The following is a 97,292-nucleotide window of genomic DNA, read 5'->3' on the forward strand; positions in this document are numbered from 1 at the left end:
ATTTCAAGCCGACCTATTGCCTGACGGCGATCAAGGAAGAGCATTCGGCCTTCTATCATCGCATCTTCCGGTCGGAGCAGGCGGTGCCTCCGCGAAATTATCCCGGACTTACCGTGCCCGTGCATCTGTTCCAGTCGAAATGCTCCGAGAACATGCAGGCGACGCTGGATCGCTTTCCATTCTTCAACTCCACGGCATTCGAGCAACGCATGCTGTTCCAACGTCCCAAGAGAGGCGAATTGGCGCCGCTCACCATCTTGCCCACCGCCAAGTATTTCGAAGCCGCCTGACGCGGTCTTCAGGCCGCTTGCCTCCCGCATGCCGGCGGCTCGGCCGGGCCGCTTTTTGGCCAGCGTGGATCACGATGGAGCTTTCCAGGCCTGATAGCGTTGTAGGTTGCGGCACCACCGCAAGTTGGTGGCCATCGCCTCAGGAAAGGACCAGGACATGCATATTTCCCAGCTCGCGCTCACGCCGCTTATCTCGCTGATCGCCGGCGTGCTGATCCTCATCATGCCACGGCTGTTGAACTACATCGTCGCGCTCTACCTGATCGTCGTTGGACTGCTCGGGCTCTTCCCGCACCTTGCCAGCTGAAGCAAGCTGTCAGCCGGCGAAGAAGCGCAGGGCTGCGCCGATGATCGCCTCCGGTGCGTCTTCCTGCATGAGATGGCCGGAACCTGGAACAAGCGTCAAGGTGCAATCCGGCAGCATGGCCGCGAGTTTCGCGCCGCTGTCCGGTGATATCCAGTGGTCTTCCTCTCCCCACAGCAAGCTCACCGGGCAGCGGACGTTCTGGTAAAGCGGTTCGACCTCGTCGGTGAAGCGCTGGTCCATCTGCGCGATCTGACGATAGAAGGCCGGCTGGCCAATCGGGCCTCTCCACGGTGCGATGTAGGGTTCCAGGTCAAGGTCCGACAAAGGCCTGGCCGCGGCGCCCAAAACATACGCTTTCAGGATCGCCACCTGTATGTAGTCCGGCGCTCCGGCGAAGGCAGCCTCATGCTGCCGGACATGCTGGACAAAGGACGAGCCCCAAGGCCGCACCGCCACCGGATCGATCAGCAGCAATCTGTCATAGTCGCAGCCGTCGATCAGATGTGCGCGCAACGCCGTGGCGCCGCCGAAATCATGGGCGACGATTTTGGGCCGGTCGAGCCTCCAGAAGGCCAGCATCGCCGTCAGCGCCTTGTTCTGGATGCCCAGCGAAACATCCTGGCCTTCCCGTTTCTCGGATCGCCCATATCCGGGAAGATCATAGAAATACAGCGTATGGTCGCGCGCCAGTTCCGGTGCGACGCGATGCCAGACATGCGAGGAGAACGGCGTACCATGCATGAGCACGATCGGAGGACCAGAGCCGGCAGTCCCCCACGCGATGGTCGCGCCGTTCCAGTCAAGTGTCTGTCTGGGGGTGATCATGGCGCTTCAACCTGGGAGTGTTCATCCGGCGACGATAATCCATCGCGACGCCCTCAAAAACCGCCAAATTCTCACAGCTGGTTCAACGGGATTCACACATGATGCCGACGGCCGGTGACGGCAGAGCGCCCAGGCAAGGGATCGGCCGGCAATCTTCAACTTTCCCTTGAGGCAGTTATCGGCCCCAATGCGGCAATAGCGCCATTGCTCTCCGCCCGGCTTTTCGCTATGTGCCTGAAAGATGTCTTCGAAGGGGTATTCCTATGGCTGATCATACGCCGACCGGTCCTGTAGAGCTGGGCGCGAAGATGGACTATGCCGAGCATGACCGTACCTATGCGGGCTTTCTCATGCTGGCCAAATACGGATCGCTTTTCTGCCTTGGCCTTCTCATCGCGATGGCTTTCGGCTTCTTCGCGGGCGGCTTCTTCTCGGCGACCATCCTGTTCATCCTGATCATGGCCGTCGGCGCCTTCATTCTGCGGTAGACTTTCCAAAACCCTCTTGCCTTGACGTCGCCGGACGCTCCGGCCGACAGTTTGCGCAGACAGGTTCCAGCCGAAAGGATCATGCGGTGGGACAGACGGTTTTCATCCCTCGTGAGCTCGATGCGAACGAGCCGCGTGTCGCGGCCTCGCCCGATACGGTGAAACGGCTGGCGGGGCTGGGCTTCGATGTGATTGTCGAAACCGGCGCCGGTACCAGGTCGCGCATCCCCGACGAAGAGTTTGCCAAGGCAGGGGCTGCCGTCGGCAAGGCCGAGGATGTCGCCAGGGCCGATGTCGTGCTGAAGGTTCGCCGGCCGACGGATGCCGAGCTGAAGAGCTACAAATCCGGCTCCGCCGTCATCGCCATCATGGATCCCTACGGCAATGATGCCGCTGTCGCCGCCCTGGCCAGGGCCGGCGTCACCGCCTTCTCGATGGAGTTCATGCCGCGCATCACCCGGGCGCAATCGATGGACGTTTTGTCCTCGCAGGCCAATCTTGCCGGCTACCAGGCGGTGATCGACGGCGCCTCGGAATATGATCGCGCCTTGCCGATGATGATGACGGCGGCAGGCACGGTGCCGGCGGCGAAAGTCTTCATCATGGGCGTCGGCGTCGCCGGCCTTCAGGCGATCGCCACCGCGCGCCGCCTCGGTGCGGTCGTCACCGCCACCGACGTGCGCCCCGCCGCCAAGGAACAGGTCGCATCGCTCGGCGCAAAATTCCTGGCCGTCGAGGACGACGAGTTCAAGGCCGCCGAAACCGCCGGCGGCTATGCCAAGGAAATGTCCAAGGAATACCAGGCCAAGCAGGCCGCGCTCACCGCCGAGCACATCGCCAAGCAGGACATCGTCATCACCACCGCGCTTATCCCCGGCCGGCCGGCGCCGAAGCTGGTGTCGGCGGCGATGGTCGCCTCGATGAAGCCGGGCTCGGTGCTCGTCGATCTCGCCGTCGAGCGCGGCGGCAATGTCGAGGGCGCCGAAGCCGGCAAGGTGGTGACCACGGCCAACGGGGTCAAGATCGTCGGCCACCTCAATGTGCCCGGCCGCGTCGCCGCCTCCGCCTCGCTGCTCTATGCCAGGAACCTGTTCGCCTTCCTCGAGACGCTTGTCGACAAGACGAGCAAGACGCTCGCCATCAAACGCGACGATGAACTGGTCAAGGCAACGATGCTGACCGACGGCGGCAAGGTGGTCCATCCGGCCTTCGCCAAGGCCGACCAGCAGCCTTATGTCGAGCCGGCCGCGATCCCCGCCACGACCGTGGTCGCCGACGCTTCGGCATCGCCGAAAAAGTCCGCACCCGGGAAAACCACCGCTTCCAAGTCGCCCGCGTCCAAGTCGCCCAAGTCGAAAGGCACAGCGTGATGGATCAGACCCTGCAAAAAGCCCTCGACCAGCTCGACCAGGCAAGTGCTGCCGTCCGACTGGCGGTGCAGAACCTGGCAAACGCTCCAGGCGGCGCCGATGCGGCGGGTAATGCCGCGCACGCACTCTCCGGCGGCGCCATCGACCCCTTCGTCTTCCGCTTCGCCATCTTCGTGCTGGCGATCTTCGTCGGCTACTACGTCGTCTGGTCGGTGACGCCGGCGCTGCACACGCCGCTGATGGCTGTGACCAACGCCATCTCGTCGGTCATCGTCGTCGGCGCGCTGCTTGCTGTCGGCATCGCCGCTTCCGGCGTTGCCGCCGGTTTCGGCTTCGTCGCGCTGATGCTGGTCTCGGTCAACATCTTCGGCGGCTTCCTCGTCACCCAGCGCATGCTGGCCATGTACAAGAAGAAGGACAAGTGACGTGACCGTCAATCTCGCTTCCTTCCTCTATCTGGTCTCAGGCATCCTGTTCATTCTGGCGCTGCGCGGCTTGTCGCACCCGACCACCAGCCGCCAGGGCAACCTCTACGGCATGATCGGCATGGGCATCGCCATCGCCACCACGCTGGCGCTGGCAACCCCTTCCGCCGGCCGCTTTGGCCTCATCGTGCTCGGCCTTGCCATCGGCGGCGGTGTCGGCGCCGTTACCGCGCGCCGCATCGCCATGACCTCGATGCCGCAGCTGGTCGCCGCCTTCCACTCGCTCGTCGGCCTCGCCGCCGTCATGGTGGCGGCCGCGGCGATCTATGCACCGGAAAGCTTCGGCATCGGCACGGCAGGCGATATCCATGCCCAGGCGCTGGTCGAGATGAGCCTGGGTGTGGCTATCGGCGCCATCACCTTCACGGGCTCGGTCATCGCCTTCCTCAAGCTCGATGGCCGCATGTCCGGCAAGCCGATCATGATCGGCGGCCGCCATTTCATCAACGCCGCACTCGGCATAGCGCTGATCGTGCTGATCGTGCTTCTGGTCACCACGGAATCGAAGCTGGTCTTCTGGCTGATCGTCGCCGCCTCGCTGGTACTGGGCGTGCTGCTGATCATCCCGATCGGCGGCGCCGACATGCCCGTCGTCGTGTCGATGCTGAATTCTTACTCGGGCTGGGCCGCTGCGGCGCTCGGCTTTACGCTGGGCAATCTGGCGCTGATCATCACCGGTGCGCTGGTCGGTTCGTCCGGCGCGATCCTGTCCTACATCATGTGCAAGGGCATGAACCGGTCCTTTATCTCGGTCATCCTCGGCGGCTTCGGCGGCGAGACGGCGGCGGCAGCTGACGACGGCATCGAGCGCACGGTCAAGCAGGGTTCGGCCGACGACGCCGCCTACCTGATGATGAACGCGCAGAAGGTGATCATCGTGCCCGGCTACGGCATGGCGGTCGCACAGGCGCAGCACGCGCTGCGTGAAATGGCCGACAAGCTCAAGGCCAATGGCGTCGACGTCAAATACGCCATCCACCCGGTCGCCGGCCGCATGCCCGGCCACATGAACGTGCTGCTCGCCGAGGCCAACGTGCCTTACGACGAGGTGTTCGAATTGGAGGATATCAACTCCGAATTCGCGCAGGCTGACGTCGCCTATGTCATCGGCGCCAACGACGTCACCAACCCGTCCGCGCGCGACGACAAGTCGTCGCCCATCTACGGCATGCCGATCCTTGATGTCGACAAGGCGCGCACCTGTCTGTTCGTCAAGCGCTCGCTCGGCTCCGGCTATGCCGGCATCGACAACACGCTGTTCTACAAGGACGGCACCATGATGCTGCTCGGCGACGCCAAGAAGATGACAGAAGAGATCGTCAAGGCCATGGATCACTGATCTCAGGCGAACGGCGAGAGCCACAACCATATCCAAGAAAAGCCCGGCTCGACGCCGGGCTTTTCTCTTGTCTAGGTTGAGAATGGATGCTCAGCGGCTGGTCAGGAAAACCGCTTCCTCTTCGTCGCGCTGCCTGCCGCCCAAAGCCGCCGCAGCGCTGGCGATGAAGGCGCCGACAACCAGCGACAACGCTCCCAGAAGCGCGAAGGTGGCACTTGCCTTCCTGGCGGTGTCCGCCGCCTGCTTGGCCTTGACCTTGGCGTCCTGGGCCTTCGCCAGGATCGCATCGACCCTTGCCTTGGCGTCGGCCTCGGACAGGCCGGTGCGGGCCGCGACCAGCTGCGACAGGTAGGTTTTGTCGTCGGCCGAAATTTCGCCCGCCGCGGCGCTGGCGATCAGGATGCGCGACGCCTGCGATGCGGCGGCCGCGTCGTTTTGCGGATTGGTGGCGGCGAGCTTGCTCGGATCGGCCGGGCGGAACAGCGAATCCACGAAATAGGAGGTCGCATTGTCGGCGGATGCCGAGCCGGCATTGCCGGCGGCGCCGGCCGATGCACCCATCGCGGCACCCGATACCACCGTTGACGCTGCCTGCACGCCCGAGCCCAGTATCGAGGTCAGCGCCGAGCCGAGCACCCCGACGACGAGCAGCGTTGCCAGTGCCCAGGCCAGGAATCCGTGTGCGGTGTCACGAAAGAACACCTCGTCCGTGTGGATATCGACCCATTTGGTGCGCATCCGTCCCGCGAGATAGCCGCCGACACCCGATGACAGCCATTGCACCACGACCAGCCAGATTGCGCTCGAGACCGCGAAAGTGGTGATCGAGGCGCCTGAGCCAGACCAAGGCGAAACCATGGTCAGCCCCAGCCCGGAGCCGAGCAGCATCAACATGAAGCTCAACGTCGATGCCGCGAAAGCACCGGCGATGATCGGACCCCAGCCGATCGCCGAGGCGGAGGATTCGGTTGAAACGGGAACATCGACAGCCGACAGGGTGGACTGCATGACGGCCCCCTATCGCGCGAACAGCATGATGAGGATGATGATCGGGATAGGAACCCCAAGCAACCAGAGCAGAATGCCGCGACCCATGAATGCCTCCTGAGAAATCGTGATCGATGGTGTCACAATGTCCCGGATGGTCTTCCGTTCCAGTGGCTTATGAAATGTTTGGTTGGCGTCCGAGAGAGGATCGGCGCACCTGGTGCGCCGATCTTAAAAGACAAGGATAGATCCTAGATATCCAGATTGGCCACCGACAGCGCGTTGTCCTGGATGAATTCACGTCTAGGCTCGACTTCGTCGCCCATCAGGCGCGAGAACAGGCTGTCGGCGTCCGTCGCGTCGCTGACCTTGACCTGCAGCAGCGAGCGCACATTCGGGTCCAGCGTGGTCTCCCAGAGCTGCTCGGCATTCATCTCGCCGAGACCCTTGTAGCGTTGCATGGTCAGTCCCTTGCGGCCTGTCGCAAAGACCGCGTTGAGCAGCGCCAGCGGCCCCGAAACGGTTTCGGCGACATCCTTGCGGCGCAGCACCGGCGGCGTCCCATAGATTTCGCTGAGACGCTGCGCGTAGCGGTCGAGCTGGCGGGCGTCGGCCGAATTGATCAGCGCCATGTCGAGATGGGCGTATTCCTTGACGCTGCGCACCGTGCGTTCGAACACATAGCCGCCGCTGCCCTCATTGGAGGTCGACATGCGGCCGGTCCAGCCGCGCTCCGTGTCCTCGGCGATGATGTCGAGACGTTGTGCGATCCGCTCCGCCATGGCGTTGGCGCGGGCAAGGTCATTGAAGATTTCGGGATTGAGGCCGCCGGCGATCGCCGCCTGCTCGACGACGTTGCGGTTGTAGCGCGTGTGCAGGCCGTTGATGAGCTGGCGCACTGCCAGCGCGTCGTCGACGGCACCGTGCAGATCCTGCCCGGTCCGCACCTCGGCCGAGCCGAGCGTAAGCGAGGCCTCCTCCAGGCCTGAATCGATCAGGAATTCCTCGAAGGCGCTCTCATTCTTGATGTATTGCGAGCTCTTGCCGCGCGTCACTTTGTAGAGCGGCGGTTGGGCGATGTAGAGATGGCCGCGCTCGATCAGCTCCGGCATCTGCCGGAAGAAGAAGGTGAGCAGCAAAGTTCTGATATGGGCTCCGTCGACGTCGGCGTCGGTCATCAGGATGATCTTGTGGTAGCGCAGCTTGTCGGCGTTGAACTCGTCCTTGCCGATCGAGGTACCGAGCGCGGTGATCAGCGTGCCGATCATGTCGGAGCTCAGCATCCGATCGAAGCGCGCGCGCTCGACGTTGAGGATCTTGCCGCGCAGGGGCAGGATGGCCTGGTTCTGGCGCGAGCGGCCGCCCTTGGCCGAGCCGCCGGCCGAGTCACCCTCGACGATGAAGATTTCCGATTTTGCCGGGTCGCGCTCCTGGCAGTCGGCCAGCTTGCCGGGCAGGGAGGTGACGCCCAGCGAGGTTTTGCGGGTGATGTCGCGGGCCTTGCGCGCGGCTTCGCGCGCCGCCGCGGCCTGGATCACCTTCTCGACCACCACCTTGCCTTCGGTCGGATGCTCCTCCAGCCAGGTGCCCAGCGCCTCGTTGACCAGTCCTTCGACCACTGGGCGGACTTCCGAGGAAACCAGCTTGTCCTTGGTCTGCGAGGAGAATTTCGGATCGGGCACCTTGACCGACAGCACAGCCGTCAGGCCTTCGCGGCAATCGTCGCCGATCAGCGAGACCTTTTCCTTCTTGGTCAGGCCCGAGGATTCGCCATAACCGGTGATCTGACGGGTCAGCGCGCCCCGGAACCCGGCCAGGTGGGTGCCGCCGTCCCGTTGCGGGATGTTGTTGGTGAAAGCCAGCACGTTCTCGTGGTAGCTGTCGTTCCACCACATCGCCACTTCGACGGTGATGCCGTCGCGTTCGGCCCTGATGGCGATCGGCTTCTCGATCAGCGGCTTCTTGACCCGGTCGAGATATTTGACGAACTCTTCGAGGCCTCCGTCATAATGCAACTCATGGCGCACGATGTCGGCATGGCGGGCGTCGGTCAGAACGATGCGCACGCCCGAATTGAGGAAGGCGAGCTCGCGCAGCCGATGCTCCAGCGTGCCGAAGTCGAACTCGACCATCGTGAAGGTCTCGGCCGACGGAAAGAACGTAATCTCGCTGCCGCTGCGGCCCTCATTGGTGCCAGGGCGCTTGTCCTGTTCGTAGCTGCCGGTCGCCTTCAGCGGCGCGTCGGCATTGCCGTGTGTGAAGCTCATCTCATAGATCTGGCCGTTGCGGCGGATTCTGAGCTTCAGCCAGGCCGACAACGCGTTGACCACCGAGACGCCGACGCCGTGCAGGCCGCCCGACACCTTGTAGGAGTTCTGGTCGAATTTACCGCCGGCATGCAGCTGTGTCATGATCACTTCGGCCGCCGAAATGCCCTCGCTGGGGTGGATATCGGTGGGAATGCCGCGGCCATTGTCGATGACGGTGACCGAACCGTCGGGATTGAGCGTTACCGAAACCAGGTCGGCATGGCCGGCCAGCGCCTCGTCGATGGCGTTGTCCACCACCTCATAAACCATGTGGTGCAGGCCCGAACCGTCGTCGGTGTCGCCAATATACATGCCGGGACGTTTGCGGACGGCGTCCAAGCCCTTCAAAACCTTGATGGAATCGGCGCCATATTCGGCTGCAGCGCCGTTGGCGTTCTCAGTCTGGTCGCTCATGAAAACCTGTTGTCTAGAGGCCGCTAATGCAACGGGAAAAACTCCCCCCGAATCGCGCGTCTGATATAGCCTAGATATAGGCGCTAAAGGCGGTTTTTCCAAGGTTTGCGGGCATTTCCCCGGGGATGAGCCGGCCGTGCCGGACCGGCTCCCGCCGGGCTCTATTTGCCTGGCCACACGGTCCCTGAGAAACGTGATCGTGAACTTGTAGCGCGGCGCACGCCGCCCGGCCCGGTCGGGATCCAGCGTCAGGTCAGCCGGCGCGCATCGGTTTCAACGCCTCGCTCCAGCGCAGCAGCTCGTCCAGCATCGTCCTGGTGCCGCCGGCCACCTGTTCGCTGGCGTTGAAGGCGCCGTTCTCATCAAGCAGTTTCTGGTACATCGGCAGCGCGACGCCTTCCGGGATGGGCATGATGCCCACCGACGTCAGCAGCGGCTTCAGGGCCTGCGCCGCGCGCAGGCCGCCGGAGACGCCGCCATAGCTGAAAATGGCGGCAGGCTTGTATTTCCATTCACGCGCCAGGTAGTCGATCGCGTTGACGATCGCGGGTGCCGCGAAATAGTTGTATTCCGGCGCCACGAAGACAAAGGCGTCGGCGGCGTCGATCGCCTTCGACCAGGCCTTGGTGTGGTCGTTCTGGTAGTTGCCAAGCCTCGGATGATGCGGCTCATCCAGCACCGGCAATTTGAACGCGGCAATGTCGGTCAGAACCGGCGCGAATTTCCCATGCTCGCGCGCGAATGCCTCCAGCCACTCGGCAAAAACCGGGCCGGCGCGACCGGGTCGCGTGCTGCCGATGACGATGTTCAACTGGTGCTTCAAGGCGGGCTCCTTAGCTTGGTGGTATCTGTTGGTGACTGTCCCTACGGCAGAGCGTTCAGGCGGACAAGGTCAGACCGTTGCCGGAATGGTCACGATCGGATGAATGGACAGTCTGCCTTCGCGTCTCCTGCCGTCGTGGTTCGGTCCACCGTTCAGTCACATGGACGCCCGGATTGCCAGTCACTACATTAACGGCGATAGCGGAGCCCTTTCATGGACACTCAGCCGGCCCCCTTCGTTCCTCCCGCGCCGAAGCCGCGCACGTCGCCGCCTTCGACGCTGGAGATGATCCGCATCGTCTACCGCAATCCGCTCGAACTGTGGGGCGAGCCGACCTACAACGAACCGTGGATTTCGGTGAACGGCGTCGGCGGACCGCTGGTCATTGCCAACGATCCCGGTCTCATCCGCCACGTGCTGGTCGACAATGCCAAGAACTACAGGATGGCCACGGTGCGCCAGAAGATCCTGCGGCCGATCCTGCGTGATGGCCTGCTGACCGCCGAGGGCGAGGTCTGGAGGCGGTCGCGCAAGGCGATGGCGCCCGTGTTCACGCCACGCCACATCTTCGGCTTCGCTCAGCCGATGCTCAAGCGCACGCTGGAGTTCGTCACGCGCTACGAAGCGGGCGGCACGTCCGATATCGCCCATGACATGACGCTGCTCACCTATGACATCCTGGCCGAGACGCTGTTCTCCGGCGAGATATCAGGAGAGCCGGGCAGTTTTGCCAATGAGATCGACCGCCTGTTCGAGACCATGGGACGCGTCGACCCCCTCGACCTGCTGCGCGCGCCCGACTGGCTGCCCCGGCTGACCCGCATCCGCGGCCGCAAGACCATGGCCTATTTCCGCAAGATCGTCACCGACACGGTCAAGATGCGCGAAGAGAAGGTCAGGCGCGATCCCGATGCCGCGCCGCAGGATTTCCTGACTCTGCTGCTCAAGGCCGAGGGCCCGGAGGGGCTGACGCGCTCGGAAGTCGAGGACAACATCATCACCTTCATCGGCGCCGGCCATGAGACGACCGCGCGCGCGCTTGGCTGGACGCTTTATTGCCTTGCCGAATCGCCTTGGGAGCGCGATCGGGTCGAGCAGGAGATCGACCAGGTGCTGGCGCGCGAATCCGATCCGACGAAGTGGCTCGATGCCATGCCGTTGACACGCGCCGCCTTCGACGAGGCGCTCAGGCTCTATCCGCCGGCGCCCTCCATCAACCGCGAGCCGATCGTTCCGGAGATGTGGAAGGATCTTTACATCCCCAGACGTGCGGCCGTGCTGGTCATGCCCTGGGTCGTCCATCGTCACAGGAAGCTTTGGGACCGGCCCGATGCCTTCCTGCCCGAGCGCTTCCACCCGGGAAACCGTGAAAAGATCGATCGCTTCCAGTATCTGCCGTTTGGCGCCGGGCCGCGCGTCTGCATCGGCGCCAGTTTCGCCATGCAGGAGGCGATCATCGCGCTCGCCATCCTCTTGTCACGCTTCCGCTTCGATACCACGGCCGAGACCAAGCCCTGGCCGGTGCAGAAACTGACGACGCAACCGCAAGGCGGGCTGCCGATGCAGGTCACGCCTCGCCGTCATTGAGAGGCTGTCATTGAGAGGTAGGACCTCTCCGGAATTATACGGCGGGCCTGCGTTGCTGGAACTGGCCGGCGGCGCGGAAGCGCCAGAGATAACTCGGCAGGATCGTCGCGATCGATTGCGGCTGGATGCCAAGCCCCACCAATGTCCGGTTGGCCCTAGCCGCGGCTTCCGAAACGACGTTGTGCTCGCGCAACTGCATCACCTGGTCCTTGGTCAGCAGCGGATTAGGCAAGAGGCCGAGGATCGAAGCCTGGATGTTGGCCACCCACCACGGCACGGGCACCAGCAGGCGTCTGCGCTCGATCACGGTGAGCAGCTCCTGCATGCATTCCTTGAAGGTAAGCACATTGGGGCCGCCAAGCTCGTAGATATGGCCACCATCGACCTTGCCGTCGACCGAGCGCGCCACCGCTTCGGCGACGTCGCCGACATAGACCGGCTGGAACTTGGTCCGGCCGCCGCCGATCAGCGGCAGCACCGGCGAATAGCGCGCCATGCCGGCAAAGCGGTTGAAGAAACTGTCTTCCGGCCCGAAATTGATCGACGGCCGGAAGATCACGGCGTCGTTGATCGTCTCCAGCACGGCCTTCTCGCCAAGTGCCTTGGTGCGCGCGTAGTTCGATTCGGAGTTCGCATCGGCGCCAAGCGCCGAAATATGGGTGAACCCGGCGCCGACGGAGCGCGCGGCCTCGGCAATGGCGCGGGCGCCGAACTCATGCACGGCGGAGAATTTCTGCCGGCCGCTTTCATGCAGGATGGCGACGAGGTTGACGACATGGTCGGCACCTTGCACGGCGCGGTCGACCGACCAGCGCACGCGCACATTGGCCTGCACCGGCTGGATCTGGCCGACATTGCCGAGCGGCTGCAGGTGGCCGGCAAGATCGGGCCGCCGGCAGGCGACCCGGATACGATAGCCGCGCTTGGCCAGCGCCCGCACGACATGGCGGCCGACAAAACCTGACCCGCCGAAGACGACGACGAGCTTTGGGGTCTGCAGGATTTCTGTCATGGCGGGCTCCGGCGCACTTCCAGATGGCTTGGCTGAAGCCGTTTCATAGTCCGTTTTGCGCCAAAGGCAAAGGGCGACGCGTCGTCGCTGTCCCCCTTGTCTTTCGAGCAATTCCAGGAACGCAGAAAACCCCGCCTCGGCGGGGTTTTCCGGGTGACGTTCGCGCCGAAAACAGGGTCCAACGAGGCGGCCTGACCTGAGACGGCATCAAGACGGCGTGAAGCAAGCACGCCGGCCCCAGCCCTGGAGACATTCGACCTGTAGGCACCGACCGGGCAAACCCGACCCGGACAGACATCTGTGGTCACAACGGATAGGAAGGTTCACCGAGGCGCGGAAATTCGTCGATTTCAGACCGAGTAGCGCTCGGCGAATTCGGAAATGCGCTGTATCACCGCCTTGGGCGCGGTGATGCCGCGTGCCTGTGCCTTCTCGGCCGCTTCGGCCCGGGCCCGCCCCGGCACATGCACGCCGTAGCGGCGGCGAAGACGGTCGAGCTGGCCCTTCATCCGCTGTTCGAAATCCGGGTCGAGCAGCTTCGGCTCGACGGCAAGCACGAACAGGCCGGTTCCGGGACTGTCCGGGCCGCCGCTGAACCATGGCGCGTCGAGCGACCAGTTGGCGCCCGACAGGCCTGCCGCCAGCACTTCGACCATCAGCGCGATGTTGGCGCCGCGCTGGCCGCCAAAGGCCAGCATGGCGCCCTTCATGGCGGCCGCCGGATCGGTGGTCGGGTTACCGCTGGCGTCCAGCGCCCAGCCTTCAGGGATTTTCTTGCCGTCTTCGGCCGCCTTGCGGATGTTGACGAAGGCGGTGGCGCTCGACGACTGGTCGATGACCAGCGGCGCGCCATCGGCGGCGGGCGCGGCAAACGACATCGGATTGGTGCAATAGACCGGTTTGACCGAGCCGGAACCAGCAAGCACGGCCGGGCCGTTGGTGGCCGCGAACGATACCAGTCCCTGTGCGGCCAGCCGGCCGGTGAAGTAGCCGAGCGCGCCGCATGTATAGGCGTTCTTCTGCGAAAAGATAGCGACACCGAACAGTCGTGCCGCCTTGGCAAGATCGTCGATCGTGCGGTCGAAGCCCGTATGCGCCAATCCGCCACGCGCGTCGGAGAGATAAACGGCCAGCGCCGGCCTGGTGATGACCGGATCGGCATTGCCGTCGATGCGGCCGGCCTCGATCGCTTCGAGATAATCGATGAAATGCGTCAGGCCGACGCTTGCAAGTCCTTCCGCCTCGGCAGCGACGATGGACGCCGCGAGCGATTGCGCGGCTTCTTCGTTGGCGCCGGCGCCGAGCGCCGCCATCCGGCACAATCCTGTTGCCTGGTCGAGACTGAGTTGCATCGTCGTTGCCTCTGGTGAGTGGTGAGTAGTCAGTGGTGATAAGGATAGGAGTGGCCAGCTGCCACTCCTGACTACTGAATATTCACTAAAACCTAGCCGATCTTGTTCGGAATCCGCGCTTCGATCCTGCCGAAGGTGAAGACGAGGATGCCGGTGATCGTCATGTAGATCAACGCCAGGAGAAGCAAGGGTTCATAGGTGAGGTAGGTGTCCTGCCGCACCTTCGACGAGACGGCGAATATGTCGATCACGCTGATGGTCGCAACAAGCGGCGTCGACTTCAACTGCAGCACGGTTTCGCCGGTCAGAGTCGGCAGCGCCCTGTAGAAGGCCTGCGGCAGCCAGATGCGCCGGAAGATCTTCCAGCGGCTCATGCCGAACGCGCGGGCGGCTTCCAACTGGCCCTTGGGCACCCCGGCAAAGGCACCGCGCATCACTTCGCCCTCGTAACCGGCAAAGGACAGCGTCAACGCCAGCACGCCATAAGGCCATGCCTGCCTGAGATAAGGCCACATCCAGGACTCGCGAATCCACGGATATTGCGGAAACAGCGAGCCCAATCCGTAGTAGAGCAGCCACAATTGCAGAAGCAGCGGCGTGCCACGAATGATGGTGCAGAAGACCTTGGCGGGTGCCGAGAACCAGAACGAACCGGCGGCCTGCGCCAGCCCGACCGGTACGGCGATCAGAAAGCCCAGCGCGCAGGTAACGGCCAGGATCCACAGCGAGCGCCAGATGCCGATTAAGCCCATCTCATAGTATTGCGGCAACCAGTCCCAGCGCATGAAGAAGACAGCCGACAGCACCAGCCCCAGCGCGACCAGGATCAGCACGATGCGATGCGGCTGCAGCCACAGCGACGTGCGCGCCACCATGTTGATGACGGTTGCTTCGCTGGCCATCAACGCGCGTCCTTGACCGAAGGCATGCCACGCCTCGACCAGGCCTCGAGGCGGCCAAGCATCAGGTTCGAGAACAGCGATACCGCCAGATAGAGCACACCTGCCGCGAGATAGAATATCAGATAGGCCTTGGTCACGCCCGCCGCCTGCCGCGTCGCCAGTGTCAGCTCGAAGAAGCCGACGACGGCCAGCAGAGCGGTGTCTTTGGTGGCGATCAGCCACAGATTGGCAAGGCCGGGTATGGCGAAAGGCAGCATCGCCGGCAATGTGATGCGCCGCAGCAGAAGACCGGGAGACATGCCGTAGGCGCGCGCGGCTTCGATCTGGCCCTGCGGAATGGCGAGGATGGCGCCGCGCATCACCTCGGTCGAATAGGCGCCCTGGACGAAGCCGAGCACGGCGATGCCGGCCACCAGTCCGCTGATGTCTATCCGCTGATAGCCCATCGCCGTCAGCACCTGGTTTATCAGGTCGGTGCCGGCGTAGTAGAGCAGCAGGATCAGCACCAGTTCGGGCACGGCGCGCACGATGGTCGTATAGACGGCCAGCAGATCGCGCACCACCGGGCCGCCATAGAGCTTGCCATACGCGCCACAGATGCCGATCAAAAGTCCAACGCAAGTGGCGCCGACGGCGATCTCGAGCGAATGCAGCAGCCCGAGCATGAGTGTTCCGCCCCAGCCGACGGGCGCGGGCGAGAGGAGTTCGATGATACCGGCCGCCGAGGCCGGAAGAAACGCGTCGATCAGCTTCGCCCCCGGAGTGCTGGCTCTATCCGTCGGCGCCAGCGGCCGACGGTATGCGTGGGAAAAGAAGGGCGGAGGGCATGACTCTTCGGTCATGCCCTCCGGCCCGTGCGAGGGTCTTTAGTTCGACTGTGGCGAGCCGCCGTAAATGTCGAAATTGAAATATTTTTTCGAGATTTCGTCATACTTGCCGTTGCTGCGGATGGCCTTGATGCCGGCGTTGATCTTTTCCTTCAGGTCGGTGTCTTCCTTGCGCACGCCGGCGCCGACGCCCGGTCCGAGCACTTCATCGTCCGGAGCCACCATGCCCTTCAGGTCGCAGCAGGCCTTGCCCTGGTCGGATTTGAGGAATTCGCCGAGCGCGATGGAATCGGCCTGCACCGCGTCGAGGCGGCCCGCGGCAAGGTCATTGTTGGCTTCGTCCTGGGTCTGGTATTCCTTGATCTCGGAAGCCGTGCCGCCGAAGTGCTTCTTGGCGTAGACGGCGTGCACGGTCGACACCTGGACGCCGAGCACCTTGCCCTTGAGGTCGTCCGGCGTGGCGCCGAATTTCTGGTCCTTCGGCCCGATGATCGCCGTCGGCGTGTTGTAATACTTGTCCGAGAAGTCGATCGTCTTCTTGCGTTCGTCGGTGATCGACATCGAGGAGACGATGAGGTCGATCTTCTTGGTGGTCAGCGCCGGGATAATGCCGTCCCAGGCGACCGGCGTGATGACACAGTCAAGCTTCTCCTCGGCGCATACGGCGTCGATGAAGTCGATCTCCCAGCCCACCCATTTGCCCGAGGCATCCGGCGAGGTGAAGGGCGGATAGGGCTCTGCGGCGACGCCGATCTTGACCGGATCGGCCTTGGCCACGCCCATGGCGGCGACGCCGAGCAGCAGCGCCGCGGCGAATGTCTTCAGAACAGTCTTCATTTTCACAACTCCCAGTTTGTTGTTGGTTCCCGGTTTTCTTCCGTCCCGGCTTTTCCTAGCCGATGTTGCGGATGAACTGCTTGAGCCTTTCGGATTTCGGCGCGCCGAAGATCTGCTCCGGCGGGCCTTCTTCCTCGACCAGCCCGTTGTAGAGGTAGACGACATGGGTCGCGACCTCGCGGGCGAACTTCATCTCGTGGGTGACCAGCACCATGGTGCGGCCTTCGCGCGCCAGGTCGCCGATCACCTTCAGCACCTCGCCGACCAGTTCGGGGTCGAGCGCCGAGGTCGGCTCGTCGAACAGCATGACGCGTGGATTGATGGCGAGCGCGCGCGCGATCGCGGCGCGCTGCTGCTGGCCGCCCGACAGATAGGCCGGATAGACGTCGCGCTTTTCGGCGAGCCCGACGCGCGCCAGCAGTTTTTCGGCCTGTGAGATCGCTTCGTCTCGCTTGACCCCCAGCACATGCACCGGAACCTCGATGACGTTCTCGATCAGCGTCATGTGGCTCCACAGATTGAAGTTCTGGAACACCATGCCGAGCTTGGAGCGGATGCGCTCGATCTGCTTGCGGTCGGCCGGAACGGTGTGGCCGTGGCTGTCCGCCTTCAGCTTGATTTCCTCGCCATTGACGCGAATGATGCCGCTGGTCGGGTTTTCCAGGCAGTTGATGCAGCGCAGCAGCGTCGATTTGCCCGAGCCGGAACCGCCGATGATGGCGATCACCTCGCCGTCGCGTGCCGACAGCGACACGCCCTTCAGCACATGCAGTTCACCGAACTTCTTGTGCAGGTTCTCGACATGGATAGCTTCAGCGGCGCCATCAAGCACCTCGCCGGATGAGATTGCGGCAGCTCTCACCGCGCTCACCGGGTGACCTTCATCTGGTCGACGACAATTTGTCGAACGTCTATCCGGCTAATCAACATACGCTGTACTGCCCCGCTCTCGACCTCAGCATGGACCCAACAGCGCGAGCCCGTCAATCCCGCTCATTACGGCACTTGCGAGCTTGTTGTGCAAGTGTATAAATAGCGCTCCATGAAATTTTCTCGATTTTTTTCAGCTAAAAAGGGCTTCGATGAACGCTTTCGGATCACAGTCCATGGCGGCGCCGCTGCGACGCGTTCTGATGCGGTCGGCGGCCAACGCCATGCGCAACGCCGACGGGGCTGCTTGGCACTATGGCCCGGGATTCAATCCGGCGAAAGCGGCATTGCAGCACGCCGTCCTTGCTGAACTGGTGGCGGCTTCCGGCGCTGAAATCGAATGGATCGAGGACAAGGCCGATGGCCTTTCGGATTCGGTGTTCACGCACGACCCATCGCTGATGACCGACCGCGGCGCGCTTATTCTGTCCATGGGCAAGCCCTTGCGCGCCAGCGAGCCCTCGCTGCATGAGGAAACCTACGGAAGACTGGGCATTCCGATCCTCGGCCGCGTCGAGGCTCCCGGCCAGGTCGAAGGCGGTGATTGTGTATGGGTGGATGCCCGCACGCTGGCGATCGGGCGCGGTGTCCGCTCCAACCAGGAAGGCATCCAGCAGGTTTCCAACCTGCTGACGCCGCTGGGCATTTCAGTCTACGGCTTTGACCTGCCGCTGTGGCAAGGGGAAGAGGCGTGCCTGCATCTGATGTCGGTGATCAGCCCGCTGGCCGACGACCTCGCACTGGTCTATTCACCGCTTTTGCCGGCCGCCTTCTATCAAATGCTGAAGGCGCGCGGCATCCGGCTGGTCGAGGGTGATGCCGGAGAGTTTGCCGCCTCCAACGGCCTCAGCCTGAACGTGCTGCCGACCAGCCCGCACAAGGTCATTGCTGTTGCAGGCTTTCCCAAGACCAAAGCCGCCATGGAGGCAGCCGGCTGCACCGTAGAAATCTTCGAGGCGGATGCACTCTGCATCGCCTGCGAAGGCGGGCCGACATGCCTGACGCGGCCGATCCTGCGCCAATGAATGCGCCGTCCCGCCGCAAGTTCCGTCGCGAGGGCGAGGAGCGACGGCGGCAGGATTTGATCGAAGCGACCCTGAATAGCGTGGCGGAACACGGCTTGGAGGGCGCCACCTTGCGCACCATCGCATTGCGCGCCGGCGTCACCGCCGGGCTGATCCGGCACTATTTCCCCGGTAAGGAAGAATTGCTGCAGGAAGCCTATGCAGCGCTGATGGGCCGCATGACCGAGCAGGCGAAAGCGGCGTTGGTCATGGAAGATGCCTCGCCGCGCAAACGCCTTGCGGCTTTCGTCACAGCCAACCTCAATGCGCCAATCATCGATGCGCGGGTGTTTTCGCTCTGGGCAACCTTCATCGGCCGCGCCGGCTCGGACCCGAGCCTGGCTCGCGCCCACCGCGAAGGTTACCTTGGCTTTCGCAACGAGGTGGAAGCCGTCGTGGCCGAGGTGCTCGCCGCCGAACAGCGCGAGCCGGACGCAAGCCAACTGCGCCATCACGCCATTGCGATTAACGCGATCATCGACGGGCTCTGGGTGGAAGGCTGCCTGGCTGGCGAAATGTTCTCGCCTGGCGAATTGGCGACGATTGGCATCAAATCTATCGAGGCCGAGCTCGGCCTCGCGCCGGAAAGGGGAGAAAACCAATGACCACACTCGGCGAAGCCCTCATCACGCTGCTTGAAGCCCATGGCGTCGACACGGTCTTCGGCATTCCAGGCGTCCACACGGTCGAGCTCTACCGTGGGCTGGCGCGCTCGAAAATCCGCCATGTCACGCCGCGCCACGAACAGGGCGCCGGCTTCATGGCCGACGGCTATGCCCGCGCCAGCGGCAGGCCGGGTGTCGCCTTCGTCATCACCGGCCCGGGCTTGACCAACACCCTTACCGCCATGGGCCAGGCGCGCGCCGATTCGGTGCCGATGCTGGTCATCTCGGGTGTCAACGCCATGCCGACGCTGGGCAAGGGGCTTGGCTTCCTGCACGAACTGCCAGATCAGCGCGGCATGATGGAGAAGGTGGCGCTTTTGTCGCAGCGCGTCACCGAGGCCAGCGAATTGCCGGGCGCGTTGGCCCAGGCCTTCGCCCTGTTTTCATCGTCGCGACCAGGTCCGGTGCATATCGAGATTCCGACCGATGTCATGGTCAAGCCGGCGGACGACATCGCGGCACTGCTGAGCAATGCGGCGCCGCCTGCTCCGGACGGCGAGGCAATTGCCAGCGCGGCCAAACTCATCGCCGCCGCGCGCCGCCCGCTGATCCTGGCCGGCGGCGGCGCCAAGCGGGCCGAGGCGGCGCTGCAACGCCTGGCCGAAAGACTGGGCGCGCCGGTGGTGGAGACCACGAATGCGCGTGGCCTGCTGCACCGCCATCCGCTCTGCGTGCCGGCAAGTCCCAGCCTGAAGGCGGTTCGTGCACTGATGGCCGAGGCCGATCTGGTGATTGCCGCCGGCACGGAGTTCGGCCCGACCGATTATGACGGCTATGGCGATGGCGGCTTTGTGCTGCCTTCCAATCTGATCCGCATCGACATCGGCGCCGACCAGCTTGCGCGCCGTCCGGTGACGGTCGCCATCCAGGCCGATTGTGCCGAGGCGATCGAGGCCCTGCTCACCGCGATCGGCGCCGCTCATACTGCCGCGCCAGACGGCGAGGGGCGCGCAGCCGAGGCACGGAAGGCGGCTTTTGCCGAGCTGAGCCCCGCCTATGTGGCGCAGGTGCATGCCGTGGAAATGATCCGTGACGCCTTGCCGGGCGCGATCGTCGTCGGCGACTCGACGCAGCCGATCTATGCCGCCAACCTGTACTACGATCACGATCGCCCGGGCGGCTGGTTCAACGCCGCCACCGGCTTCGGCGCGCTTGGTTATGGCCCACCGGCCGCGATCGGCGCAGCCCTTGCCATGCCCGATGCACCAATTATCTGCCTGACTGGCGACGGCGGGTTCCAGTTCACGCTGCCGGAACTTGGTGCGGCGCTCGACGCCCAGGCGCCGGTCATCTTCGTGGTCTGGAACAACAGAGGTTATCGCGAGATCGAGACCTCGATGCTCGATGTCGGCGTGGAACCCGTCGGCGTGTCGCCGGCGCCGCCGGATTTCTGCAAGCTGGCCGAGGCCTATGGCATCGGTGCCGAACGGCTGGGAAATATCGACGCCTTGCCGCAGGCGCTGAAGCACGCCCGGGCAACGGGACTGCCGCGCGTCATCGAAATCTCGGTCGACTGAGTATTGCCTGCGTCAGCGTAGAAACAGAGAGCTGGAGCGGGTCAGCGATTCTAACAAACGCTGAACCGCTCTAAAGGCGTGTCTCAACCATCGGCCGGCCATGTCATTTTTCAAGGAACAGGCGTCCTTTCGCGATCCGCTGACATTTCCTCATCTCGCACCATTGCGTTGGGCGGCATCCTCGCCCGAGCTGCCTTGGCCCGTGAGGAAGACCGCGGCGAAGCTTTGCATGACGCTCGCGCGAAAGAAGAAGCGGCGCGCCCGGCGTGTGGCGGTCGACCATTCGCATTGGTCCTCCGCCAGCACGCCGACGGGCGGCCTCGGTCCGATCTGGCAATACTGGGCGCAAGGCGCCGACCATGCCCCGCCCCTGGTCAGGGCATGCCTGCGCTCGGTCGCGCGCCACAAGGGTTCGCGCGACCTTGTCGTGCTCGACGACAAGACCGTGGAGGCCCATATCGATTTGCCCGGCCATGTCTGGGACAAGCGGCGGCGCGGGCTGATGAACAGCCAGCATTTCTCCAATTTCATTCGCCTGAGCCTGCTCTCCCGGCACGGAGGAACATGGCTCGATGCCACCATCCTGCTCCGGCAGCCGGTGCCGCCCGAAATCGAGCGCGAGGATTTCTACATTCTGCGCGAGACCAATCGCTATCCGCGGCTTGTGGAAACCTGGTTCATTCATGCCCGCAAGGGGCACCCGCTGGTCGAGACGGTGCTGCACGGCCTCGCCGACTACTGGCGGAAGTACGACGCCCTGCACGACTACTTCATGTTCCCGTACCACTTCGAGGCCTCGCTCCTGCTGCACCGCCCGTTGCGGCGCGACTTCCTGCGCATGCCGCAAATCGGCGCGGACCGGCCGCACGAATTGCAATGGCGGCTCTTCGAGCCGTTCGAGGAGGCCAGCCATCGCAGGCTTTTCGATGGTTTCTGGCTGCACAAGCTCACGCATCACGAGCAGCGCCCAGCCGTCGGTGAGCATCTGCTGTGGGACGCGATCGTTTCGGGCTGGCCGGCGTCCTGACGCATGCAAAGACGCGACGGCTGCCATGTCGAGATATCAATTGAGTGATCGCCCGAAAGGCGCGACGCTTCGCGTCGGCGCGGCAAAACAAGCGACATAATTACAAGAAAATGACAGGAGCGGTCCAGGATGACGGAAACACTTGAAGGCAGGCATATCGTTGTAACCGGTGGAACCGGCGCGCTTGGTGGCGCGGTGGTTGGCAGGCTGCTGGAGCAGGGCGCGATCTGCCACGTGCCGAACGCGCATGCCGCGGCGCCTTCGCACTTCCCCTTCACCACGCATCATAACGTCAAGCTGGCGCACAATGTCGACCTCTCGGATTCCGCCAAGGTCGAGGCGTTCTACAGCCAGGTGCCGGCCCTGTGGGCATCTGTCCATCTGGCGGGCGGCTTCGCGATGGCGCCGGTGGAAAAGATCGAATCCGCCTCCTTCGCCGAGATGATGGACACCAATGCTCGCACCACCTTCCTGTGCAGCCGGGCGGCGGTGCGTTCGATGCTGGCGTCAGGCATGGCCGGCCGCATCGTCAATGTCGCCGCGCGGGCGGCATTGGAGCCTCGCCGGGGCGCGGGCATGGTCGCCTACACCGCCAGCAAGGCGGCGGTTGCCGCGATGACCGTGGCGATGGCCGAGGAATTGAAGCACAAGGGCATACTGGTCAATGCCGTGGCGCCCTCGACGCTCGACACACCGGCAAACCGTGCCGACATGCCGGATGCCGATTTCACCAAATGGGTCAGCCTCGAAGCGGCCGCTGAAGCTATCGCCTACCTCGCCTCTCCGGCCAACCAGGCGATGAGCGGAACGTTGGTGCCGCTCTACGGCCGGGCGTAGCTCCGCGTCGGCCGAACCGGTTTTTGCCAAAGAAAAACCCCGCCGGATCGCTCCGGCGGGGTTTTGTCATTCTGGACTAAGCGAAGGACTTCGCTTCGCGAAGGCCTTAGTTGCCCTGCTTCTTCAGCGCGGCACCCAGGATATCACCCAGCGAAGCGCCGGAGTCGGTCGAGCCGTACTGGGCGACCGCTTCCTTCTCCTCGGCGATTTCCAGCGCCTTGATCGAGACCTGCAGCTTGCGGGTCTTCTTGTCGAATGCGATGACGCGGGCATCGACCTTCTGGCCGACGGTGAAGCGCTCGGGGCGCTGCTCGTCGCGGTCGCGGCTGAGGTCCGAGCGCTTGATGAAGGTCTCGATGCCGCTGTCGACCAGCCGCACTTCCAGGCCGCCATCCTTGACGCCGATGACTTCGCAGGTGACGACGGCGTTCTTGCGCAGTTCGCCCGAAGTCGCCGCTTCGCCGACCGTGTCGCGGGCCAGCTGCTTGATGCCGAGCGAGATGCGCTCCTTGTCGATATCGACGTCGAGCACCTGCGCCTTGACCATGTCGCCGCGATTGTACTCTTCGATGACCTGCTCGCCCGGACGGGTCCAGTCGAGGTCGGAGAGGTGCACCATGCCGTCCACGTCGCCTTCCAGGCCAATGAACAGGCCGAACTCGGTCTTGTTCTTGACCTCGCCCTCGACCTGGCTGCCGACCGGATGGTTGCGCGCGAAGGCTTCCCACGGATTCTCGAGCGTCTGCTTGAGGCCGAGCGAGATGCGGCGCTTGGCCGGATCGACCTCGAGCACCACCACGTCGACTTCCTGGGTCGTCGACAGGATCTTGCCGGGATGCACGTTCTTCTTGGTCCACGACATTTCCGAAACGTGGATGAGGCCCTCGATGCCCGGCTCCAGCTCGACGAACGCGCCGTAGTCGGTGATGTTGGTGACGGTGCCCTTGATCTTCTTGCCGATCGGGAACTTGGTGCCGATCTCGGACCACGGATCGCTCTCGAGCTGCTTCATGCCGAGCGAGATGCGGTGGGTTTCCTGGTTGATGCGGATGATCTGCACCTTGACCGTCTGACCGATGTTGAGGATTTCGGTCGGATGGTTGACGCGGCGCCATGCCATGTCGGTGACATGCAGCAGGCCGTCGATGCCGCCGAGGTCGACGAACGCACCGTAATCGGTGATGTTCTTGACGACGCCTTCGACAACCTGGCCTTCTTCGAGGTTCTGCACAATTTCCGAACGCTGTTCGGCGCGGCTTTCCTCGAGCACGGTACGGCGCGACACCACGATGTTGCCGCGACGGCGATCCATCTTCAGGATCTCGAAGGGCTGCGGGTTGTGCATCAGCGGGGAGACGTCGCGGATCGGGCGGATATCGACCTGGCTGCGCGGCAGGAAGGCCACGGCGCCGTCGAGGTCGACGGTGAAGCCGCCCTTGACCTGGTTGAAGATGACGCCTTCGACGCGCTCGCCCTTGGTGAACTTCTCTTCGAGACGGACCCAGCTCTCTTCGCGGCGGGCCTTCTCACGCGACAGCATCGCTTCGCCAAGCGCGTTCTCGATGCGCTCGACATAGACTTCGACGGTGTCACCGACTTTGAGGGTGGTGTCCTTGCCCTTGACGCCGAATTCCTTCAGCGGAACGCGGCCTTCGACCTTGAGGCCGACGTCGATGATGGCCATGTCCTTTTCGATCGCGGTGATCGTGCCCTTGACGACCTGACCTTCGCCGGAGTGGCCGGTGGTGAATGATTCTTCGAGCAGGCTCGCGAAATCGTCGCGAGTGGGGTTTGCAGCTGACATTGTTTCTCCTGGAGTGTCCCGTATATCGAGCGGGACGGGCGCCGTGGGTTAGCGTTGCGTTGGCCTGCCGGCGTTCCGGGCTCAAAAGCCCTGGGCCGCTTTCAAGCGGCAATTCCGGCGCATGAAGAATGCTGGCAGGCTGGTTCGTACCCGATATGGGTATTTTCTTTGCTTCCGGCAACGGAAACACGGGAGAAAACCCGGATCAGGCCTTGTCCCTCTTGGCCAGCACGTCGTCTATAACAGACATGGCCGCGAGAAACGCGGCTTCTATAGCCATTTCGCTGGTATCAAGCAAGTGCGCGTCTGCTGCCGGCTTCAATGGCGAGTCGGCGCGGCCCATGTCGCGCTCGTCACGGCGTTGGATGTCGGCGAGGATCTCGGCGAAATTGGCGGTGCCGCCGATGCTTTCGATCTCGGCCAGCCGGCGCTGTGCCCGCACCTCGGCACTCGCCGTCACATAAAGTTTGATGTCGGCGTCGGGGCACACCACGGTGCCGATGTCGCGGCCGTCGAGCACCGCGCCCGGCGGCGTCTTGGCGAATTCGCGCTGCTTTTCGACCAGGATGCGCCGCACGGTCGGGAAAACCGCGACCTTCGAGGCCGCCTCGCCGACCGCATGCGCCGACAGCACCGCACGGTCGAGCTTTGCCAGATCGACCTGGCGCGCCGCGGTTTCCGCCGCCGAGACATTGTCGAGCGGCAGGCCGACCCGCAGCAGCGCATGGGCGACGGCGCGATAGGTCAGGCCGGTGTCGAGCAGGTTCAGCCGGTAGTGGTCGGCCAGCCGCCGGGCGAGCGTGCCCTTGCCGGCGCCGGCTGGTCCGTCGATGGCGATGGTGAAGATTTGTGTCATTGGCATGCAGACGCCTTACGCATGGAAACAGGCCCCCGCGACTTCGTCATCCTAGGGCGTAGCGAACGCGAAGCGGAGCGAAGACCCTGGGATCCATGCCGTGACTTCAGCCAAAGAACGCTGTGGATCAGAACTTTGCACCGTTGCGGCGCCCTGAGGTCATGGCATGGATCCTGGGGTCTGCGCCGCGTCGCTGCGCTCCTTGCTTCGCCCCAGGATGACGAAGCACGGGATGTCGCCGGCCAATCTCCAAGGTTTGCGATTGCCACTGTCACCCGATCTCCGCGCCTAGCCCCTTCATCAGCCCCATGAACTCCGGAAAGCTCGTTGCAATCATATTGGCATCGTCGATGGTGACAGGCTTGTCCGTCGCCAGTCCCATCACCAGAAAGCTCATGGCGATGCGGTGATCGAGATGGGTCTGCACGGTCGTATCCTTGCCGTTGGGATGGCCACCCAACCCCCTGCCGCCCGGTCTGCCGCGCACGGCGAGCGAAGCTTCGCCCTCGGTGCATTCGACGCCGTTGAGTTTCAGACCGTTGGCGACGGCCGACAGCCGGTCGGATTCCTTTACCCGCAGTTCTTCCAGCCCCTGCATCAACGTCTCGCCCTCGGCGAAGCTCGCGGCAACGGCCAGCACCGGATACTCGTCGATCATCGACGGTGCCCGCTCGGGCGGCACGGTGACGCCCTTCAATTCCGAGTAACGCACGCGCAGGTCGGCGACATCCTCGCCGCCCGCATTGCGCGGGTTGAGGATGTCGATCTTGCCACCCATCTCCTGCAGCGTCAGAAGCAGCCCGGTGCGGGTCGGGTTCATCAGCACGTTCTCGATCACGATGTCGGAGCCCGGCACGATGAGCGCGGCCACAAGCGGGAAGCCGGCCGAGGACGGGTCGCCAGGCACGGCGATCGTCTGGCCGGTCAGCTTGCCCTGGCCTTCGATGAAGATGTGGCGCACGCCGCGTTCGTCGGTCTCGACCGACAGGTTGGCGCCAAATCCCTTCAGCATCTTTTCAGTATGGTCGCGCGTCATCACCGGTTCGATGACGGTGGTGATACCCGGTGTGTTGAGGCCGGCGAGCAGCACCGCCGACTTAACCTGCGCCGAGGCCATCGGCACGCGGTAGGTGATGGGGGCGGCGTGCTTCGGCCCGTGCAGCGTGATCGGCATGCGGTCGCCCGGTGTCGCCTTCAGCACCTGCACGCCCATCTGGCGCAACGGCTCGAGCACGCGGCCCATCGGCCGGCCCGACAGCGAGGCGTCGCCGATGAAGGTCGTTTCCATGTCGTAAGTGCCGACGAGGCCCATGGTCAGTCGCGAGCCGGTGCCGGCATTGCCGAAATCGAGCGGCCCTTCCGGCTGCAGCAGCGCGCCGTTGCCAGTGCCCCGGATCACCCATTCGGTGCCGCGCTTTTCTATATGCGCGCCCATCGCCCTCATGGCCGCGCCGGTGCGCATCACGTCCTCGCCTTCCAGCAGGCCGGTGATGCGGGTTTCGCCGGAGGCGAGGCCTCCGAACATGAAGGAGCGATGCGAGATCGACTTGTCGCCCGGCACGCGTGCGGTGCCGGAAAGGGCGGATGATTTGCGGGCGGTGGCCGGCTTGGCAGCGACGGCGTGAGACATGGAATTTCCCTGGACGGAATGCCGGCGTGCCGGCGCTTTTCATTTGTTGCGGCGGTCTCGTATCACGGCGGGGCGGAATGGTCATCCCCATGGGCGTCACTTGGCGCGAGGCCTTTCAATGCATGGTTTTGTGACGCCGGCTTTTGGCTTTGACAGCGCCGCAAACTGTGGTTAAGGGGACCACTCTTTTATTCACGAGGCTTGCCGTGGCAAAAACCGAACTTGGCACAAAACGTATCGACCCTGAAACGGGCCGAAAATTCTACGACCTGAACAAGGACCCGATCGTCTCGCCCTATACAGGCAAGACCTATCCGCGTTCCTATTTCGAGGAAGGCAAGGTCGCCGCCCTCGAGGAGGAAGAGGAAGTGGCCGAGAAGGAAGTGGACGCCGAGGACGAGGAAGGCGTCGAAGTCGTCTCTCTCGAAGAGGCCGACGATGACGTCAAGGGCGACGATCTGCCGGATCTCGGCGATGACGAGGATGTCGATCTGGGCGACGACGAGGATGACACATTCCTTGCCGACGAAGAGGAAGAGGACGACGACGTTGCCGACATGATCGGCGTCGGCGACGACGACGACGAGGTCTGATCGGCCAGCGATGCAGGTGTTTGCACGCTTTCTCAGCCTGTGAACAAAAAGCCGTCTATGAAGGCTTGATATTGACGAAAGGCGGGGTTAGAAGCCGCCTGCACTAACGGCGCGGTGTTCCAACCCGCGCCGGATCTCTTCACCGGAAACGGTGCCGGTTGACTGCCGGATGTGGGGCCATAGCTCAGTTGGGAGAGCGCTTGAATGGCATTCAAGAGGTCGTCGGTTCGATTCCGATTGGCTCCACCAGTCCCTTCCAGGGTCTTCAGGAAAACCCTCTGATCTCAAGCTCTTACACGGAAATGTGGTCCACGGTGGTGGCGCACGTTGCGGAGAATTTCATCCCTCGTCCGGCGTGATGTCTCCGGCTTCGCGGCAACGTCTGTCCGTTTCGGTTGCGCGCTCCCGATGGGGCTCCCATTCAGCAAATTGCGGCGGCTAAGCTTGCGCCATCAGGCAGCGTCCGCGCCGAACTCGACAGCAAACCCCGCGTCGATCGCACTTCGTGCTATGTGGTCGCCAAGTTCCCAATCCGTGAGCTCACACAGCGGAAACCTCTTCCTCACGGCATGAATAACCTCGAATACCGAGACGCTCGGTTTGTCGACATTGTCGATCAGGTAGCGGACAACCTCTTGGCGAATGTCCACTGGAGCCGTCGTCTGCGCAAGTGCGGGCATCTGCGGCCTATGAATGGAGCCGCGATACTGCGCTATCGGCTGGTGTCGCGTCGAAGGCGACGGGCACGTCGTGAACGATGCATGCAGCCGCGAGCAGGTCTTCCAACTCTCTGTCCGTGGCCTTGCACGCCGGCATCAGTGTTCGGATGGCTCGGATCGCCTGGGCAATGGACAGGAACCGCGCCCTGCCTCTGGAAAGCACGTAGGCCTCGGCCGCCTTTTCAACCGTGATGGTGTGGAACGTATTGGTCATCCAGAGTTCCTCCCTGAGCCGGAGCCAACGCGATTTACGGACAACATTCAGCGATCTGCAAGTGTATGTCCGATTGCGGACAAATCAGGCAGGCGACCGGCGAACTGGCGCTGTTCCTCCTCGCCATAGGCTCCGTGTGTGAGTTTTATCAGGCCGACGCGGTCGACAATCGTAATCTCGCCGCGCTTGGCGTGAACCAGTCCCCGATATTCAAGCATTTGCAGGGCCGTGGTAACGCCCGGCCTCCGCGCGCCGAGCATGGTCGCCAGAAACTCGTGCGTCAGGTAGATCTTGTTTCCTTCACAGCGGTCATGAACCATGAGCAACCAGCGGGCCAATCGCTCCTCTATCTTCGAGTGGCCGTTGACCACCGCTGTTCGGGTTGCCTGGACAAGGAATGCGTTGGCATAGCGAAGCAGGGACTCGCGAAAGCTCTGGCTGCTCGCAAGAAGCGCGCGAAGGCTTTCAACCGGCAGGCACCAGCCATTGCCGGCGACCTGGATATAGGTGTCGTTGGGAGACCGGTCCTGGCCGAGAACGACCGTAACCCCGGTCATGCCATCGTGGCCGACAATGCCAACCTCGCCCTGGCGCCTTCCGAACATGGTGGCGACGACCGACGCGATACCTGTCTCGGGGAAATACACGTGCTGGATCGGCTGATAAGCGGTTTCCAGCGGGCTTTTGAGGCCCAGTTCGACCTCACGTATCGACGGCAGGATCGTCGCAAAATCCTCAGGCGCCAAGGTTCTCAAAACATAATTGCGTATCTGGGATTGGGACATGCTCTTTCCCCGTTCCGGGCAAGAGCAAATACCCTCTCACTGTCGGCGGCATCCGAATGACTGGCGGCCGATGCGGCAGCATAGGCCTTGGAGGCCCCACTGGCAAACACTTGTGGCGGTGCGCCGGCGCACAACGGTGTCTCTCCGCGGGAGGCGATTGGATCACAAGCTTCGGTTCCTTCGCCATGCCGCCGGAAACGTACGCCCGTGCGGCGGCTTGAGCGCATGGCCGCCGATTGGCCCATCCCCGCGGTATCCCGGGCGAAATCATCGCCGTGATACTCCCAACAGGCGAAGAGAAGGCTTTCCGGCTCGCGCAGGACGATTGACAGCAGCGGATGTTGGCGCGGCTGACGACGGCGAGCACTTCCGGCCAGACTTCGGCATGGACGCTTGTATTTGCGCGATCGCCTCGGCCTTCAGGCCGATACCATTCGTCGCATGTGCTGGTCATGTCCGCTTGCGATCGAGGACGAGCGTCAGCCGAGAAGCTCGGCGGCGACTTCGAGCGTGTTGCGAAACGACGTCTCCAGATGGTGTTCCATTGCCTGCGCGGCGCCCTCGGCATCATGTCGCTTCAGCGCGTCGAGAATGGCTTCGTGCTGCTCGATCGTCTGTTCGCCATAGCCGGGTTTGGGAATGGCGAGATAGCGGCCGCGGTCCATCTGCGCCTTGGAGATGTCGACGGCCCGCCAGATCATCGGCAGGCCGCAGATCTCGGCGATGGTGCGGTGAAAGACGTCGTCGAGCTGGATCGCGGTAGCGTAGCGGCCGCGCGATATTGCAAGCTTGTGCGCCGCCATATTGTCCTCCAGCAGTTCGGCGGCTGCCGGCGTGAGCTTCACCGCCGCGCGCCTGGCGCTTTCCATCTCCAGCGCCCGGCGGATGACATAGGCCTCTTCCAGGTCGGCGCGGCTGATCGGCGCGACATAGGTGCCTGTCTGTGCCAGGATCTTGACCAGTCCCTCGTCGCTGATGCGCTTGACGGCTTCTCGCACCGGCGTGCGCGAGACACCGAGGGCTTCGGCGATCGCCACCTCGTTGATCACCTCACCCGGCTTCATCTGTCCGACGACGATCAGGTTGCGGATCTTCTGATAGATCTGATCGCGCAGCGGCAGAGCCCGATTGAGGGTCGAAGGGTCGAGGTCCATGGCAGATCCGTAGCTTCGTCACCGGAAGTGATCAGATTATATTAGAATGGAGATAGGAATGCATTCAATGCGCGCTCCAACCGCTCCTCGGGCTGGATCGCTGCAGTGCAGCCTGGCCGCGACGCCCTTTGCGCCGGGATAGGAATTCGCGTCACCGCGACTTCGCTTACGCGCAATTTACGACCGTCGGCTACATCAGTTCCTGTCTGATTCGTCCGCGACAGGAACCCCATGAGCAAAGCCCTCACGACCTTCGCACTCGCCGCCGTGCTGACCGCCTTGCTCATGGCGCTGAGCCTGGCCGTGGCCCGGCATGGCTATCCCTACGGGGTGACCGGCGTGAAACGGCTCGACGGCATCGCCGATGCGGGAACGTTCATCCCGCTTGCCGCGGTCTATTTCTTCAGCGCGCTGCTGATGATGATCCTGCCGATCAGGGCGGCGAGCATCGTTCTCACCCACGCCGCCGACGCGATCTTCTGGACCGTGATCGTGCTGCTCGCCACCATCGTCGGTGGCCTTCTCGCCCGATGGGCCTTCGGCCAGGCCAGCGCCCTGCTGGCATTGCTGAACTGGCGGTTCCTGTTCGCCGTGGCGATTATCGGCTGCCACTTCGTCATGAACGAGCTGCGCCGCAACGTGCTGTTGCGCAGCCTGTTCTTCGTCGTCTTCGCGGCCGCGACGCTCGCCTGCCTGTTCTGGTCCTTTACGCTATGAGCGCGATCGTCGCTGGCTGATTTCCGGCCGCGATATGGCCGGCCGCCTGCTCCATCCATGTCCAGAGATAGGCTGCAAGGCCACGGTCGACATGGATGCGCAGCCTATTCTCATGGCGATACACGATGGCGCTGACACCGGCGAGGGAAAGCGCCGCACTGGCGCTTGGCTGGCGAGGATCGAGCGTCGTCCCGCGTGCGATGAAGGCATCGAGAGCCGGGCCCTCGACCTCGAACACCTGCAAGCCGGCGCTGATCGTCGTCACCGCGAAACCTTCGCCATGCCAACCCGCGGGGATGGCGAGCGGGTTGCTTGATACGACGAGCAGGCGGTCGCGCGCCAGTCGGACCGAATAGCGTATGCCCTCTATCAGGCCGAATGCACCGGCGGCCGTTCCATCGAACCCTGAGACCTCGGCCCATGCGGCAAGGTCGCCGCTGACCAGGCGTTGGTGCAGTCCGGTGATCGGGCTTATCTTGAGCGCCGGCACTTTGATCGTGGCGCTCTGCCAGTCCGGCGCGATGGACCATTTTTCCGCGAGATCACGCATGCAGCCGGTCTCCTGCCTGGTCGAAAGCGCAAGGGGCGGCAATCGTCGCCGTGCTGACCTTGCCGAGATGCTGGATTTCGATCGTCTCCCCGTGCCGTGCCGCACCACGCTCGATCAGGCCAAGCGCGACCGGCCGGCCAAGCGTCGGACTCTGGTAGCTGGAGGTGACAAAACCCTGGCTGCGCAGCCTGCCGTCGCTCCGCTTGATGCCGTGCGCGCCGGTTGGCAGCGGCGCATCGCCTTGCGGCACCGTCAGGCCGACAAGCTGCAGCCGGTTGTCGCGTGAAGCCTCGTCAGTGAACAGCGAGCGGCGGCCGACGAACTCGGTCTGGCGTTTGGCGCGGGGACCCTCCACGCCGAGATCATGCGGCAGTGTGGTCCCGTCAGTGTCCTTGCCGATGACGATGAACCCTTTCTCCGCACGCAGGATCATCAGCGCTTCGAGGCCGATGATGGCGGCATCGAACGGCTGGCCAGCTTCGCGCAGACGGGTCCATAGGGTCTCGGCGCGGTCCGCGCGGATCGAGATTTCATAGCTCCTGTCGCCGGTAAAGCTGACGCGCGCGATGCGGACCTCGTCGCCGCCATAGCTGCCATGGCCTATCGCCATATGCGGCAGGTCTGCATCGTCGAGCGAGAGGCCAAGGCCCAACGTTTCGAGCAGCTTCCGGGCGTTCGGCCCGGAGACGGTCAGCGTTGCCATTTCGGCGGTGGCATTGTGGATATAGACGGCGCCGCGGCCAAAGCGGTCCTGGCGCCATTCCTCCAGCCGCGCATGCACCGCGGTGACATGCGAGGACGAGCACGACACGACGAAGCGATGCTCGTCCAGCCGCACCAGCACGCCGTCATCGAACACCACGCCGTTCTCCGACAGCATGAAGCCATAGCGGCAGCGGCCCGGTTTCAGCGTCGACATCGTGTTGTAGTAGAGGAAATCGACGAATTCGGCCGCCTTCGGGCCGATCACCTCGATCTTGCCGAGCGTCGAACCGTCGAACAGCGCGACCGACTGGCGGGCGCGCAGCGCCTCGTCCTGGATGGCGCGATCCGCATCGGCATCGCGACCGCCATAGTGGGCAGGCCGCAGCCAGCCGCCATATTCCTGGAACACGGCGCCATCGGCGCGATGGATGTTTTCCAGCGGCAGCCGACGCACCGGCGCCATCAACTCGCCCCCGCGCGCACCGGCGAAGCTCGCCAGCGGCACCGGCGTGAACGGCGGGCGATAGGTGGTGGTGCCGACCTCCCGCACCGTGCGGCCAGTGATGCCTGCCATCAGCGCCAGGCCAGGCAGGTTGGAGGTCTTGCCCTGGTCGGTCGCCATGCCGAGCGTGGTGTAGCGCTTCAGATGCTCGACCGAGACGAAATTTTCGCGCGCCGCCAGCTCGACGTCCTTCACCGTCACATCGTTCTGGTAGTCGATCCAGATGCGCCCCTTCGAGCCGGGCACCGGCCAGGCGGCAACGATGCCGCCGGTCGCCTCCCTACCTGTACTGCGCGGCATCTCGGCCTTCGTTTGGCCGAGCGATGCAACGGCGTTCTGCGAGCCTGCCAACACCTCCGACAGCGAAACCGCGCCGGCCGCGGCGCCGGCGACGGAAATGCCGTCGACCGGATCGCCCGGCAGGAAGGCGGCACGCGCCTCGCTCCAGGCAAGCTTGCCCTTGGCCTGGCCGAACAGATGAATGGTCGGCGTCCAGCCGCCCGAGACCAGCACGCAGTCGGCGTCGAGCCTGGTGCCGTCGTCCAGCATCACGCCCTCGATGCGCAGCTTGCCGTTGGCGGCGGCAAGCGATCGCTCCTTGACCAGCCGCACCTTGGTGGCTGGCATGCCGTCACGCCTGATGTCGACCAGCGTGACTTCGGCGCCGGCCTCGGCGGACGCCTCCGCCACTTCATAGGCGCTGTCATTGTTGGTGGCGACGACGATGCGCCTGCCGGCCAGCACGGCATGGCGCCTGAGATAGGCGAGCGCCGCATCCGCCGACAGGATGCCCGGCAGGTCGTTGTTGGCGAAGGGCAGCGGCCGCTCGATGGCACCCGTCGCCAGCACGATCCGGCGCGGCCGGACCCGCCACAGCGTGTCGCGCCGGCCGTCGAAATGACGCTGGTTCAGCCCGACCAGATTGTGGTCGTAGATGCCGAAGGCGGTGGTTGAAGGCAGGATCAGGTGGCCGCCGGCGGCAAGCTCGGCAATCGTCTCGTCGATCCAGATGGCAGCCGGCTTGCCGTCGATCTCGCCGGCGCGGTGGCCAAGCGACCCGCCCGGCTTCTGCTGGTCGTCGACCAGCGTGACGGAGAGGCCGACGCCAGCCGCTGCCTTTGCCGCCGCCAGTCCAGCCGGTCCCGCGCCCACCACCAGAACGTCGCAATGATGGTTGATCTGGTCGGCCGAGCCCGGCGAGGTCCAGCCCTTGTCCACTTCGCCCAGCCCAGCCATGGCGCGGATGCGCGGCTCGAACATGTGCCAGTCCGGCCACATGAAGGTCTTGTAGTAGAACGCCGCTGGAATGAAGCGCGAGCAGCGGTCGAGGAAGGCGTTGCGGTCGGCGAGCGCACTGGGCGTCGCGTTGACGCTTTTTGCCACCAGCCCGTCATATGCCGGCTCGGTCGTGGCGCGCGTGTTCGGCGTGGTCCGGGGGCCGCCGACATCCACCAGCGCGTTCGGCTCCTCGACGCCGGCGCCCCAGATGCCGCGTGGCCGGTGGTATTTGAAGCTGCGGCCGACGACCGCGATATCATTGGCCAGCAGCGCCGAGGCGATGGTGTCGCCGGCAAAGCCCTCAACGCTTGTGCCGTCGAAGCTGAATCGGATTGGGCGCGATCGGTCGATCGCGCTGCCACCGATGGTGAGACGCGAGGCGGTCATGCCGCGTGCTCCCCGCCAAGAGCGGTCGAGGACAGCACCTCGTGCGTGACCGTGTCACGTTCCATGACGAAGAACTCGCCGCAACTCATGTGCACCCAGATTTCGCGCGCCGCGCCCTTCGGGTTGCTCCTGAGATAGAGATAGTTTGCCCAGCGCTCGATCGGCAGATCGGCCCCGTCAGGCCGGACATTGCCGGCATCGCCGCCAAAGTGGAATTCCGTCTCGTCGCGCGGACCGCAGAACGGGCAAGGGAAGAGCTGCATGCTTGCCTCTGGTCCTGTCTCAGTGCGCGATGCCGGAGCCGGCCGCTTCATCGATCAGCCGCCCGCTGGCAAAGCGATCGAGGTCGAACGGACGGCTGATGTCGTTGTGCCTGCCTGTTGCCAGCAAGTTTGCCAGCAGAGTGCCGCCAGCGGGAATGGCCTTGAAGCCGCCCGTGCCCCAGCCGCAATTCAGGAACAGATTGGGCAGCGGCGATTCACTGATGATCGGCGAGGAGTCCGGCACCACGTCGACAATGCCGGCCCATTGCCGCATCAGCTTCAACTGGCCGAAGATCGGGAACATTTCCAACAGGCCGGCAACGACGGTTTCCAGCGTCGGCAGATTGCCGCGCTGCGCATAGGAGGGGATGCGGTCAAGTCCGCCGCCAATGACGATCTCGCCCTTGTCCGACTGGCTGACATAGACGCCGGTGCCGGGCGACAGCACAACCGTGTCGAGGATCGGTTTCACCGGCTCGGAAACACAGGCCTGCAGCGCGTAGGAATTGATCGGCAGCCGGAAGCCGGCCTTGGCCGCCAGCACCGAGGAATGGCCGGCCACCGCCATGCCGATGCGCTCGGCGCGGATCGTGCCACGCGTCGTCTGCACGCCACGGCAGCGCCCACCCTCGATGATGAAATCGCTGATTTCGCAATTCTGGATGATGTCGACGCCGAGCCGGCTCGCCGCCCGCGCATAACCCCAGGCGACCGCGTCGTGGCGCGCCGTTCCGGCGCGGCGCTGCCAGATGCCGCCGAACACCGGAAAGCGCGCGTCCGGTGAGAAATTGTAGATCGGCGCCACGCGCCGTACATCCTCGGGCGAAAACAGCTCCGCATCGATGCCGTTGATCTGCATGGCATTGACGGTGCGCGCGCCCATCTCCATTTCGACTGTCGAGTGGCAGAGATTGACCATGCCGCGCTGCGACAGCATGACGTTGTAGTTCAAATCCTTCGACAGGCCTTCGTAGAGCCTGTGCGCCAGCCCGTAGAGTTCGACGCTCTCCGGGTAATAATAGTTGGAGCGCACCACTGTGGTGTTGCGGCCGGTGTTGCCGCCGCCGATCCAGCCTTTTTCAAGGACCGCCACCCTGGCGATGCCGTGGTTCTTGGCCAAATAGTAGGCTGTCGCCAGCCCATGGCCGCCGCCGCCGATGACGATCGCGTCGTAGGACGGCTTCGGCTCGGGCGAGCGCCACGCCTGCTTCCAGCCGGTCTGGCCGGCCAGGCCTTCCTTGAACAGCGACAGAGCGGAATAGCGTCTGGTCATGGCGTGCCGGCCAGGCCTGATTTGGGGAAGGGGGCGTGGATCATTGTATGGTCTTCTCTATGGACGTCACCGGTTCGATCGGTCACGCCGCATCGCCTTGCGAGAGGATCGTAAGGCGACGAAGCGCATCTCTTTCGATGCCGACGATGTGGGTTGTCAACTGCGTATCGGCATCGGCCGCGTCGCGGTCGACAAGCGCCATGGCGAGGCTCTTGCCGACGGTGTGGCCGTAGCCGCCGGAGGTGACGAAGCCGGCAAGCTTGCCCTTGTTCCAGACCAGCTCGTAGCCGCTGGCATCCGCATCCTCGGCGTCGATTTCGAGCGTCACCAGCGTTCGCCTCGCGCCGGCCTGGTTCTTTTTCAGGGCAGCCTCCGATTTCATCCTGTCGCGCTCCACCCGGTTGTGGCGATGCACCCTATCTTTGTTGTACACATGTGTCCAGTGCATCGCGAGAACCGGGCCGGAGGAGGCTGGTGTGTGGATATGGAGCAAGCCTGTTGCCGAGAAAGCTGCCGAGTCAGGCAGCCGGTGCCCCGTCTACCGTTTGCCGGAAAGTGTCTTCTCGACATAACGCGAAAAGTCCTCGACATCCTCGGCGGTCGGTTCCTGGCCGGTGAAGCTGCGCAGATAGGACGCGACATGCGTCAGGCGGCTGCTCATCGGCTCGTCGAGTTCGAGCGAGTAATAGCCGATCTGCATGAAATAGAGCACACGGGCACGCACGAACGCGTCTTCTTCTTCATAGCCATGGCGCATGAACATGTCGCGTATGGCATTGACGCGTTCTTCATCGGCCTGGTCGAGCGCGCGCCTTGTGGCGGGGGAGCGGCGCGCCCAGGCCCTGATCGCGAAATCGAGCCGGGGATCGAACAGCTTTTCGTCCACCCAGCATTCGAAAATGCTCATCACCCCGCGGATGACGGTGGCGGATGGCCGCCCGGCGCGTTCGACGATGAATCGGGTGTTGGTCTGCCGCCAATAGTCCAGCAATTGGTCGAGCAGGTCCTGCCGGCTCTTGAAATACCAGTAGAAGCTGGAGCGCGAGACATCAAGCTGCTGCCCGAGCGTCTGCACGCGGACGCGTTCGACGCCATCCGAGATCAACGTTTCAAGCGCCAGCTTCAGCCAGTCGTCACGAGTGGCCTTGATGTTGCCGGTGACGCCGGCGCGCTGAATCGTCGTTTCGATGGCTGCCATCGGTATGACGCATGACATGCCGGATCAGGCAAATCAAGGCTATGTACATCGCTGTACAGGGCGTTTCGATTGAGCTGACGTGACGGCTGCGGGGATCTTAACCGGGCTGGCTGTCCATGGGGCGCTGCCGCCGCCATGCTATCGACGCTATGGCAGGCCCGGGGCTTTTGTCGCGGCGGCCCGGCCAGTACGTGCTTTCCCGCAGGGCAATTGTCTGGCAAATATCAAGTCAGAAAGATGCCGCCACGCGGCCAACCAGCAGGAAAGACGAGGACATGGCTCAGTTTCGAAAGAACCTCATCGATGGCGAATGGGTCGGCGACGCCGGGTCCCGCAACATCAACCCCTCGGATACCGGCGATGTCGTCGGCGAATACGCCTCGGCGGACGTGGAACAGACGGCCCAGGCGATCGCGGCGGCCAAGGCGGCCTTTCCCGCATGGTCCCGCTCCGGCCCGCTGGCGCGCCATGCGGTGCTGAAGAAGGCGTCCGATGAAATCATGGCACGCAAGGACGAAATCGGCCGCAACCTGGCGCGCGAGGAAGGCAAGACGCTGGCAGAAGGCATTGGCGAGACCATCCGCGCCGCCCAGATATTCGATTTCTTTGCCGGCGAAACATTGCGTCTCTCCGGAGAGATGGTGCCGAGCGTGCGGCCGGGTGTCGGCGTCGAGATCACGCGCGAGGCGGTCGGCGTGGTCGGCATCATCACGCCGTGGAATTTCCCCATCGCCATTCCGGCCTGGAAGATCGCTCCGGCGCTGGCCCATGGCAACACCATCGTCTTCAAGCCGGCCGAACTCGTGCCCGAGAGCGCCTGGTCGATCGTCGACATCCTGCATCGCGCCGGCCTGCCCAGGGGCGTGCTCAACCTCGTCATGGGCAAGGGCTCGGTGGTCGGCCAGGCGATGCTCGACAGCCCCGATGTCAACGCCATCACCTTCACCGGTTCGGTCGGCACCGGCAAGCGCGTCGCCGCGGCAAGCGTCGAGCACATGCGCAAGTTCCAGCTCGAAATGGGCGGCAAGAACCCGCTGGTGGTGCTGGACGATGCCGATCTTGCGGTTGCCGTCGACTGTGCCCTCAACGGCGCCTTCTTCTCGACCGGCCAGCGCTGCACGGCCTCGTCCAGGCTGATCGTGACCGATTCCATCCATGGCCGTTTCGTCGATGCGCTGAAGGAGCGGATGGATGGACTGGTTGTCGGCGATGCGCTCGACGCGCAGACCCAGATCGGTCCGGTCGTCGACGCCACGCAGCTGAAGCAGGACGAGGATTATATCGCCATCGGCGTCAGGGAAGGCGCCACGCTCGCCTTCGGCGGCGAACGGCTCGACCGCAAGACGCCGGGTTTCTATCTGCGGCCGGCACTGTTGACAGACGCCACCAACGCCATGCGCAGCTCGCGCGAGGAAATTTTCGGGCCTGTCGCCAGCGTCATCAGGGTCAAGGACTATGACGAGGCGTTGGCAGTCGCCAACGACACGCCCTTCGGGCTGACCTCAGGCATCTGCACATCGAGCCTCAAGCACGCCACCCACTTCAAGCGCAATTCGGAAGCCGGCATGGTGATGGTCAACCTGCCGACGGCGGGAGTAGACTTCCACGTTCCCTTCGGCGGCCGCAAGGGCTCGAGCTATGGTCCGCGCGAACAGGGCCGCTACGCGATGGAATTCTACACCATGGTGAAGACCGCCTATACCTTTGCGGGTTGACTGGACGCCGGCCATCGGGCTGGCGGGCGTTCACTAGGGAATCGGCACGAGGCAATGACATTGCAGGACCTGATCTGGCTCAACCCGCCGCCGCACCACGTCATCGACGGCGATGCCGTCAGCGTGCGCTCCGGCAAGGAGACCGACTTCTGGCGTGAGACCTTTTATGGGTTCTGGCGCGACAACGGCCACTTCCTGTATCGGCCGGTCGAGGGCGATTTCACCGCCGAGGTCACCGTCAAAGGCGATTACAAGGTGCTTTACGACCAGGCCGGACTGATGATCCGGCTGAGCGAGACGCACTGGATCAAGGCCGGCATCGAATACACCGACGGTCTCGCCTATTTCTCGGTTGTCGTCACCAACGACACATCGGACTGGTCGCTGGTGGCCATTCCCGCCGGCCCGAACGGCGTCAGGATCCGCCTGACCCGCCATGGCGAAGCGATCCGCGTCCAGTATCTCGACGCTTCGGACGGCCACTGGAAGCCGGTGCGGCTTGCCTATTTCCCGGTCTCGAAAACGGTCGATGTCGGCATGATGTGCTGTTCACCGCAGCGCGAGGGTTTCGAGGTGACATTCTCCGGATTTTCGGTCGGCCCGCCGATTTCGCGGGAATTGCACGACTGATGCCTGGAGCATCTCAGGTGGAAGCCACGGCAGGCCGACGCATCACCACGGGATGTGTAGGATTTCCAGTTTCGGCAGGCCGACCGGCCTGACGCCAAGATCATTGGCGAGCATGCCGAAGGCTTCGGTCTCGATCAGGTCGCGGTAGGGAATTTCGGGGAAGCGAAGGCCGCCGCGATGCAAGGCGGCGTCGACCAGGAGCATGGTTCCGCCGACCGCATCGAGGCCGATGATGTCGAAATGCCTGACATCGCTGAGATGATAGCGGTTGGGCGTTTGCGCGGGCGGTTGGTGCAGTCCGCCGCGTATCTCGCGATAGTAAGGATAGTCCTTGGTCTGGCGTCTTATGACGAAGCTGTTGAGATCGAAGCTGCCGCCGCCGGCGATCTTCACGCAATTGGGCATCGCGATACGATGGCCAGTAGCGATCAGCCGGTTCAGTACATCGCCGGGGAAGCGCCAGACATCGATGTCGATCCACAACGCCCAGTCGTCGTCTTCCTTCAGTCCATGATCGATCAGGTGATTTCGCACCTTGGCAATCGCGCCCCGCCTCACCCGCTGCATGCTGGGCTTTGCCCGTTTTGCCCTGTCGAGCCTGGTGCCGACCTGTCTCCGCAGCAGGACGATGTCACGATATTTGCCGGCTAATCCTGCTGTCGCGGCTTGCAGGCGTTCCCAGCTCCCATCCAGGCTGTCGCCTTCGCAAAAGACCAGCTTGATCCTGTCCTTGGGATAGTCGAGCCCGTCCAGTGCGTCGAGAAAGGGCTGGATGAGATCGGCGGCGTCGCGAAGCGGCACCAGGACGGCAATGTTGCGGCCTGAGGGCGGCGGCGCCGACAGAACCGCCTTGTCGACGCTGGCTTTCGCCTCGGCCTCATCCAGATACGCGCCGCGCGTCAGCTGATACCGCAGCCGATAGGCTCGGTTGCGCAGCCTGGTCCTCCAGGTCGGTGGCGGCTCGGGGATCCACCATGTGCCGGCCCAGTGATGGATCGAAAGCGCTGCCGTGTCGTCGCCGGCTTCGCGCTTCGCGCTCCCGGCCGGCGTCACCGGCGTGAACAGGCCGGAAGGATGAATGGCAAAGGCAGCCTGATCGCTGTAGGCGAGTTGTGCGGAGGTCAACAGACAGGGTCCGGTCGCGTCGAGCACGTTCTTGGCGCTGGCGAGCCTGCGCATCAGGGAAAGCACTTGTATCCAGAAGGGATGACCGGCTGGGCTGGCCATCGTCCCGTTGAACAGGAGATAGGGCAGACCCCGGAGATCCGCCTGGATGGCTGCATGCGAGGCCGGCTCCTTGCACAGCACGACGCGGGTCTCGTCCATGATCGGATCGAAGGGGGCGAGGCATTCGCAATCGATGTCCGCGTAGATCCCGCCAAAATGATGCAGCAGCATGTAGCGGGCCGCATCCGACCGCTGCACGCCGTTCGTGTAACTGCAGAACATAGGCAGGAAATCCGGATAATGCTCGGCCACGAATTCGAGCAGCATCCGGTCGCTCCAGAACATCACCGTCCAGTTTGGATTATGCCGTTTCCAGCTGTCGGCATAGGCATGGAAGCGTGCGGGAACGCTGTCGGTCTTCCATGTCTGGTGCAGGATCGGCGGGATCATCGGCAGCTCATGGGGCGGATGAGGGGAACGGCCGGGCGTCATTTGCCGTCATTGTCCAGGTCAAGACCGGTACGGATCGCCTCGCGGATCGCTTGCGGGCTAAACCGTGCCCATGCGGCTTGATGCGCGCGCACGCGCTGCCGCGCCCGGCGTTCGGGGTCCAGGCAAAGTCCGATCGCCATATCGGCAAGTCCTTCGTCGGTGGCCGACAACAGCACCTCGTCGCCATCGACCAGGTCCAGACCCTCGGCCGCCACCGGTGTCGCGATCACCGGCACGCCCCAGGCCATCGCCTCCAGGATCTTGATGCGCGTGCCCCCACCCGCCTTGAGTGGAATGATGGTGAGATGCGCGGCGGACAAAAGCGGTGCCACGCTTTCGGGATTTTCGATGAGTTCCACGTCGGGCAACCCGGTCAGCGCCCGCACCGCCGCCCTTGGGGTACGTCCGGCAAGGACAAGCTTCGCGCCGGGCAAGACCTGCCGGATGCGGGGCAGTATGGCATGGGCCAACCGCTCGGCGGCATCGACGTTCGGTGGATAGCCGAGATGGCCGATGAACAGGATCACCGGAAAGCCTCTATCGGTCGCGGCCTCGGCGGACAGCGCTTCGGGAATGTCTTCGGCCTTGGGAATTCCGTTCGCAACGACATCGATCGGCAGCTTGTGCCGGGACAGGCCCGTCAGCTTCTCGCGGTCCAGGTTCGAGCAGACCCAGACCCTGTCGACGAGGGAAAGCGCTTTTCTCTCCAGTCGCCGAATGCCAAATCCGGCCCGGAATCGCTCCAGACGGAGATGCTGCAGCTGTGCCGCCAGGTCGGACTCGACGTTATGCATATCGAGGACGAGTTGCTTCGTCAGCGGCCGCAACGGCCGCAGCAGTTTGAACAGGCCGATTCCCTCGACGATGATCGTGTCGGGTTTGAAGGTTTGCACCAGGGTCAGCAGGCGCGCGAGTGCCGTGCGGGGAATGCGGTTCTCCGCCGCTATCCTCCACCAGCCCAGCGAGGACGAGCGCGGCTCCTCCGCAATCGTCAGCCCAACGGCTTGGAGGCGTCCGTTGGACGGCTTTGACGGACTACCCAGCGGCCGAACCGAGGCAAGCCGGACCGGACCGTATTCCGAGGCCAGACTGGCATTGCGGAAATTCCTCAGATCCGCGCCCGAAACCGCCGGAAAGGCAGGGTCGTAAGAGACGACCAGGGTACGTTTTTCCTTGACCCCGCCGGCGGCCGACGAAAGGCCGGGCCGTTCCATTATAGCTCCGGCATGAATTCGGGTATGATATTGCAATGTCTTCCAACTCCGGTTCAGGGTCTTGTGGGCGCGGACCGCACGCATCATGCTCATCGCATCCCTGTATCGCTTGTGCTTGAGAAGCCGCCTTGAAAGCCGCTGCGCGATCCAGGCTTTCCTCCACTGCAGGACGTCCCTAGCAATGCCTGAACCGGCGAGCTTGTCCAGTTCAAGCGCGATAGCGAGAAACGTCGCCCGCGGAGCCTGCACAAATCGTCGCGCCATTCTCTCTTCGTCATGGTGGTAGAGGAGCACCGGGGTAGGGGTCGTCGCCACGTCGGCGCGGGCAAGCAGGGCTGCCCAATAGCATGAATCCTCGTCAAGGCTGATGGTTTCCGGAAAGCGGATGGCGGTCGTCGCCCAGGCCGCGACCAATGCGCTGCCCACGGCGATCGGCCATGTCTCGTTGAAAAGGTAGCGCCGGGCGTTCAGGGTGCGATCGCTTGTATATCCATGTGGAACCTTGAGCTTGTCCGTGCCTGCCCGACCAGCTCAGGTAGCCTGCGGCATCATCGAAATTCAGAATAAGAAGGTTGGAGAATCCCCAAGGATTCCGACATTTCCAGCAGACTTCCGAAACCAGCGGCGGATGTCGTCGCTGGTTGGCGGTTTCTGCGACAGATGAAAGGCAATCGATCGGAACGCCAACTCTTTCAGATCCTTTCGACGGGCCTGCAAATGTAGGGGATGATAGTCCATTGCATCGAGATCGAGATGCTTGCCTCCGGCACACAACGGCACGCAGATGTAACTCCTGGTCAAGAGCTGGATTGCATATTCCGTTTCAGTTACAGGCTGCATCCACGAGTGTTCCGCGGCCGCACGGTGAGATCAATCTTCCCCACGCACGGTGAGGTCAATCTCTTCCCCAGCAGTACTGGGTGCCGTCAAGCGCCGGATGGGATACTTGGTCTGGTATTTGCGGACATTTCAGTGAACAAAGGCCGCTGCGCCGCTTGCGGGTCATCGCCTGGACCATGCCAGCCAGCGCGCCGCAAGGCGCCTGCGCAAGGAGGTGAGCCGTGTTCGCCTGTAGGCGTCGCCCGCCATCTTGATGCCTTGCGCTTGTGTCGGGAAGGGATGGATGACATCGGCCAGGGTATGCAATCCCATACCCGACCTGATGGCGAGCGTCACCCCATTGATCATCTCGCCGGCATGGCTGGCGACGACGGTCGCCCCCAGGATACGGTCGGATCCTTCCCTGACATGGATCTTGACGAACCCTTCCTCCTCGCCGTCCATCACGGCACGGGCGACATCATGCATCAGCACCGTATAGGTCTTGACCGGAATGCCGTTCAGGCGCGCCTCCGCGGGATAGAGACCGACATGGGCGATCTCCGGATCGGTATAGGTGCACCAGGGAACGACAAGCTCACTCAGCCTTTCGCGCCCGCGAAAGAGCGCATTGCGCACGACGATGCGCGCCGTCGCCTCGGCGGTATGGGTGAATTTGTATTCGAGGCAGACGTCGCCCGCCGCGTAGATGTGCGGATTCGTGGTTCTCAGATAGTCGTCCACTCTGATGCCGCTGGCGTCATACGCCACATCGGCCTCTTCCAGTCCGAGACCATCGACATTGGGCGAACGGCCGACGCCGGTGATGATCTCGTCGACGGAGATCGTGGTCGTGTCGCCGTCCCGCACCAGGTCGGCGAGCTTCCTGCCGCCTTCCCCGCGCACCGCCACCACTTCGGTGTTGAGGCGGACCTCGATCCCCTCGCGCGCCAAGGCGTCTGATAGGATCTGCGCGGCGTCGCGTTCCTCGCCGGGCAGGAACATCGGATCGCTTTGCGCCAGGATGACCTTGGCGCCGAGCAGGCGGAAGGCCTGCGCGGTCTCGCAGCCGAGCGGACCGCCGCCGATGACCAGGAGCCGCTGGGGGCATTCCGTGAGGTTGAACATGCTCTCGTTGTCGAGATAACCGGCCTCGGCAAGACCTGGAATCGCCGGCCCGCTCGGATGGGCGCCCGTCGCGACCAATGCCTTCCTGAAATGCAGCGTCTTGCCAGCGACCACCACCGTGTCCGGCCCGCCAAACCGCGCTTCGCCGAAATAGAGATCGATGCCTTCGGCCGCGATAGTCTCGGCCGAATCGGCGCGGCTGATACGCTGCCGGATCTGCCGCATCCGCATCATGGCCCGCTCAAAGTCGACGTGAAGGCGCCGTGGCGCGTCACCGCCGAAGCTCTCGGCATCGCGCATATCGGCATAGAGCCTCGCGGTGCGGATGATCGACTTCGACGGGATGCAGCCGACATTGATGCACGCACCGCCGATCAGCCCGCGCTCGATCAGGGCAACCTTCGCGCCAAGGCTCGCGGCGTCACGCGCCGCGGTCAGTCCTGCCGGCCCGGCGCCGATGACGACGAGATTGTAGGGACCGTCCGGCTCCGGGTTCTTCCAGCGCGGCGGATGCGCGCCTCGGATCAGTTCGACGTCATTGCGGTCGACAGGGAAGGCGGCGGCCCACGTCCGTTCACGCGACATCGCCGCCCCCTGCCGCGGGCCCTGTCGGCTGCGACAGCCAGCCGCCCGTGAAGCCCGCTTTGCCCAAGCCGCGGCGGATGTGCGGATTGCACCGCATCAAGTCCCAGATCAGACGCGAGCGGTGGTTCTCGATCATCATCACCACGATGCCCTGGTCGAGCCCGTAATGGCCTTCGGACACCCAGCCATCGCCGCCGAATCTTCGCCGGTTGGCCAATGTCGGATTGAATCCGCTCGGCAGCCGGTAACCGTCGATCACCTGTGGATAGCGATCGGCGAGATGGCGCAACGCAGCCAGGCAGATATCGGGCGCGAAAGGCAGCGACGCCGGAAAGGACCATGGCGCGATCGTCCCGTCATCGGGACCGAATGGCGCGCCGCGCGCGGCATAGCCGGAAAACCGGTGCGTACGCCGCTCCACGCTGGCGCGGAAGCCGCCCGGCCCGTCTCCCGCCGAAAGGCCCCAAAGGTTCTCGCCATAGCCATCGAAGCCATAGGGGTTGTGGCGGGCATAGTCGCGGTGAAGGTAGGTCGAGCGGCGGCTGTTTTCGAAATAGTCCGAGTCCTTCTCGCGCATGAAGGCGTCGCGGATGCCGGCGAAATCGATCCAGGCATGCGAGAACTGGTGCATGAACAGCGGCCCGCCATAAAGCACGTCATTGCCGTAGATATTTTCCCACTGGTAGGTCGCCGTCCAGGCCTCGTAACTGTCGTCGGAGGTCGGGCTGTCGGGTGAGGCCATCGAAAGCACATAGAGGACGATCGCCTCGTTGTAGCCCTCCCAGCCATAGTGGAGAAAGCCGCTCCTCGGCTTCCAGCCTTGCCGCAGGGTCGGGCTGCTGCCTTGCGCCCACCGCCAGTCGACGCGCCGGTAGAGCACTTCGGCCAGGTGCCGGATTTCGGCTTCCCGTTCATTGTCGCCGCGGAAATAGGCGCCCGCAACCAGTATGCCGGCCATCAGCAAGGCGGTGTCCACCATCGAGAGCTCGCAGCGCCAGACACGCAGCCCGGTCCGCATGTCGAGGAAATGGTAGTAAAAACCCTTGTGGCCAGTGACGTCCTCGCCGCCGCCTTGCGGACTGGCCGAGAAGAAACGCAACGCGGCCAGCGTCAATTCCACCGCCGCCTCGCGCTTCATCCAGCCGCGCTCGACGCCGATCGGATAGCAGGAGAGCGCGAAGCCGACGACGGCGATGCTGGCCGGCCAGTTCGGCCGCGACGTATCGGCGACCAGCCCGTTGTCGGGGTTCACATTCTCCAGGAAATAGCCGAAGGCGGCGCGCTGGTAGCGCTGCAGAAGCTCGTCATCGGACAGCGCGGCGGGATCGGCTTTAATCACGAGATGCGAACTCCAGCCTGATGGCCGCGACTCCCAGGGGAGGAACGGCCACGTCGAATCCAAGGGTGCGGTCGTGCCAGGCAACTGGTTGCCGCCGTTCTTGCATTACCGAGGTCGCACGCAACTGCTCGACCGCTGCCGCGCCCAGATAATCGGGTCGCCCCATTGTTACCCACAGCGCCTTGGCGTTGGCATTTTCCGCATCGATCCGCCGAACGGTTGCCGCTGTGGGCTGCGGCGCATTCCTGAGTTCGACATGGACGGTCTCGTTGGCGATTGGATGCCGTGGCAAGGCAAAGTTGGAGATCAGCACGGTCAGCGAATTCCCGTCACGGACGCACCAGCCATCAAGGGTTGGATGGGTTTCCTCCATGTACAGAATTTCCGTTCCAAGTTGATGCAGCATTTCAAAGGCACGGTAGGCCGGTTTGGCAATCCCGTGAAGGTTCATCAACCCGAAGCCACCATGAAAGGGCACGGATGGAAAATAGTTTTCCTCGAAAATATCGGAAAAGGTCCAGTAGCTGTACCCTTCAACCAATCCTCTCGCCTCCATCACCGTTTTGACGATGAAAGCGGCCGCATAGGGCTCGTCATGCATCGAATCGCGTGGGTTCGAGGAGGTGCACCATTCAGTGTAGTAGAGTGGCCGGCCGCCCGCCTGCAGGCGGGCGGTGCGAGCCTCATCGCGCAACGCGCTCCTCATGCTTTCCGAAAGCTGGGTCTCGGTGTCGTCGCCAGGTTTACCGAAGGCATCGGTGGGATAATGGTGCGTGCTGATGAAATCGGCCGGAAGGCTGTTCTGGTCACAATATGCGATGAACTCATCGATCCAGGCGTTGTCCGCGGTAGCCGGTCCGCCGACATTCAACTTGATGTCCACGGATTTGATCGCCTTTGCCGTATAGGCATACAGCTTGAAATAATCTTCCTGCCTGCCGCTGCCAAACGCGTCGAGATTGGGTTCGTTCCATACTTCGAAGAACCATTGCCGCACTTCGTCCAGGCCGTAGCGATCGATCCAATGGGCGACGAGTTTCGAAATCAGCGTCGACCATTGATCGTAGTCCTTCGGCGCGCTGACATTGGCGCGGTAGCGGAAGATGATCTGCCCGGAGGATGACAGCATTGTCGGCATGAAACTCAGCTCGACAAAGGGCCGCATGCCGATCGACAGCAGGAAATCGAAGATCTGGTCGGCATTGAAGAACGAATAGAGCGGCTGGTCATCCTGGTCGATGAGCGTGCCCATGTCGTCATCGAGCAGCCCGTGAAAACGGACATGGCTAAAGCCGAGTTCGTCATGCGCCCGGCGCATCTGGGCCTGCCAGTCCGCGCGCAACGCCAGCGTCGCATGGCCGCTGCCGACCGTATGTTCCCAGAAGTGCGGGAAGTCCTCGCCTTGGACGCCGATATCGCAGCGAAAGGTCACGCCCATGGAACAGTCACGACTATTTGCCGATCGCATGCCTGCATTGCCGACTATATATGCCGGCCAGGCTCCATTCGTTGCCTTGTCACGCGGATTTGTTGTTGCCGTCAGTAGGTGGCGCGGCCGCCGGAAACGTCGAAGACGGCAGCCGTGGTGAACGAGCACTCCTCCGAGGCGATCCAGCAGATCAGGGCCGCCACCTCCTCGACCTCGCCGAAGCGCGCCATCGGTATCTTGGACAGCATGAAGTCGATGTGCTCCTGGCTCATCTGCTTGAAGATCGCGGTGCGCACGGCCGCCGGCGTCACGCAATTGACCGTCACCTTGGTCTTGGCCAGTTCCTTGCCGAGCGACTTGGTCAGGCCGATCACCGCCGCCTTCGACGTGCTGTAGGCGGAAGCATTGGGATTGCCTTCCTTGCCGGCGATCGAGGCGATGTTGACGATGCGGCCATAATTGCGCTCGAGCATGTGCGGCACGAGCGCCTTGTTGCAGTAGAAGACACCGTTGATGTTGATGTCGATGACCCTCTGCCAATCGTCGACAGAATAGGCCCAGGTCGTCATGTTCGGCCCGGTGATGGCCGCGCTGGTGACCAGGATATCGACGCCGCCAAGCGCCTCGATCGTCGACCGTGCGGCGGCCTCCACGCCGGCCGCATCGGCAACGTCCAACATCATCCCGTGCAGGCCGGCAACAACGGTTTTCGCCTGATCGATCTGGGCCGGATCACGATCCCAGACGCTCACGCGTCCGCCCTCGTCGACGATTCTTTGCGCTACCGCCAGGCCGATGCCCGAGGCCCCGCCGGTGATGACAGCCGACCGGCCAGCGAACCGTCCCGCGAAACTCATAGGCATCCGATCTTCCCCTGTCCGTGATCGGCCGCGATCGGCCGTCTGACCTTCAGGTGACTGTGAGGTTGCTGCCAGGCGAGTTCAAGCCGGCATGCAGGCCGATCGTCTGGGCCAATGCCTGGGAGCAACCCCGAAGTGATCGCCGCCGGATGGATGTCGCAGGGCAACCGGCTGATCTCGTCGATCGTCCCGCTGTAAGACAAGGTGACCGGATTTGCCATTGAGCACAGGGTGCGATAGATTATATTGCACTGCACAATGGAGACGCCGTTTATTGCACGCCCCTGTTTGCGGTTATGCCGGCTGGCTTGTGGATTGCCCGCCCCGCGTCGCGTCGACGGGACTCTGAGATGAAGATCCCAAAATCCCTGCTGATCGATCCCCAGAAGAACTCGGTCTATGGCAGCTTTGCCGTGGCTGTCTCTATCTGGGCGTTTTCCTACTCCGTGATTTTCGGCCAGATGATGATCCTGGCCTACTACGCCGTCTGGCTGCCGCTCATCCTCGTCGACTACCGGCGGTTTCTGCGGCAACTGTCCAGCGCCTGGCTGCCGCTGCTGTTCGCGGCCTATATCTGCTCCTCCGTCTTCTGGTCGCAGGCGCCCGGCATCACCGCGAGGACCGCCGTCCAGTATTTTTCCCATATCGCCTGTGCCTACGTGGCCGCGCGCACCGTCAGCGTGCGCACCCTGACGATCGGTGCGTTGATCGGGATCTTCGTCGTCCTGCTTTATTCGCTGAAGGTCGGGGGCTATTCCGAGGACGTCCTCGACGGCACCTACAATTTCGTTGGCGCCTTTGCGTCCAAGAACCAGATCGGGTTCGTCTCCTCGCTCGGCATCTATTTTTCCGTGGTGTTCCTCGCCTTTCTGCGGCGCGGACGGCTGAGCTTCATCCTGGCGATGCCCGTGGTGCTGCTGTCGGGCTACCTTCTGGCCATCTCGCATTCGGCCACCTCGGTAGCCTCGATACCGGCGGTCCTGGCGTTGATCGCGCTTCTTGCCATGAGCAAGCTTCTGTCACGGCGCTACCGCCGGGTGATTGTCCTGGTCGGCGCCGGGCTGATCGTGGTGGTTGCCATCGTCGCCTTGAACCTCGGACTCATGGACTTCGTGCTTGGCATCTTCGGCAAGGATTCGACGCTCACCGGGCGGACATATCTGTGGGAGCAGGGCTGGAGCGCCGTGCAGAAATCTCCGATCCTCGGCGTTGGTTATGCCGCCTATTGGGTGCAGGGTTTCGCCGAGGCCGAGCGGCTGTGGAATGAGTTCTACATCACCGCCCGCAGCGGGTTCCATTTCCACAACACCTATATCGAAGCCCTGGTCGAGCTCGGCTTTGTCGGCGCGGTGATGATCTCGCTGATCATCCTGCGCACGCTCCTTGGTCACCTCGCGGCCGTGGTTCTCAGGACATGGCAGCCCGAGCCTGTGGTGCTGGCCGGCGTGATGGTGCTGCTCCTGATCCGTTCCTTCGTCGAGGTCGACATTCTCAGCCCCTACATCATGGGGTCGTTTCTGCTGTACTACAGCTTCTTCAAGCTCGCGCCGGTGCCGGTCATGCAGCGTCGACGGGTTCCAGTTGGGCCTGCCGAAGCAAACCCGCACAAGGTTGACCAAATTGGCGTAGAGCGGCCACGGTACACGACGCAAGGGTGAGGAGGGTTTGAAGTGCTTTGAACAGGGGATTCTTCGCCAAAAGGATCCTCCCATGCCAAGCACGGTTCAGGCCGCCCTCCTTGAGACCCTAAAACGTCATTTCGTGCTGCGCAATTCGCGCCTGGAAACGCTGGCGGTTCTGATCGTGGCGCTGGTTCAGGGCCGCACGGTCAATCTGAGCCATGTCGCGAGTCGCTTCCCGGGAGCCGCGCAGCATGGTTCGAACTATCGCCGCCTGCAGCGTTTCTTCCAGTCGATCCGGCTGGATCAGGCGGTTATTCGCCATTCGCGTCAAGCAGGGCCAGTGCGTTGCCCTGGCCGATGGACGGCTCTGGACGATCAAGTCGCTGCTGCGTCGCCGCCGCAAGAGCCGCAGCCTCACCACCTTCGAAGCCAGCTTGCCCGATGCATCCACCGCTCTGTCCTTCGCCGCCAAATGGATCGACGGCAGAAAAGGCCAGCAAGGCGAATGGCTGATCGTCATGACCAACAGCCCCAACGCCAAGGCGGCAATAAGCGCCTATAAGAACCGTTGGGCCGTCGAATGCCTGTTCGCCGATGCCAAGACACGCGGCTTCAACATGGAAGACACCAGAATGACCGCGCCAGACAAGATCGACACCCTGACCGCCATCCTCGCCATTGCCGTAACCTGGGCCTATCGATGCGCAACTCAAACCATGGGCCTGAAGGCAATCAAGCGAAAGGTCCATGGCCGACGCGAGAAGTCGTGGTTCCGAACCGGCCTCGACGCGCTCAGGGCATGGATCACCTTCGCACCCCAAAACGCCGTCCGCGCCTGGCAAAACCAATTCCCAAAACGCTTCAAAATCCCATGAGTCGTGTACTGTGAACATGGAACGATGAGACGCAATCCCCGATGGAAAACCGCTACGCACTTTTCCTGGAATTGCTCTAGACGGTTGCCTTGCTGCGCACTTCCGACTTGTCGAGATAGTAGGTCGAGTATTTGTCGAAGAATTTCTCCGAAGCCCCGAACGATCCGTATTTGGCCAGCTTCTTCAGGTCGACTTTGTTCAACACCATGCCGACGATCTTGTTGGCGACATAGGGTTCGGATTCCAGCATCGACCGCACCATGGCGCGCGGCGTGCGCCCCCACTCGGTGACCAGCACGAAGCCATCGACGAGTGGCGCGAAGGCCTTGGCGTCGACAACCGGCCCGAGCGGCGGCAGGTCGACGACAATGTATTCGAACGTCTCCTTGGCGTTCTCGATGAAGCGCCGCATCCCGGCCGAGGAAAGCAGCTCGCTGGTGTGCGAGAAGTGCCCGCGCGACGCGGCTGGGATGATGGCCAGCTTGGTCTGCCGGTCGATCTTGCCGACCGACTGCCAGGTCTGGCCATTCACCACCGCTTCCATTAGCCCCTGGTCGGCCTCCATGCCAAGGCCGCGGCTGAGGCCCGGATTGCGCAGGTCACCGTCGATGAGCAGCGTCCTGGCGCCGTTGGCGGCAAGCAGCCCGGCGAGATTGGCCGCGACCGTCGACTTGCCTTCGCCGGGAAGCACCGAGATGACGCCGATGACGCGGCTACCTTGCCCTTCCAGCACGACATCGAAGGCGATCTTGGCGCTGCGCAACGTTTCGGCGAACATCGATGCCGGAGCGTCGACGCTCACCCTCATGCGCGCGCGCCTTTCGATGGCCGCCGGCGATCTGGCCGCCTTGACGTCAGGCTGACCGTCGGCTGGCTTGTCCTCCTTGGCGGGTTTGCTGCCGATGGTCGGCAGATAGCCGAGGAACTTGAGGCCGACGCGGTCGCGCACTTCCTCGCCGGTCCTGAAGAAGCGCTCGTTGAACTCGTTGAGGCCGCCGAAGCCGGCGCCCATCAGAACGCCGAGCACGAGCGAAAGTCCGAGCACGATGATGGTGCGCGGGCTCGAGGCGGAGAGCGGCGTCGAGGCATCGGAGATGATGCGGATCTTGCCGACCGGGAAGGATTGCTGCTGCGCGGCCTCCTCGTAGCGGCCGAGGAACGTCTGATAGAGCGTGGTGAGTGCCGTCGCCTTCTGGTCCAGGTCACGCAGTTTGACCTGCGACTGGTTGTCGATGGAACTCTTGCCTTGTGCGGCGGCGACATTGGCCCTGAGCGCGGTCTCGCGCGCCAGCGCCACCTCATATTCGTTGCGATAGCTTTCGGTGAGCTGCTTCAGCTCGCCGAATATCTGCGCCGATATGTCGGCCTTTTCCTTGGCGAGCGCCACCGCCTGGGGATGCTGCGGTCCGAAATTCGCTTCGACGTCCTGCTGCCGCTTGGCGACCGTGAGGTAGCGCGTCTTGAGCGCCGATATGACCGAGCTGCTCGGCTGGTCGCTCGATATTGCGGCATCCTTGAAAGCATTGTCGGAGCCACTGTCGACGATCGTCTTGTATTGCTGGTAGCGGGCGCTGGCGCGTGCGGTATCGGCCTGCGCCACGATGAGCTGGGCGTTCAGGTCGGCGAGCTGCTTGTCGCTCATCAACTGGCCGTCGCTGTTGGCGGACAGTCCGTGTTCGGCCCTGAATTTCTCGACCGCGAGCGATGCCGCCTGCGAGCTCTCGCGCAGTTCCGTCAACCTGCCCTGCAGCCAGACCGCCGCACGCTCGGTGGCGTCGAAGCTGGCATCGAGCTGATCGGCGAGATAGGCGTCGGCATAGGCCTTGGTGATCGCTGTCGCCAGCGCCGGATCCGTCGCCTGGTAGCCAAGCGCGATGACGTAGCTTCGTCCGACGCGATCAGCCCGGATCTCGTTCTGCAGCTTGAGGATCGCGTAGTCGCGGCGCGACGTGGCGATCAGCGCGTCGCGCGCGGCCGGGTCGAGTTTGCTGATGTCACCGACGCCCGGCATGGGAGGGCTGGGGCGAAAATACTGGATCATGCCGCGGACCAGGTCGACGCCCTGGGCAAGCGCCGACTGGGGCGGGTTCATGAACGTATCGTTCTGGTCCAGCTTGAGCTTGTCGACGACCACGGCGGCAAGCCGCGTCGAGGTCAGAATCTCGATCTGGCTCAGAATGGCGGAATCGGTCTGCATCGTTGTCGACGCAGCCGAAATGTCGTCGACGATCTTGTTCAGGCCCTCGTCGATGAGCACCGAGGCGTAAGACTGATATTTGGGCGGCGTGGTCTGGATATAGAGCATGCCAAGGAAAAGACCGATGACGGCGCATACGCCGACGACCTTGGCCTGTCGTGCGGCCATGCCAAGCAGCCGCTCGATATCGATGAAGTCTTCGCCGTCTCCTGCATCCGAATTCGGCAATGGCATCCTCTTGTCGAGAGGAAAGTTGGCATAATTCATCTTCGGTCCAATTCTGGCTTGTCTAGCGCACAGGCCCCGGGACGATCGGGAGCAGTGCCGGGCGCGGCATAAGCTTCATGCCGGACAGCGGTGAGCCGGCTGGCCCCTCCGCCGTCAGCCATCCGACAATGCTCCCGAAAGATGGGCATTATGCGGCTTCTTCCTGGCGTTCATGCGACCGGACGAACGCCCGGAGCATCTCGAAAACCGGGCCTTTCATGTCATCTCGCGCCAGCGCGAAAGCGACATTGGCCTGGATGAACCCTTCTTTCGACCCGCAGTCGAACATACGGCCGTTGAAGGGCTGGGCGAAGAACGGCTGGTCCTTCGCCAGACGCACCATGGCGTCCGTCAGCTGGATCTCGTTACCGGCGCCGCGCTGCTGGTTGCCGAGCAGCGCGAAGATCTCGGGCTGCAGGATGTAGCGGCCGTTGATGTAGAAGTTCGACGGCGCGTTGGCCGGCGCCGGCTTTTCGATCATGGCCGTCACCTCGAAGCCACCGCCAATGTCGGCGCCCCGGCCGACAATGCCGTATTTGTTGGTTTCGCTCGGATCGCAGCGCTCGACGGCGATGACGTTGCCACCGGTTTCCTCGTAGAGATCGGTGATCTCGGCCAAACATCCGCGCCCGCCGAAGGAGACCATGTCAGGCAAGAGCAGGGCGAAGGGTTCGTTGCCGATAACGTCGCGCGCGCACCAGACGGCATGGCCGAGGCCCTGCGGCGATTGCTGACGGATGAAGCTGGTGGCGCCGGCCACGGGCAAAAGGCTTTCCAGCGACTGCAATTGCGCCTTCTTGCCGGTCTGCTCCAGGGTTCCGATCAATTCCGGATGCAGGTCGAAATAGTCCTCGATGACCGCCTTGTTGCGGCCGGTCACGAACACGATGTGCTCGATGCCGGCCTCGAAGGCCTCGTCCACCGCATATTGCACGACAGGCCTGTCGACGACGGGAAGCATTTCCTTCGGCATCGACTTGGTCGCCGGCAGGAACCGCGTCCCAAGCCCCGCCACCGGTATCACGGCCTTCCTGATTTTCTTCATCGCAAATTCCTTCTGAGGAGATCGACTGCATCCATTCGCAGGCCACGAAAAATCCCTCCATGTGCCTGCATCTTCACCTCCCCGCCCCCACGGCAAACTGTGCCGCTACTCTTCGCAACCGCACGGCGAGCGGCATGCCCATATGCCGGACCGCCGCCGGGTCGCTGAGCGCCGTCCGGATCGCCTTGAGCGGGGACCGCGCCTTGATGTGCTGGACCATCGACAGGAAGGAGGCCGCCTTGCGCAGGCTGCGGCCGCGCCGGGCGAAGGCAGCCTGGGCTGCCTCATCCATACGATGGGTCCGAGAGAATACGGCGTCCGCCTCGCGCATCGCTTCGACATGGTGAAGCTCGAGCACACGGGAGATGGAGCCGCTGCGTATGTGGTAGGCATAGCCGATGGCGGGTTCGACCACGCATCTGCCGCCCTTGGCCAGGGCGTCGGCAAACAGGATGTAGTCTTCGCCGATCCTCAGTTTCTCATCGTAGCGAAGCCGGTTTTCATCGAGGAACCGGCGCTGAAAGATCGGCTTCAGGTAGCCGAGATTGAACTTCGATTCGAAGACGACGTTGCCGGCGATGTAGGTGGCCAGCGAAATCTCGCGCAGGCCTTCGAGATACTGCCGCGGGAACATCGCGTCCTCGACGACGCCGTCCTCGCGGACGACCTGGAGGTTGTCAACGGCGATCTGGGCGCCAGCCTTTTCGGCGCGGCCGATCATGGCGGCTATGCGGCCCGGAAAGACGGCGTCATCGGCATCGAGAACCGCGATCCACCTGCCGCGGGCGACGTCGAGCCCGGCATTCCTGGCCCCGCCGGGACCACGATTTGTGGTGAGCGCGACGACGCGCACGATATCCTCGGGATAGGCCCGCGCCACATCGAGCGTGGTGTCGCTCGACTGGTCGTCGACGACGATGATCTCGACGCTGACCCCCTTCTGCGCGATGGCGCTGGCGATCGCCCGGTCAAGGGTGGCCTCGGCATTGTAGGCGGCGATGACGAAGGAAACGTCCGGGACGAAGGAGGCATCAGGCTGCACGCTTGCCTCCTTCCCGTGGAGTGGGCTGACCGTAGAGCCGGATTTCGCGGATGCCGACAAGGCCGCTGACGACGCCGATATGCATGATGCCGCGCAGCACGCTGCGGTTCCTGCGCACCGGGCTGGCGACAACAGGAAGCGCGGCGGCGAAGCAATAGGCCGCCTTTGCCGCGGCAAGGCCGACCTGTTTGACCAGGCTGATGCCGCCGGCGTTGTTGCCCAGGAGATGACCATGTGTCTGCCCGACCCGGAAGCGACGCCGGCCAAGCCAGTCGAACGCGGCCCTGGCGCGTGGCACTACCTCGTCCACCCACGCTTCCTTTGAAAAGGCGATCCGGCCGCCTGCCTTGACCATCTGGTCGAAGAACTCGGTGTCCTCGCCGCCGGTCTGGCCGCGCGCCAGGCTGAAGCGGCGGCCACGCAGGCTGTCATATCCCATGCGGAGCAGAACGTTGCAGGTGTAGCCGGTGCGGATTTCGCCCCGCACCCAGACGGGCAAGGTCGAATGGAAATCGCCGCGGCGCATCCAGTCCGGCGCATCCGGGCGGTAAAGTGCCCGCACCGGGCCGAGCACGGCGGCAGCGCCACTTTTCTCAGCCGTCGCGACCAGTTCGGCAAGCCAGGAAGCCGTGGCGGTCTCGTCGTCGTCGATGAAGGCGAGGAAATCCGCCTCGCTGGCGTCGAGACAGGCGTTGCGGGCGATCGAGATGTTGCGCGCCGGGCAATGCTTGTAACGGATCGGCAAGGCCAGTTCCCGCGACAACGCCGTGACCAGATCCCTGGCGCTCGGCGTGTCGTCATTGTCGGCGACGATGACGCCGACATCGAAACCTCCTGGCATGTCCATGGCGGCGAGCGAGCGCAGCGTGTCGGCCAATTCCGGACGCCGGAACGTGCACACGCCGATGTCGATGCTGCGGTTCTTGGCCTGAGGCGCCATCACGCCACCCCGCGTCGCGCGCCGAGGCCGAGAAGCTGCAGCCAGAAGCCGACGGACCAGCCGAAATGCATGACCATGGCCGAAACGCCGGCCAGCGCGATATCGGCATTGCGCTCGCCGACCGCCGTCACCAAACCATAGCCCAGGCATACCGACGCCCAGATCAGCAGCGGCACCGCCGCGATCCAGTGCACGAAGGAGAAGGCGGCCAGAAGAACCACCGGGAAAACCAGCAGCGGCACCATCTGCCGGACCTTCGGGATGACGCGGTGCTTCAGCACGTTCTTGGCACGGCCGCGGCCATAGCCAAGGTACTGGAAATAGAGACCTTTGAGCGAAGCGCGCGGATAGTAGACCATCTGCGTCCTGCCGCTCATCCAGATCCTGTAGCCGGCCTGCCGCAGCCGATAGTCGAGCTCGGCATCCTCATTGTGGCTGAACGTCTCGTCATAGCCGCCGACGGCCTGCAAGGCGGAGATCCGCATCAGCGCGTGATGGCCGTGGTCGACCCACTCTCCGGCGGAGAGATGACGGTGCTTGGAGCCCCCGGTGCCGAGCTTGGAATTCTGCGCCGCGGCGGTCGCCTTCTGGACCGCGCCGCTGCCGCTGGTCAGCATCGAAACCACGACCGAATCGGCACCGGTGGCAAGCGCCTCCTCAACCAGCCGGTCGCAATAGTCGTCGGGATAGCCGCCGTGGGCGTCGATGCGGATCAGATACTCGGCGCCCTCGCCGAACCTGACCACCGCAAGGTTGATCGCCGCGCTCTGGATGCGTTTTTCATTGTGGAGCAGGATGATGCGCGGGTCTTTCTTCAGGCGCTCGCCGACAATGGCCAGCGTGCCGTCGGTGCTGCCGCCATCGGCAACGACGATGCGGGCGCCAAGCCTTGCCGCCGCCGGGCAAAGTTGGTCGAGCAGCGCACCGATATGGGCTGCTTCGTTCAGGCAGGGGATCACGATCAGGCTGGAGGGAAGCGCTTGCGTCATCAGGCAAAGTCCCTCCTATGCCAGGGCTTCGGTCGCGAAGGGCTCGTGCACGGTGGTCAGGCGGCGCAGTTTCTCGACCAGTGCGCTGCAGTCGCCGCGGTCGTAGCTCCACATTCTCGGATTATGGGCAAGCACGCGCGCCTTCAGTCGGCCGAAGCGGTGCCCCTCCATCGTGCCGAGTGCTGTTTCGAGCGCGTGTGGCGTGGCGTTCGGCAGAAGGACGCCGATATCCTGTTGGCTGAGGAACCGTCCCGTTTCGGTATGGGCCATCGAGATCGGCACCGCCCCGAAGCGGCAGCCTTCATAGAGGCGGTTGGGCAGCAGCCATTCCGAGTTCTGACCCGCTTCGAAAAAATCGATTGCCCAGGAGAAATGGATGTCCCGATAGATCGCCGCCATGTCTTCCGGATTGCGGTATGGGCCACCAAAGGACAACCACGGCTCGGCTTCGACGAAGCCGTGGAAATCGGGGAATTCGGACAGAGCCGGGCGGCCGCGCAGCACGACCTCGAAGCCTCCCTCCATGCGGCGCGTGAAATCGGCCAGCAACTCCAGCGAGCGGCGGCAGCGCAGCGCTCCGAACCAGCCGATCCGCCACGGCGGGGCGACAGCCGCCTCGACCGGCTCGCGCTCACCGGGCAAGATCACTGCTGCCTCGAAATATTTGTTCTCGACCAACTCGACGGGTGCAGCGACCTGGCGGAAGGGCTTGAAGTAATTGGCGATGAAGGCGGGCGAACTGGTCACCAGCAGCTTGACGTCGCGCGCCAGATGCCGCTCAGTGGCGCGCAACGCCTTGCCGAGGACATCATCGCGGAGCACCAGGCGATGGATATCGAGGCATTCATAGACGATCGGCACCGCAGCGCCGAAAACCGATCTGGCGCGGCGGGCAAGCGCCAGCATTTCCAGATTGCGCGCGATGATGAGATCGGGCTTCGGCATGCCGCCGAGCTTCGAACCTATCGAAACCGCCGCTTTCGCCACCGCTGTCAGGCGTTGGGCGAATCGGCCGTCGCGTGTCGCGCCAAGGTCGATCGGCCGCAACCCTTCGATGTCGGCGATGGGGGCCGCGGTGCGGCGGAAGCCCGCCAGGGTGACCCGGGCGCCGCCTGTCCTGAGCATTGTGATCCGCCGGCGAACCGCCGGATCGGAAACATCGTGCACCAGGTACAAGACATGCAGCATGAAAACTCGACCGCTGTTTTGACCCACCCAAGGGGATGCTAGTACAGCTCTTGCTGCATCGCAACATTTTTGGTGCGGCGTAGCAAAATTACCCATCTGTACCGCACTGCACAAAACATATGACCCAATTTTGGCAGCGCGGGCGCGGCCACCCGATCGAACCATCGGGGAGGCGGCATGGCCTGACGCGCCCGGAAACGAGGCATTTTGCTTGCAATCCCCGCAACATGACGATCACATCAGCCCAAATCGCTCCCATCCGGCAGCCGAGCTGAAGTTTAAGCAATTGCTAAATTAGTATTGCACTGCAACACAAAACGGTGTTGAACTCTCGTCAGGAAAGTTGGGCCTTGAGTTTGGCTAGGGATCCGCTCTTGCATTTTGTTGCAGCGCGGCAGCAAGCTTTCTGCATCATTGGAACAACTTGCGAAATCCCCGATGCCGCTACTTGAAGACGAGTGGTTCAGTATGGGCAAGTCTCTTCGCATCGCCATCTTTGACGATAAGTATCCGACCAGCTTCGTCACGCCGCGAGCATCAAGGCATACGATCCTGCGCCAGCGATTTCTGCCATTGAATCTGGTCTCATCCAAGCTGGAAGGCGTGACGCTGATCGAACCTGCCTTGTCTGTCGACATGGTGCATGCATTCAACCGGATACCGATCAATTCCTCCAAGTACATCATGTCGTTTGAATCTCATTTGCCGCGACAGTTTGCCCTTCGCAAACGCGGGTTGATGGCCAGCTACCTGAGGTCGCGGATTGCCAGCCCAAATTGCCGTCGCATTATCGCACTGTCGCATTTTGCCCGCAGAAGTTTTCTGGCCCAGCACAGCGACAATCCGGAAATCGGCCTCCTGACGGAAAAGCTATTGGTCCGCCACCCGAGCATCGTGGTGCCCGCGACGGAAGATGCGATGTCCGAAAACAGCGCCGAGGAACTGGTGCTGACATTTGTCGGCGCTAACTTTGGCCGCAAGGGCGGATGCGTTGCGGTCAAGATCGCCGAAAAAGCCATCCAGCAGAAATTGCCCATCCGGGTAAACATTGTCTCAAGTCTCCAGGTTGGCGGCCATATATGGACGGATCCGACAAGCCCGGGATTCTTCGACCCCTATATCAAGCTGCTCGAACTAAGAAACGTCCAGCATCACGGGGTGTTGCCCAACCGATCGGTGCGACACTTGCTGCGCAACTCGCACTTCGGCATTCTCGCCACGTTTGGCGATACCTTCGGCTATTCAGCGCTGGAATCCATGTCCGAGCACACTCCGGTTCTTGGAACAAAGGTCTGCGCCTTGCCGGAATTCCTTGAGGACGGCGTCAACGGGATTGCCCTGCCTGTCAGGCTCAACGACATCGGCGATTGGTGGAGTCCGGGATACGACTCGCGGGGGGAGGCGAAATATGCCGAATATTTCCGTGACGAGGTCGAGCGGCTCGCCAGTTTGGCCATCGAACGATTGAAGCCGTATATAGGGCAACCCGCCTTGATGGAGCCGCTCCGGCGCGATGCCCGCAGGACCGCGGAGACCATGTTCGGGTTAGAATCCGCGGACGCGTTTCTCGATGCGCTTTACGATCGTGTCGCATTGGAAAGCGTGCGCGAGTCTGTTCAACTCGATCCTGCCCTCGATGTTGCATCTCCCCAGTCCTTGCAGCTTAAAACCGTTCGACTCGGTTCATCGCAGTTTGAACCTGGCAGGCAAGAATGCAGTGGACAAACCCACCCCCCAACAGCCTCCGCGGCTTGAGCGTCTCTCCAGGAGTTGCAGTTGCTGCCGCGCTGACACGAAAGGCCTCTTCCGCAGTGCAGCATTTTTGACGCAATGCAGCAAACAATTGCCTTATCTTTGGTGTACGGCTCGATCATCAAAGTGGTGTCCATGCACTAGAACGACCTAGGCCGCATCGAACGCCCAGCTTGGCATCGTCGCCGCTGACAAGGTCAAGGCGACCCAATGGAGGCTAGCGATGAATTCCACACGCAGACAATTCCTGACGCTTCTGACGGCCTCCACGGCCATGCAGTGGGTTGCCGGCCATGCACTGGCTGAAAGCGGCACGGCGGGAAGCGGGAACGTTACCCTCGACAAGCTTCCCGACTGGTCGAGTGTCAGGCTACAACTTTGGAAATACAGCAATCCCTTCGTGCCATCGCAGTGGAGCGAACCCAAGCTTGGAGGCTACGACTGGAAAGCCGCGAACGTCAAAATCGTCGACGGCTCCCTTCAGCTTACCGTCAGCGAGAAGGCATCCGCGCAGGTAGTGTCCGGCGCCAACTCCGCTTCCTCATCGGCAAAATGGGAAGTGGACGTAACGCTTCCCTCGATGAAGCCAGGGCTAATCGCGGCGCCGCTTTGGATTTTCAACGACAAGGCCCATGAGGAAGTCGACTTTGAGATCGTCGGCACCAAGGGGATGCAGCTTACGGTCTGGGCCAACGTCGACAATCAGCACAAGACCGTTTGGATGAAATTGATCCAGTCTGGCGACCTCTCGGGCAAACGATATCGCCTGGCCATGCAATACGAGGCCGGGAAAAGAGTTGCCTTCTTCATCGACGGCAAGGAAGTGGCCGTCGTAACGCCGGCCGATACCCCCGGCGGAGCCTTTCCGAACAAGCCCATGCAGCCGTATTTCGACCTGTGGGTGGCGGCAGGCGCGGTCATGGATCCGCGTTGGGCCGGCAAATGGGAGCCAATGGCCCCCTCGGAAAGACTGGTCATGACACTTCACGGATACAGGCGCAGCGACGTCGGCCAATGAGCTAAACTTCACGGCACCAAGGCTGCTTTGTCGAGCATCAAGGCATATGCGCCGGATATGCTGCATTGCAATATTCCTGGTGCGGCATTCCACGTTTTCTGTTGCGCTGCAAAATTATTGCCGTAGTTTGTGGCGGCGGCGGTGGTGGATTTCGGATTTTGGAATCCGCGCAAAGATCAGGAATCCTGAATTTGGAAGCCAATCCATTCGATCCGCCAGAAGGCTCTCTGCGCAAATCGGTCGGGCGTGGCGCGGTGGTTACCGCGCTGTCGCAGTCGGTGCGGGTCGCAACACAGATCGTATCCGTCATCGTGCTGTCGCGGCTGCTTTCGCCGCAGGATTTCGGCGTCGTGGCGATGTGCGCGCCGGTGCTGGCCTTCATCGCGCTGTTCCAGGATTTCGGCCTGACCCAGGCGACGATCCAGAAATCCGTCATCCGGCATGAGGAGGTGAACTACCTCTTCTGGATCAACGTCGCCGTCAGCGCCGTGCTGGCCTGTGTGCTGGCGGGTGCGGCGCCGCTGGTCGCCACCTTCTATGGCGAGCCGCGCGTGACCGGCCTGGTGGCCGCGTTCGGACTGCAGATCATGGCCTATGGGCTCGGCGCCCAGCATCTGGCGCTTTTGACGCGCCGCATGCAGTTCGGGCGCCTGGCGATCATCGATGTCGCCAGCGCGGTCGCGGGGCTGGCGGTTTCGATCGCCTGGACCTTCATCGACCGCTCCTATTGGTCGCTTTTTGCCGGCACACTGACTGGCGCCGTGCTGCCGACGCTCTGCTACTGGGCCAGTTCGCGCTGGCGGCCCGGCCTGCCGCGCAAGGTGGCGGGCATCAGCGAGCTGATCAATTTCGGCGCCGGCATCACCGGCTTCAATTTCGCCAATTTCTTTGCCCGCAACCTCGATAACGTGCTGATCGGCAAATACTGGGGCGAGGCCCAGCTCGGCCTGTACGACCGCGCCTACAAGCTGCTTCTGTTCCCGCTCAGCCAAATCACCAATCCCTTGTCGAAGGTCATGGTGCCGGCGCTCTCCAGGCTCAAGGACGAGCCAGACCGCTACCGCAGCGCCTATCTGCGCGTCATGCCGCTGATCCTGCTGGTGGCGCTGCCCGGCGTCGCCTTCGCCACCGCGATGTCGGACGTGCTGATCCCCTTCGTGCTCGGCGAGCAGTGGCGTAAAAGCGCCCCGATCTTCCTGGCGCTCGGCTTTGCCGGCCTGCTGCAGCCACTCAACAACCCGGCGGGCTGGCTTTTCGTCAGCCAGGGCCGCTCCGCCGACTTCATGCGCTGGGGCATCGTCACGGCCGGGACCTCGGTGATCGCCTTCGCGCTTGGCCTGCCCTATGGCGCGCTCGGGGTGGCGGTGGCCTATGCGGTCAGCGAGTATCTGCGCACGCCCTTCCTGTGGCTCTATGTCGGCAAGAGCGGACCGCTGCGGGCCAGCCATGTGCTGCGCGGAGCAACGCCATTCGTGCTCGGCGCGCATCTGGCGCTGGCGGCGGTCTGGCTGATCAAGCCGGTCTTGCCGCAGCAGCATGTCGTCGCCCTGGCCAGCGGTGCCGTGCTCGCCTACGCCATCACCATCGTCGTCGCGCTGGTGTTCGCACCCGGCCGCGAGGCCTTGCGCGAGGCCTTGAAAATGCTGCCGGCAAGGCCGCCGGCGGCGACACCGCGTGAAGCGCAATAATTTCGGCGCTTTCGACCATTATCCCATCCATCCGAGCAGCAGGTCCGATCCATGCACTACCGATCGATCTCCGACATGAACGACGCCATCGTCGGCAACCTTCACCGGCTGCCGCGCGACGTCGACCTGGTGGTCGGCGTTCCCAGAAGCGGCGTGCTGGCGGCGACGCTGGTCAGCCTCGCGGCCAACATTCCGATGACCGACCTCGACAGCTTCCTGGAAGGCCGGGTCTACACGTCAGGCATCACCAAGCGCCGCGCCGCGCTCGACCGCAAGGTTTCGGACATGCGCAAGGTGCTGGTGATCGATGACAGCGTTTCCGGCGGCAACGCCATGCGCGACGCCCGCGCCCGAATAAAGGCTGCCGGCATTGAGGCCGACTTCACCTTCGCCGCCGTGTTCGGCCTGCGGCCGCAGCATCCCGAAACCGATATCGTCTTCGAAGTCGTGCCGCATCCACGCATGTTCCAGTGGAATTTCATGCACCACAAGTTCCTGGCGCAATGCTGCGTCGACATAGACGGCGTGCTGTGCCTCGATCCGACCGAGGCGGAGAACGACGACGGCCCGGCCTACGAGAAATTCCTCAGCGAGGCGCGGCCGCTTCATGCGCCGACCCACAGGATCGGCTGGCTGGTCACCAGCCGCCTCGAGAAATACCGCACGCTGACCGAGGCGTGGCTGGCCAAGCACGGGATCCAGTATGACCATCTGGTCATGCTTGACCTGCCGAGCAAGGCGGAGCGGCAGCGGCTTGGCGCGCACGGCAGTTTCAAGGCTGATTTCTATCGCAAATCCGATGCCATCCTGTTCATCGAAAGCGAGCACGCGCAGGCGCTGAGGATCACCGAGCTGTCGGGCAAGCCGGTGCTGTGCGTCGAGACCCACATGGTAAGCTTTCCCGAGGCGCTGTCCTTGCCGGCGCTTGGCCAGGCGGCGCGAAACCTGCCGGCCAGGCTGCGGCAGATCAACTCGCAGGAAGGCCGCAAGAGCGTCGTCAAGTCCCTGGCTCGCGCCCTGCTTGGCGCCCGTGGCTACGAAACGCTCAGAAGCCGGGGCAAGCGCCCGGCCTGAATTGCCCTACGCGGCCTGACGGGCGCGCTGCTGCACCGCCCTGTCCAGTATCGAGAAAAAGGTGACGAACTGACGATCCGGATCAAGCTCCGGGCGTGCCGCGAAGCCGCGCGCGAGGCCTGAGACCCGATCATACTCCTTGTTATCGGTCCACAGCAGCCTGACGGCAGCCACCCAGTCGGCGAGCGGAGCATCGTGGTCCAGCACCGCGCCGCCGGGACCGATCGCTTCGGGCAGGCCGCCCCGCCGCGAGCCGATGACCGGAATGCCGCTGCAATGGGCCTCGGACGCCACGCGTCCCCAGGCCTCCTCCCATTTGCTGGGCGCAAGCAGGATCCTGGTGCGGCCATAGACCGTCTTCATGTCGCTGGTGCGGTTCTCCAGCGTGACGTTACCAAGGGGCGCGATCGTTTCCTCGATACGCGCGCGATGGTCGTCATCCAGCTTCCAGCTCTCGACGAACAGGAACGGGATTTCGGGGCACGCGCCAGCGATACGCACCGCAAGCTCGAAGCCCTTTTCCTCGTAGGGATTGATCAGGGTCACGAACTGGCCCGTCGTCGGCGTGCTGTAATGCGTCGGGTTGATGGTCGGCGGGATCACCGTCGCCTGGATGCCGAACTCACGCTTGTAGGTACGCGCGGTGAAATCGGAATTGGCGATATAGAGCGCCGAGTGCAACTCGCGCAGATCGCCACCCAGCTCGTGAAACTCGACATTTCTGAGATAGACGACCAGCGGCACGCCCTCGGCCTGCAGCGCCTTGCCGAGCGGAACCGATTTGTGGCACTGGACCACCGCTACATCCGGCTTCACCCGGTTGACGGCAAAGCCCGCGGCCTCCCAGGGAAACCACGCCCTTATCACCGGATAGCCGGGGAAGCTGTCGACAACCGCCGGCTGACGCAACAGCTTCATCTTGGCGCGTGCCTTGAAACCGAAGACACCCTCTCCGAACAGGGCAGCGAGCACCGCCGCCTCGTGTCCGTGTTCGATCAACTGTTCGACCAGGTGATGGGTGCTCGACTGGACACCGCCGCTGAATTCGGGCGGATACCCGTTACCGCCTGCAAAAAGAACTTTCATGATGCTGGCTCCTCGTCTTTTCGCGTTTCATGCATGCGGCCAACGAAGAGCCGCGTCGAAGCCGCCTCAGGCGTACCGTGGCGGATCAAGCGTCGCGAACGGATCGGTGCATGAGTGCCATCCGGTGAACCGGATCGGATCATCGGGCGAACTGCGCCGGTCACGTTGCGCGCGCTCGTCGCGGCTTCCGTTCCGGGCCTGTCCGTAACGGGCCTCACGCCGCCATTCTGCCGATCGAGTGGTATTCGATGCCGTGGCGCGCCACGACCTTGGGGTCATAGAGGTTGCGGCCGTCGAAGATGACCGGCGTCGTCAGCGCATCCTTCAGCGCGTCGAAGGACGGCGCGCGGAAGCTTTTCCATTCGGTGGCGATGAGAAGCGCATCGGCGCCGCGCAGGGCGGCTTCCTTGGTGCCGCACAGCATCAGGTCGTCGCGCAGCCCGTAGATGGCCTGGCATTCCTGCATCGCCTCGGGATCGTAGGCCTGCACGGTCGCGCCGGCCTTCCAGAGCGCCTCCATCAGGACGCGCGCCGGCGCCTCGCGCATGTCGTCGGTGTTGGGCTTGAAGGCCAGGCCCCACAGCGCAAAGGTCTTGCCCTGGAGGTTGCCCTTGAAATAGCGGTTCACCTTGTCGAACAGCACGGATTTCTGGTCGTTGTTGCGCTCCTCGACGGCGCGCAACAGCTTGGCGTCGAACTTGACGCCCTCGGCGGTCTTGATCAGGGCGCGCACGTCCTTGGGGAAACACGAGCCGCCATAGCCGAGCCCCGGGTAGATGAAGTGGTAGCCGATGCGCGGATCGCTGCCGATGCCCTTGCGCACCTCCTCGATATCGGCGCCCAGCTGCTCGGCCAGATTGGCCATCTCGTTCATGAAGCTGATCTTGGTCGCCAGCATGCAATTGGCGGCGTATTTCGTGAATTCGGCGCTGCGCACGTCCATCACGATCATCTTCTCATGGTTGCGGTTGAAGGGCGCGTAGAGCTCGCGCATCACCGCCTCGGTGTCCTCGCTGGACGTGCCGACGATGATGCGGTCCGGCTTCATGCAGTCGGCGACGGCCGAGCCTTCCTTGAGGAATTCGGGGTTGGAGGCGACGTCGAAGGTCAGGTCCTCACGCCCTCGCTTCTTCAGCGTCTCGGCGATCCTGGCCTTTACTTTTTCGCAGGTGCCGACCGGCACGGTCGACTTGCCGACGACGATCTTGGCGGTATCCATCTCGCGACCGATGGTCTCGGCGACCGCCAGCACATATTTGAGATCGGCCGAACCATCCTCGCCGGGCGGCGTGCCGACGGCGATCATCTGGATTTCACCATGCTTGACGGCGGCGGCGGCATCGGTGGTGAATTTGATGCGGCCGGCGGCGTGATTTTCCCTGACGATGCTTTCGAGGCCTGGCTCGAAGATCGGGACCAGGCCTTGGTTCAGTCGCTCGACCTTGCTTGCGTCGACATCGACGCAAACCACCTGGTGGCCGACTTCGGCAAGCACCGCCGCCTGCACGAGGCCGACATAGCCAATTCCAAACACCGTCAAGTTCATTCGGTTTCGTTCCTTCCCAAGGCCGCGAACCGTTTACGGTCCGGCCGGTTCAATTCGTCTTTCCCAATTCTTCTACGCTACATACCAGCGATTCCGGAAACTGGCATGGCTCGCCGAGCGCTGTGAAGGCAACGCGATCGACCTGCAGCGAAACCTTGCGGCCCGGATCCGCGAACGCCCCCATCCAGCCCTTCATGGTATCGCTGCCCCAAAGGCTGAAGAAGATCTTCTGGGCATGGGCGGGCAGCTTCGCCGGATCGGTGATGGTGTTCACCAGCTTGCCGTTGAGATACCAGCGCAAACTGTCCTTCTGCCAGACGAAGGCGTAGTCGTTGAACCCGCCGTCGGTGCCGCCCGGCACGTCGACCAGTTTCTCGTTCTTGCCCTTGCCGGCGATGTAGGCGTTGACCTGCACCTTGGAGGTGTCCTTGGTCAGGATCTCGAAGTCGATCTCATCCCAAGGCTGCTTGTCGGACGGGCCGATATAGGAAAAGAAAGCGGCATTGAGACCGGGACCCGTGTCGGTCTTCATCCGCGCCTCGTAGGTGCCATAGCCGTAGCGCTGCTTGGTCTGGACCTCGCCGCAGACGAACTCACGATCCTTCGTCTTCTGCTTCTCGAAGCTCAGCGACAACACACCGTCCGACAGGCTGACCTGCCCTTTCGACCAGGTGCAATTCTGGTGGCTGCCATTTGCCCAGCCGTCGGAAACATACCAGCGCTCACGGTTGAAACTGGTGAAATCGTCGACGAAGGACGGGGACGTCTCGATATTCTGCGCATGGGCAGGAACCGCCAACAGGCTGCCCGGGGCAACCAGCAGCAGCGCACAGAACAAAACCAATCGACCCGGCCTGTCTTGCCTGGTCCGGCGCGCGAAGGGCCTTGCGTGAATTGCTGTCGTGGACGTGGTTTTCGGATCAGAATTCATACCAAACTCACCCTGTGCTGTGCGTCCCCAACCCAAAGTCGACGTTCGAGTGCCTCCAAACGGGCCAACCTTGACCTTCCTCTTTGACCCTCCTCGAACTTCCTTCCACCTCGCATCAAATTCGTCGTGGCAGTCCTGCACCTTTCACTTTCGGCCGGCGCCCGCGGGCCTGGCAAAATCGACCTCGACGGCTGAATCGGACGCCTCATCCTTGTCGAAGACCATATCCAGCGAATGACGGAGTTCCTGCATCATGCCGTTCTGGCGCGACAGCGCCGCGATGCGGCGCTCGCAATTCAGGATCGACTTTGTCAGTGCGCTGACTTCGGACGACCGGCGATCGGAGGCGGAGCCATTTTCCATCGCTTCAACGAGGAAAGCCGCGTTGGTCGCCGTCTTGCGGTAGCGGCTCTCCAGGCCGGTTTTCTCGGCCTCGATCTCGGCGGCGATCTGCTCGAACAGCTTCGCCAGTCGGTCGAGGCGCGCGATGTCGGCCTGCCGGTCCCGGGCAGGATCCCTTGATCTGAAGCCGAATATCGAGGCCATGAGCTTAAATTCCTGTCATCACCGGCGCGCGTGCCGGATTACTGGCCGGCCCCCGCAACCGGGGTTTAAACGTCGCATCGTCCTTCTCCTGCGACGGGGAGAGGGACTTCAGACCAATCCGATCGGGGGCCAGTTCGGCTGGTCGTTTTATTTGCTGCACCGCAACATAGACTGCCATCCCCTAAGCCGTGAGGCAACCACCCAATTCGTAAACTCATAAATCCGATGGAAATGCTTTGCGCGATGAGTCTGTCGGCGGTGGGGCAGAACAAGCGTTTCCCGCGTCTTACCGCTCCTTGCCCGTGCTGGTTCCCGCCATCAGGAAACGAAGCCGCGGCACATGCTTATGCCTGGACGTAAGGCCGACGCGACGAAACAGCGCCTCGAGCTTGTCGCAGGCCACGCCCTGGACGATGGGAACGAGGTTGGATTGACTCGCGAAAGCATAGGCCACGGCCGAAGCCAGGCCGCGCTCGGCTTTCACGTCGAGGAAATTGCGCAACCGGTATTTGTCGCGCACGTGCCGCTCGTGCCGCCGCAGCACCGCCCTGGACCCTTCCGGCAGGCTGTCGATCGCCAGCAGCGCCAGATCGGCATCGGCCAGCCGCTTCAAGTCCTGCGTCTTGTGACGGCCGCTGAGCGAATCGGCGCGCACGATGGCGCCGTAACCGCAGGAACGGATGACCTTGAACCGGGCTCCGTGGGCGACCGCGCGCGCGTAAAGCTCATAATCCTCGCCCAGGCGCAGGCTTTCGTCGTAGCGCAACCCGTGCCGGTCGAGGAAGGCGCGGCTGATCACTGGTTTCAAGAAACCAAGCTCGCCTCTTTGTACGCGGCGCCTGGAGATGTTGCTTTCGACGAAGCGCTCGAAGTCGAGGAATTCCGGATCGGCGGCAAAATCCGGGGCGACGATCTTCGTCGCGTCGCTCGTCGCGTCATCCCTGATGAGCATGATGTTGTCCGCCGCGAAATCCCAATCGGCGACGGCAAACAGGTTGCGGAACCGTCCCTCGAGAAAGAAGTCGTCGGCGTCCAGAATGCTGATGAACGGCGCTTGCGAGCCGGCGATCGCGGCGTTGCGGGCGAAGGAAGGACCGCGATTGATGTCGAGGCGCATCACCGCAAGCCGGCCGCTTCCATCGTCGGCGGAGCGGGCGACTTCAACCGTATTGTCGGTGGAGCCGTCGTCGACGACGACGACCTCCGCCACCTCCGGCTCGCGCAACGCGGATGCGATGGCGACCGCGATCGTGCGTGCCGCGTTTTTGGCCGCGATGATCACGCAGACTTGGGATTTCGTCATCGACATTGGTTCTGCCTCTTGCACAGGTTCCGATGCCCTCGCCCTGTACGTATCAACGTTCGACGCCACCGCCATCGCGGGTCGGCCGCTCGAAGATGCGGCGGCTTATGTCCGCCGACGCTGCCCAGCCGGCCTCGGCCAGGTAGCGGACGGGAGCCCTGCCGCACAATTCCCATAACACCGTTCGCCGCTGCGGCCAGCGCAGCGATGAGAGCCACGGCGCGATGACCATGTTGAGCAGATCCTCATTGCCGATGCGCGACAGGACCCGCGTGGCCCGCTCCGACAAAAGCGTGCCGGCACCGCCGAGCAGCACGTCGGCGGCGCGCAGGCCGAGCAGCAGCGTATCGTCCAGCCCCTGGCTCGCCGCGGCATCGAGCACACGGCGCTGATCGGCCTCGTCGAGACGGCTGGCGCTGGCCCTGATATCGCAGACATGGCCGGCGCAGGGTTCGCGGTTGAACAGCGCCTTGGCAAGGCTGATGCAAGACAGCACCAGGGTGTCGGCGGCCGACGTGAACGGCACTTCGGTGCCGGCGATCTCGACCAGTTGTTTGCGCCGCAAGAACCCGTCAGAGTCACGCGGACTGGGCGAACCGGGCTGCTGGAGGCGATAGTGAAGGTCGACGGTCGACGATTTCGGCCCATTGCCGCGATTCATATGCTGTTCGCCGAGGAAGCGAACCCACCAGACGGAGCGCGATTTGCCTGACACTTCATAGCCGATTGAGCGCAGCGCATCGCGCGCCTTCGAGAAGCCGGCAGGGGAGACCAGGATGTCGACATCGCCCGAAGGCTTCATGAAATGGTCGCCGTAAAGAAGGTGCTGCTGGAATGGGCCCTTCAGAAAGACGAAGTCGATCTGCCTGTCGCGAAGCGCCTCATGGATTGCCAGCGAATCCATCAGGCAGGCGGCATTCATGGAAACCGTCCGCCTGCGATAGGTATCGAGCCATTCGAAGAGCTCGGCCGGCTTTTCGCCCGCCGGCGCACGCGACAGGACCTTCAAGACGAAGGTCGCGACCTTGTTCAGCCTGGCAATGTCGGCGAGCACGGCATCGGAAAGGCCCGGCGTCAACACCTCGCCGGCCGAGGCGGCCGGGCCCGCGAAATACAAGCGCAGGCAGGCCCGCACATAGGCAATCTCGTCGGCGCAATCCGCGGCGCGCAGTCGTTCATAGGAACTTTCCGGCAAGGCCATTGAGCGCACAGTCTCCAAAAAAGCGATTTGCGCCACGCGTATGCTGCAAGTGCGAAGCAAAGCATCCTCAAAAACCTCGGCGCCGTAAAGTCCTTCCTTCGCAGCGCGGAATTTTGCAACCAGAGCGTTTACCCGCTTACCCGAACGTGGCGAAGTACAGGCTGAAATTCCGATCCTATCGAAGCAACCTCAGCCGGCCATCAACCACAGATGGGCCAACAAAAATCCGTCTTTTTAGTGACGTCTAAAAAGGCATCGAACGTCAAAGTTTTCTATTAGCAAAATCAGGCACTTAATAAATCGAAGGCCACAGTGCCCGATTGCTTTCGACTTCAACCCAAAAGAGGTCAAATTTTGAGCATCTCCCGCACGCATGGTGACGCCCGCAACCCATAATTGATTAACGTCAGGTAAATCAGACTTGACTCATAAATGTTGCTATGCAGCTATTGCGTTGCAGCATGCAAGTGCTGACGGCACTCGACAAGCCGTTTCCAGTCCTCATTGGAGAGTAATTTCCAGTCCTCATTGGAGAGTAAAATGGAACAGAATGTTGAAAGGCATGAGTACGAAACGCCAAGCCTGACGGTGCACGGTTCGATCGAGACGATCACCCAGGGAGGCGGCGGCAACACGGCGACTGACGTTTCGTTTCCCGCGCACACCCCGATCGGCGACCTGACGTTCTCCTGAGATCAGTCTGGTTCTGGAGGAATGACGTTGGGCCCCCAGGATCCAAGAACATGAATGGAGTCGGGGATGAAAATCCCCGACTTCCCGCACTGAACTGCCGACGCGTATCGTAGAGCGTGTGTTTCAAACGAGGTTTTAGGATGAACTGGAACCCATCTGACCACGATTGCGTGAGGGCCACTGGGGATGCCGTGGCTTGCGAATTCGGCGATGGCCTCGCGCTGCTCGATCTGAAATCCAACATCTATTACAGTCTCAACGGCGTCGGCGCATTCATCTGGGAGCTGATCCAGGACCCGAGGTCGATCGCCGATATCCGTGGCGCCGTGCTTGCGCGCTACAATGTCGATGCCGAACGCTGCAACGCCGACGTCGACGCATTGCTGAAGGGCCTGACCGAAAACGGGCTTGCGAGGCTGCAGGATGAGGCATTCGTCTAGGCAGGTTCCGCAAAACGCCATGGCTTCGCGGCAAAGACATGCAACGGAAAAAAGCGCCTGGCCGGCGAACCGTCGCCCCGGCGAGCGAAGGATGGCCAGGGTTCTCACCTTGAGCGGTTCGGAAGCGCTTTTCCTCTGCCGCTGCCTGATGGTGGTCGCGGCCGTCCGGCTGGGGCTGACATTGTTCTCGTACAACCGTGTTCGCGACATGGTGACCCGGCTCAACGCGCGCCAGTGTGCCAGCATGGGCGAGTTGCGGCTCGTCGCCTGGGGCGTTGCGGCTGCCGCGCGGTTCGTGCCACGCGCAACGTGCCTTACCCAGGCGCTTTCGGGCCAATACATTCTCGCGCGCCAGGGCAATGCTTCCCATATCCGCATAGGCATCGAACGCGGCACGGGCGAGCAACTGAGGGCGCATGCCTGGCTGGTCAGCGACAACCATGTCGTGCTCGGCGGCTCCGTCGATGGTTTCGCCCATCTGGTCGATCACGGCAGCCGATGAGCGGCGTGGCCGGAATCCTGCTGCGACAGGAACCCGCGCCGACGGACGCGGCGACCGACATCCAGCAGATGCTGGCACGCATGCGCCATCGTGGCCCCGACGGAAATTCGTGGTGGCTGGACACCGGCATCGCGCTTGGCCACGCCTGGCTAAACACCACCGATGAACCCGGCCCAGGCCCGCTGACCCTGGCCGGCGGCAAGCTCGCCATCACCGCGGATTGCCGGCTGGATAATCGCGACGAGCTGATGGCGAGACTCGGTGTCAGGGATAGGTCGGTCGCCGACGCCGTGTTGCTGATGCAGGCCTATCTGCGCTGGGGCGAAGCCTGCCCGGTGCATCTGCAAGGCGATTTCGCCTTCGCCGTGTGGGATGCCGAGCGGCGGCTGTTGTTTTGTGCGCGCGACCATTTCGGGGTCAAGCCATTCTACTATCACGCAACCGAACGCCGCTTTGCCTTCGCTTCCGAGATTGGGCCGATACTTGGCCTGGACGGGGTCGGTGCGCGCCTCAGCGAGCATCGGATTTCGGGTTTCCTGGCCGGGCTTCCCGACGACCCGCAATCAACGCCCTACAGCGACATCTTCAGCCTGCCGGCGCGTCACAGCCTCACCGTCACCGGGCAGCAAGCGGTGCTGCGCCGGTACTGGCAGATCGAGCCATCGCCGCGCGCGCTCCGGTCCGACGCCGCGGAGGAGTTCGCCCATCTGTTCTCGCAATCGGTGCGCAACCGCATGCGCGGAAGCCAGTCGGTCGGCGCGATGCTGAGCGGTGGCCTCGATTCCTCCTCAATCGCCTGCGTGGCAGGCCTGCAGAACGCCGCCGAGCGGAAACCGAAGTTGCCGACCTTCTCGCTGATTTTCGAGAAGGGTTCGTCGATGGACGAGCGCCCTTTCATCGATGCTGTGCTGGACCAGCAGAAGGCCGACCCGACGCTGATCCCTGTCGACAATTACGCACCCTTCGCTGAATTCGAACGGGTGCTGGAAGAGCAGGAAGGCACCTTCCTGGCGCCGGGCCTGACGCTGACCCGTGGCATCTACCGGACGGCGGGCGCCAAGGGCATCAAGGTGCTGCTCGACGGGCACGGCGGCGACGAGGTCGTTTCACAGGGACATGGCCATCTGCACGAGCTTGCCAATACCGGCCGATGGCTGGACCTTTGGCGCGAGGTCCGCAGCGCCTCAAACACCTATGGCAACAGCACGCTTGCACTCTATTTCCAGTTCCTGACCATTTACGGGCCGGCTTGGCGCATTGCCAGGCTGAGACATCTGGCGAACCGCGCCCTGAACAAGATACCCGGGGCCGCCGCAACCCCGCGCGGCCGAAGTTGGCGCGACCTGATCAATCCGGATCTGGCCAGACGAACCGAGCTTGTCGACCGGTTTCACCGGGCCGGCTACATGCCTCCCGGTGTCCAGGCCAGCGACGCGCTCAGCCATCGCTGGATCCTGTTAAATGGCTATGTCCCGCATTCTTTCGAGGTTCTCGACAAGGCCGCGGCCAATTTCGGCATCGAGCCGCGCTACCCGTTCTGGGACAAGCCGCTGGTCGAATTCTGCCTGGCGCTGCCGGGCGAGGAGAAGCTCAGCCACGGCTTTGGCCGCTATGTGCTGCGCCGGGCCATGGAAGGCGTCCTGCCGGCGGCAGTGCAGTGGCGGCGCGACAAGATCGATTTCACCGCCAATCTGGTCAATGGCATGGTGCGCAACCACCGCGACCTCCTGGAGCAACTGCTGGTCTCGGATGCCGGCCGCATCGCGCCCTACGTCAACCTGCCGCAGGTGAAGGCCGCCTGTGCGCGGCTGCTCAGCCAGCCCGATCGTGCGGCGTCGCTCGACGTCCAGTATGTCTGGCGTTCGGCTTCGCTGTCGCTGTGGCTGCGGCAGGTCCAGCCCGGCGGGAGCCCAGCATGATGCCCCGCAACCAGCCGATTGCCGCATATCCTGATCATCCGCCGGCGCATGCCGGGATGGTCAGAGAGCGTCGTAACTACCGGGCCTATGGCCTGACCGTTGCGTCCGATGTTGCTTTGCCCGAACTGGAGCCGGCGGGGCCAGCGGTGGCGGATGTCCTGATCGCCATCGGCACGATCGATATGCCGAAGCCTTCACCCGAGGCCGCGACGATCTTCCGCTTCGAGCCGGAGCGGCAATATCTGGCCTGGCATGCGGTCGGCGCCTTCCTGATCAGCGACGGCTGCCGCATCGATGTCGAGCCGGCGCCCGGCGCCGACGACGCGCTGCTCGCGTTTCCCCTGCTCGGACCGGTGATGGCGCTGTTGCTGCACCGTCGCGGCCTGCTCGTGCTGCACGCCAGCGCCATCGCCGTGGCCGGCAAGGGCGCCGTCTTCATGGGCGACAAGGGCGCCGGCAAGTCGACGACGGCAAGCGCGCTGATCCGGGCCGGGCACGAATTGCTTACAGACGACATCGTGGCGCTCGATCTGACCAATTCGGACGCGCCGATGATCGTTCCGGGATTTCCACAGATCAAGCTTGCCGCCGACGCGGCGGCCGCGATCTCGCTTGCGAAAGCGGAGGTGCGGCCGCAAGTGCATCCGGCTATCGAGAAGATGCAGCATCGCCTGCACGGCGCCTTTTCCGGTGACACGGTACCGGTGGCCAGGATCTATGTTCTGGAGCGCGGCCAAACGGCCGAGATCACGCCCTTGCCGGGCATTGCCGCCTTGCCGGCCATCATCAAGTTCTCCTACGTGACGCGATTTGGTCGTGCCGCGCTGTCAGGCGACTTGGCGGCGGTGCATTTTCGCCACTGTTCAGGAATTGCCAACCATGTCGGTGTCTGCCGGCTGGAAGTCCTGACCGGGCTCGACAGGATCGGCGAGGCCGTGGAGTTGATCGAAACAGACCTGGCGGCAAGGAGTCCGAAGGCTGGCCGCCGGCAGCCATGAGCGCAAACATGTCGAAGTCCTCAATTCTTCGCCTGTCGCTGTTTCGCGATATCGCCGCGTTCGGCGCTGTTATCGCCCAGATCGGCGGGCGGCGCACCTGGACGGCGCTGCTGTTCCTGATCCTTGGCAGCCTGACGGAAGGCATTTCGATCCTGCTGCTTGTGCCGCTGCTCCACCTTGTCGGTCGCGCCGACCAGGATTTCGCGGTGCGGCTGCCGAATATTGATGTCGTGCGCTGGCTGGTGCCAGGCGGAACCTTGCAACTGACGACGGTGCTGTGCGCGCTGGTCGGGCTCGTTGCCGTGCAGGCAGCATTCAACCGCTTCAAGTCGGTCTACATGGCCAGGCTTCTCTTCGATTTCATCAACCGTTTGCGCATGAACCTGTTCGAGAGCATCGGCAAGGCGCGCTGGGGCGTGTTCACTCGCATGCGCAGCTCCGACCTCGACCATGCCCTGACCGGCGACATAGACCGTGTCCAGGGGGCGGCCTTCTCGCTGCTGATGCTGGTGCAGATCGCCGTGCTTCTGACCGGCTATCTCGTGGTCTCCGTGTTCATCTCGCCGGTGATGACGCTGTTTGCCGTGGTCATCGGTATCCTGATGTTCGTCGCGCTGCAGCCGTTCCGCTCGCGCGCCACCGCTTTCGGCAGGGTTCTGACAGCCAATCGCCAGGATCAGTACCGGACGGTCTCGGAATTCCTCGGCGGCATCAAGGTGGCCAAGAGCCTGAATGTCGAAGCGAGCTATTTCGCCCAGTTGCAGGCAACGCTCGAAAAGATGAAGGCCGACAACATCGACTACGTGCGCAACAGCTCGATCGGTACCGCCGTGTTCCAGGTGGCGAGCGTGGTGGGCTTGAGCCTGTTCATCTATGTGGCGCTGGTCCGCTTCAACCTGTCGCTGGCCGAGATTGTCGTGCTGTTGCTTGTCTTCATGCGCATCGCGCCGCGCTTCATGGACATGCAGACACAGGCCCAGCAGGTGCTGATCAACCTGCCCGCCTATACGGCGATGCGCAGCCTGCAGGCACGTTTCGATGCAGAGCGCGAACCGGGCCATGTCGGATCCAAGGATGGTGGCAAGCTGTCGCTGGATACCGGACTGAACATTCGAGGTGTCTCCTTCTTCTATGACGATAGCGCCGGCAAGGCGGTGGTGAGCGACATCACGTTTGGCCTTCCCGCCGGCAAGGTCACCGCCCTGATCGGTCCGTCGGGATCCGGCAAGAGCACGATCGCCGACATGCTGCTCGGCCTGCTCGAGCCGAGCGCCGGCAAGATCGTCGTCGACGGCGTCGAGATCGATGCCGCCAATCGCCGCCGCTGGCGCGATCAGGTGGCCTATGTGCCGCAGGACGTGTTCCTGCTGCACGATACGATCGCGCAGAACCTGCGTCTCGCCGCGCCGCAGGCGAGCGACGACGATTTATGGAGAGCGCTGCGCGCCGCGCACGCCGGTGAATTCGTCGATCGGCTCGACCACAGGCTCGATACGGTGGTCGGCGACCGTGGCGTGCGCCTCTCCGGCGGCGAGCGCCAGCGCATCGCACTGGCGCGTGCACTGCTGCGCAAGCCGTCGCTGCTCATCCTCGACGAGGCGACCAGCGCGCTCGACTGGCAGAACCAGTCGCTGATCGCCAGGTCGATCGACGGATTGCGCGGCGCGATGACCATCCTGACCATCGCCCACCGGCCGTCGATGATCGCCTTCGCCGACTGGGTGGTGGCGATGGAGGACGGCCGTGTCGTGGAAGTCGGGCAATATCAGCGGCTGAAGGCAAAGCCGGGGAGCCGGCTGTCCAGGATGCTGTCTGGAGAACAATCGGAACCCGAATCCGCCAATGTGGCCTGAGGGCGGATATATCCTTGGCATTTGGCGATATTGCTGGATCAGTGCAGGCTTCGCCGTGCGCTGCCCAGCTTTTCGCTTTCAGCCACGTCTGGCGCACTGAGCTTTCTTTCGGCCTCGCGCAGCCTGTCCGCCGGCGTCGGCGCGCTCCTGGCGATCATGGCATAGACAAGGACGAAGTAGCCGGCCTGGATGATCACGGCGCAGATGATTACGCGCAGCAGGGTCGTACCCAGCGAAGCGCTATCGATCCAGGACCAGCCAACGATGATTGCCAGCGCGAAAATCATCCCAATGATGAATTTTGGAAGCGACATACCCAACAGCCCATAAACCGGCTCGGGTTATATCCAACGATTGCCCTACCCGAGCGCCGTCCCTTGTTATGCGGGCTTGTTAAGTTGCCCGCTGCCGACCGGTTGCTTCCGGCCTTTCAACCTGTCGCCACTCTGACAGGTATAATTTGCAATTCTATTAAGGCGGGCAGGAGGCGGCAAGGGCAACCGCACATATTTTTGATTGAGCCGATACGATTGACTCGCTCGTGTTGCAACGCACACACAGGCATTTCAAACGATCTAGGCCCACAGGCCTATTTCAGTACAATCTACAATATTAAGCAGTATTTTATGTTAATATTCCGGAACTTCGCACCTTTATAAAGCACTAATATGCCCCGTTGGAGGCCACGGGGAACGTCCTGCCTCAAAATCGCCCCAGAAAGGTCGACATTTTTTCTAGTTGCCATTTTATTGTCACAAATTTGCTCAACATCCTGAAAAGTTTGCTGCACAAGCTTATTATTTAGTCAATTCATGACGAGACTATTTCAACGGGCTGGGAAATTTGTGTGTTGCGCTGCAGCATTTTTTTGATATCGTGCGGTAAACCATTCGTTCAACGCATGGAGTATCGGCATGAGGGACATTGCCAAGTCGGCCACGGCGGACTTTTCGCAGGCTGGCACCGATTTTCCGCCGCCGATCGGCGGCCTTATCAAACGCAGTTTCGATATTGTGGGTTCGCTGGCTGGCCTGATCGCGCTCAGCCCGCTGTTCATCATGATAGCGTTGCTGGTCAAGTTTTCCGACGGTGGATCGATTTTCTACGGCCACAAGCGAATCGGGCGCGGCGGCCGGATCTTTCCGTGCCTGAAATTCCGCACCATGGTTCCGGACGGCGACAAGGTGCTGGCCGCCTATCTCGCCACCAATCCGGAAGCCAACGCGGAGTGGATGGCCACCCGCAAGCTGAAGAACGATCCGCGCGTCACCCGTGTCGGAGCGGTCTTGAGGAAGCTCAGCCTCGATGAACTCCCCCAGATCATCAACATCCTTCAGGGCGACATGAGCCTTGTCGGGCCTCGTCCGGTGGTGCGCGACGAGCTGGAGATCTACGGCAGCGCCGCTGTGTACTATCTGAAGTCCCGGCCCGGCCTGACTGGCCTGTGGCAGGTCAGCGGCCGCAACGACGTCTCCTATGACAGCCGCGTCGCGTTCGACCGTCACTATGTCGAGAACTGGTCGCTGTTCGGGGACGTGCGCATCATCATCAAGACCGTGCCGGCCGTCTGGATGTCGCGCGGCTCTTACTGACCGGCCACCGGTACCAGACATCCGGCGGCAAGCTCATCGGGCGATGGGGCTAAAACGGATCGGAACGCACAGTTGAAAAAAGACATATCGGAAGCCTTTGGCAGCGGCCCGTTTTGCGGCCGCTCGCTGCTTATGGCCTGCCTTGCGGCATCGCTCGCTTTTCCGCCGATGGCCGCCGCCGACGAATACCACCTCGGCTCGCAGGACAAGCTCACCATCCGCATCGCCGAATGGCAGACCGTCGAAAGTGCGTTCCGCGACTGGTCGTCGGTCAACGGCCAATACACGGTCGGCCCGGCCGGTACCCTGTCCGTGCCTTTCGTCGGCGAATTGCCGGCGGCCGGCAAGACCACGGCGCAAGTCGCGGCAGCGATCGGCGAAGCGCTGCAGCACAAGCTCGCTTTGTCGGACAGGCCTGAAGCCTCGGTTGAAATGGCACAGTTCCGGCCATTCTACATTTCGGGCGAGGTCCAGAACCCCGGTCAGTTTCCCTATGTGCCCGACCTTACGGTGCTGAAGGCGATCAGCGTCGCCGGCGGCATCAGGCGCAACACAGACTACGGGCCTCAACTCGGCAAGGACCTGGTCACCGCCAAGGGCGGCTTCGACATCTCTGACGACCAGCGCATCAGGCTGATCGTCAAGCGCGCCCGCATCGACGCCGATATGGCCGGCAAGACGAGTTTCGACGTGCCAAAAGAGGTCGAGGGCGATCCGCGGCTGCCGGCCATCGTCGCCGACGAGATGACGATCCTGACCTCGGACCAGAAAGCGCTTAAGCTGAAGCTCGAGGCGCTCGACGATCTCAAAGGGGTTCTGCAGGCCGAGATCGAATCCCTGCAGAAGAAGATCGTCAACCAGCAGAAGCAGGTCGACCTGGCGCAGCAGCAACTCGCCAGCATCGGTCCGCTGGCGCAGAAGGGTCTGGTCGCCAATGCGCGACTTCTGGATTCGCAGCAGTCCGTCACCGACCTGCAGGGCAAGATCCTGGACTACGAAACGGCCATCCTCACCGCCAAGCAGGCGATCAGCAAGGCGACGCAGGACGCCATCGATGCCCAGAACACCTTGAGTTCGAGTCTCGCCGCCAACCGGCAGCAGACCGAAGCCGACCTCAATGAGGCCGCGCTGAAGGTGAACATGCAGAAGGGCCTGATCGCCCAGGCAGCCGATCCAGCAACCAGGGCGGCCACTGATACCAACGAAGAGCCCAGCCTGCTCTATGCTCTGGTGCGGGTCGTCGACGGCAAGACCAGCGAGATCGCGGCGAAGGAAGACACACCCGTGCTGCCCGGCGACGTCATCAAGGTCAAGCTGGCGCCTCTGGCCAGCCAGTAGGCGTTAGTCGCACCGAGCAATTCCAGGAAAAGTGCGTAACGGTTTTCCGTCTCGAGTTGCGCAATAACAAAGACTTAGGGCGGGTCAACGATCCCATAAAACGCTGGGCCGCTCTAGCGGGCCGTCCTGCAAAGGCTGTTCGTTCCATTGCATTCACCTGGCTGCGGAGGGCAGCCGGATGTCTCTGTCCGCATGACGATCAATGCGGCTCGGAAGGGGTGTCGTCGTGAATATCTATCGTGTCCGAAGGTTTATCAAAGGTAGGATCTTTACCTTCCTTTGGCGCACCAGGGGCATAAAAATAGCCGATCGCGTTTCGGTCCTCGGCGTCTCGCCGCATATAGCTGGAAACGGCGCTATCGAGCTCGGTTCCCTGGTTTCATTCCGGGGTTTTGGATCCCGTTCCTGGTTCCATGTGCTCGGCAATGCAAGACTGTCCATCGGCTCCAGGTCATTCATAAACAGCGGCGTGATGATCGACGTTTCGACAGCGGTGAGCATCGGGAAGAACTGCCTTGTCGGCGATTGCGTCGTCATTCAAGATTCGAACTATCACGAGATCGATGAAGGCGCCGGCGTCAAAATGAAAGCCGTCGTGATCGGCGACAATGTGTGGATCGGCCGCAATTCAATAATTCTGCCTGGAGTTGAAATCGGCGACCATAGCGTGATCGGAGCCGGGTCCGTGGTCACCAAAAGTGTCCCCCCGCACAGCCTGGTTGCCGGAAATCCCGCCCGAATAATTCGCGAGATAGCGGCGTCCCCGGGATATGTGCGCTTTTAGAGCAATTGCAGGAAAAGTGCGTAGCGGTTTTCCGTCCGGAATTGCGTAAAAACAAAGAGTTAGAGCGGATTAACGATTCTATCAAACGCTGAACCGCTCTAGGCGCAATCGAGTTCATCGAAGATCAGCCGGTCCTCCTTGTCGGCGATCCTGAAACGGGTCCATGCGGCGGCTCTCGATATCAAGCCGGCAGTCGTGCACGCAAAATGGCTGGCTGCCATCGAGTATGAAGCGGGATAGTGCCAAGAGGCCGGTGCACGATACACAAAAAAGGTATTTGCCTGCCGAACAAGTTAGGCTCTCTCGGCCACCAACGCGGCACTTCAAATCCCGATCCCGCGCGCCTTCATCGCGGCGGTGATCTCGTCCAGGATGACAGGGTCGTCGATGGTCGCCGGCATCGTCCACTCCTCTTTGTCGGCGATCTTCTGCATGGTGCCGCGCAGGATCTTTCCCGACCGCGTTTTGGGCAGGCGCTTGATCATCACCACGGTCTTGAAGGCGGCGACCGGGCCGATGCGTTCGCGCACCAGCGCGACCACCTCCTGCTCGATGGCTTCCCCGTCGCGCGCGACACCGGCGTTCAACACCACGAAGCCGAGCGGCACCTGGCCTTTCATGGCATCGGCAATGCCGACGACAGCGCATTCGGCGACATCGGGATGGGCGGCCAGCACCTCTTCCATGGCGCCGGTCGACAGCCGGTGGCCGGCGACATTGATGATGTCGTCGGTGCGGGCCATCACATAGAGGTAGCCATCGTCGTCGATCATGCCGGCATCGGCCGTCTTGTAGAAGCCGGGGAACTCGTCGAGATAGGCTTGGCGGAAGCGGGCATCGGCGTTCCACAAGGTCGGCAGGCAGCCGGCCGGCAATGGCAGCTTGACCACGACATTGCCCAGCGTGCCGCGCGGCACTTCGTGGCCGGCGTCGTCGAGCACCCGGATGTCGTAGCCGGGCATCGGCACGCCGGGCGAGCCGTATTTCACCGGCAGCAGGCCGAGCCCCGCCGGGTTGATCGTCATCGGCGATCCGGTCTCCGTCTGCCACCAATGATCGACGACGGGCACGTTCAATTTCTGCTCCGCCCATTTGATGGTTTCGGGGTCGGCGCGCTCGCCGGCGAGGAACAGTGTGCGGAATTTCGACAGATCGTATTTGGGAACGAACTCGCCCTTGGGGTCCTGTCCCTTGATGGCGCGGAACGCCGTCGGCGCGGTGAACAGCGCGACGGCGCCGTGTTCGGCAATGACGCGCCAATAGGTGCCGGCGTCGGGCGTGCCGATCGGTTTGCCTTCGAACAGGATGCTAGTGCAGCCATGCAGCAGCGGTCCGTAGACGATGTAGGAATGGCCGACCACCCAGCCGACATCGGACGCCGCCCAGAACACCTCGCCCGGCTTGACCCCGAATTCGTTCTCCATCGTCCATTTCAGCGCGACCATGTGGCCGCCATTGTCGCGCACGATGCCCTTGGGCTGGCCGGTCGTGCCTGACGTGTAGATGATGTAGAGCGGATCGGTGGCGAGCACCGGCACGCAGTCGACATTGGCGCCGGCCGCCCGTTCGCGGGCGACGGCGTCGGCGTAGTCGATGTCGAAATAGTCCTTCAGATCGCAGCGCAACTGGCCGCGCTGCAGGATCAGGCAGGCGTCCGGCTTGTGGCGGGACATCTCGATCGCTCTGTCGAGCAGCGGCTTGTAGGCCACGACCCGGCCCGGCTCAAGGCCGCAGGAGGCGGAGATGATCAGCTTGGGCCTGGCGTCATTGATGCGGGTGGCAAGCTCATGCGAGGCAAAGCCGCCGAAGACGACCGAATGCACCGCGCCGATCCGGGCGCAGGCGAGCATGGCGATAGCCGCCTCCGCCACCATGGGCATGTAGATGATGACACGGTCGCCCTTGCCGATGCCGCGATTCTTCAGCACCGAGGTCAGCGCCACCACTTCACGCTTGAGCTCGGCATAGGTGAATTTCTTCACCGTTCCGGTGATGGCGCTGTCATGGATCAGCGCGATCTGATCGGCGCGTCCGCCGGCGACATGGCGGTCGATGGCGTTGTAGCAGGTGTTGCAGGTCGCGCCGGTGAACCAGCGCCCGTAGACGCCGGCCGTGGCATCGAACACCTTGTCCCAGGGCGAGTACCAATCGATGGCGACGGCCGCGTCCGCCCAGAATTTTTCCGGGTCGCGTTTCCAGCCGTCATAGACCTCGTGATAGCGTGAAGCCATCCACATCCTCCCCAGGATCGATTTGCCGTCTTTGTGATAGCCTATGCTGTTTTTTCCGGCGATGTCTTCCCCGATTTTCGTCCGAGATGGTCTCGTCCTGAGCGGAGACGCCCACAGTCGTGAAGTACGGCATTGAGGGGAGCGCATGCGCCACCGGTGGTCGCCTGCAAAACGCAGACCGGCATGGACTACCTCCCCCGGCTGATAGACAGCACCCCATCACCGCGCTATCTCATTTCGGGCTTTGCATGGCTTTTTGGGGTTGGTGATGGAAATTGTTTCTGGGACGGTTTTGCGGCTGGCGGACGACGCCTCGGTCCAGCATGTCGGCGATGGGGCCGTCGTGCTTCTGGCGCGCAGCGGACAACTCTACACCTGCAACGGTACGACCGAAGCCTTTCTCGACAAGGTCGATGGCGCGCGCAGCCTTGACCAGATCGTCGGCCTGCTTTGCGAGGAGTTCGAGGTCGGCAAGGATACGCTCGACGAGGACATGGCCGCACTGGCCACCGATCTGGTCTCGGAAGGTATCCTCGCCGCCCCGGGCGCCTGATGGAGAGACGCAACTGATGGCCGACGGTCCGCTCCTGCGTGCTTTGTTTCGCTGCCATCTCTGGGCAAGCGCGCGGCTGATGCCGGTCCTCATCGCCAACCGCAGTTTCGAGGAGGTGCTAAAATGGGCGCCGCTCGCCTCGCCGACACCCTATCGCGGCCTGCCGGCCGCCTACATCGTCGCCCGCGTCAACCGCGCCGTGCGCCATCCCTGGCTGATGCGCGACCGCAGATGCCTGCGCGAGGGCCTGCTTGGCCATCGTTTCCTGCGCCTTGCCGGCTTCGATCCGGAGCTGCGTTTCGGCGTCGATCCGAAGTCGCTGAAGGCGCAGCACTTGTCGGCGCATTGCTGGGTCTGCCTCGATGGCAAACCGGTTGTCAGTGACAGCCTTCCCGGCATGGTCGAGATCTATCGCCACCATGCCGATGCCACAAGGGTGCGTCCCGCTTGACCAGACTTTTTGCATGCTACGGCCTCAACGGCCAGGTTCTCGGCATATCGGCCGACCGGCCCGAATTGGGGCGGGACTTCGACAGAATGCTCGCCAGCCTGCGCGTAGCAGATTCCGTCGAGCCGGATTTTCGCCTCGATATTGCCGAGACGGACGTTCTGGAGGAAGAGCCGGTGGGGTCGCTCGTCTTTGAAGGCGAGATACCGGAAGACGGCTATTGCCGGATGGTCGCCGATGGCTCGACGGTCCATCTCGTCTTTCCAGGACGCCAGACTGTGGCGATGAATGATGAGGAGGGCTGGGCGAAACTCCGGGTCCGCCTTGGGACGAAGGCAGCCTGGACACCGTCGATGCTGGTGCTGGACGCCGCGCTCGACGCTGGCGGCCAGCATATGCTGCACACCGCCGGCCTGACGCTGCCCGATCGTGACGCTGTCGTGCTGATCCACGCGCCGAGCGGCACGGGCAAGACCACCACGTCGCTGGCGCTGGCGACGCAAGGCTTAGGCCTCTGCTCCGACGACGCCATGGTCCTGAACGTGGCTTCGGTCATGCCTGTGGCCTGGGGGCTGCCGCGCCACGTCAAGATCCACCAGAAGACCGCCGAAATTATCCCGCTTGTGTCACCATGCCTTGGTCCGTCATGGGACCGCAACGGCGAACAGGCCGTCTCGCTGGAGCGGCTGAGCGGGATCATACGAATCGAAAGTCCTGCCGCCAGGCCTGTGGCAGCTCTCGTGCACCTTGCACGGTCCGCAAACAGCGAGACCCGGCTCGTGCCCATGGTCCGGACCGACGCGATGGTGGCGCTGGCGATGGACAATGTCCGCACTGGCATGACCGGCCTGTTGCCGTTGCAGAAGCGCCGGCTGGCGACGATCGGCAAGCTGGTCTCCTCGGTGCCGACCTTCACCCTGGAAGTCGGCGCACGCCCTGCCGACGCGGCGGCGCTGATCAACGCGACGCTGACCTCAACCGATTGACGGCCATTCAGCGGCGGAAGACTTCTTGTCTTGATGCAACGGAAGACGCTTCACGCTTTTCCTGGAACCGCCCTGGCCTTAGCCAGCCGCTGGATCCAGCGAAAGGCGTCGCGGCGCAGGCGTGAGCCGATCTTTTCCCGGGAATTCACCCTGAGCAGCGTGTTCGTCGTGATCAGCCGCCTGGCCAGCCGTATCGAGAGGTCAGGCTTGATCCGCCCGGCGAGTTCAAGCGCGCGGGCCTCGCCGAACAATCGGCCGGTGACGTCGAGCACGATCGCCAGTTCGAGTTCGATGCCGGTCATGCGCGCAGACTTCAGCAGGCGGATTTCCGATTCGGGCGAGCCGAGTGCCCGCACCCCTTGCAGCACGTCGACACAAAGCTGCAGCCGGTGGAATTTGTGGCCGCCGGCGGCGTGCACGACGGCGATCGTCAAAAGGGCTGCCGGCGTGTCCTTCGCCCCGCCGTCGATGGTGCCCAATTCGCGGAAGCCCAGCGACAGGCGCCGCCGCATGCCGGTGTCGTGCACAAGGTCGCCATGCAGTTCGATCAGCAGGCTGGAATTCCCCTTTTCCAGCCATTTGAACTCCTGCAACTGGTAGGATTCGGCTTCGTCGCTGCCAAGCTCGAAGCCGCTGGCCGCGATCACCTGGTTTGCCCGCGCAAGGTTGCCGGGCTCGACGAGAATGTCGATGTCGGTGAACGGCCGGTCGGATATGTTGCGGTAGAGTTTTCGCGCGAAGACCGGCCCCTTGACGATCCGCGCCGGAATGCCTTCCGCCGCCAACCCCTTCATGATGCGGTCGCCATGGTACTGCAGCAGCATCGACTGGCCGGTGGCAATCGTTGCCTGATCACGCAGCCCCGACAGCTTCAGCTGCAAGGCAGGGTCATCAGGCAAATGGACGTCGCCACGTTCCCTGAGCTTGCGCAGCATGATCGGCAGAACGCCGTGGAATTCAGCATTGTCGAGCAGTGCCGACAGAGCTTTTGCCGACAGATTATCGTCGACCGCCGTGGACTCCGGATCGGCGAAGCGCAGCAACAGTTTTTCGTCGGCGGGTGTCAGGGGTGGCAGGATCAAGCCGGACAATGTTGCAGATAATTGGGTTAATTGGGTTGTGCACGATGGTCGCAGAAATGCATGTCTGAGGCCAGTCTTACATGCCCCAGCGCAGCGCCGCCGTATGGACGGGCGCGTCCCACCAGCCTGTCATCTCATCATCGAGCATGGTCAGCGTGATCGAGCAGCCGGCCATGTCGAGCGAGGTGACATAGCTGCCGACCAACGAGCGGGTTATCGTGACGCCGTGGCTCTCGAATATCCGGCGCGCGCTGTTGTACATCAGATAGAGTTCCATCAGCGGCGTGCCGCCGAAGCCGTTGATAAACAGCAGCGCCGGACCTTTGCCCCTGTCGCCGAGATCGCCCAGAATAGCGGCGCAGATTTCCTCGGCGATCGCATCGGCGCTTTTCAACTTGTCGCGTCGCCGGCCGGGCTCGCCATGGATGCCGACGCCGAACTCCATCTCGCCATCGCCGATGTCGAAGGTCGGCTTGCCCGCGGCTGGCACCGTGCCACTGGTGAGCGCCACGCCCATCGAGCGGGTCGCGGCATTGACGCGCTCGCCCAGCGTCTTCAGCACCGGGAGGGCCAGGCCATGCTCGGCGGCCGCGCCGACGATCTTTTCCACCACCAGCGTGCCGGCGACGCCGCGCCGGCCGGTCGTGTAGGATGAATTCTCGACGGCCACGTCGTCATTGGTCACTACCTGCAGGACGCCTTCCGACATTTCGGCCGCCATGTCGAAGTTCATCACGTCGCCCTCATAATTCTTGACGATGAACAGGCAGCCGGCGCCGGTGTCGACGGCCTGCGCCGCCGCCAGCATCTGGTCCGGCGTCGGCGAGGTGAACACCTGGCCGGGGCAGGCGGCATCCAGCATGCCATGGCCGACAAAGCCGCCATGCAGCGGCTCGTGGCCCGAGCCACCTCCGGAGATCAGCGCCACCTTGCCAGGCCGCAAGCTCCGACGGCGAATGAATTTGTGCTCCTCGCCAAGCACCAGTATATCGGCATGGGCGGCCGCGAAACCGTCGAGGCTCTCGGTCAGCACCGTGTCCACCGCGTTCATAAATTTCTTCATGGCGTCCTCCCAAACAGCTCGGCAAGAAACGGTCAGCCGCCACCCTTGCCGGCGATGCTGGTGATCTTCTGGATGAATTCGTTGATCGCCCGGTCGAGCGCCGCATTCTGCTTGTCGTCGCCGAAATCGGGCACGACGAGCGACACATGCCGTGTCTTGCGCATGCCCGCCGCGATCGACATTTTTCCCGGATGTGCCTGATGGTAGGCGGCAAGGAACTGATCGCGCTCGGCCGGGCTGAAATGGCAGACGGAAAAGATCGAAGGCAGATGCTTTGAGGGGATGGGGACCGAATAGGCCGGGCTCGAAATCTGCGTGACGAAGCTGCGGTGCTTGCCGAGCGCGTCGGCAAGGCGCTGGCGCATGCCGGACGGGCGCTGGTCGATGACCTGCGACAGGATCGTCTTGTAGGCGCGGATCGCCGCTTCGGGACCGGGTTCGGGTATGTTGTCGACCATGTCAGCCGCGCCTAGACCGAAATGTCCGATATGGCCGCCTTGGCCATGGCGAGTTGCGCCGGCGCGACGGAAAGGTCGCGCAGGCCGGCTTCCAGCAGCGATGGGATCGACGCCGGATCGCCGCCGGCATCGCCGCACAGGCTGACGGGAATGCCGTTTTCCCGTCCGAAGGCCGTGATCAAGCCGATCAGCCGCAGGACGGCAGGATGACGGACGGAATTGAGATGCGCGACCGCTGCATTGTCGCGCGCCGCCGCCATCACATATTGCGTCAGGTCGTTGGAGCCGATGGACAAGAAGGCGACATTGGCGAACGCCTCCGGCGCGATGGCCACCGACGGCACCTCGACCATGATGCCGAGCGGCGGCATCTGCTGCGTGACGCCGCGCGCGGCAAGCGCCGCCTGTTCTTCGGCGAACAAGGCAGCCGCGCATTCATACTCCTCGGCCATGGCGATCATCGGAAACATGACCCTGAGATTGCCGTGCGGCGCGGCGCGCAGCAATGCCCTGATTTGAACACGGAATATGTCGAGCCGCGCCAGCGACAGCCTGATGCCGCGCAGGCCAAGGAACGGATTGCCTTCCTCGACGGTGAAGCCCGGCACCGGCTTGTCGCCGCCGGCATCGACGGTGCGGATCGTCACAGGTTTTTCCCCGGCCCACTCCAGCACCTTGCGATAGGCGCGGTATTGCGTCGCCTCATCCGGCAAGGTCTTGCCGAACAGGAATTCGGTGCGCATCAGTCCGACACCGTCACAGGTCGCGATGTCGATGGCGTCGACATCGGATGGGCCGGCGATGTTGACCTGCACGCGCACCGCCGTCCCGTCCTTGGTTACCGCCGGCGGTGCCAGGAAGGTCCGTGCCTTGCCTTCGCGAATCGTGAAGGAAGAGGACAATTGTCGGAAGGAGGCGACCTCCGCTGGCGAGGGCGCCAGCACGATGCTGCCGTGCTCGGCGTCGAGCAGAGCGAGGCCTGCCAGATTGGCCTCCAATTGGCGCAGCCCGACCACCATCGGCACGCCGCGCGATCGCGCCAGCATGGCGACATGGCTGGCGGTGCTGCCCGCCTTCAGCGCGATGCCGCCGCCGTGCGTCCAGTCGGTTTCGAGAAAACGTGTTGGCGCGATGTCGTCGCCGAACAGAATGGCGCCCGAAGGCGCGGCGCGGCCTCCGTCCTCGGTCAGGGCACGCAGCACCTGGTCCCTGATGTCGCGCAGGTCCGCGGCGCGGGCGCGGAAATAGCCCTGGTCGGAGGCTTCATAGCTGGCGATCTCGCTATCGAGTGCCTGCCGCCAGGCCGTATCGGCTGTCTGTCCGGAACCGATCGATGCGAAGGCCGGTCCACTCAGCGCGTCGTCCTCCAGCATGGCGATGTGGAATTCGAGTATGCCGGCGGCATCGCTGTCTGCGGCTTCGACCATGGCGGCAAGCCGTTTCACCGCCTTGTCGATCGCGGCTGTCAGCGACGCCTTCTCTTCCGCCGCGGTGGCTTTGCTTGCGTAGACGGCCGATGGCCGGTCGAGGTCGAACAGCGGCCCCTCGGCATAGCCGGCCGAGGCGGAAATGCCTTGGAGCCTAAGCGGTGCGGGCATGGTCCGCGCCTTCGTCGAAGTCGCGCCGCACCAGATCGACCAGCGCATCGACGGCATCGATGGCGCCATCACCCCTGGCCCTGATGTGCAGCAACGTGCCCTTCGGCGCCTTGGCCGCCATCACCTTGACGATGCTCTTGGCGTCGAACCACGGCCCGTTGGCGGCAAGCGCGATCTCGACATCGCCGGCAAAGGTCTTGGCCAGCTTGGTGAACTTCACCGAAGGGCGCGCATGCAGGCCCACCGCATGGGTGATCAGGACGGTCGCTTCGGCGGCTGCGGACATATGTTCAACGTTCCTGTTCACTCACGACGGCGACAATTCGTGCGCCGTCGCCACCACCTCTTTCAGGGAGGCGCCGCCGGATGCCTCGGTCGCGGCCATCACCGCCCCCTCGACGATCGGTGCGTTGCAGACGACGATCTTGTGCGCACGCGGCTCGCCGATCATCTCGACCGCCATTTCACTGTTGGTCTCGGCGCCGCCGAGATCGACGAGAATGGCGACGCCGGCTTCCGACCAGGCTTTGTCGATGGCGCCCATGATCGCCTCGACATTGGTGCCGAGCCCGCCATGGCCGTTTCCGCCGCACCATGCAAGCGGCACTTCGTCGCCCACCATCTGGCGTACCATGTCGGCCGTGCCCTCCGCGACCAGCGGCGAATGCGACACGATCACGATCCCGACATTGCTCATCAGGCAACCTCCCCGATGGTTTCCGCCACCGTACGCACCAGCAGCGCGGTCGAGCGCGCGCCGGCATCCATATGGCCGATCGAGCGGTCGCCGAGGAACGAGGCGCGGCCGCGCAACGCTTTCATAGGTACGGTCGCCTTGGCGGCGATGTCGGCGATGTCGGCTATTTCCGCCGCCGTCTTTCCCTCGGCCAAGGCCTGATGCACCGGCTGCAGCACATCGAGCATGGTTTTCTGGCCAACTTGAGATTTGCCGCGCGCGGCCACCGCCTCGATCGCCTTGCCGAAGGCCACCGTCAAATTGGCGCGATCGGGGTCGGCCGAAATCTCCTTGCCGAGCGCCATGAACAATGTGCCGAAGAGCGGGCCGGAGGCCCCGCCCACTGTCATCACCAGCTTGGTGCCGATCGCCTTCAGCGCGTCGGGCAGCGGTTTTGCCGCGAACAGATCGGCCTCGGCCCGCACGGCCTCGAAGCCGCGTTTCATATTCAGCCCGTGGTCGCCGTCGCCGATCGCCTGGTCGAGCGCCGTCAATTCCTCGGCGTGGGCGGCAATCGCATCCGCGGCGGCCGCGACCAGCCTGGCAAGGTTCAATGCCGTCATATCGGCCAAATTCCCGGTTTGCGCCTTGCCCGCAGTAGCGAAAGAACGGTCATTCGACAACTGGAGCATGCATCAGGCCGTGACAAGCAGCGTGGCGGCGGCCGCGAACGCCTCGGCCACGGCATGAGCGCCGGGGTCGACCACGCCATGCAACTTGGTCCCGATATAGGCGGACCGTCCGGCCTTCGCCTTTTCCATGGCCGCCGTGGCCTCGGCACCGCGCCGGGCCGCTGCCGCCGCGCTTCCAAGCCCGCTGCCGTCGAGCGCCTTGAGCGCCGGCTCCAGGGCATCGACCATGGTGCGGTCGCCCGGTTTGGCGCCGCCATAGAAGGTCATCCGCTCGAGCCCGGCAAGCAGCGCCTTGGCTATGTCAGCGCCGCCTTCGAGGGCCTGCGCCACCGCCGTGAAGAAGATCGACAGCAGCACGCCGCTGGAGCCGCCCATCGATGCGCTCAAAATGTCGCCCACCGCGCCGAGCGTCGCCGCGGGGTTGGCGAGCGGCAGCCTATCAAGCCGCTCAAGCACACTGCGCGCGCCGGTCGCCACGGTCGAGCCGGTGTCGCCGTCGCCCGCCTTGGCATCCAGCCCGTTCAATGTCGCTTCGAGCGAGATCAGCCTTTCGCAGACCGCAACGATCAGGCGCTTTGTGCCGGCGTCCTGGCTGGGCAGGTGCGTCGCACTCTGTCCGGATGCTTTCGCCATCGGCACGACAGCAGGTGCGGCGACCGGCTTTGCCGGCATCCAGGCGTGCGGGCCTACCGACGCCAGCAGGGCGGCCTCGCGGGCCGCGTCAAGCCGTATCAGCGACAGCGAGAAGCCGTTCATGTTGAGGGCCGTCATCAGCGGGCCGGGGCCGATTGCCAGCTTGATGGACTTACCGAGGGGCGAGGCAAGCACCGCATTGGCGATCAGCGACATTTCAAGCGGCGGCACCGAGCCGAGATTGTTGATCAGCAAGGCATGGGGAGCACTGGGGTCGAGCCGCGCCGCGAGGGGCTCCGCCATGATTGCCACCAGCCTGTCGGCGCTCTGCACCGCGATGCGTTCGACACCCGGCTCGCCATGGATGCCGAGACCGAGCTCGCCGTCGTTTTCGCCGAACCTGTCTTCATGCGGTTGACCGGGGATGGAGCAGGACGACAGCGACATGCCGAGCGAGACGATGTCCTTCGCGGCCGCGCGTGCCGCTGCCGCGATCGCAGCCAGATCATGGCCGGCCTCCGACAGATGGCCCGAAATCTTGTGCACGAACAGCGTGCCGGCGACGCCGCGCGGCTGGGCGATGTCGGGCAGCGCGATATCGTCGGCGACGATCACCATCTCGACGGCAAAACCTTCGGCGCGCGCCTTCTCGGCGGCCAGGCCGAAATTGAGACGGTCGCCGGTATAGTTCTTGACGATCAGCAGGCAGCCGGCCGGGCCGGTGACTGCGCGGATGGCCGCCAGCACCGCTTCAACGCTCGGCGAGGCAAAGATCTCGCCCGAGACCGCGGCCGTCAGCATGCCCTTGCCGACAAAGCCGGCGTGCGATGGCTCGTGTCCGGCACCGCCGCCGGAGATGACGCTGACCTTCGTCTTGTCCCAGCCGGCGCGCAGGACGACTTTGATCTCGGGGTAGCCGTCGAGGCGTGCGAGGTCGCCCGAGCCGATGGTACGCAACAGGCCGTCCAGCGCCTCGGTGACGATCGTTTCCCTGCGGTTGAAAAAGTGCTTCATCGAATTCGTCCCGTATTCGCAATCGTCCATCGGAAGCTGGCGTCGACCCTTGGCGGGGACGCTCGAAACCGTTCACATCAACCTTTGTCCATCCGCGCCGAAATAGAGCGGCGAGCGGTAGCGGATCACCACCCTGTCGCCTTGGGCCAGATCGGTGTCTGGATCGGTCAGCGTCACCAGCTTCTTCGGCCCCACCGTCACATGCAGATGGTTCTGGTCGCCGAGATGCTCGACCCAGTCGACGACGCCGTCGGCATGGCCATTCACGGCCTTTTCAATCGCCAGATGCTCGGTGCGTGCGCCGATCGTCTTGGCGCCCGCCGGCGCGCCGCCGTCGGGCAACAGCCCCATGGGCAAAAGGTTGATCGCCGGCTGGCCGAGTCGTGCCGCGACATGCAGGTTCGCCGGCTCCGAATAGATCGTCCTTGGCGAACCGATCTGCACCAGCACGCCGTCGGCGAGGATGCCGATCCGGTCGGCCATCGTCATCGCCTCGATCTGGTCGTGGGTGACGTAGAGCATGGTGGCGCCGAGTTCGGACTGGATGCGCTTCAATTCGAGCCGCAGGTCCGCCCGAAGCTTGGCGTCGAGCGACGAAAGCGGCTCGTCCATGAGGTAGATGGCCGGCTTGCGCACCAGCGCGCGGCCGATGGCGACGCGCTGCATTTCACCGCCCGACAATTTGGTCGAGCGGTTGGCGAGCTTGTGATGGATGCGCACCATCTTCGCCACCTCCTCGACCCGCCGGCGTATCTGGTCTTCCGGCATTTTCCGCGCCGGCGAGCGCAGCGGGAAGGCAAGATTGTCGAACACTGACAGATGCGGATAGAGCGAATATTGCTGGAAGACGAAAGCCGTGTCGCGCTCGGCCGGCGACAGCGTCGTGGCCTCGTGGCCGCCGATCTCGATCGTGCCGGCATCCGGCCGTTCCAGCCCCGCGATAAGCCGCAGCGTCGTCGTCTTGCCGGCTCCGGTCGGCCCGAGCAGCACGACGAATTCGCCGTCTGATATATGCAGGCCGAGACCGTTGACGGCGACATGCTCGCCGAAACTCTTGGTCACGTTCTTGACGCGCACATCAGCCATGCTGCGCTCTCCCTTGAGAGGCGGTGTCGTGGGTCGCCGTCTTCACGGCGCGGCCGGAGCCCTTGTCGAACAGCGACAGCCGCGCGCTGTTCAGGGCCAGGCCGACATGATCGCCCGCATTCAGCCGGATTTCGGCCGGCACCCGCGCCTTGATGATGCCGTCCGCCGTCTCCACGGCGACGATCTGCGTGGTGCCGAGATATTCGGTGCCGTAGATGGCCCCGCGCAGCTTCGAGGCGTCGTCGAAGCGGATGTGCTCCGGCCGGATGCCAAGCGCCATGTCGGCCGGGGCGATATCCTCGCGCACCTCCGGTACCGCGACCTTTGCGCCTTGCACGACAATTTCCTTCGCGCCCTTGGCAAGCCCGCCGCCAAAGCCCAAGAAGTTCATCGGCGGCGAGCCGATGAAGTCGGCGACGAACATGGTCGCCGGCCGGTCGTAGATCTCCCGAGGTGTGCCGAACTGTTCGATGACGCCATGGTTCATCACAGCGATCTTGTCGGCCATCGACATCGCTTCCATCTGGTCGTGCGTGACATAGACCGTCGTGGCGTGGATCCGGTTGTGCAGTTCGCGCAGTTCATGCACCATCAGGTCGCGGAATTCGGTGTCGAGCGTGCCCAGCGGCTCGTCCATCAGGAAGCATTTTGGCCGCCGCACGATGGCGCGGCCGAGCGCCACGCGCTGTCGGTCGCCGCCGGCAAGACCCGAGACGGATTTGTTGAGCAGATGGTCGATGCGCAGCAGCTTCGCCGTCTCCTCGACCCTGGTGCGGATTTCGGCCGACGGCATGCCTTGCGCCAAGAGCGGGAAGCCGATGTTCTTGCGCACATTCATGTGCGGATAGAGCGCGAACAGCTGGAAGACGAAGGCGATGTCGCGCTCGCGTGCCCTGAGCATGGTGACGTCCTCGCCGTCGAGCAGGATCTGGCCGCCGGTCGGCAGTTCCAGCCCTGCTATCATGCGCAGCGTCGTCGTCTTGCCGCAGCCCGACGGCCCGAGCATGACGAAGAACTCGCCATCCTCGACGATGAAGTTGGAATCCTGCACGGCGACGAAGTCGCCGAAGGCCTTCCTCAGGTGTTGGACGCGGATCTCGGCCATGATTATTCCGGGAATTTCGAGACGACGATGAACATCACGGTGCCGGCAAGCATGGTGATGAAGGAATAGGTGTAGAGCGACAGCGCGAAGGGCTGGAACAGCATCAGGAAGCCGATAGCGATGAGCGCCGTGGCGACGTTTTCCATCACGCCGCGCCTGGCCCAGCGCGGCCAGCGCGATTTGCGTTTTGCGGATTGGGTCATGCTCATTTGCGCACCGCGCCGAAGGTGATGCCGCGCAGCAATTGCTTGCGAAGCAGGATGGTGAAAACCAGGATCGGCACCAGGAAGATCGTCGTGCCCGCCGCAACCGCCGGCCAGTCCTGGCCGCCTTCGCCGATGATGGTCGGGATGAAGGGCGGCGCGGTCTGTGCCGTGCCGGAGGTGAGCAGCGCCGCGAACGCATACTCGTTCCAGGCGAAGATCAGGCAGAAGATCGCGGTGGCCGCAATGCCGGTGGTCGCCTGCGGCAGCACGGTGCGCCAGAAGGCCTGCAGCCGCGTATAGCCGTCGATCATCGCCGCTTCTTCATATTCGCGCGGGATCTCGTCGATGAAGCCTTTCAGCAGCCACACCGCCAGCGAGACGTTGACCGCCGTGTAGAGCAGGATCATGCCGAGCGCGGTGTCCGACAGGCCGAGCTCGCGATACATCAGGTAGATCGGGATGGCGACGGCGATCGGCGGCATGAAGCGCGTCGACAGGATGAAGAACAGGAGGTCGTCGGCGAGCGGCACCTTGAAGCGCGAGAAGCCATAGGCCGACAGCGTGCCGAGAAAGACAGCACAGAAGGTCGAGCCGAAGGCGATGACCAGCGAATTGACGAAGCGCGGCAGGAAATTCGACGGCCCGGCGATCACCATATTGCGCTTGCGCACGGTCTCGTCGCAGAAGCCGGTCGCCGGTCCGAGCGAGTTGATGTATTCCGGCGTCTGCCTTGTCCGCGTGGTGAACAGGTTGCAGTAGCCCTCGATGCTCGGCTGGAACACGATCTTGGGCGGATAGGCGATCGAATCCGGCGGCGTCTTGAAGCTGGTGGCGAAGATCCACAAGAGCGGCACGATCGAGATCAGCGCGTAGGCGATGATGATCGCGCCTGCGATGCGCTTCGAGTTCGCCGAGGGCGCGACGACCGAGTGGGCTGTGGTCAGGCTCATCTCTGCTTCACCTTGTTGAGCGCCTTGACGTAGATGTTGGCGAGGCCGAAAACCGCGACGAACAGGATGATGGCGAAGGCCGAGGAATAACCCGTTCGCCAGCTCTCGAAGGCCTGCCGCTTCAGCGTGATCGAGGCGACCTCGGTGGTCGAGCCCGGGCCGCCGCCGGTGAGCAGGTTGACCATGTCGAACATCTTGAAGTTCTCGATGCCGCGAAACAGCACCGCCAGCATGATGAAGGGCAGCGCCATAGGCAGCGTGATCGACCAGAACTGGCGCCAGTTGGAGGCGCGGTCGACCTCGGCCGCCTCATAGATGTATTCGGGGATCGAACGCAGGCCCGCGAGGCAGATCAGCATCACGTAAGGCGTCCACATCCAGGTGTCGACGATGATGATCGACCACGGCGCCAGCGACACATTGGAGAGCATCTGGATGCTTGTCGGTGGAATGCCGCTGACGAACGCGATGACATAGGAGAACAGGCCGATCTGCGGCTCATAGAGGAAGCGCCAGAAATTGCCCACCACCGCCGGAGACAGCATCATCGGCACCAGGATCAGCGTCGTCCAGAAGGCGTGGCCGCGGAACTTGCGGTCGATCAGCCAGGCCAGCGTGAAGCCGATCAGCGTCTGCAGCAGGATGGTCCAGAACACGAAATGCGCTGTCGTCTGCATCGCGATCCAGACGTCCCGGTCGCCGAGGATGCGCTGGTAGTTGGCAAAACCGAGATTCTTCACCACCTCGTTCGGCCGGTTGGCGCGGTAATTGGTGAACGAGAGATAGATCGCCCAGAACAGCGGGAAGATGTTGATGGCGAGCAGCAACAGGATCGTCGGCGAGATGAACAGCCAGGCGAGGCCCTTGTCGCTGATGCCCCGGACCTTGCGCGCCAACGGTTCCGGGGTCGCCCGGGCAACGGTCTCCGCGGTCCGATTGAGCATGGTCAGTCCTGCTTCGGTCACTTGGGCGTCTCTGTGATGGAATTTATCTGAACCGCGTCTCGTGCCAAGAGCGGCACGGGACCACGAGCATGATGGCGAAAAGTGTGAAGCGGTCTTGGAACGACATCATGCTCTCTCTTTAGGCCTGGAGGCGGATGATTTCTGGTCTATTCGACCTGAAATCATCCGGCCCTGGGCGTAGCTCGGGAGGAGCTTACATCTTGCCGTCGTCCTGGAAGATCTGCGTCCAGTCCTTGACCAGCCCGTCGAGTGCGTCCTTGGCCGAACCCTGGCCGGCGACGACGTAGTCGTGGAAGCGCTTCTGCGAGGCCTGCAGCAGCGGCGCGTAGCTCGGCTCGGCCCAGAAGTCCTTCACGATGGCCATCGAGTCGAGGAAGGTCTGCGCATAGGGCTGGCTAGACGGGAATTTCGGGTCCTTGACGACCGCGTTGAGGCAGGAATAGCCGCCGAGCGACCACCACTTGGCCTGCACGTCCTTGTTGGCGAACCACTTGATGTATTTCAGCGCCGATTCCTGCTTGTCGGAATAGGACACCACGGAAATGCCCTGGCCGCCGAGCTGGGCGAACTGTGCGCCGCCGGGACCCTTGGGATTGACGAAATAGCCTATTTTGTCGCCGCCGACATTTTCGTCCTTCTGCAGGCCCGGCCAGGTGAAGGCGAAGTTCATGTGCATCGCCACCTGGCCGGATTTGAAGGCATCGACGCCTTCGCCCATGTAGCTGTTCGAGGCGCCCGGAGGGGTGCAGCAGTCGTAAAGCGCCTTGTAGAATTCCAGGCCCTTGATCGCGTCGGGCGAATTGACGAAGCCTTCCATGTCATAGGGCTTCTTCGGGTTCTCGTACTGGAAGCCGTAGCTGTAGAGCACGTCCATGGCGCCCATGGTGATGCCTTCCGAGCCGCGCTCGGTGTAGATC

93 protein-coding genes and 1 tRNA gene (1 of these 94 running past the window's edge) are annotated in these 97,292 nt (G+C 63.2%); 35 read left to right on the top strand and 59 right to left on the bottom strand.

Features of this window, described 5'->3' with window-relative positions:
* A protein-coding gene (locus FJ934_RS00820; RefSeq protein ID WP_348642476.1) for a hypothetical protein crosses the window boundary here: on the top strand, positions 1 to 290 show its 3' portion. The gene continues 466 nt to the left of window position 1, outside the view; the window shows 290 of its 756 coding nt (coding positions 467-756); its start codon lies beyond the left edge, outside the window; the stop codon is at positions 288 to 290.
* 157 nt (positions 291 to 447) lie between these two features.
* Positions 448 to 597 (top strand): DUF3096 domain-containing protein, encoded by a 150-nt coding sequence (locus FJ934_RS00825; RefSeq protein WP_140606758.1) that lies wholly within the window; start codon positions 448 to 450, stop codon positions 595 to 597.
* Between the two features lie 9 nt (positions 598 to 606).
* Here FJ934_RS00825 and FJ934_RS00830 read toward each other — a convergent pair whose 3' ends face one another.
* Positions 607 to 1,422 carry an alpha/beta hydrolase gene (locus FJ934_RS00830; RefSeq protein WP_140606759.1) on the bottom strand — a complete coding sequence of 272 codons (816 nt, stop codon included), beginning with the start codon at positions 1,420 to 1,422 and terminating at the stop codon, positions 607 to 609.
* Positions 1,423 to 1,685: 263 nt separating this feature from the next.
* Here FJ934_RS00830 and FJ934_RS00835 point away from each other — a divergent pair, with 263 nt between their 5' ends.
* The 4 genes from FJ934_RS00835 (at position 1,686) to FJ934_RS00850 (ending at position 5,104) form a co-directional block, all read left to right on the top strand.
* Positions 1,686 to 1,910, top strand: a complete 225-nt coding sequence (locus tag FJ934_RS00835; protein WP_140606760.1) for an aa3-type cytochrome c oxidase subunit IV — start codon at positions 1,686 to 1,688, stop codon at positions 1,908 to 1,910.
* 86 nt (positions 1,911 to 1,996) lie between these two features.
* Entirely contained in the window at positions 1,997 to 3,280 is a 1,284-nt protein-coding gene (locus FJ934_RS00840; protein WP_140606761.1) for a Re/Si-specific NAD(P)(+) transhydrogenase subunit alpha, read from the top strand.
* The gene (locus FJ934_RS00845) at positions 3,277 to 3,705 is read left to right on the top strand and encodes a proton-translocating transhydrogenase family protein (RefSeq protein ID WP_171026131.1); all 429 of its coding nucleotides are present in this window, start codon (positions 3,277 to 3,279) and stop codon (positions 3,703 to 3,705) included. Before FJ934_RS00840 ends, FJ934_RS00845 begins: the two co-directional genes overlap by 4 nt.
* 1 nt (position 3,706) lies before the next feature.
* A complete protein-coding gene (locus FJ934_RS00850; RefSeq protein ID WP_140606762.1) occupies positions 3,707 to 5,104 on the top strand; it encodes an NAD(P)(+) transhydrogenase (Re/Si-specific) subunit beta in 1,398 nt (465 codons plus the stop codon).
* A 90-nt stretch (positions 5,105 to 5,194) separates the two neighbouring features.
* On the opposite strand, the gene FJ934_RS00855 is transcribed toward FJ934_RS00850, so the two are convergent.
* The 3 genes from FJ934_RS00855 to FJ934_RS00865 form a co-directional block, all read right to left on the bottom strand.
* A complete protein-coding gene (locus tag FJ934_RS00855; protein WP_140606763.1) occupies positions 5,195 to 6,112 on the bottom strand; it encodes a hypothetical protein in 918 nt (305 codons plus the stop codon).
* Positions 6,113 to 6,342: 230 nt separating this feature from the next.
* Complete coding sequence (gene gyrB / locus FJ934_RS00860; RefSeq protein WP_140606764.1) at positions 6,343 to 8,814, bottom strand: DNA topoisomerase (ATP-hydrolyzing) subunit B; 2,472 nt, start codon at positions 8,812 to 8,814, stop codon at positions 6,343 to 6,345.
* Positions 8,815 to 9,067: 253 nt separating this feature from the next.
* Positions 9,068 to 9,637 (bottom strand): NADPH-dependent FMN reductase, encoded by a 570-nt coding sequence (locus tag FJ934_RS00865; RefSeq protein ID WP_140606765.1) that lies wholly within the window; start codon positions 9,635 to 9,637, stop codon positions 9,068 to 9,070.
* Positions 9,638 to 9,850: 213 nt separating this feature from the next.
* Here FJ934_RS00865 and FJ934_RS00870 point away from each other — a divergent pair, with 213 nt between their 5' ends.
* The gene (locus FJ934_RS00870; RefSeq protein ID WP_140606766.1) at positions 9,851 to 11,224 is read left to right on the top strand and encodes a cytochrome P450; all 1,374 of its coding nucleotides are present in this window, start codon (positions 9,851 to 9,853) and stop codon (positions 11,222 to 11,224) included.
* Positions 11,225 to 11,258: 34 nt separating this feature from the next.
* On the opposite strand, the gene FJ934_RS00875 is transcribed toward FJ934_RS00870, so the two are convergent.
* The 6 genes from FJ934_RS00875 to FJ934_RS00900 all read right to left on the bottom strand — a co-directional run bounded on the left by FJ934_RS00875 (position 11,259) and on the right by FJ934_RS00900 (position 17,025).
* Positions 11,259 to 12,236, bottom strand: coding sequence for a complex I NDUFA9 subunit family protein (locus FJ934_RS00875; RefSeq protein ID WP_140606767.1), 978 nt, complete (start codon positions 12,234 to 12,236; stop codon positions 11,259 to 11,261).
* 350 nt (positions 12,237 to 12,586) lie between these two features.
* Positions 12,587 to 13,588, bottom strand: coding sequence for an Ldh family oxidoreductase (locus FJ934_RS00880; RefSeq protein ID WP_140606768.1), 1,002 nt, complete (start codon positions 13,586 to 13,588; stop codon positions 12,587 to 12,589).
* Positions 13,589 to 13,680: 92 nt separating this feature from the next.
* Complete coding sequence (locus FJ934_RS00885; protein WP_140606769.1) at positions 13,681 to 14,490, bottom strand: ABC transporter permease; 810 nt, start codon at positions 14,488 to 14,490, stop codon at positions 13,681 to 13,683.
* On the bottom strand, positions 14,490 to 15,155 hold the full coding sequence (locus FJ934_RS00890) for an ABC transporter permease (RefSeq protein WP_140606851.1): 666 nt from the start codon (positions 15,153 to 15,155) through the stop codon (positions 14,490 to 14,492). Before FJ934_RS00890 ends, FJ934_RS00885 begins: the two co-directional genes overlap by 1 nt.
* A gap of 201 nt (positions 15,156 to 15,356) precedes the next feature.
* A complete protein-coding gene (locus FJ934_RS00895) occupies positions 15,357 to 16,154 on the bottom strand; it encodes a transporter substrate-binding domain-containing protein (RefSeq protein ID WP_140606770.1) in 798 nt (265 codons plus the stop codon).
* A gap of 55 nt (positions 16,155 to 16,209) precedes the next feature.
* The gene (locus tag FJ934_RS00900) at positions 16,210 to 17,025 is read right to left on the bottom strand and encodes an ABC transporter ATP-binding protein (RefSeq protein ID WP_140606771.1); all 816 of its coding nucleotides are present in this window, start codon (positions 17,023 to 17,025) and stop codon (positions 16,210 to 16,212) included.
* A 211-nt stretch (positions 17,026 to 17,236) separates the two neighbouring features.
* Between FJ934_RS00900 and FJ934_RS00905 the strand changes: the two genes are divergently transcribed.
* From FJ934_RS00905 to FJ934_RS00925, 5 genes are all read left to right on the top strand, one after another.
* Positions 17,237 to 18,109 carry a dimethylarginine dimethylaminohydrolase family protein gene (locus tag FJ934_RS00905; RefSeq protein WP_140606772.1) on the top strand — a complete coding sequence of 291 codons (873 nt, stop codon included), beginning with the start codon at positions 17,237 to 17,239 and terminating at the stop codon, positions 18,107 to 18,109.
* Positions 18,106 to 18,753, top strand: a complete 648-nt coding sequence (locus FJ934_RS00910; protein WP_181165470.1) for a TetR family transcriptional regulator C-terminal domain-containing protein — start codon at positions 18,106 to 18,108, stop codon at positions 18,751 to 18,753. The genes FJ934_RS00905 and FJ934_RS00910 overlap by 4 nt, the downstream gene beginning before the upstream one ends.
* Positions 18,750 to 20,330, top strand: coding sequence for a 5-guanidino-2-oxopentanoate decarboxylase (locus FJ934_RS00915; protein WP_140606774.1), 1,581 nt, complete (start codon positions 18,750 to 18,752; stop codon positions 20,328 to 20,330). The genes FJ934_RS00910 and FJ934_RS00915 overlap by 4 nt, the downstream gene beginning before the upstream one ends.
* Positions 20,331 to 20,559: 229 nt before the next feature.
* The gene (locus tag FJ934_RS00920; RefSeq protein ID WP_181165462.1) at positions 20,560 to 21,357 is read left to right on the top strand and encodes a capsular polysaccharide synthesis protein; all 798 of its coding nucleotides are present in this window, start codon (positions 20,560 to 20,562) and stop codon (positions 21,355 to 21,357) included.
* Between the two features lie 129 nt (positions 21,358 to 21,486).
* Positions 21,487 to 22,194 (top strand): SDR family NAD(P)-dependent oxidoreductase, encoded by a 708-nt coding sequence (locus FJ934_RS00925; protein ID WP_140606776.1) that lies wholly within the window; start codon positions 21,487 to 21,489, stop codon positions 22,192 to 22,194.
* A 106-nt stretch (positions 22,195 to 22,300) separates the two neighbouring features.
* Here the strand turns inward: FJ934_RS00925 and rpsA are convergent, their stop codons facing one another.
* From rpsA to aroA, 3 genes are all read right to left on the bottom strand, one after another.
* The gene (gene rpsA / locus FJ934_RS00930; protein WP_140606777.1) at positions 22,301 to 23,998 is read right to left on the bottom strand and encodes a 30S ribosomal protein S1; all 1,698 of its coding nucleotides are present in this window, start codon (positions 23,996 to 23,998) and stop codon (positions 22,301 to 22,303) included.
* 205 nt (positions 23,999 to 24,203) lie between these two features.
* A complete protein-coding gene (cmk, locus tag FJ934_RS00935) occupies positions 24,204 to 24,854 on the bottom strand; it encodes a (d)CMP kinase (RefSeq protein ID WP_140606852.1) in 651 nt (216 codons plus the stop codon).
* A 271-nt stretch (positions 24,855 to 25,125) separates the two neighbouring features.
* Positions 25,126 to 26,484 carry a 3-phosphoshikimate 1-carboxyvinyltransferase gene (gene aroA, locus FJ934_RS00940; RefSeq protein WP_140606778.1) on the bottom strand — a complete coding sequence of 453 codons (1,359 nt, stop codon included), beginning with the start codon at positions 26,482 to 26,484 and terminating at the stop codon, positions 25,126 to 25,128.
* Positions 26,485 to 26,690: 206 nt separating this feature from the next.
* Between aroA and FJ934_RS00945 the strand changes: the two genes are divergently transcribed.
* Positions 26,691 to 27,077, top strand: coding sequence for a TIGR02300 family protein (locus FJ934_RS00945; RefSeq protein ID WP_140606779.1), 387 nt, complete (start codon positions 26,691 to 26,693; stop codon positions 27,075 to 27,077).
* Between the two features lie 173 nt (positions 27,078 to 27,250).
* Positions 27,251 to 27,326 (top strand) — tRNA-Ala (locus tag FJ934_RS00950).
* 203 nt (positions 27,327 to 27,529) lie between these two features.
* Here the strand turns inward: FJ934_RS00950 and FJ934_RS00955 are convergent.
* The 4 genes from FJ934_RS00955 to FJ934_RS00975 all read right to left on the bottom strand — a co-directional run bounded on the left by FJ934_RS00955 (position 27,530) and on the right by FJ934_RS00975 (position 29,949).
* Positions 27,530 to 27,727: a hypothetical protein gene (locus tag FJ934_RS00955; RefSeq protein ID WP_246671402.1), complete on the bottom strand. Its 198-nt coding sequence runs from the start codon at positions 27,725 to 27,727 to the stop codon at positions 27,530 to 27,532.
* Positions 27,728 to 27,764: 37 nt separating this feature from the next.
* Positions 27,765 to 28,010, bottom strand: coding sequence for a hypothetical protein (locus FJ934_RS00960; protein ID WP_140606781.1), 246 nt, complete (start codon positions 28,008 to 28,010; stop codon positions 27,765 to 27,767).
* 47 nt (positions 28,011 to 28,057) lie between these two features.
* Entirely contained in the window at positions 28,058 to 28,795 is a 738-nt protein-coding gene (locus FJ934_RS00965; RefSeq protein ID WP_140606782.1) for a Crp/Fnr family transcriptional regulator, read from the bottom strand.
* A gap of 479 nt (positions 28,796 to 29,274) precedes the next feature.
* Entirely contained in the window at positions 29,275 to 29,949 is a 675-nt protein-coding gene (locus tag FJ934_RS00975; protein ID WP_140606783.1) for a GntR family transcriptional regulator, read from the bottom strand.
* A gap of 231 nt (positions 29,950 to 30,180) precedes the next feature.
* Between FJ934_RS00975 and FJ934_RS00980 the strand changes: the two genes are divergently transcribed.
* Positions 30,181 to 30,666 carry a hypothetical protein gene (locus FJ934_RS00980; protein WP_140606784.1) on the top strand — a complete coding sequence of 162 codons (486 nt, stop codon included), beginning with the start codon at positions 30,181 to 30,183 and terminating at the stop codon, positions 30,664 to 30,666.
* On the opposite strand, the gene FJ934_RS00985 is transcribed toward FJ934_RS00980, so the two are convergent.
* From FJ934_RS00985 to FJ934_RS01010, 6 genes are all read right to left on the bottom strand, one after another.
* The gene (locus FJ934_RS00985; RefSeq protein WP_140606785.1) at positions 30,656 to 31,216 is read right to left on the bottom strand and encodes a hypothetical protein; all 561 of its coding nucleotides are present in this window, start codon (positions 31,214 to 31,216) and stop codon (positions 30,656 to 30,658) included. The two genes, FJ934_RS00980 and FJ934_RS00985, sit on opposite strands and share 11 nt — an antisense overlap.
* Positions 31,209 to 34,088 carry a sarcosine oxidase subunit alpha family protein gene (locus FJ934_RS00990; RefSeq protein WP_140606786.1) on the bottom strand — a complete coding sequence of 960 codons (2,880 nt, stop codon included), beginning with the start codon at positions 34,086 to 34,088 and terminating at the stop codon, positions 31,209 to 31,211. Before FJ934_RS00990 ends, FJ934_RS00985 begins: the two co-directional genes overlap by 8 nt.
* Complete coding sequence (locus FJ934_RS00995) at positions 34,085 to 34,351, bottom strand: sarcosine oxidase subunit delta (RefSeq protein WP_140606787.1); 267 nt, start codon at positions 34,349 to 34,351, stop codon at positions 34,085 to 34,087. Before FJ934_RS00995 ends, FJ934_RS00990 begins: the two co-directional genes overlap by 4 nt.
* A 19-nt stretch (positions 34,352 to 34,370) precedes the next feature.
* A complete protein-coding gene (locus FJ934_RS01000) occupies positions 34,371 to 35,624 on the bottom strand; it encodes a sarcosine oxidase subunit beta (RefSeq protein WP_140606788.1) in 1,254 nt (417 codons plus the stop codon).
* Positions 35,625 to 35,706: 82 nt separating this feature from the next.
* Complete coding sequence (locus FJ934_RS01005; RefSeq protein WP_246671403.1) at positions 35,707 to 36,006, bottom strand: glycine cleavage T C-terminal barrel domain-containing protein; 300 nt, start codon at positions 36,004 to 36,006, stop codon at positions 35,707 to 35,709.
* Between the two features lie 156 nt (positions 36,007 to 36,162).
* Positions 36,163 to 36,822: a TetR/AcrR family transcriptional regulator gene (locus FJ934_RS01010; RefSeq protein WP_181165463.1), complete on the bottom strand. Its 660-nt coding sequence runs from the start codon at positions 36,820 to 36,822 to the stop codon at positions 36,163 to 36,165.
* A gap of 275 nt (positions 36,823 to 37,097) precedes the next feature.
* On the opposite strand from FJ934_RS01010, the gene FJ934_RS01015 reads away from it, so the two are divergent.
* On the top strand, positions 37,098 to 38,537 hold the full coding sequence (locus FJ934_RS01015; protein WP_140606790.1) for an aldehyde dehydrogenase family protein: 1,440 nt from the start codon (positions 37,098 to 37,100) through the stop codon (positions 38,535 to 38,537).
* Positions 38,538 to 38,591: 54 nt separating this feature from the next.
* Positions 38,592 to 39,167 (top strand): DUF1349 domain-containing protein, encoded by a 576-nt coding sequence (locus FJ934_RS01020; RefSeq protein ID WP_140606791.1) that lies wholly within the window; start codon positions 38,592 to 38,594, stop codon positions 39,165 to 39,167.
* Between the two features lie 42 nt (positions 39,168 to 39,209).
* On the opposite strand, the gene FJ934_RS01025 is transcribed toward FJ934_RS01020, so the two are convergent.
* The 7 genes from FJ934_RS01025 to FJ934_RS01055 form a co-directional block, all read right to left on the bottom strand.
* Entirely contained in the window at positions 39,210 to 40,784 is a 1,575-nt protein-coding gene (locus FJ934_RS01025) for a glycosyltransferase (protein WP_140606792.1), read from the bottom strand.
* A gap of 38 nt (positions 40,785 to 40,822) precedes the next feature.
* A complete protein-coding gene (locus FJ934_RS01030; protein WP_246671404.1) occupies positions 40,823 to 42,466 on the bottom strand; it encodes a glycosyltransferase family 4 protein in 1,644 nt (547 codons plus the stop codon).
* 132 nt (positions 42,467 to 42,598) lie between these two features.
* Complete coding sequence (locus tag FJ934_RS01035) at positions 42,599 to 42,880, bottom strand: hypothetical protein (RefSeq protein WP_140606793.1); 282 nt, start codon at positions 42,878 to 42,880, stop codon at positions 42,599 to 42,601.
* Between the two features lie 162 nt (positions 42,881 to 43,042).
* Entirely contained in the window at positions 43,043 to 44,572 is a 1,530-nt protein-coding gene (locus FJ934_RS01040) for a mercuric reductase (protein WP_140606794.1), read from the bottom strand.
* Positions 44,562 to 45,911: a glucoamylase family protein gene (locus tag FJ934_RS01045; RefSeq protein WP_140606795.1), complete on the bottom strand. Its 1,350-nt coding sequence runs from the start codon at positions 45,909 to 45,911 to the stop codon at positions 44,562 to 44,564. Before FJ934_RS01045 ends, FJ934_RS01040 begins: the two co-directional genes overlap by 11 nt.
* Positions 45,904 to 47,379, bottom strand: coding sequence for a glycosyl hydrolase (locus FJ934_RS01050; protein ID WP_140606854.1), 1,476 nt, complete (start codon positions 47,377 to 47,379; stop codon positions 45,904 to 45,906). Before FJ934_RS01050 ends, FJ934_RS01045 begins: the two co-directional genes overlap by 8 nt.
* Positions 47,380 to 47,450: 71 nt before the next feature.
* Positions 47,451 to 48,203: an SDR family NAD(P)-dependent oxidoreductase gene (locus FJ934_RS01055; RefSeq protein WP_140606796.1), complete on the bottom strand. Its 753-nt coding sequence runs from the start codon at positions 48,201 to 48,203 to the stop codon at positions 47,451 to 47,453.
* Between the two features lie 347 nt (positions 48,204 to 48,550).
* On the opposite strand from FJ934_RS01055, the gene FJ934_RS01060 reads away from it, so the two are divergent.
* Both FJ934_RS01060 and FJ934_RS01065 read left to right on the top strand, forming a co-directional pair.
* A complete protein-coding gene (locus FJ934_RS01060) occupies positions 48,551 to 49,858 on the top strand; it encodes an O-antigen ligase (protein WP_140606797.1) in 1,308 nt (435 codons plus the stop codon).
* A 215-nt stretch (positions 49,859 to 50,073) separates the two neighbouring features.
* The gene (locus FJ934_RS01065) at positions 50,074 to 50,697 is read left to right on the top strand and encodes a transposase (RefSeq protein ID WP_181165464.1); all 624 of its coding nucleotides are present in this window, start codon (positions 50,074 to 50,076) and stop codon (positions 50,695 to 50,697) included.
* A gap of 76 nt (positions 50,698 to 50,773) precedes the next feature.
* Here FJ934_RS01065 and FJ934_RS01070 read toward each other — a convergent pair whose 3' ends face one another.
* From FJ934_RS01070 to FJ934_RS01095, 6 genes are all read right to left on the bottom strand, one after another.
* The gene (locus tag FJ934_RS01070; protein ID WP_140606799.1) at positions 50,774 to 53,161 is read right to left on the bottom strand and encodes a polysaccharide biosynthesis tyrosine autokinase; all 2,388 of its coding nucleotides are present in this window, start codon (positions 53,159 to 53,161) and stop codon (positions 50,774 to 50,776) included.
* Positions 53,162 to 53,309: 148 nt separating this feature from the next.
* Positions 53,310 to 54,206: a UTP--glucose-1-phosphate uridylyltransferase gene (locus FJ934_RS01075; RefSeq protein WP_140606800.1), complete on the bottom strand. Its 897-nt coding sequence runs from the start codon at positions 54,204 to 54,206 to the stop codon at positions 53,310 to 53,312.
* 73 nt (positions 54,207 to 54,279) lie between these two features.
* Entirely contained in the window at positions 54,280 to 55,248 is a 969-nt protein-coding gene (locus tag FJ934_RS01080; RefSeq protein WP_140606801.1) for a glycosyltransferase family 2 protein, read from the bottom strand.
* On the bottom strand, positions 55,238 to 56,188 hold the full coding sequence (locus FJ934_RS01085; protein ID WP_140606802.1) for a glycosyltransferase: 951 nt from the start codon (positions 56,186 to 56,188) through the stop codon (positions 55,238 to 55,240). Before FJ934_RS01085 ends, FJ934_RS01080 begins: the two co-directional genes overlap by 11 nt.
* A complete protein-coding gene (locus tag FJ934_RS01090; protein WP_140606803.1) occupies positions 56,188 to 57,177 on the bottom strand; it encodes a glycosyltransferase family 2 protein in 990 nt (329 codons plus the stop codon). Before FJ934_RS01090 ends, FJ934_RS01085 begins: the two co-directional genes overlap by 1 nt.
* A gap of 15 nt (positions 57,178 to 57,192) precedes the next feature.
* The gene (locus tag FJ934_RS01095) at positions 57,193 to 58,365 is read right to left on the bottom strand and encodes a glycosyltransferase family 4 protein (RefSeq protein ID WP_140606804.1); all 1,173 of its coding nucleotides are present in this window, start codon (positions 58,363 to 58,365) and stop codon (positions 57,193 to 57,195) included.
* Between the two features lie 381 nt (positions 58,366 to 58,746).
* Here FJ934_RS01095 and FJ934_RS01100 point away from each other — a divergent pair, with 381 nt between their 5' ends.
* Positions 58,747 to 60,120, top strand: coding sequence for a glycosyltransferase family 4 protein (locus FJ934_RS01100; protein ID WP_140606805.1), 1,374 nt, complete (start codon positions 58,747 to 58,749; stop codon positions 60,118 to 60,120).
* A gap of 220 nt (positions 60,121 to 60,340) precedes the next feature.
* Positions 60,341 to 61,135 carry a family 16 glycosylhydrolase gene (locus FJ934_RS01105; protein WP_140606806.1) on the top strand — a complete coding sequence of 265 codons (795 nt, stop codon included), beginning with the start codon at positions 60,341 to 60,343 and terminating at the stop codon, positions 61,133 to 61,135.
* Between the two features lie 8 nt (positions 61,136 to 61,143).
* Here the strand turns inward: FJ934_RS01105 and FJ934_RS27880 are convergent, their stop codons facing one another.
* Entirely contained in the window at positions 61,144 to 61,308 is a 165-nt protein-coding gene (locus tag FJ934_RS27880) for a hypothetical protein (RefSeq protein ID WP_181165465.1), read from the bottom strand.
* A gap of 18 nt (positions 61,309 to 61,326) precedes the next feature.
* Between FJ934_RS27880 and FJ934_RS01110 the strand changes: the two genes are divergently transcribed.
* Both FJ934_RS01110 and FJ934_RS01115 read left to right on the top strand, forming a co-directional pair.
* Positions 61,327 to 62,823 (top strand): lipopolysaccharide biosynthesis protein, encoded by a 1,497-nt coding sequence (locus FJ934_RS01110; RefSeq protein WP_140606807.1) that lies wholly within the window; start codon positions 61,327 to 61,329, stop codon positions 62,821 to 62,823.
* A gap of 51 nt (positions 62,824 to 62,874) precedes the next feature.
* Positions 62,875 to 63,897, top strand: coding sequence for a phosphoribosyltransferase family protein (locus FJ934_RS01115; protein ID WP_140606808.1), 1,023 nt, complete (start codon positions 62,875 to 62,877; stop codon positions 63,895 to 63,897).
* 6 nt (positions 63,898 to 63,903) lie between these two features.
* On the opposite strand, the gene FJ934_RS01120 is transcribed toward FJ934_RS01115, so the two are convergent.
* The 6 genes from FJ934_RS01120 to FJ934_RS01150 form a co-directional block, all read right to left on the bottom strand.
* Positions 63,904 to 64,983: a glycosyltransferase gene (locus FJ934_RS01120; protein ID WP_140606809.1), complete on the bottom strand. Its 1,080-nt coding sequence runs from the start codon at positions 64,981 to 64,983 to the stop codon at positions 63,904 to 63,906.
* 214 nt (positions 64,984 to 65,197) lie between these two features.
* Complete coding sequence (locus tag FJ934_RS01130) at positions 65,198 to 66,529, bottom strand: UDP-glucose/GDP-mannose dehydrogenase family protein (protein WP_140606811.1); 1,332 nt, start codon at positions 66,527 to 66,529, stop codon at positions 65,198 to 65,200.
* A 49-nt stretch (positions 66,530 to 66,578) separates the two neighbouring features.
* Positions 66,579 to 67,460 (bottom strand): glycoside hydrolase family 16 protein, encoded by an 882-nt coding sequence (locus FJ934_RS01135; RefSeq protein ID WP_140606812.1) that lies wholly within the window; start codon positions 67,458 to 67,460, stop codon positions 66,579 to 66,581.
* 144 nt (positions 67,461 to 67,604) lie between these two features.
* Positions 67,605 to 68,006, bottom strand: a complete 402-nt coding sequence (locus tag FJ934_RS01140) for a hypothetical protein (protein ID WP_140606813.1) — start codon at positions 68,004 to 68,006, stop codon at positions 67,605 to 67,607.
* A 286-nt stretch (positions 68,007 to 68,292) separates the two neighbouring features.
* Positions 68,293 to 69,315, bottom strand: coding sequence for a glycosyltransferase family 2 protein (locus FJ934_RS01145; RefSeq protein ID WP_140606814.1), 1,023 nt, complete (start codon positions 69,313 to 69,315; stop codon positions 68,293 to 68,295).
* 46 nt (positions 69,316 to 69,361) lie between these two features.
* Entirely contained in the window at positions 69,362 to 70,510 is a 1,149-nt protein-coding gene (locus tag FJ934_RS01150) for a nucleotidyltransferase family protein (protein WP_140606815.1), read from the bottom strand.
* Between the two features lie 540 nt (positions 70,511 to 71,050).
* Here FJ934_RS01150 and FJ934_RS01155 point away from each other — a divergent pair.
* From FJ934_RS01155 to FJ934_RS01180, 6 genes are all read left to right on the top strand, one after another.
* Positions 71,051 to 71,203, top strand: a complete 153-nt coding sequence (locus FJ934_RS01155) for a lasso peptide (RefSeq protein WP_140606816.1) — start codon at positions 71,051 to 71,053, stop codon at positions 71,201 to 71,203.
* Between the two features lie 140 nt (positions 71,204 to 71,343).
* Positions 71,344 to 71,643, top strand: a complete 300-nt coding sequence (locus tag FJ934_RS01160; RefSeq protein WP_140606817.1) for a PqqD family protein — start codon at positions 71,344 to 71,346, stop codon at positions 71,641 to 71,643.
* Positions 71,644 to 71,734: 91 nt separating this feature from the next.
* Positions 71,735 to 72,145 carry a lasso peptide biosynthesis B2 protein gene (locus tag FJ934_RS01165; protein ID WP_246671405.1) on the top strand — a complete coding sequence of 137 codons (411 nt, stop codon included), beginning with the start codon at positions 71,735 to 71,737 and terminating at the stop codon, positions 72,143 to 72,145.
* Positions 72,142 to 74,064, top strand: coding sequence for a lasso peptide isopeptide bond-forming cyclase (locus FJ934_RS01170; protein WP_140606819.1), 1,923 nt, complete (start codon positions 72,142 to 72,144; stop codon positions 74,062 to 74,064). The genes FJ934_RS01165 and FJ934_RS01170 overlap by 4 nt, the downstream gene beginning before the upstream one ends.
* A complete protein-coding gene (locus FJ934_RS01175; RefSeq protein ID WP_140606820.1) occupies positions 74,061 to 75,062 on the top strand; it encodes a serine kinase in 1,002 nt (333 codons plus the stop codon). The genes FJ934_RS01170 and FJ934_RS01175 overlap by 4 nt, the downstream gene beginning before the upstream one ends.
* Before the next feature lie 8 nt (positions 75,063 to 75,070).
* Complete coding sequence (locus FJ934_RS01180) at positions 75,071 to 76,915, top strand: ABC transporter ATP-binding protein (protein ID WP_140606821.1); 1,845 nt, start codon at positions 75,071 to 75,073, stop codon at positions 76,913 to 76,915.
* Between the two features lie 38 nt (positions 76,916 to 76,953).
* Here the strand turns inward: FJ934_RS01180 and FJ934_RS01185 are convergent, their stop codons facing one another.
* Positions 76,954 to 77,229, bottom strand: a complete 276-nt coding sequence (locus FJ934_RS01185) for an exopolysaccharide production repressor exox (RefSeq protein WP_140606822.1) — start codon at positions 77,227 to 77,229, stop codon at positions 76,954 to 76,956.
* A gap of 600 nt (positions 77,230 to 77,829) precedes the next feature.
* On the opposite strand from FJ934_RS01185, the gene FJ934_RS01190 reads away from it, so the two are divergent.
* The 3 genes from FJ934_RS01190 to FJ934_RS28630 all read left to right on the top strand — a co-directional run bounded on the left by FJ934_RS01190 (position 77,830) and on the right by FJ934_RS28630 (position 80,629).
* On the top strand, positions 77,830 to 78,507 hold the full coding sequence (locus FJ934_RS01190) for a sugar transferase (protein ID WP_140606823.1): 678 nt from the start codon (positions 77,830 to 77,832) through the stop codon (positions 78,505 to 78,507).
* An 84-nt stretch (positions 78,508 to 78,591) separates the two neighbouring features.
* Complete coding sequence (locus FJ934_RS01195; RefSeq protein WP_181165472.1) at positions 78,592 to 79,845, top strand: polysaccharide biosynthesis/export family protein; 1,254 nt, start codon at positions 78,592 to 78,594, stop codon at positions 79,843 to 79,845.
* 226 nt (positions 79,846 to 80,071) lie between these two features.
* Positions 80,072 to 80,629 carry an acyltransferase gene (locus FJ934_RS28630; protein ID WP_281407607.1) on the top strand — a complete coding sequence of 186 codons (558 nt, stop codon included), beginning with the start codon at positions 80,072 to 80,074 and terminating at the stop codon, positions 80,627 to 80,629.
* A gap of 323 nt (positions 80,630 to 80,952) precedes the next feature.
* Here FJ934_RS28630 and FJ934_RS01205 read toward each other — a convergent pair whose 3' ends face one another.
* On the bottom strand, positions 80,953 to 82,860 hold the full coding sequence (locus FJ934_RS01205) for a propionyl-CoA synthetase (RefSeq protein ID WP_140606826.1): 1,908 nt from the start codon (positions 82,858 to 82,860) through the stop codon (positions 80,953 to 80,955).
* A 268-nt stretch (positions 82,861 to 83,128) separates the two neighbouring features.
* Here FJ934_RS01205 and FJ934_RS01210 point away from each other — a divergent pair, with 268 nt between their 5' ends.
* The 3 genes from FJ934_RS01210 to FJ934_RS01220 are packed head-to-tail and all read left to right on the top strand — an operon-like array spanning position 83,129 to position 84,847.
* Positions 83,129 to 83,413, top strand: coding sequence for a PqqD family protein (locus FJ934_RS01210; RefSeq protein ID WP_140606827.1), 285 nt, complete (start codon positions 83,129 to 83,131; stop codon positions 83,411 to 83,413).
* A gap of 16 nt (positions 83,414 to 83,429) precedes the next feature.
* Positions 83,430 to 83,864: a lasso peptide biosynthesis B2 protein gene (locus FJ934_RS01215; protein WP_140606828.1), complete on the top strand. Its 435-nt coding sequence runs from the start codon at positions 83,430 to 83,432 to the stop codon at positions 83,862 to 83,864.
* Positions 83,861 to 84,847, top strand: coding sequence for a serine kinase (locus FJ934_RS01220; RefSeq protein ID WP_140606829.1), 987 nt, complete (start codon positions 83,861 to 83,863; stop codon positions 84,845 to 84,847). The genes FJ934_RS01215 and FJ934_RS01220 overlap by 4 nt, the downstream gene beginning before the upstream one ends.
* A gap of 50 nt (positions 84,848 to 84,897) precedes the next feature.
* On the opposite strand, the gene FJ934_RS01225 is transcribed toward FJ934_RS01220, so the two are convergent.
* The 14 genes from FJ934_RS01225 to FJ934_RS01290 all read right to left on the bottom strand — a co-directional run.
* Complete coding sequence (locus FJ934_RS01225) at positions 84,898 to 85,926, bottom strand: nucleotidyltransferase family protein (protein ID WP_181165473.1); 1,029 nt, start codon at positions 85,924 to 85,926, stop codon at positions 84,898 to 84,900.
* A 79-nt stretch (positions 85,927 to 86,005) separates the two neighbouring features.
* A complete protein-coding gene (gene dhaK, locus FJ934_RS01230; RefSeq protein WP_140606831.1) occupies positions 86,006 to 86,992 on the bottom strand; it encodes a dihydroxyacetone kinase subunit DhaK in 987 nt (328 codons plus the stop codon).
* Between the two features lie 32 nt (positions 86,993 to 87,024).
* Positions 87,025 to 87,450, bottom strand: coding sequence for a hypothetical protein (locus tag FJ934_RS01235; protein WP_140606832.1), 426 nt, complete (start codon positions 87,448 to 87,450; stop codon positions 87,025 to 87,027).
* A gap of 11 nt (positions 87,451 to 87,461) precedes the next feature.
* On the bottom strand, positions 87,462 to 89,048 hold the full coding sequence (gene ptsP / locus FJ934_RS01240) for a phosphoenolpyruvate--protein phosphotransferase (RefSeq protein ID WP_140606833.1): 1,587 nt from the start codon (positions 89,046 to 89,048) through the stop codon (positions 87,462 to 87,464).
* Positions 89,032 to 89,334 carry an HPr family phosphocarrier protein gene (locus FJ934_RS01245; protein ID WP_140606834.1) on the bottom strand — a complete coding sequence of 101 codons (303 nt, stop codon included), beginning with the start codon at positions 89,332 to 89,334 and terminating at the stop codon, positions 89,032 to 89,034. The genes ptsP and FJ934_RS01245 overlap by 17 nt, the downstream gene beginning before the upstream one ends.
* Positions 89,335 to 89,355: 21 nt before the next feature.
* Entirely contained in the window at positions 89,356 to 89,745 is a 390-nt protein-coding gene (gene dhaM, locus FJ934_RS01250; RefSeq protein ID WP_140606835.1) for a dihydroxyacetone kinase phosphoryl donor subunit DhaM, read from the bottom strand.
* Entirely contained in the window at positions 89,745 to 90,347 is a 603-nt protein-coding gene (gene dhaL / locus FJ934_RS01255) for a dihydroxyacetone kinase subunit DhaL (protein WP_140606836.1), read from the bottom strand. The genes dhaM and dhaL overlap by 1 nt, the downstream gene beginning before the upstream one ends.
* A 72-nt stretch (positions 90,348 to 90,419) precedes the next feature.
* Positions 90,420 to 92,063 carry a dihydroxyacetone kinase subunit DhaK gene (locus tag FJ934_RS01260; protein WP_140606837.1) on the bottom strand — a complete coding sequence of 548 codons (1,644 nt, stop codon included), beginning with the start codon at positions 92,061 to 92,063 and terminating at the stop codon, positions 90,420 to 90,422.
* Positions 92,064 to 92,135: 72 nt separating this feature from the next.
* Positions 92,136 to 93,149 carry an ABC transporter ATP-binding protein gene (locus FJ934_RS01265; protein ID WP_140606838.1) on the bottom strand — a complete coding sequence of 338 codons (1,014 nt, stop codon included), beginning with the start codon at positions 93,147 to 93,149 and terminating at the stop codon, positions 92,136 to 92,138.
* Positions 93,142 to 94,254 carry an ABC transporter ATP-binding protein gene (locus FJ934_RS01270; protein ID WP_140606839.1) on the bottom strand — a complete coding sequence of 371 codons (1,113 nt, stop codon included), beginning with the start codon at positions 94,252 to 94,254 and terminating at the stop codon, positions 93,142 to 93,144. Before FJ934_RS01270 ends, FJ934_RS01265 begins: the two co-directional genes overlap by 8 nt.
* Positions 94,255 to 94,256: 2 nt before the next feature.
* A complete protein-coding gene (locus tag FJ934_RS01275; protein WP_140606840.1) occupies positions 94,257 to 94,463 on the bottom strand; it encodes a hypothetical protein in 207 nt (68 codons plus the stop codon).
* Entirely contained in the window at positions 94,460 to 95,410 is a 951-nt protein-coding gene (locus FJ934_RS01280; RefSeq protein WP_140606841.1) for a carbohydrate ABC transporter permease, read from the bottom strand. The genes FJ934_RS01275 and FJ934_RS01280 overlap by 4 nt, the downstream gene beginning before the upstream one ends.
* The gene (locus tag FJ934_RS01285; protein WP_140606842.1) at positions 95,407 to 96,354 is read right to left on the bottom strand and encodes a sugar ABC transporter permease; all 948 of its coding nucleotides are present in this window, start codon (positions 96,352 to 96,354) and stop codon (positions 95,407 to 95,409) included. Before FJ934_RS01285 ends, FJ934_RS01280 begins: the two co-directional genes overlap by 4 nt.
* A 214-nt stretch (positions 96,355 to 96,568) precedes the next feature.
* A partial coding sequence (locus FJ934_RS01290) for an extracellular solute-binding protein (protein ID WP_140606843.1) occupies positions 96,569 to 97,292 on the bottom strand: 724 nt, incomplete at its 5' end.

This window comes from Mesorhizobium sp. B2-4-12, from assembly GCF_006441575.1.
In the GTDB taxonomy this organism is placed as follows: domain Bacteria; phylum Pseudomonadota; class Alphaproteobacteria; order Rhizobiales; family Rhizobiaceae; genus Mesorhizobium.

Bases quoted from the DNA above. Each gene is read 5' to 3' on its own strand.
- FJ934_RS00885 (WP_140606769.1), bottom strand. From the start codon at position 14,490: ATGGCCAGCGAAGCAACCGTCATCAACATGGTGGCGCGCACGTCGCTG.
- FJ934_RS01275 (WP_140606840.1), bottom strand. From the start codon at position 94,463: ATGAGCATGACCCAATCCGCAAAACGCAAATCGCGCTGGCCGCGCTGG.
- FJ934_RS01245 (WP_140606834.1), bottom strand. From the start codon at position 89,334: ATGTCCGCAGCCGCCGAAGCGACCGTCCTGATCACCCATGCGGTGGGC.
- FJ934_RS01150 (WP_140606815.1), bottom strand. From the start codon at position 70,510: ATGGCCTTGCCGGAAAGTTCCTATGAACGACTGCGCGCCGCGGATTGC.
- dhaK (WP_140606831.1), bottom strand. From the start codon at position 86,992: ATGAAGAAATTTATGAACGCGGTGGACACGGTGCTGACCGAGAGCCTC.
- ptsP (WP_140606833.1), bottom strand. From the start codon at position 89,048: ATGCCCGCACCGCTTAGGCTCCAAGGCATTTCCGCCTCGGCCGGCTAT.
- FJ934_RS01085 (WP_140606802.1), bottom strand. From the start codon at position 56,188: ATGGCGCCTCAGGCCAAGAACCGCAGCATCGACATCGGCGTGTGCACG.
- FJ934_RS00980 (WP_140606784.1), top strand. From the start codon at position 30,181: ATGAGCAAAGCCCTCACGACCTTCGCACTCGCCGCCGTGCTGACCGCC.
- FJ934_RS00975 (WP_140606783.1), bottom strand. From the start codon at position 29,949: ATGGACCTCGACCCTTCGACCCTCAATCGGGCTCTGCCGCTGCGCGAT.
- FJ934_RS01005 (WP_246671403.1), bottom strand. From the start codon at position 36,006: ATGAAATCGGAGGCTGCCCTGAAAAAGAACCAGGCCGGCGCGAGGCGA.
- FJ934_RS00830 (WP_140606759.1), bottom strand. From the start codon at position 1,422: ATGATCACCCCCAGACAGACACTTGACTGGAACGGCGCGACCATCGCG.
- FJ934_RS01015 (WP_140606790.1), top strand. From the start codon at position 37,098: ATGGCTCAGTTTCGAAAGAACCTCATCGATGGCGAATGGGTCGGCGAC.
- FJ934_RS01155 (WP_140606816.1), top strand. From the start codon at position 71,051: ATGGAACAGAATGTTGAAAGGCATGAGTACGAAACGCCAAGCCTGACG.
- FJ934_RS01215 (WP_140606828.1), top strand. From the start codon at position 83,430: ATGGCCGACGGTCCGCTCCTGCGTGCTTTGTTTCGCTGCCATCTCTGG.
- FJ934_RS00905 (WP_140606772.1), top strand. From the start codon at position 17,237: ATGAACGCTTTCGGATCACAGTCCATGGCGGCGCCGCTGCGACGCGTT.
- FJ934_RS01090 (WP_140606803.1), bottom strand. From the start codon at position 57,177: ATGACGCAAGCGCTTCCCTCCAGCCTGATCGTGATCCCCTGCCTGAAC.
- FJ934_RS01055 (WP_140606796.1), bottom strand. From the start codon at position 48,203: ATGCCTATGAGTTTCGCGGGACGGTTCGCTGGCCGGTCGGCTGTCATC.
- FJ934_RS01120 (WP_140606809.1), bottom strand. From the start codon at position 64,983: ATGAAAGTTCTTTTTGCAGGCGGTAACGGGTATCCGCCCGAATTCAGC.
- FJ934_RS00825 (WP_140606758.1), top strand. From the start codon at position 448: ATGCATATTTCCCAGCTCGCGCTCACGCCGCTTATCTCGCTGATCGCC.
- FJ934_RS00880 (WP_140606768.1), bottom strand. From the start codon at position 13,588: ATGCAACTCAGTCTCGACCAGGCAACAGGATTGTGCCGGATGGCGGCG.
- FJ934_RS01145 (WP_140606814.1), bottom strand. From the start codon at position 69,315: ATGTCGATGACGAAATCCCAAGTCTGCGTGATCATCGCGGCCAAAAAC.
- FJ934_RS01260 (WP_140606837.1), bottom strand. From the start codon at position 92,063: ATGAAGCACTTTTTCAACCGCAGGGAAACGATCGTCACCGAGGCGCTG.
- FJ934_RS00870 (WP_140606766.1), top strand. From the start codon at position 9,851: ATGGACACTCAGCCGGCCCCCTTCGTTCCTCCCGCGCCGAAGCCGCGC.
- dhaL (WP_140606836.1), bottom strand. From the start codon at position 90,347: ATGACGGCATTGAACCTTGCCAGGCTGGTCGCGGCCGCCGCGGATGCG.
- FJ934_RS01180 (WP_140606821.1), top strand. From the start codon at position 75,071: ATGTCGAAGTCCTCAATTCTTCGCCTGTCGCTGTTTCGCGATATCGCC.
- FJ934_RS01130 (WP_140606811.1), bottom strand. From the start codon at position 66,529: ATGAACTTGACGGTGTTTGGAATTGGCTATGTCGGCCTCGTGCAGGCG.
- FJ934_RS01035 (WP_140606793.1), bottom strand. From the start codon at position 42,880: ATGCAGCCTGTAACTGAAACGGAATATGCAATCCAGCTCTTGACCAGG.
- gyrB (WP_140606764.1), bottom strand. From the start codon at position 8,814: ATGAGCGACCAGACTGAGAACGCCAACGGCGCTGCAGCCGAATATGGC.
- FJ934_RS01175 (WP_140606820.1), top strand. From the start codon at position 74,061: ATGATGCCCCGCAACCAGCCGATTGCCGCATATCCTGATCATCCGCCG.
- FJ934_RS00960 (WP_140606781.1), bottom strand. From the start codon at position 28,010: ATGACCAATACGTTCCACACCATCACGGTTGAAAAGGCGGCCGAGGCC.
- FJ934_RS01070 (WP_140606799.1), bottom strand. From the start codon at position 53,161: ATGAATTATGCCAACTTTCCTCTCGACAAGAGGATGCCATTGCCGAAT.
- FJ934_RS00890 (WP_140606851.1), bottom strand. From the start codon at position 15,155: ATGCTCGGGCTGCTGCATTCGCTCGAGATCGCCGTCGGCGCCACTTGC.
- cmk (WP_140606852.1), bottom strand. From the start codon at position 24,854: ATGACACAAATCTTCACCATCGCCATCGACGGACCAGCCGGCGCCGGC.
- FJ934_RS00910 (WP_181165470.1), top strand. From the start codon at position 18,106: ATGAATGCGCCGTCCCGCCGCAAGTTCCGTCGCGAGGGCGAGGAGCGA.
- FJ934_RS01140 (WP_140606813.1), bottom strand. From the start codon at position 68,006: ATGGCCTCGATATTCGGCTTCAGATCAAGGGATCCTGCCCGGGACCGG.
- FJ934_RS01135 (WP_140606812.1), bottom strand. From the start codon at position 67,460: ATGAATTCTGATCCGAAAACCACGTCCACGACAGCAATTCACGCAAGG.
- FJ934_RS01105 (WP_140606806.1), top strand. From the start codon at position 60,341: ATGAATTCCACACGCAGACAATTCCTGACGCTTCTGACGGCCTCCACG.
- FJ934_RS01205 (WP_140606826.1), bottom strand. From the start codon at position 82,860: ATGGCTTCACGCTATCACGAGGTCTATGACGGCTGGAAACGCGACCCG.
- FJ934_RS01025 (WP_140606792.1), bottom strand. From the start codon at position 40,784: ATGATCCCGCCGATCCTGCACCAGACATGGAAGACCGACAGCGTTCCC.
- FJ934_RS00965 (WP_140606782.1), bottom strand. From the start codon at position 28,795: ATGTCCCAATCCCAGATACGCAATTATGTTTTGAGAACCTTGGCGCCT.
- FJ934_RS01060 (WP_140606797.1), top strand. From the start codon at position 48,551: ATGAAGATCCCAAAATCCCTGCTGATCGATCCCCAGAAGAACTCGGTC.
- FJ934_RS00895 (WP_140606770.1), bottom strand. From the start codon at position 16,154: ATGAAGACTGTTCTGAAGACATTCGCCGCGGCGCTGCTGCTCGGCGTC.
- aroA (WP_140606778.1), bottom strand. From the start codon at position 26,484: ATGTCTCACGCCGTCGCTGCCAAGCCGGCCACCGCCCGCAAATCATCC.
- FJ934_RS01165 (WP_246671405.1), top strand. From the start codon at position 71,735: ATGGCCAGGGTTCTCACCTTGAGCGGTTCGGAAGCGCTTTTCCTCTGC.
- FJ934_RS01010 (WP_181165463.1), bottom strand. From the start codon at position 36,822: ATGGCAGCCATCGAAACGACGATTCAGCGCGCCGGCGTCACCGGCAAC.
- FJ934_RS01265 (WP_140606838.1), bottom strand. From the start codon at position 93,149: ATGGCTGATGTGCGCGTCAAGAACGTGACCAAGAGTTTCGGCGAGCAT.
- FJ934_RS01210 (WP_140606827.1), top strand. From the start codon at position 83,129: ATGGAAATTGTTTCTGGGACGGTTTTGCGGCTGGCGGACGACGCCTCG.
- FJ934_RS01160 (WP_140606817.1), top strand. From the start codon at position 71,344: ATGAACTGGAACCCATCTGACCACGATTGCGTGAGGGCCACTGGGGAT.
- FJ934_RS01075 (WP_140606800.1), bottom strand. From the start codon at position 54,206: ATGAAGAAAATCAGGAAGGCCGTGATACCGGTGGCGGGGCTTGGGACG.
- FJ934_RS01170 (WP_140606819.1), top strand. From the start codon at position 72,142: ATGAGCGGCGTGGCCGGAATCCTGCTGCGACAGGAACCCGCGCCGACG.
- FJ934_RS00995 (WP_140606787.1), bottom strand. From the start codon at position 34,351: ATGCAGCTCTTCCCTTGCCCGTTCTGCGGTCCGCGCGACGAGACGGAA.
- FJ934_RS01285 (WP_140606842.1), bottom strand. From the start codon at position 96,354: ATGCTCAATCGGACCGCGGAGACCGTTGCCCGGGCGACCCCGGAACCG.
- dhaM (WP_140606835.1), bottom strand. From the start codon at position 89,745: ATGAGCAATGTCGGGATCGTGATCGTGTCGCATTCGCCGCTGGTCGCG.
- FJ934_RS01040 (WP_140606794.1), bottom strand. From the start codon at position 44,572: ATGTCGCGTGAACGGACGTGGGCCGCCGCCTTCCCTGTCGACCGCAAT.
- FJ934_RS00985 (WP_140606785.1), bottom strand. From the start codon at position 31,216: ATGCGTGATCTCGCGGAAAAATGGTCCATCGCGCCGGACTGGCAGAGC.
- FJ934_RS01095 (WP_140606804.1), bottom strand. From the start codon at position 58,365: ATGCTGCATGTCTTGTACCTGGTGCACGATGTTTCCGATCCGGCGGTT.
- FJ934_RS01185 (WP_140606822.1), bottom strand. From the start codon at position 77,229: ATGTCGCTTCCAAAATTCATCATTGGGATGATTTTCGCGCTGGCAATC.
- FJ934_RS01115 (WP_140606808.1), top strand. From the start codon at position 62,875: ATGCACTACCGATCGATCTCCGACATGAACGACGCCATCGTCGGCAAC.
- FJ934_RS01000 (WP_140606788.1), bottom strand. From the start codon at position 35,624: ATGACCAGACGCTATTCCGCTCTGTCGCTGTTCAAGGAAGGCCTGGCC.
- FJ934_RS00920 (WP_181165462.1), top strand. From the start codon at position 20,560: ATGACGCTCGCGCGAAAGAAGAAGCGGCGCGCCCGGCGTGTGGCGGTC.
- FJ934_RS00835 (WP_140606760.1), top strand. From the start codon at position 1,686: ATGGCTGATCATACGCCGACCGGTCCTGTAGAGCTGGGCGCGAAGATG.
- FJ934_RS00855 (WP_140606763.1), bottom strand. From the start codon at position 6,112: ATGCAGTCCACCCTGTCGGCTGTCGATGTTCCCGTTTCAACCGAATCC.
- FJ934_RS00875 (WP_140606767.1), bottom strand. From the start codon at position 12,236: ATGACAGAAATCCTGCAGACCCCAAAGCTCGTCGTCGTCTTCGGCGGG.
- FJ934_RS00990 (WP_140606786.1), bottom strand. From the start codon at position 34,088: ATGACCGCCTCGCGTCTCACCATCGGTGGCAGCGCGATCGACCGATCG.
- FJ934_RS01280 (WP_140606841.1), bottom strand. From the start codon at position 95,410: ATGAGCCTGACCACAGCCCACTCGGTCGTCGCGCCCTCGGCGAACTCG.
- rpsA (WP_140606777.1), bottom strand. From the start codon at position 23,998: ATGTCAGCTGCAAACCCCACTCGCGACGATTTCGCGAGCCTGCTCGAA.
- FJ934_RS01050 (WP_140606854.1), bottom strand. From the start codon at position 47,379: ATGCGATCGGCAAATAGTCGTGACTGTTCCATGGGCGTGACCTTTCGC.
- FJ934_RS01020 (WP_140606791.1), top strand. From the start codon at position 38,592: ATGACATTGCAGGACCTGATCTGGCTCAACCCGCCGCCGCACCACGTC.
- FJ934_RS00915 (WP_140606774.1), top strand. From the start codon at position 18,750: ATGACCACACTCGGCGAAGCCCTCATCACGCTGCTTGAAGCCCATGGC.
- FJ934_RS01270 (WP_140606839.1), bottom strand. From the start codon at position 94,254: ATGGCCGAGATCCGCGTCCAACACCTGAGGAAGGCCTTCGGCGACTTC.
- FJ934_RS01235 (WP_140606832.1), bottom strand. From the start codon at position 87,450: ATGGTCGACAACATACCCGAACCCGGTCCCGAAGCGGCGATCCGCGCC.
- FJ934_RS00925 (WP_140606776.1), top strand. From the start codon at position 21,487: ATGACGGAAACACTTGAAGGCAGGCATATCGTTGTAACCGGTGGAACC.
- FJ934_RS01065 (WP_181165464.1), top strand. From the start codon at position 50,074: ATGGTTCGAACTATCGCCGCCTGCAGCGTTTCTTCCAGTCGATCCGGC.
- FJ934_RS01190 (WP_140606823.1), top strand. From the start codon at position 77,830: ATGAGGGACATTGCCAAGTCGGCCACGGCGGACTTTTCGCAGGCTGGC.